Annotated in this window: 89 protein-coding genes, 3 tRNA genes and 1 CRISPR repeat array; of the genes, 74 read left to right on the top strand and 18 right to left on the bottom strand. The window is 71.6% G+C overall.

Translation table 11 applies throughout. The annotated features are described in order from the left end of the window. Positions 1-45 precede the first annotated feature (45 nt). Positions 46-562: a CRISPR direct-repeat array (repeat unit 29 nt; unit sequence GTCCTCTCCGCACGCGCGGAGGTGTTCCG). A 499-nt stretch (positions 563-1,061) separates the two neighbouring features. Genes ACIBPC_RS19980 through ACIBPC_RS19970 form a run of 3 tightly spaced genes read left to right on the top strand, consistent with a single transcriptional unit; the run spans position 1,062 to position 2,402 of the window. Beyond that, a complete protein-coding gene (locus ACIBPC_RS19980; protein WP_362962063.1) occupies positions 1,062-1,214 on the top strand; it encodes a hypothetical protein in 153 nt (50 codons plus the stop codon). Further along, entirely contained in the window at positions 1,211-1,792 is a 582-nt protein-coding gene (locus ACIBPC_RS19975) for a sigma-70 family RNA polymerase sigma factor (RefSeq protein ID WP_362962061.1), read from the top strand. Before ACIBPC_RS19980 ends, ACIBPC_RS19975 begins: the two co-directional genes overlap by 4 nt. Next, the gene (locus tag ACIBPC_RS19970) at positions 1,773-2,402 is read left to right on the top strand and encodes a hypothetical protein (protein WP_362962059.1); all 630 of its coding nucleotides are present in this window, start codon (positions 1,773-1,775) and stop codon (positions 2,400-2,402) included. The genes ACIBPC_RS19975 and ACIBPC_RS19970 overlap by 20 nt, the downstream gene beginning before the upstream one ends. Positions 2,403-2,465: 63 nt before the next feature. On the opposite strand, the gene ACIBPC_RS19965 is transcribed toward ACIBPC_RS19970, so the two are convergent. Further along, on the bottom strand, positions 2,466-3,167 hold the full coding sequence (locus ACIBPC_RS19965; protein WP_398846362.1) for a FadR/GntR family transcriptional regulator: 702 nt from the start codon (positions 3,165-3,167) through the stop codon (positions 2,466-2,468). 175 nt (positions 3,168-3,342) lie between these two features. On the opposite strand from ACIBPC_RS19965, the gene ACIBPC_RS19960 reads away from it, so the two are divergent. From ACIBPC_RS19960 to ACIBPC_RS19940, 5 genes are read left to right on the top strand one after another with little or no spacing between them, the layout of a single operon-like run. After that, positions 3,343-4,962 (top strand): ABC transporter substrate-binding protein, encoded by a 1,620-nt coding sequence (locus ACIBPC_RS19960; RefSeq protein ID WP_398846360.1) that lies wholly within the window; start codon positions 3,343-3,345, stop codon positions 4,960-4,962. Between the two features lie 14 nt (positions 4,963-4,976). Then, entirely contained in the window at positions 4,977-5,918 is a 942-nt protein-coding gene (locus ACIBPC_RS19955; protein ID WP_398846577.1) for an ABC transporter permease, read from the top strand. After that, positions 5,915-7,825: a dipeptide/oligopeptide/nickel ABC transporter permease/ATP-binding protein gene (locus tag ACIBPC_RS19950; RefSeq protein WP_398846358.1), complete on the top strand. Its 1,911-nt coding sequence runs from the start codon at positions 5,915-5,917 to the stop codon at positions 7,823-7,825. Before ACIBPC_RS19955 ends, ACIBPC_RS19950 begins: the two co-directional genes overlap by 4 nt. Continuing rightward, the gene (locus ACIBPC_RS19945) at positions 7,822-8,853 is read left to right on the top strand and encodes an oligopeptide/dipeptide ABC transporter ATP-binding protein (protein ID WP_362962049.1); all 1,032 of its coding nucleotides are present in this window, start codon (positions 7,822-7,824) and stop codon (positions 8,851-8,853) included. Before ACIBPC_RS19950 ends, ACIBPC_RS19945 begins: the two co-directional genes overlap by 4 nt. Continuing rightward, positions 8,850-9,770, top strand: a complete 921-nt coding sequence (locus tag ACIBPC_RS19940; RefSeq protein WP_362962048.1) for a dihydrodipicolinate synthase family protein — start codon at positions 8,850-8,852, stop codon at positions 9,768-9,770. Before ACIBPC_RS19945 ends, ACIBPC_RS19940 begins: the two co-directional genes overlap by 4 nt. A 959-nt stretch (positions 9,771-10,729) precedes the next feature. On the opposite strand, the gene ACIBPC_RS19935 is transcribed toward ACIBPC_RS19940, so the two are convergent. The 4 genes from ACIBPC_RS19935 to ACIBPC_RS19920 all read right to left on the bottom strand — a co-directional run bounded on the left by ACIBPC_RS19935 (position 10,730) and on the right by ACIBPC_RS19920 (position 15,993). Next, complete coding sequence (locus ACIBPC_RS19935) at positions 10,730-11,953, bottom strand: exo-alpha-sialidase (RefSeq protein ID WP_398846355.1); 1,224 nt, start codon at positions 11,951-11,953, stop codon at positions 10,730-10,732. 129 nt (positions 11,954-12,082) lie between these two features. After that, entirely contained in the window at positions 12,083-12,748 is a 666-nt protein-coding gene (locus ACIBPC_RS19930; RefSeq protein WP_362962044.1) for an NAD(P)H-binding protein, read from the bottom strand. A gap of 15 nt (positions 12,749-12,763) precedes the next feature. Beyond that, positions 12,764-14,656: a LamG-like jellyroll fold domain-containing protein gene (locus tag ACIBPC_RS19925; protein WP_398846353.1), complete on the bottom strand. Its 1,893-nt coding sequence runs from the start codon at positions 14,654-14,656 to the stop codon at positions 12,764-12,766. 131 nt (positions 14,657-14,787) lie between these two features. Further along, positions 14,788-15,993 carry a hydrolase gene (locus tag ACIBPC_RS19920; RefSeq protein WP_398846351.1) on the bottom strand — a complete coding sequence of 402 codons (1,206 nt, stop codon included), beginning with the start codon at positions 15,991-15,993 and terminating at the stop codon, positions 14,788-14,790. Positions 15,994-16,129: 136 nt separating this feature from the next. On the opposite strand from ACIBPC_RS19920, the gene ACIBPC_RS19915 reads away from it, so the two are divergent. From ACIBPC_RS19915 to ACIBPC_RS19885, 7 genes are all read left to right on the top strand, one after another. Then, positions 16,130-16,202 (top strand) — tRNA-Thr (locus tag ACIBPC_RS19915). Between the two features lie 41 nt (positions 16,203-16,243). Beyond that, positions 16,244-16,316: transfer RNA gene (locus tag ACIBPC_RS19910), tRNA-Met, on the top strand. Positions 16,317-16,418: 102 nt separating this feature from the next. Next, the gene (rpmG, locus tag ACIBPC_RS19905) at positions 16,419-16,583 is read left to right on the top strand and encodes a 50S ribosomal protein L33 (RefSeq protein ID WP_077059582.1); all 165 of its coding nucleotides are present in this window, start codon (positions 16,419-16,421) and stop codon (positions 16,581-16,583) included. A 140-nt stretch (positions 16,584-16,723) separates the two neighbouring features. Next, positions 16,724-17,182, top strand: coding sequence for a MaoC family dehydratase N-terminal domain-containing protein (locus ACIBPC_RS19900; RefSeq protein ID WP_362962039.1), 459 nt, complete (start codon positions 16,724-16,726; stop codon positions 17,180-17,182). Beyond that, positions 17,179-17,613 (top strand): MaoC family dehydratase, encoded by a 435-nt coding sequence (locus tag ACIBPC_RS19895; protein ID WP_362962037.1) that lies wholly within the window; start codon positions 17,179-17,181, stop codon positions 17,611-17,613. The genes ACIBPC_RS19900 and ACIBPC_RS19895 overlap by 4 nt, the downstream gene beginning before the upstream one ends. Positions 17,614-17,697: 84 nt before the next feature. Beyond that, on the top strand, positions 17,698-18,291 hold the full coding sequence (locus ACIBPC_RS19890) for a TetR/AcrR family transcriptional regulator (protein ID WP_398846348.1): 594 nt from the start codon (positions 17,698-17,700) through the stop codon (positions 18,289-18,291). Positions 18,292-18,368: 77 nt separating this feature from the next. Then, positions 18,369-19,826, top strand: a complete 1,458-nt coding sequence (locus tag ACIBPC_RS19885; protein WP_398846346.1) for a DHA2 family efflux MFS transporter permease subunit — start codon at positions 18,369-18,371, stop codon at positions 19,824-19,826. An 85-nt stretch (positions 19,827-19,911) separates the two neighbouring features. Here ACIBPC_RS19885 and ACIBPC_RS19880 read toward each other — a convergent pair whose 3' ends face one another. Next, positions 19,912-20,391 (bottom strand): VOC family protein, encoded by a 480-nt coding sequence (locus tag ACIBPC_RS19880; protein ID WP_398846344.1) that lies wholly within the window; start codon positions 20,389-20,391, stop codon positions 19,912-19,914. A 110-nt stretch (positions 20,392-20,501) separates the two neighbouring features. Between ACIBPC_RS19880 and ACIBPC_RS19875 the strand changes: the two genes are divergently transcribed. Continuing rightward, a complete protein-coding gene (locus ACIBPC_RS19875; RefSeq protein ID WP_398846342.1) occupies positions 20,502-21,557 on the top strand; it encodes a UDP-N-acetylmuramate dehydrogenase in 1,056 nt (351 codons plus the stop codon). 18 nt (positions 21,558-21,575) lie between these two features. Here the strand turns inward: ACIBPC_RS19875 and ACIBPC_RS19870 are convergent, their stop codons facing one another. From ACIBPC_RS19870 to ACIBPC_RS19860, 3 genes are all read right to left on the bottom strand, one after another. Further along, positions 21,576-22,394 (bottom strand): SAM-dependent methyltransferase, encoded by an 819-nt coding sequence (locus ACIBPC_RS19870; protein ID WP_362962027.1) that lies wholly within the window; start codon positions 22,392-22,394, stop codon positions 21,576-21,578. Positions 22,395-22,493: 99 nt separating this feature from the next. After that, positions 22,494-23,513, bottom strand: a complete 1,020-nt coding sequence (locus tag ACIBPC_RS19865; protein WP_362962025.1) for an adenosine deaminase — start codon at positions 23,511-23,513, stop codon at positions 22,494-22,496. Between the two features lie 112 nt (positions 23,514-23,625). Continuing rightward, positions 23,626-24,891 (bottom strand): pyridoxal phosphate-dependent aminotransferase, encoded by a 1,266-nt coding sequence (locus ACIBPC_RS19860; RefSeq protein ID WP_398846340.1) that lies wholly within the window; start codon positions 24,889-24,891, stop codon positions 23,626-23,628. A 234-nt stretch (positions 24,892-25,125) separates the two neighbouring features. On the opposite strand from ACIBPC_RS19860, the gene ACIBPC_RS19855 reads away from it, so the two are divergent. The 10 genes from ACIBPC_RS19855 to ACIBPC_RS19810 all read left to right on the top strand — a co-directional run bounded on the left by ACIBPC_RS19855 (position 25,126) and on the right by ACIBPC_RS19810 (position 38,402). Next, positions 25,126-25,198, top strand: a tRNA-Trp gene (locus ACIBPC_RS19855). 82 nt (positions 25,199-25,280) lie between these two features. Then, complete coding sequence (gene secE, locus ACIBPC_RS19850; protein ID WP_362962230.1) at positions 25,281-25,565, top strand: preprotein translocase subunit SecE; 285 nt, start codon at positions 25,281-25,283, stop codon at positions 25,563-25,565. 68 nt (positions 25,566-25,633) lie between these two features. Continuing rightward, positions 25,634-26,518, top strand: coding sequence for a transcription termination/antitermination protein NusG (nusG, locus tag ACIBPC_RS19845; RefSeq protein ID WP_398846338.1), 885 nt, complete (start codon positions 25,634-25,636; stop codon positions 26,516-26,518). A 224-nt stretch (positions 26,519-26,742) separates the two neighbouring features. After that, positions 26,743-27,174: a 50S ribosomal protein L11 gene (gene rplK / locus ACIBPC_RS19840; RefSeq protein ID WP_362962019.1), complete on the top strand. Its 432-nt coding sequence runs from the start codon at positions 26,743-26,745 to the stop codon at positions 27,172-27,174. A gap of 83 nt (positions 27,175-27,257) precedes the next feature. Further along, entirely contained in the window at positions 27,258-27,974 is a 717-nt protein-coding gene (gene rplA, locus ACIBPC_RS19835) for a 50S ribosomal protein L1 (RefSeq protein ID WP_362962017.1), read from the top strand. Positions 27,975-28,149: 175 nt separating this feature from the next. Next, on the top strand, positions 28,150-29,100 hold the full coding sequence (locus ACIBPC_RS19830) for a hypothetical protein (RefSeq protein WP_362962015.1): 951 nt from the start codon (positions 28,150-28,152) through the stop codon (positions 29,098-29,100). A 326-nt stretch (positions 29,101-29,426) separates the two neighbouring features. After that, positions 29,427-29,972, top strand: a complete 546-nt coding sequence (rplJ, locus tag ACIBPC_RS19825) for a 50S ribosomal protein L10 (protein ID WP_362962013.1) — start codon at positions 29,427-29,429, stop codon at positions 29,970-29,972. A 79-nt stretch (positions 29,973-30,051) separates the two neighbouring features. Beyond that, positions 30,052-30,441 carry a 50S ribosomal protein L7/L12 gene (gene rplL, locus ACIBPC_RS19820; RefSeq protein ID WP_362962011.1) on the top strand — a complete coding sequence of 130 codons (390 nt, stop codon included), beginning with the start codon at positions 30,052-30,054 and terminating at the stop codon, positions 30,439-30,441. Between the two features lie 472 nt (positions 30,442-30,913). After that, positions 30,914-34,399 (top strand): DNA-directed RNA polymerase subunit beta, encoded by a 3,486-nt coding sequence (gene rpoB / locus ACIBPC_RS19815; RefSeq protein WP_362962009.1) that lies wholly within the window; start codon positions 30,914-30,916, stop codon positions 34,397-34,399. Between the two features lie 97 nt (positions 34,400-34,496). Further along, on the top strand, positions 34,497-38,402 hold the full coding sequence (locus tag ACIBPC_RS19810; RefSeq protein WP_362962007.1) for a DNA-directed RNA polymerase subunit beta': 3,906 nt from the start codon (positions 34,497-34,499) through the stop codon (positions 38,400-38,402). A gap of 130 nt (positions 38,403-38,532) precedes the next feature. Here ACIBPC_RS19810 and ACIBPC_RS19805 read toward each other — a convergent pair whose 3' ends face one another. Beyond that, positions 38,533-39,822 (bottom strand): LCP family protein, encoded by a 1,290-nt coding sequence (locus ACIBPC_RS19805; protein ID WP_398846334.1) that lies wholly within the window; start codon positions 39,820-39,822, stop codon positions 38,533-38,535. Between the two features lie 241 nt (positions 39,823-40,063). On the opposite strand from ACIBPC_RS19805, the gene rpsL reads away from it, so the two are divergent. From rpsL to ACIBPC_RS19580, 45 genes are all read left to right on the top strand, one after another. Further along, positions 40,064-40,435, top strand: a complete 372-nt coding sequence (gene rpsL, locus ACIBPC_RS19800) for a 30S ribosomal protein S12 (RefSeq protein ID WP_049572471.1) — start codon at positions 40,064-40,066, stop codon at positions 40,433-40,435. Positions 40,436-40,437: 2 nt separating this feature from the next. Then, on the top strand, positions 40,438-40,908 hold the full coding sequence (rpsG, locus tag ACIBPC_RS19795; protein WP_052849178.1) for a 30S ribosomal protein S7: 471 nt from the start codon (positions 40,438-40,440) through the stop codon (positions 40,906-40,908). Between the two features lie 38 nt (positions 40,909-40,946). Then, complete coding sequence (fusA, locus tag ACIBPC_RS19790; protein ID WP_398846331.1) at positions 40,947-43,067, top strand: elongation factor G; 2,121 nt, start codon at positions 40,947-40,949, stop codon at positions 43,065-43,067. A gap of 174 nt (positions 43,068-43,241) precedes the next feature. Next, positions 43,242-44,435: an elongation factor Tu gene (tuf, locus tag ACIBPC_RS19785; RefSeq protein WP_362962001.1), complete on the top strand. Its 1,194-nt coding sequence runs from the start codon at positions 43,242-43,244 to the stop codon at positions 44,433-44,435. 216 nt (positions 44,436-44,651) lie between these two features. Continuing rightward, positions 44,652-45,044: a DUF485 domain-containing protein gene (locus ACIBPC_RS19780; RefSeq protein WP_362961999.1), complete on the top strand. Its 393-nt coding sequence runs from the start codon at positions 44,652-44,654 to the stop codon at positions 45,042-45,044. Then, positions 45,041-46,744 carry a cation acetate symporter gene (locus ACIBPC_RS19775; RefSeq protein ID WP_362961997.1) on the top strand — a complete coding sequence of 568 codons (1,704 nt, stop codon included), beginning with the start codon at positions 45,041-45,043 and terminating at the stop codon, positions 46,742-46,744. The genes ACIBPC_RS19780 and ACIBPC_RS19775 overlap by 4 nt, the downstream gene beginning before the upstream one ends. 190 nt (positions 46,745-46,934) lie before the next feature. After that, a complete protein-coding gene (locus ACIBPC_RS19770) occupies positions 46,935-47,597 on the top strand; it encodes an NAD(P)-dependent oxidoreductase (protein ID WP_398846328.1) in 663 nt (220 codons plus the stop codon). Positions 47,598-47,684: 87 nt separating this feature from the next. Continuing rightward, a complete protein-coding gene (locus tag ACIBPC_RS19765) occupies positions 47,685-48,740 on the top strand; it encodes a DUF5954 family protein (protein ID WP_362961993.1) in 1,056 nt (351 codons plus the stop codon). Between the two features lie 82 nt (positions 48,741-48,822). Then, complete coding sequence (locus ACIBPC_RS19760; RefSeq protein WP_362961991.1) at positions 48,823-49,893, top strand: histidine kinase; 1,071 nt, start codon at positions 48,823-48,825, stop codon at positions 49,891-49,893. Continuing rightward, complete coding sequence (locus ACIBPC_RS19755) at positions 49,890-50,618, top strand: LytR/AlgR family response regulator transcription factor (protein WP_398846326.1); 729 nt, start codon at positions 49,890-49,892, stop codon at positions 50,616-50,618. Before ACIBPC_RS19760 ends, ACIBPC_RS19755 begins: the two co-directional genes overlap by 4 nt. Continuing rightward, positions 50,615-50,992, top strand: coding sequence for a hypothetical protein (locus ACIBPC_RS19750; protein ID WP_362961989.1), 378 nt, complete (start codon positions 50,615-50,617; stop codon positions 50,990-50,992). The genes ACIBPC_RS19755 and ACIBPC_RS19750 overlap by 4 nt, the downstream gene beginning before the upstream one ends. Positions 50,993-51,030: 38 nt before the next feature. Continuing rightward, positions 51,031-52,488: a cation acetate symporter gene (locus ACIBPC_RS19745; protein ID WP_398846574.1), complete on the top strand. Its 1,458-nt coding sequence runs from the start codon at positions 51,031-51,033 to the stop codon at positions 52,486-52,488. 495 nt (positions 52,489-52,983) lie between these two features. Beyond that, positions 52,984-53,292, top strand: a complete 309-nt coding sequence (gene rpsJ, locus ACIBPC_RS19740; protein ID WP_016473429.1) for a 30S ribosomal protein S10 — start codon at positions 52,984-52,986, stop codon at positions 53,290-53,292. 16 nt (positions 53,293-53,308) lie between these two features. Then, the gene (gene rplC / locus ACIBPC_RS19735; protein ID WP_362961985.1) at positions 53,309-53,953 is read left to right on the top strand and encodes a 50S ribosomal protein L3; all 645 of its coding nucleotides are present in this window, start codon (positions 53,309-53,311) and stop codon (positions 53,951-53,953) included. A gap of 8 nt (positions 53,954-53,961) precedes the next feature. Then, positions 53,962-54,639 carry a 50S ribosomal protein L4 gene (gene rplD, locus ACIBPC_RS19730; protein WP_362961983.1) on the top strand — a complete coding sequence of 226 codons (678 nt, stop codon included), beginning with the start codon at positions 53,962-53,964 and terminating at the stop codon, positions 54,637-54,639. Continuing rightward, positions 54,636-54,974, top strand: coding sequence for a 50S ribosomal protein L23 (gene rplW / locus ACIBPC_RS19725; RefSeq protein WP_362961981.1), 339 nt, complete (start codon positions 54,636-54,638; stop codon positions 54,972-54,974). Before rplD ends, rplW begins: the two co-directional genes overlap by 4 nt. Before the next feature lie 41 nt (positions 54,975-55,015). After that, positions 55,016-55,852: a 50S ribosomal protein L2 gene (gene rplB, locus ACIBPC_RS19720; protein ID WP_362961979.1), complete on the top strand. Its 837-nt coding sequence runs from the start codon at positions 55,016-55,018 to the stop codon at positions 55,850-55,852. 12 nt (positions 55,853-55,864) lie between these two features. Continuing rightward, positions 55,865-56,146, top strand: coding sequence for a 30S ribosomal protein S19 (gene rpsS / locus ACIBPC_RS19715; RefSeq protein ID WP_052849166.1), 282 nt, complete (start codon positions 55,865-55,867; stop codon positions 56,144-56,146). A 52-nt stretch (positions 56,147-56,198) separates the two neighbouring features. Beyond that, the gene (gene rplV / locus ACIBPC_RS19710) at positions 56,199-56,546 is read left to right on the top strand and encodes a 50S ribosomal protein L22 (protein WP_052849165.1); all 348 of its coding nucleotides are present in this window, start codon (positions 56,199-56,201) and stop codon (positions 56,544-56,546) included. Continuing rightward, on the top strand, positions 56,546-57,388 hold the full coding sequence (gene rpsC / locus ACIBPC_RS19705) for a 30S ribosomal protein S3 (protein ID WP_362961976.1): 843 nt from the start codon (positions 56,546-56,548) through the stop codon (positions 57,386-57,388). The genes rplV and rpsC overlap by 1 nt, the downstream gene beginning before the upstream one ends. Before the next feature lie 4 nt (positions 57,389-57,392). Further along, positions 57,393-57,812, top strand: a complete 420-nt coding sequence (rplP, locus tag ACIBPC_RS19700) for a 50S ribosomal protein L16 (RefSeq protein WP_052849163.1) — start codon at positions 57,393-57,395, stop codon at positions 57,810-57,812. Continuing rightward, positions 57,812-58,063, top strand: coding sequence for a 50S ribosomal protein L29 (rpmC, locus tag ACIBPC_RS19695; protein ID WP_362961974.1), 252 nt, complete (start codon positions 57,812-57,814; stop codon positions 58,061-58,063). The genes rplP and rpmC overlap by 1 nt, the downstream gene beginning before the upstream one ends. Beyond that, positions 58,063-58,344, top strand: a complete 282-nt coding sequence (rpsQ, locus tag ACIBPC_RS19690; protein ID WP_362961972.1) for a 30S ribosomal protein S17 — start codon at positions 58,063-58,065, stop codon at positions 58,342-58,344. Before rpmC ends, rpsQ begins: the two co-directional genes overlap by 1 nt. A 4-nt stretch (positions 58,345-58,348) precedes the next feature. Next, positions 58,349-58,717, top strand: coding sequence for a 50S ribosomal protein L14 (gene rplN / locus ACIBPC_RS19685; RefSeq protein WP_019433424.1), 369 nt, complete (start codon positions 58,349-58,351; stop codon positions 58,715-58,717). A gap of 3 nt (positions 58,718-58,720) precedes the next feature. After that, complete coding sequence (rplX, locus tag ACIBPC_RS19680) at positions 58,721-59,044, top strand: 50S ribosomal protein L24 (protein WP_362961969.1); 324 nt, start codon at positions 58,721-58,723, stop codon at positions 59,042-59,044. After that, positions 59,044-59,607: a 50S ribosomal protein L5 gene (gene rplE / locus ACIBPC_RS19675; protein ID WP_362961967.1), complete on the top strand. Its 564-nt coding sequence runs from the start codon at positions 59,044-59,046 to the stop codon at positions 59,605-59,607. The genes rplX and rplE overlap by 1 nt, the downstream gene beginning before the upstream one ends. A gap of 3 nt (positions 59,608-59,610) precedes the next feature. After that, entirely contained in the window at positions 59,611-59,796 is a 186-nt protein-coding gene (locus ACIBPC_RS19670; RefSeq protein WP_052849158.1) for a type Z 30S ribosomal protein S14, read from the top strand. 64 nt (positions 59,797-59,860) lie between these two features. Next, complete coding sequence (rpsH, locus tag ACIBPC_RS19665) at positions 59,861-60,259, top strand: 30S ribosomal protein S8 (RefSeq protein ID WP_129840993.1); 399 nt, start codon at positions 59,861-59,863, stop codon at positions 60,257-60,259. A gap of 24 nt (positions 60,260-60,283) precedes the next feature. Beyond that, entirely contained in the window at positions 60,284-60,823 is a 540-nt protein-coding gene (rplF, locus tag ACIBPC_RS19660) for a 50S ribosomal protein L6 (protein WP_362961964.1), read from the top strand. 2 nt (positions 60,824-60,825) lie between these two features. Continuing rightward, complete coding sequence (gene rplR / locus ACIBPC_RS19655; RefSeq protein ID WP_362961962.1) at positions 60,826-61,209, top strand: 50S ribosomal protein L18; 384 nt, start codon at positions 60,826-60,828, stop codon at positions 61,207-61,209. A gap of 36 nt (positions 61,210-61,245) precedes the next feature. After that, positions 61,246-61,848 carry a 30S ribosomal protein S5 gene (gene rpsE, locus ACIBPC_RS19650; RefSeq protein WP_113689461.1) on the top strand — a complete coding sequence of 201 codons (603 nt, stop codon included), beginning with the start codon at positions 61,246-61,248 and terminating at the stop codon, positions 61,846-61,848. Continuing rightward, entirely contained in the window at positions 61,848-62,030 is a 183-nt protein-coding gene (gene rpmD / locus ACIBPC_RS19645; protein WP_132816532.1) for a 50S ribosomal protein L30, read from the top strand. The genes rpsE and rpmD overlap by 1 nt, the downstream gene beginning before the upstream one ends. A gap of 1 nt (position 62,031) precedes the next feature. Further along, positions 62,032-62,514 carry a 50S ribosomal protein L15 gene (gene rplO / locus ACIBPC_RS19640; RefSeq protein WP_362961959.1) on the top strand — a complete coding sequence of 161 codons (483 nt, stop codon included), beginning with the start codon at positions 62,032-62,034 and terminating at the stop codon, positions 62,512-62,514. A 215-nt stretch (positions 62,515-62,729) separates the two neighbouring features. Further along, positions 62,730-64,055 carry a preprotein translocase subunit SecY gene (gene secY / locus ACIBPC_RS19635; protein WP_398846315.1) on the top strand — a complete coding sequence of 442 codons (1,326 nt, stop codon included), beginning with the start codon at positions 62,730-62,732 and terminating at the stop codon, positions 64,053-64,055. Then, positions 64,055-64,711, top strand: coding sequence for an adenylate kinase (locus ACIBPC_RS19630; protein ID WP_362961955.1), 657 nt, complete (start codon positions 64,055-64,057; stop codon positions 64,709-64,711). The genes secY and ACIBPC_RS19630 overlap by 1 nt, the downstream gene beginning before the upstream one ends. A gap of 26 nt (positions 64,712-64,737) precedes the next feature. Continuing rightward, positions 64,738-65,574, top strand: coding sequence for a type I methionyl aminopeptidase (map, locus tag ACIBPC_RS19625; protein ID WP_398846311.1), 837 nt, complete (start codon positions 64,738-64,740; stop codon positions 65,572-65,574). A 221-nt stretch (positions 65,575-65,795) separates the two neighbouring features. Beyond that, positions 65,796-66,017 (top strand): translation initiation factor IF-1, encoded by a 222-nt coding sequence (gene infA / locus ACIBPC_RS19620; protein ID WP_003948620.1) that lies wholly within the window; start codon positions 65,796-65,798, stop codon positions 66,015-66,017. Between the two features lie 43 nt (positions 66,018-66,060). Next, complete coding sequence (gene rpmJ / locus ACIBPC_RS19615) at positions 66,061-66,174, top strand: 50S ribosomal protein L36 (protein WP_049567412.1); 114 nt, start codon at positions 66,061-66,063, stop codon at positions 66,172-66,174. Between the two features lie 202 nt (positions 66,175-66,376). Further along, positions 66,377-66,757 (top strand): 30S ribosomal protein S13, encoded by a 381-nt coding sequence (rpsM, locus tag ACIBPC_RS19610; protein WP_362961950.1) that lies wholly within the window; start codon positions 66,377-66,379, stop codon positions 66,755-66,757. A gap of 66 nt (positions 66,758-66,823) precedes the next feature. Beyond that, positions 66,824-67,228, top strand: a complete 405-nt coding sequence (rpsK, locus tag ACIBPC_RS19605) for a 30S ribosomal protein S11 (RefSeq protein ID WP_004571845.1) — start codon at positions 66,824-66,826, stop codon at positions 67,226-67,228. A 28-nt stretch (positions 67,229-67,256) separates the two neighbouring features. After that, on the top strand, positions 67,257-67,883 hold the full coding sequence (gene rpsD, locus ACIBPC_RS19600) for a 30S ribosomal protein S4 (RefSeq protein WP_362961947.1): 627 nt from the start codon (positions 67,257-67,259) through the stop codon (positions 67,881-67,883). Positions 67,884-68,011: 128 nt separating this feature from the next. Next, on the top strand, positions 68,012-69,034 hold the full coding sequence (locus ACIBPC_RS19595; RefSeq protein WP_362961945.1) for a DNA-directed RNA polymerase subunit alpha: 1,023 nt from the start codon (positions 68,012-68,014) through the stop codon (positions 69,032-69,034). A gap of 144 nt (positions 69,035-69,178) precedes the next feature. Beyond that, positions 69,179-69,709 carry a 50S ribosomal protein L17 gene (gene rplQ, locus ACIBPC_RS19590; protein WP_398846308.1) on the top strand — a complete coding sequence of 177 codons (531 nt, stop codon included), beginning with the start codon at positions 69,179-69,181 and terminating at the stop codon, positions 69,707-69,709. 192 nt (positions 69,710-69,901) lie between these two features. Beyond that, positions 69,902-70,291, top strand: a complete 390-nt coding sequence (locus tag ACIBPC_RS19585) for an SH3 domain-containing protein (protein ID WP_398846306.1) — start codon at positions 69,902-69,904, stop codon at positions 70,289-70,291. Positions 70,292-70,424: 133 nt separating this feature from the next. After that, on the top strand, positions 70,425-70,808 hold the full coding sequence (locus ACIBPC_RS19580; RefSeq protein ID WP_362961939.1) for an SH3 domain-containing protein: 384 nt from the start codon (positions 70,425-70,427) through the stop codon (positions 70,806-70,808). A gap of 54 nt (positions 70,809-70,862) precedes the next feature. Here ACIBPC_RS19580 and ACIBPC_RS19575 read toward each other — a convergent pair whose 3' ends face one another. From ACIBPC_RS19575 to ACIBPC_RS19550, 6 genes are all read right to left on the bottom strand, one after another. Further along, entirely contained in the window at positions 70,863-72,065 is a 1,203-nt protein-coding gene (locus tag ACIBPC_RS19575; RefSeq protein WP_398846303.1) for a cytochrome P450, read from the bottom strand. A gap of 82 nt (positions 72,066-72,147) precedes the next feature. Continuing rightward, positions 72,148-72,729 (bottom strand): ATP/GTP-binding protein, encoded by a 582-nt coding sequence (locus tag ACIBPC_RS19570; RefSeq protein WP_362961935.1) that lies wholly within the window; start codon positions 72,727-72,729, stop codon positions 72,148-72,150. Continuing rightward, on the bottom strand, positions 72,713-73,084 hold the full coding sequence (locus ACIBPC_RS19565) for a DUF742 domain-containing protein (protein WP_362961933.1): 372 nt from the start codon (positions 73,082-73,084) through the stop codon (positions 72,713-72,715). Before ACIBPC_RS19565 ends, ACIBPC_RS19570 begins: the two co-directional genes overlap by 17 nt. Continuing rightward, the gene (locus tag ACIBPC_RS19560) at positions 73,081-73,509 is read right to left on the bottom strand and encodes a roadblock/LC7 domain-containing protein (protein ID WP_362961931.1); all 429 of its coding nucleotides are present in this window, start codon (positions 73,507-73,509) and stop codon (positions 73,081-73,083) included. Before ACIBPC_RS19560 ends, ACIBPC_RS19565 begins: the two co-directional genes overlap by 4 nt. After that, positions 73,509-75,806: a nitrate- and nitrite sensing domain-containing protein gene (locus ACIBPC_RS19555; RefSeq protein WP_398846299.1), complete on the bottom strand. Its 2,298-nt coding sequence runs from the start codon at positions 75,804-75,806 to the stop codon at positions 73,509-73,511. The genes ACIBPC_RS19560 and ACIBPC_RS19555 overlap by 1 nt, the downstream gene beginning before the upstream one ends. A 650-nt stretch (positions 75,807-76,456) precedes the next feature. Further along, on the bottom strand, positions 76,457-76,945 hold the full coding sequence (locus ACIBPC_RS19550; protein ID WP_398846296.1) for a nuclear transport factor 2 family protein: 489 nt from the start codon (positions 76,943-76,945) through the stop codon (positions 76,457-76,459). Between the two features lie 166 nt (positions 76,946-77,111). On the opposite strand from ACIBPC_RS19550, the gene ACIBPC_RS19545 reads away from it, so the two are divergent. Both ACIBPC_RS19545 and ACIBPC_RS19540 read left to right on the top strand, forming a co-directional pair. Beyond that, positions 77,112-78,026 (top strand): ATP-binding cassette domain-containing protein, encoded by a 915-nt coding sequence (locus tag ACIBPC_RS19545; protein ID WP_398846293.1) that lies wholly within the window; start codon positions 77,112-77,114, stop codon positions 78,024-78,026. Between the two features lie 47 nt (positions 78,027-78,073). Then, a complete protein-coding gene (locus tag ACIBPC_RS19540) occupies positions 78,074-78,853 on the top strand; it encodes a hypothetical protein (RefSeq protein WP_398846290.1) in 780 nt (259 codons plus the stop codon). A 63-nt stretch (positions 78,854-78,916) separates the two neighbouring features. On the opposite strand, the gene ACIBPC_RS19535 is transcribed toward ACIBPC_RS19540, so the two are convergent. Continuing rightward, positions 78,917-79,540 (bottom strand): response regulator, encoded by a 624-nt coding sequence (locus tag ACIBPC_RS19535; RefSeq protein WP_398846572.1) that lies wholly within the window; start codon positions 79,538-79,540, stop codon positions 78,917-78,919. 245 nt (positions 79,541-79,785) lie between these two features. Here ACIBPC_RS19535 and ACIBPC_RS19530 point away from each other — a divergent pair, with 245 nt between their 5' ends. Continuing rightward, positions 79,786-80,154, top strand: coding sequence for a hypothetical protein (locus ACIBPC_RS19530; protein ID WP_398846287.1), 369 nt, complete (start codon positions 79,786-79,788; stop codon positions 80,152-80,154). Positions 80,155-80,187: 33 nt separating this feature from the next. Here the strand turns inward: ACIBPC_RS19530 and ACIBPC_RS19525 are convergent, their stop codons facing one another. Further along, positions 80,188-81,735 (bottom strand): sensor histidine kinase, encoded by a 1,548-nt coding sequence (locus ACIBPC_RS19525; RefSeq protein WP_398846284.1) that lies wholly within the window; start codon positions 81,733-81,735, stop codon positions 80,188-80,190. Between the last annotated feature and the right edge of the window lie 104 nt (positions 81,736-81,839).

Below are 81,839 nucleotides of genomic sequence, written 5' to 3'. Positions count from 1 at the left end.
CGGAGGTGTTCCGACCGCGGCCTGACCGCCGAGGAGCGCACCGCCGTCCTCTCCGCACGCGCGGAGGTGTTCCGGAGGCCGACATAGCCGGAATCACCGGGCAGGGGTCCTCTCCGCACGCGCGGAGGTGTTCCGCGCGGCCGCCCGTTCCATCGTCGCCTGGTCGAGTCCTCTCCGCACGCGCGGAGGTGTTCCGACCGCGGCCTGACCGCCGAGGAGCGCACCGCCGTCCTCTCCGCACGCGCGGAGGTGTTCCGGAGGCCGACATAGCCGGAATCAGCGGGCAGGGGTCCTCTCCGCACGCGCGGAGGTGTTCCGTCGGTCACGGCGGCGGTGCTGCGCGGGGAGTAGTCCTCTCCGCACGCGCGGAGGTGTTCCGCGCGCGACTTCGCACGCCGTGCCCGCACCGGAGTCCTCTCCGCACGCGCGGAGGTGTTCCGCGCGGCCGCCCGTTCCATCGTCGCCTGGTCGAGTCCTCTCCGCACGCGCGGAGGTGTACCGAACGCGGACGGCCAGTACTACTGGCGGCCCAGGTCCTCTCCGCACGCGCGAAGGGGGGTGTGCGGCTGAAGAGGGTAGGAAGGCGCTTGTACTTGAATGTCGCGTCGGTCGAGCCAGGTCAGAGCCTCCCGCAGTAGCCGGTTCCGTGAGCAGTCGAGGAGTGCGGCGCTGCGGCGGTGACCTTTGTGACTCTGCCGTCGGGTGAGGGGGCGCGTCTGTTTGTCTCTCCGCGTGGCCGTGTCCGTCCGAGGCGGAACGTGTCCGAAGCGGGCCTGGCGGACTCACGTATGCCCACGGGGGGTGGTGGAGGGGGCGCCAGAGTCTGCCGTGATCTGCGTCACGTTTGCGCCGGGCGTGTGACATATGCGCCGGCGTGCGCCGGGATGTTCGGGGCTGGTGGGGGAGGTGTTGTGGTGGGTGCCCCTGGCATATGCGTGGGGGTGAGTGGTCACGTTCCGGATCGAGGTGGTCACCCTCTTCCACGTTCGGGCACTCCGCGCGCTTAGCTGATTGCTGAGGGCGATCACGCTCTCGCCGGATCTTCCGAAGGAGGACGAGAGGTGAGTTACGACACCGCGAACGGCGTGCTTGCCCTGGCCGTCGCGCTGCGCGTGTTCGCCCCCGACGTACGGGCCCTGGCCCGGTGGCTGCTCGGTGTCGGCGTGCGCGTCGGCACGGACGCCATGGCGCGGCGCGGCGGGGGGCGGGCATGAACGGGCAGGGACCGGCGCGGCCGGACGTACGGGAAGCCGGGGTCACGATGCCCGCCGCCTTCTGGGCGTTCCACGAGCGGTACTACCCGGTGTACCTGTCGTACGCCGAACTGCAGCTGGGCGAACGGCGGCGCGCCGTCGACCTCGTGGACCTCGTCTTCGTGCACCTCGCGCGGCACTGGTCGATGCTGATGCGCGAGGAGTCCCCGGAGGCCACCGCGTGGTCGATGATGAAGTCCGCCGTCGAGGAGGCGCTGATCTTCGAGGGGCGGCGGCACGCGATGCCCGCCACCGCCGCGTTCCAGCAGGTCAGCCGCCGCGTCCTGGAGGACTTCCGGGCCGAACTGTCGCTGCTGGAGAGCGCGCTGGGTCTGTACGCGGCCATCGCCGAGCTGCCCGACCGGCACTTCGACGTGATCGTGCTCCAGTACGTGCTGGGGTACAGCACCGCGCAGACCGCCGGGATCATGGGCATCGCCGAGGTGACGGTGCGGACGTACCGCCACCTCGCGCGCCGCACGCTGGCGCGCGAACTGTCGATGGAAGGGGGCGGGCGCAGTGCGGACGCCGATCGATGACCTGCTGGCCGGGGCCGCGTTCGTGCCCGGCGGGGTGACGCCCGAGGACATCGCCGCGTCCAGGCGCCGCATCGAACGCGTGCTGGACGACGCCGCGCCGGCCGCGCCCCACGCGTTCCCGCCGGAGCCGTACGAGACCGACGGCGAACGGTCGGGGCGCGAGCTGCTCGCCCTGTGCGGCTCGCTCGTCCGCGACGCCCGCGCGCCCGCCTGGATGGCGGGCCTGGTCAACTCCGAGCGGATCGAGCCCGCCGGGGGCCTGGTCTTCGCCTGCCTGCTGCACCTGAGCGGGCTGACGGACGGGGCGCGCTTCTGGTGGGAGTTCAGCGCCGGGGCGGGGACGTCCACGGCGGCGCTGTGCCTGTGCCTGCTGCACCTGCAGCGCGGTGAGCCGGAGGACGCGGAGCACTGGGCGGGCCAGGCGGCCGAGTTGGAGCCGCTGGAGCGCGAGCACGAGTGGACCGCGCGGCCCCGCGTCTGGCGGCCCCGCGGCGAGCTGGCGGCGGTGCTCGGCAGCCTGGACATCGGGCGCGACCGCGACCTCGGCGTCGTGCCGCGCCCCGATCCGGCGCTCGCGGACCGGCTTGAGGACTGCGTCGCCGTGTCGTGAACGGGGACGGTCCCCGGCCCCCGCCGAGAGGGGGCCGGGGACCGCGTCTTCAGGCGGCGGCGTTCAGGGGGCCACGGCCGCGTGGTCGGCGAGGAGCTGCCTGATGCCCGCGAAGTGCGCCCGCATCGCGACGGCGGCGCGCGGCCCGTCGCCCGCCTCCAGCGCGGCGAGGATGTCCTCGTGCCGGGCGCAGACGACGCGCGGGTCCTGGTCGTCGGCGCGCAGGTCGCCGCGTACGCGGTGGAAGGCGGCCCAGAACGCGTCGAGGACCTCGCTGAGCAGGTGGTTCCCGAGCGAGCGGTAGAGGGCGACGTGGAACGCGCGGTCGGTCGCCGCCGACACGCGGCCCCCGGCGGCCTCCCGTTCCATGGCGGCGACGAGGTCGCGCAGCCGCGCGAGGTCCTCGGCCGGCACGTCGTCCGCGACCTCCATGATGAGCCCGGCCTCCAGCGCCTCGCGCACTTCGAGCAGTTCGTGCAGGCTGGCCTCGCCCCTGCGGTGCCTGACGGCGGCGCGGAAGACCATCGCCTCCACGAATGAGTCGAGGCTGAGCGAGCCGACGTACGTGCCGAAGCCGTGGCGGATGTCCACGACGTTGACGGCCTGGAGCGCCTTGAGCGCCTCGCGCACCGAGTTGCGGCTGACGCCGAAGAGGGTCATCAGCTCGTTCTCGGTGGGCAGCGGGTCCCCGGGCGCGAGGCGGCGGTGCAGGATCAGCTCCTTGATGCTGCTTTGCACTTCCTCGGACATCATGCGGCGTGCCATCGGCCTCGGCCTCCCCTGGGTGCTCACCGTCGGTTCACATTCTGCCACCGGAGATAGGACATCTGACGTCCGGGGGCGCACAGGCTCTTGACCGGGCTCCGCCGCCGAATCTAGGTTGACCGGACATAGAACGTAGAACGTAGGACGTCTTCGAGCAGTGTCGCTGGAGGAGCGCGTGAACCATCCCTTCGACCGCAGGGCCTTCCTGAGGCTCACCGGCGCCCTCGGCGCGGCCGGGGCGATCTCGGCCGCGCTCGGCGCCTGCTCGGGCCCGCCCTCCACCACCGGCGGCGGGGGCGGCTACGGCTCCGGCGGCGGGGACGAGCTGACCGCAGTCATCGGCTACGGCAACGACCAGAGCTGGGATCCGACGCAGACCGCCTCGGCGTTCACCATGGCCGCCAACTGCCACATATACGAGGGCCTGCTCGACACCGACCCCATCACGCGCGCCCCCTACCCGGCGCTCGCCACCGCCGTGCCGCCCGACCAGACGGCGACCCGCTGGGCGTTCACCCTGCGCGAGGGCGCGACCTGGCACGACGGCGAGCCCGTGACGGCCGACGACGTCGTGTTCACCTTCGCGCGCATCCTGGACGCCGAGGCCAATCCGCTGACCCGCTCGTTCTTCGTCTCCTGGCTCAGGGAGGTGCGCAAGACGGGGGACCGGGACGTCGAGCTGGACTTCCACTTCCCGTTCCCCGAGGCCGCGTCCCGGCTGACGATCGCCAAGATCATGCCGCGCCACGTCTTCGGCCGCGAGGGCGCCTGGGAGGAGGCCGGCGCCGGGCTCGCCGTCGGCTCCGGCCCGTACCGCCAGGCGTCGCACCAGCCGAAGACCAACACGACCTTCGAGGCGTACAACGGCTACAACGGCCCCCGCCCCGCCACCTTCGCCCGCATGAACTGGCTGTCCATCGTGGACGCCGCGCCCCGCGTCGCCAAGATCTCAGGCGACGGCGCGGACGCCCAGATCGCCGACAACATCCCGTACGCCAACGCCGAGCAGCTGCGCGGCGACGGCCTCACCGTCGAGGGCGGCGCGGGCATGAACCACGTCTTCCTCATGTTCAACACGGCCAACCCGCCCTTCGACGACGTCCGCGTCCGCCAGGCGCTCTTCCACGCCGTGGACACCGACCAGATGATCGAGGTCGGCCTGCGCGGCCACGGCAGGGCCGCCACCTCGTTCCTCAACGAGGAGAACCCCGCCCACACCGAGGCGTCCACCGTCTACACGTACGACCCGGACCGCGCCCGCGCGCTCCTGGCCGAGGCGGGCGTCACCGACCTCAGCGTCAACCTCATGTCGGTCAACGTCAGCTGGCTCGTGGACTGCCTGCCCACCATCAAGGAGTCCTGGGACGCCATCGGCGTGCGCACCACCCTGGAGCCGCAGGAGACGTCGGCGCTCTTCACCAAGATGGACCAGAACCAGGACTACCAGGTCGTCGCCGCCGTCGCGAACCCCAACCAGTTCGGCCTCGACCCCGACCTGATCCTCCGCTACAACTACACGGCGGGCGGCGGCTGGATGGCCTACACCCGCTGGGACGAGAGCGACGACGCCCGTGCGCTGTTCGCCCTCATGGACGAGGCGACGCGCGAGCCCGACCCGGCGCGCAAGCTGGAGCTGACGCACCGGTACCTCGACGTCATCGCCGAGCAGGCCGTCCTCTACCCGATCCTCCACAACGAGCTGCTGACGGCCTGGAACCCGGAGGCCCTCACCGGCGTGCGCGCGCAGCCGTACCCCGGCATATCCCTGCTCCAGGCGAGGCCGTACACATCGTGATCATCGTCGTCCGGATGCTGATACGCCGCGTCCTCCTCCTCGTGCCGCTGATGCTCGGCGTCGTCGCGTTCGTCTTCCTCGTGATGCGCTTCTCCGACATGGACCCCGCGTCCGCCTACTTCCAGGGCGCCAACCCCACCCAGGAGCAACTGCACCGGTTCCGCGAGGACAACGGCCTCCTCGACCCGCTGCCCGTCCGCTACGCCGACTTCGTGGGCGACCTGCTCCACGGCGACATGGGCATCAGCGTGCTCACCCGCACCTCCGTCTTCGACCTGGTGACGACCGCCCTGCCGCTGACACTCCAGCTGACGTTCCTCGGCCTCGGCATCGCCGTCGTCCTCTCCCTGGTCCTCGGCGTCACCGCCGCGCTCCACCGCGACCGCGCGCTCGACCAGATCATCCGCGTCGTGTCCCTCACCGGCGTCGCCGCGCCCGGCTTCTGGCTGGCGCTGCTGATGATCCAGTACCTCGGCGTGGAGGCCGGCTGGTTCCCCACCAGCGGCTGGACGAACCCGACCGACTCGTTCACCGGCTGGATCAGGACGATGACGCTGCCCGCCTTCGCCCTCTCCCTGCCGGTCGCCGCGCAGCTCACCCGCGTCGTCCGCACGGCCGTGGTGGAGGAGCTGGACAAGGACTACGTGCGCACCGCCACCGGCAGCGGCCTGCCGCCGTTCGTCGTCGTGGGCCGCAACGTCCTGCGCAACGCGCTGATCAACCCCCTCACCGTCCTCGGCCTGCGCGTCGGCTACCTGCTCGGCGGCGCGGTCGTCATCGAGACGATCTTCGCCCTCCCCGGCATGGGCAAGCTGATGATCGACGCCGTGCGCAACGGCGACCCCGCCGTCGTCCAGGGCGTCGTCCTCACCACGGCGGTCGGCTTCGTCGTCGTCAACCTGGTCATCGACATCCTCTACCTCCTGGTCAACCCCCGGCTGAGGAGCGCCGCATGAACCTCCGTCGCCTCCCGCCGCTCTCCCGCGCGGCCCTCGCCGTCCTGGGCGTCGTCGTCCTCGTCGCCCTCCTCGCCCCGCTGCTCGCGCCGCACGACCCGTACGCCCAGGCGGGCACGGCGGGCGGCCCGTCCGCCGACCACTGGATGGGCCAGGACAGCCTCGGCCGCGACATCCTCAGCCGGCTGATGTACGGCGCCAGGTCGTCCCTCGCCATCGGCCTGGGCGCGACCGCGCTGGCGCTGCTGGCCGGGGCGGTCGTCGGCGCCGTCGCCGCGACGTCGCGCAAGCTGGTGGACGAGACGCTGATGCGCTGCCTCGACGTCGTCATGGCCTTCCCCGGCATCGCCATCGCCGCCGTGCTGATCTCCGTCTTCGGCGGCGGCACGGGCGTGCTGATCGGCGCGATCGCCTTCCTGAACGTGCCTCCCGTCGCCCGCGTCGTCCGGGCCAACGTGCTCAGCCAGTACGGCGAGGACTACGTGACCGCCGAGCGCGTCGTCGGCGCGAGGACGCCGCACATCCTGCTGCGGCACGTCGCCGTCAACTGCGCCGCGCCCGTCCTCGTCTTCTGCACGGTGATGGTCGCCGAGGCGATCGTCTTCGAGGCGTCGCTGTCGTTCATCGGCGCCGGGGTCAGGCCGCCCGAGCCGTCCTGGGGCAGCGTCATCGCGGACGGCAAGAACCTCGTGCTGCTCGGCGGCTGGTGGGCCACCGTCTTCCCCGGCCTGCTGATGCTCGTGACGGTCCTGGCGCTCAACGTGCTGTCCGAGGGCGTCTCGGACGCCTGGGCCGCGCCCGCCGCCCGCCCCACCGACACCCCCGCGGCCACCGCCGCCGCCCCGGCCCGTACAGAAGAAGGGGAACGGCCCCCGCGCGCGGTCCTCGCCCTCCCCGGCCTCGCCGAGGCGGGGGAGCGCCTCCGCGCCCGCGCCCGCCCGCCCGTCACCGCCGAACCCGTCCTCGCCGTCCGCGACCTGGCCATCGGCTTCCCCGGACGGCACCGCGACCGCGACGTGGTGGACGGCGTCAGCTTCTCCGTACGCCCCGGCGAAGTCCTCGGCCTGGTCGGCGAGTCGGGCTGCGGCAAGTCCCTGACGGCCCTGACCGTCATGGGCCTCCAGCCGCGCGACGCCCGCGTGCGCGGCAGCGTCACGTTCGCCGGGCAGGAGCTGACCGGCCTGGCCCCGCGCGCCAGGCGGCGCCTGCTCGGGCACGAGATGGCGATGGTCTACCAGGACGCCCTCTCCTCCCTGAACCCCGCCATGACCATCCGCGCCCAGCTGCGGCAGCTCGTACGGCGCGGCGGCCGCCGCACCCCCGCCGAACTCCTCGAACTCGTCGGCCTCGACCCCGCCCGCGTCCTGCGCAGCTACCCGCACGAACTGTCCGGCGGCCAGCGCCAGCGCGTCCTCATCGCCATGGCCCTGTCCCGCGAGCCCCGCCTCATCGTCGCCGACGAGCCGACGACCGCCCTCGACGTGACGGTGCAGGCGCAGGTCGTCGCGCTGCTGCTGCGGCTGCGCGCCGAGCTGGGCTTCGCGCTGGTCCTCGTCTCGCACGACCTGGCGCTCGTCGCCGACGTGACCGACCGCATCGTCGTCATGTACGGCGGGCAGATCGTGGAGAGCGGCGTCACCGCCGACCTGGTGTCCGCGCCCGCGCACCACTACACGCGCGGCCTCCTCGGCTCCGTCCTCTCCCTGGAGTCCGCCGCCCCGCGCATGACGCAGATCCGCGGCGTCGTCCCCGCCCCGGCCGACTTCCCGCCCGGCTGCCGCTTCGCCGACCGCTGCCCGATGGCCGACGACGCGTGCGCCGCGCCCGCGCCCGAACGGCCCGCCCCCGGCACGCTGCACACCGCCGCCTGCCACCACCCCGCCGAGGAGAAGGAGGCCGCCAGGTGACCGGCGACGCACCACTGCTGACCGTCACGGACGTCCACCGGCTGTACGCGGCACGCGGCGGCGGCCTGTTCGGCGCGGCGAAGGTCCACGCCCTCACCGGCGTCAGCCTGTCGGTCGCGCCCGGCGAGACCCTGGGCGTCGTCGGCGAGTCCGGCTGCGGCAAGTCCACGCTCGCCCGGCTGCTCGTCGGCATCGAACGGCCGACCGCCGGCACCGTCGCCCTCCACGGCCGCGACCTGTGGTCCATGCCCCCCGCCGAACGCCGCCGCGCCGTCGGCACCGGCGTCGGCATGGTCTTCCAGGACCCGGCGACCGCCCTCAACCGCCGCCTGACCGTACGCCGCATCCTCCGCGACCCGCTCGACGTCCACCGGCGCGGCACCCCCGCCGAACGGAACGCCCGCGTCCGCGAGCTGATGGACCTCGTCGGCCTCCCCGCCCACCTCACCGACGCGCTCCCCGGCCGCCTCTCCGGCGGCCAGCGGCAGCGCGTCGCCATCGCCCGCGCGATCGCCCTCGAACCGGCCCTGCTCGTCGCGGACGAGCCGACCAGCGCCCTCGACGTGTCGGTGCGCGCGCAGATCCTCAACCTGCTGCTCGACCTCAAGGACCGCCTCGGCCTGGCCATGGTGTTCATCTCGCACGACATCCAGACCGTCCGCCGCATGAGCGACCGCGTCGTCACCATGTACCTCGGCCGCGTCGTCGAGGAGGCACCGGCGGACCGCGTCACGGCGCACGCGCGGCACCCGTACACCCGCGCGCTCTTCTCGGCCGCCCCGGGCCTCCTCGACCCGATCGAGCCGATCCCGCTGACCGGCCCGATGCCCTCGGCGGTCCGCCCGCCGAGCGGCTGCCCGTTCCGCACGCGGTGCTGGAAGGCCGACGAGGTGTGCGCCGCGTCGATGCCGGACGCGGACCGCGCCGACGGGGAACATCTCTACCGCTGCCACCACCCCGTCGGGGACGGTGAAGCCACCCGCGACCTGGTCCAGCAGGCCGCCACCGCACAGGAGACGCGTTCATGACCTTGCCGGCACGGCTGACCGGAGTGATCCCGCCCGTCTGCACCCCGCTCACGCCGGACGGCGAGGTGGACACCGCGTCGCTGATCAGACTGGTGGACCATCTGACCGGCGCGGGGGTGGACGGGCTGTTCGTCCTCGGCTCGACCTCCGAGGTCGCGTTCCTGACCGACGCGCAGCGCCGCACGGTCGTGGAGACCGTCGCCGGGCACGCCGGCGGCCAGGTGCCGCTGCTCGCCGGGGCCATCGACATGACCACGCCCCGCGTCCTCGACCACGCCCGCACCGCCCTCGCGGCGGGCGCGGACGCCGTCGTCGCGACCGCCCCGTTCTACACCCGCACCCACCCGGCCGAGATCGAACGGCACTTCCGCCTGCTCGCCCGCCAGGTCGAGGCACCGGTCATCGCCTACGACCTGCCGGTGTCCGTGCACAGCAAGCTGACCGCCGAACTGGTCACCGGCCTCGCCGCGGACGGGGCGCTGGCCGGGCTGAAGGACTCCAGCGGCGACCAGGGCGTCCTGCGGGACATCCTCCTCGGCGCGCCCGACGGCTTCTCCGTCCTCACCGGCTCGGAGGTCACCGTGGACGCGGCGCACCTGATGGGCGTGCACGGCGTCGTCCCCGGCCTGGGGAACGTCGATCCGCACGGGTACGTCAGCCTGGTGCGGCGGTGCGCGGACGGCGACTGGGCGGCGGCGCGGGCCGAGCAGGAACGCCTCGTGGCGCTCTTCGCCATGGTCCACGTCGGCGCGCCCGCGCGGATGGGGCGCGGCTCGTCGGGGCTCGGCGCGTTCAAGGCGGCGCTGCGGCTGCGGGGCGTGATCGACCACGCGACGCTGGCCGAGCCGCAGATCCAGCTCTCCGACGACGAGGTGGCCCAGGTCGCCCGCCTCCTCGCCACTGCCGGGCTGCTCTGACCCCACCCCCCGGCGCCGGCCGCCACGGTCGGCCCTGGCGCCACCTCCCTCCACCGGACACCGGGCCTGAGGCGTGGACGCGGTCGCGGATGGCGGGGCGTCGGGCCCCCTCGGGGCGATACCTCCGCGCCCTGACTTCGTGCGGCGGTGCCGGGGCCGTCGACCGCTCGCCACGTCCGTGCCGGGTACGGGGACGGCGAGGCGTCGCCGTGGCGGCGTGTCCGTGCGGCGGTGCGCAGGCCGTCCGCCTCCGCCGGACGCGGGGTGTGGAGAGGGCAGCGGTGGTCGCGCCGTGCCGGGAGAGCTCTCCGCCCCGCAGGGCGTCCGGGACATGCCTGGCTTCTCGCCTGCCGAGGCAGTCGTGGTGGTGAGGCGTTCGTTCCCTCGCGGTGCCCCCTGGCGGTGACGCCCCCGCGCGGTCACTTCTCCCCGATGTGCCTCGGGCTCCGCCTGGCCGTGCCGACCGTCGGCTTCCCCACTTCCCCACTTCCCCGCCGGACGCGGCGGGGAGGGCGTGGCCCTGGGCTCCGCGGATCCCTCACCCGCCCCGACGCGTACCTCGCGGAGCTGCTGCGGGCGCCCACCGGCTGCCGCCTCCGGCCGAGCACCTGCGGCGGGCCGGTGCTCCGACATCGGACGTGCCCGCTCAGGCACAGGGCGTACCGCGCGCGTACGCGTCTCCCGTGCCGCCCGAACGCCGTCTCCGGCCTCAGGGACCGGTCCGGCGCAGCGAACCGGCCCCACGCACCGGGACCGTGGTGGCCACCGGAGCGGGGGACACCGCGTCGCGGGACCCCGGCGGGTGCCCGAGGCATGGCGGACCGGCGCCTGTACCGGGGGAGTCGGGCGGGCAGCCGTTCTCCCTACTTACTCATCGCGGCGCGAGCACTGGCGCGCGCACGCATGCCGTCCCCGCCTGTGCCGGGCGGCAGGCCGCCGCCCGGCACCGCGGCGGCCTGTCAGAGGTCCTTGAAGCGGCGGAACGTGATGGTCTCGTACGCGCTCGTCGCGCCCGTCTCGTACAGCAGCCCGACCGTCCTGCGGTCCACCTGCACCAGCTCCGAGTACGCCGCCGGGTCCGCCGACAGCGTCTCCACCGGCGTGAACGTCCGCCCGTCGTCGTCGCTGCGCCACAGCCGCATCCCCCGCCGCGCCGCCGGGTCCGACGGCCCGGAGAACAGCAGCGGCCCCGCCGCGCCGGGCGTCCGCAGCGTGCTCGCCTGCACCACCGGCACGTCGTTCAGCGACTCCACGACGGCGTATGCCCCGTCCAGCGTCTCGCCGCCGTCCGACGACCACGCGCCGAGGCGGTTGCCCGCGACCGTCCCGTTCTGGTCGCGGGCGGAGAACCACAGGCGCCCGTCCGGGAGTTGGGCGACGGTGGACTCGTTCGAGTTGACGGCGCCGTCGTACGAGTCGTCCACGTAGCCGATGCGCCACGTCGCGCCGCCGTCGTCGCTCAGCAGCGCGTGCGCGCCGTAGTACTTCGCCTCGCGCCCCGTGTCGGCCGAGCCCTCCGGGGGCGCCGTCGAGTGGTTCGCGGGGACGACGAGCCGGCCCGCGTGCGGCCCGCGCGTGAGGGCGATCGCGTGCCCCGGACCGGTCGCGTACCAGCGCCAGTCCGGCAGCTTCGCGTCCGCCGTGATCTCGCGCGGCGCGCTGAACGACCGCCCGTCGTCCGTGCTGACCTGCACGAACGCGCGGCGGCTCTGCTCCGGCGTCGCCACGCCGCGCATGATCTCGTCCTCCGTGACCTCCCCGCTGTTGCGCGTCGTCAGCAGGACGAGCCGCCCGGTGGCCGGATCGACGACCGGCGACGGGTTGCCGTGCGTGTCGCCCTGCCCGGCCGCCACGACCGACAGCGGCCCCCACGTGCAGCCCCCGTCGTCCGAACGGCGCGCCACCACGTCGATGTCGCCGGTGTCGCTCGCGCCGCCGACGCGGCCCTCGGCGAAGGCGACGACCGTGCCGTGCCGCGTCGTCACGGCCGCCGGGATGCGGTACGTGTCGTAGCCGCCGGTGCCCGAGACGAACGGGACGGACGTCGTGCACCGGCCGCGCGGCGGATGCCCGGGCGTCTGCTCGCCCGCCTGGGCGACGCCGCCGCCGGTGGCGGACAGGGCGGCGGTCACGGCCAGCCCCAGCAGGGCGCCGGCCGTCACCGTGCGCACGTTTCTTCCCATGCTGCTGCCTCCTCGTCGAGACCCTGGAGATAGGACATCGGACGTCCGACAACGACGGTAGGCGCCCGCCCCCGCCACGACAACCCCCGGGACCCGGCGCGCTCCCGCACCGGGCCCCGGGAGCCCTGGCTACGGCCGGTTCACCGCCGCGACCGCCTCGGCGATCGGCTCGGTCCCGCCGACCAGGTCGAGCGTCAGCCCGGCCGTCCCCGGCGTGTCCAGCAGCGCCACCAGCACCGCCGCCACGTCGTCGCGCGGCACCGCGCCCCCGTCCACCGGCGGCTCGGCCAGCAGCACCCGGCCCGTCCCCGGCTCGTCCGTCAGCCGCCCGGGCCGCAGGATCGTCGAGAACAGCCCGGACCGCTCCCTGATGTCCGCGTCCGCCGCGCCCTTGGCCCGCAGGTACGCGGCGAACACCGGGTCGGTGTCCGGCGGCGGCGGCCCGTCCACCCCCATCGCCGAGACGACGACGAAGCGCCGCACGCCGACCCGCTGCGCCGCGTCGGCGAAGAGCACCGCCGCCGCCCGGTCCACCGTGTCCTTCCGCCCCGCCCCGCTGCCGGGACCCGCGCCGGCCGCGAACACGGCCGCGTCGGCGCCCGAGAGGTGGCGCGCCACCTCCTCCACGGAGGCCGTCTCCAGGTCGCAGACGACGGGTTCGGTGCCGTCCGAGAGGAGGTCGGCGGCGTGCTCCTCGTTCCTGATCAGCCCGGCCACCCGGTCGCCGCGCTGGGCGAGCAGCCTGCCCAGACGCCGGGCGATCTTGCCATGTCCACCTGCGATCACTGTGCGCATGCCTGCGACGGTACGTCAGCCCCCGCTGCGCGCGGGGCGTACGCCGTCGAGCGGCAGCGCGAGGATCGCACCGGCGGGCGAGGCGTTCGACCGGCGCACGGCGGTCAGCTCGGCCGCCGTGAGCGCGCGGGCGTACACCCGCACCTCGTCCAGCGCGCCGACGAGCCGCAGCCCGTTGTCCGGCCGCTGCCCGACGTGCACCCCGAACACCGACGTGCGGCTGACCGAGCCCGGCACGTCCGCCGCCGTCGCCGCCGCGCCGCCGTCCACGGACAGCGACAGCCGCCCGCCGGAACGCGTGAGCGCCAGGTGGTGCCACGCCCCGTCGTTGAACGCCCCCGCCGCCTCGACGGACGCGCTCGCGGGCGCCGCCGCGCCGTCCCTTGTGGTGATCAGCGCGCGCAGCCGCCCGCTCTCCGGCTCGCCGCGCACCCAGACCTGCGGCGCGTTCCCCCCGACGCCGCCCATCCACAGGAACGGGTGGGTGCCCGTCCGCGCGGAGTAGCGGAACCACAGGCTGACCGTGAAGTCCCGCGTGCCGAGCGGCAGCGCGTCGCGGTACGGCAGGCGCACCGCGTCCTGCGGGCCGTCGAACAGCAGCCCCGTCCCGTACCTGCCGGGCGTGGCCGCCGGGTCGCCGACCACGGTCGCGGGCGCGGCGCCCGGGGCGGTGTCGGGTGTGACGGGCGAGGGCGCGCGGCGCGGGCCGAGCCAGTCCTCGCCGAAGCGGACGAAGCGGATCTCGTCCCGCGCGTCCACCGCGCCGCCCTCGTACAGCAGCCCGACCCGCTCGTCGGCCGTCCACACCATGTCGGAGTAGCCGGACCAGTCGGACGTCACCAGCGAGCCCTGGTCCACGGAGTCGAACGTGCGGCCGCCGTCCCACGACGACCTGATCATCATCGAGCGCCGCCGGTCGGGATCGGACGGCGCGGCGAACAGCAACCGGTCGGTTCCGGGCAGCTGGAGCAGCGAACCCTGCACCTGCGGCGTGTAGAGGTCCGGCAGCGCGCGGAACGGCGCCGCGAAGCTCTCGCCGCCGTCCCCGCTCACCGCCCATGTCCTGTGGCCGAGGTCGGTGCCCGACTCCTCACGGCCGTTCACATAGACCGAGCCGTCCGGCAGTTCGGCCACCGCGCTCTCGGACGGCTTCTGGCGGAACGTCCCGTCCGCCGCCACCGGCCAGCTGTCCACCGCGCCGAGCCGCCAGGAGCCGCCGCCGTCGTCGCTGTACGCGAGCGCCGCGTGGTTGGCGGTGATCCGGCCGCCCGCGTATGTCTCGGCGTTGATGGTGAACAGCAGGCGGCCCGCCCGGTCGCCGCGCTGGAGCTGGATGCCGTGCAGCGGGCCGGTGGCGTACCAGGAGTTCCAGTCGTCGGGCCGCAGCTCGGCGCCCAGGTCGCGCGGCTCGGACCAGGTGGCGCCGTCGTCGTCGCTGAAGGAGAGGAACGGGACGCGCTCGCACGGGACGCCGCAGTTCCCGCCGCCCTGGCCGGGGTTGCGGGTGCTGGCGAGGAGGACGCGGCCGGTGGCGGCGTCCACGACGGGCGCCGGGTTGCCGTGGGTGTCGCCGCCGCCCGCGTCGATCACCTCAAGGGGCGTCCACGTCCGCCCGTCGTCGAACGAGCGCTTGAGCACCAGGTCGATGTCACCGGCGTCGCCGCAGTTGTCGCGCCGCCCCTCGGCGAACGCGAGCAGCGTGTCCTGCGTCGTCCGCACGAGGGCGGGGATCCGGAAGCAGGCGTAGCCGGGGTCGGTGCCCGGCTTGAAGAGCACCTGCCGCTCCGGCACGGCCTGCGCCTGCTGCTGCGGCTGCGCGTGCGCGTGGGGGAGCGGCCCGGCGAGCAGCGCGCCGACGGCGGCCAGCCCGGCGGCGTACCGCGCCGACCGGCGGAGGAGGGGGGACATCCGGCACCAGCTTTCTCTCGGTGGAGCGGCCGTCGGACACCTCCCACATGGGACGTCCGACGTCCTAGGTCAGAGGGAGTGTCACGGCATACCGGGGGACTGGCAAGACCGCGCGCACGACCCGCCCCCGTTCAGCCGGTCGACTGGCGCGGCAGCCCGTGACCGCCGCCCGCGTCCCCCGGCGTGCCGGAGTACTCGCGCACCGCGCTCGTCCGCGAGACGACCCGCCCCCGGTGGATCACCACCCGGCTGTACGCCAGCGACAGCGCCCCCGCCACCGTCTCCCCGCGCACCGCGAGCAGCTCGGCCGGGAAACCCGCCTCGATCCGCACGTCCGGCAGCCCGAGCGCCGCCCGCGCGCGCCCGCTCACCGCCGCGTACGCCCCCGCCGGGCGCAGCGCGCCGTGCGACGCCAGCTGGTACGCCGCCTCCAGCGGGTCGCCCCGCCCGACCGGGTTCGCGACGTCGCGCAGCGCCCCGCCGCCCGCCGCCACCGGCACCCCGGCCGCCGCGAGCAGCCGCGCCGGTGTGCCGCCGCTGCCGCCACCGCCGCCCGACAGGCCGCACGGCCCCTGCGGCAGGCAGACGACCGTCACCCCGGCCGCCGCGAGCCGGTCCGCCGCCTGCGCGGCCACGTCGTGCGGCAGCAGCGACAGCCCGGCGCACGGGCCGATCGCCACCCCGAAGCGGCACGCGCCCGCCGCCGAGGCGAGGCGGGCGAGCCTGGCCGGGTCGTCGGCCTCGGTGTGCAGGTCGATGGCGCAGCCGTGCTCGTCGGCGAGGCCGAGGACGATGTCCAGGTAGCCCGCCGGGTCGGGGTCGAGGTCGGGCGCGCCGCCGAGGGCGCCCGCGCCCATCTTGGCCGCGTCGCGCAGGACCGCCCGGTTCTCCGCCCCGGCCAGGCCCGTGAGGACGCGGGGCACGGCGACGGCGGCCAGCTCGGCGTACCCCTGGAGCGAGCGGCGCACCTCCAGGACCGCCTCCAGCGCGGTCAGCCCGACGGCGTCGCCGACCCGTACGTGCGTGCGCTGTGCGGTCGCCCCGTGGCCGAGCTGGGCGAGCGCGGCCTCGGTGACGCGGCGGCGCAGCGCGGTGGGGGTCTGCTCGGGGGGCGGGCCGGCGGCGGTCAGGGCGGTGTCGTGGTGGGCGTGCGGCTCGGCGGGGGCGGGGAGGAGCAGCCAGCCGGTCAGGTCGACGCGGTCGACGCCCTCGGCGGCCGGTCCCGCCAGGCTGCCCGGGGTGCCCACCGCCGCGATACGGCCCGCGCTCAGCGCGACGTCCACGGTCCTTCCGTCGGCGAGGCGAGGCCCAGTGAGGACAAGACGGTCATCAGGCATCACGGGGAGCGTACGGCGCGGGCGGGACCAGGAGCGGGAGCGACGGAATAGTCGTACCGGAGGCGGCCGATCCGCCGGCGGCCCTTCCGTATCGATTTCGCCTTACGGCCGTGACCGTGTAATCTCTTGAGCGCTCGCCCCAATAGCTCAGTCGGCAGAGCGTCTCCATGGTAAGGAGAAGGTCAACGGTTCGATTCCGTTTTGGGGCTCTGGAGTGCGTCGCTTCCCGCGCGGGGAGAGGCCGCTCCGAGGCGGCGTAGCTCAGTCGGTAGAGCAAACGGCTCATAATCGTTGTGTCACCGGTTCGAGTCCGGTCGCCGCTACCCTCAGTAGCCGATTGCGGGGTCGGTCCTCCGATCGGCTACTCTTCTCTGTGTTCAATCGTTCCATCAGATGTTCTGTCCATTCCGTCAAGGAGCACTCACGTGGCTGCCACCGACGTCCGCCCGAAGATCACGCTGGCCTGCGTGGAGTGCAAGGAGCGGAACTACATCACCAGGAAGAACCGGCGCAACGACCCGGACCGCCTGGAGATGAAGAAGCACTGCCCGCGCTGCAACGCGCACACCGCCCACCGCGAGACCCGCTGACCCGGCGCTCGCCCAGCGCGTGACGAGGCCGCACCCCGTGGGGGTGACGGCCTCTTCCCGTGTCCGTCCACGCGTTCCCGCCGTGCACGGTTCGCGGTGGTGAACGGCCCTTCTGCCTGCCATGGAGGCGAGTCCGCGCGATGGCACTCGACCAGTCGTTCGTAGGGCGGAGCTACCCGCCCACCGAGCCCTATGAAGTGGGCCGCGAGAAGATCCGCGAGTTCGCCGTCGCGATCGGCGACACGCACCCCGCGTACACGGACCAGGAGGCCGCGAAGGCCCTGGGGCACCCGGACGTGATCGCGCCGCCGACGTTCGTCTTCGCCGTCAGCTTCGACGCCGCGCAGACCGTCGTCGCCGACCCGGCGCTCGGCCTCGACTACAGCCGCGTCGTCCACGGCGACCAGCGGTTCACCTACACGCGGCCCGTCCGCGCCGGGGACCGCCTGACCGTCACGTCCACGATCGACTCGATCACCTCCCGGGCGGGCAACGAGATGATCGACATCAGGGGCGAGGTCCACGACGTGTCGGGCGAGCACGTCGTGACGGTCGTCACCAAGCTGGTCGCCCGCCGCGTCGAGGAGGAGGCCGCATGACCGCGACCGTCCGTTACGCCGACGTCGAGGCGGGCACGGAGCTGCCGGCCGCGTCGTTCCCCGTCACCCGGGCCACGCTGGTGCGCTACGCGGGTGCCTCGGGCGACTTCAACCCGATCCACTGGAACGAGCGGTTCGCGCGCCAGGTCGGGCTGCCCGACGTCATCGCGCACGGCATGTTCACCATGGCCGAGGCGATCCGCGTCGTCACCGACTGGGCCGGGGACCCGGCGGCGGTCGTGGAGTACGGCGTGCGGTTCTCGAAGCCGGTCGTGGTGCCGGACGACGACACGGGCGCGCTGATCGAGGTCACGGCGAAGGTCGGCGCCAAGCTGGACGACGAGGCGCGCACGGTCCGCGTGGACCTGACGGCGCGCAGCGCGGGGGAAAAGGTACTCGGCCTGTCCCGCGCGGTGGTCCGCCTCGCCTGAGCACGCGCACCGGCCCGGCCGTCCCGTACGGCCGGGCCAGCGTGCGTGTTGACAAGATAGTGATTGCTCACTAACTTTTTCTCCATGGCGAAGAGCAGTGGCCGGATGTCGGCCGAGGAGCGGCGTGAGAGCGTCATCCGCGCGGCCGTCACCGAGTTCGCGCGCGGCGGGTACGCGGGCACCTCCACGGCGGCCATCGCCCAGCGCGTCGGCGTCTCGCAGCCGTACCTCTTCCGGCTCTTCCCGGACAAGCGCGCGATCTTCCTGGCCGCCGCCGAGCGCTGCACGGGCGACATACTGCGGGCGTTCGAGGCGGCTGTGGGCGAGGCACCCGAGAGCGCCGCGCCCGGCGAGGTCGAGCACCTGATGGGCGAGGCGTACAACCAGCTGATCGCCGACCAGGACGTCGTGATGTTCCAGATGCAGATGTACGTCGCGGTGCACACGGCCCAGGCCGCGGGGGACACGGCGTTCGGCACCGAGGTCCGCACCCACTGGCGAGGCCTGTGGGACGCCGTCCACCTGTGGCTCGGCGCCGACGCGGAGCGCACGGGGAGGTTCTTCGGCGACGGCATGCTGATCAACACCCTGCTCAGCCTGGGGTTCACGGCGGAGGACCAGATCTGGGGCGCCTGCGGCGAGGCCCTCGACCGGCAGGCCCTGCCGGGCGCCGGCTGAGCGCCAGGGCCCGTCCCGGGCCCTTTTTTCGGCCCGGCAAAGTTATTGAGCAATCACTAATCTTTCAGGAGAGAACAGTGGCAGGACCCACCGCACCGACCGGCGAGGCCGCGCCCCCGCGCGCCCTCATCGTCTGGACGCTGATCCTGACCGGCGCCGCCACCTTCATGGCGGCCCTGGACAACCTCGTCGTCACCACCGCGCTCCCCGTCATCCGGGGCGACCTCGGCGGCGGACTCGACGACCTCGAATGGATCGTCAACGGCTACACCCTCCCGTTCGCCTGCCTCCTGCTGCCCGCCGCCGCGCTCGGCGACCGCTTCGGCCGCCGCCGGATCTTCACGTACGGCATCGCCCTCTTCACCGCCGCCTCCGCCCTCGCCGCCCTGGCCGGGTCCACGGACGTCCTGATAGCCGCCCGCGCCCTCCAGGGCGTCGGCGCCGCCGGGATCTTCCCGCTCAGCCTCACGCTGATCAGCGCCGTCGTCCCCGCCGAGCGCCGCGGCGCCGCGCTGGGCGTCTGGGGCGCCATCAACGGCCTCGCCGTCGCGGGCGGCCCCCTCGTCGGCGGCGCGCTCACCGACCACCTGTCCTGGCACTGGATCTTCTGGCTGAACGTGCCCATCGGCATCGCCCTGCTGCCCCTGGCCGCCACCCGCCTCCGCGAGAGCCGCGCCCCCGGCGTCACGCGCCTCGACATCCCCGGCGCCGTGCTCGCCAGCACCGGCCTGTTCGGCCTCGTCCTCGCCATCGTGCGCGGCAGCGAGCACGGCTGGACGTCCGGCAGCGTCCTGACCGGCTTCATCCTCGGCGGCCTGCTCCTCGTCGCGTTCGTCGGCTGGGAGCTGCGCACCGACGCGCCGATGCTGCCGATGCGCCTCTTCCGCTCCCGCGCCTTCAGCGCGGTGAACGCCACGAACCTCCTCATGTACGCCGGGATGTTCGGCTCGATCTTCCTGCTGACCCAGTTCCTCCAGCTCATCCAGGGCTACTCGCCGACCGACGCGGGCCTGCGGATGCTCCCGTGGACCGCCATGCCGCTGCTCGTCGCCCCCCTCGCCGGGGCGCTGTCCGACCGCATCGGCGGACGGCCCATCGTCGCGACCGGCCTGGTCACCATGGCGGCCGGACTCGGCTGGCTCACCGTGCTCGCCGAGCCCGGCGTCAGCTACGTCAGCCAGATTCCCGGCTTCGTCCTGTGCGGCATGGGCATGGGCATGTTCTTCGCCGCCATCGGCGAGATGGTGATGGCCAGCGTCGAGCCGCACGAGCAGGGCATCGCCTCCGGTGTCAGCAACGCCATGCGCGAGCTGGGCGGCGCGCTGGGCGTCTCCGTCCTCGCGTCGGTCTTCGCCGCCCAGGGCGGGTACGAGACGCCGCAGCGCTTCACCGACGGCCTGGTCCCCGCGGTCTGGGGCGGCGTGGCGGCGCTGCTGGCCGCGACCGTCGCCGTGCTGATCGCCCCCGGCCGCCGCGCCCGGCGGACGCCCGCCCCGCAGGAGGCCCCCGCCGAACGGACGCCCGCCACCGTCTGACCCGCCCCCACCACCGAGCAGCCCGCAGCGGCGCGCGGGCCGGGACCGACCCCCGTCCGGTCCCGGCCCGCGCGCCGCGGGCGTCTCAGGCCCCCGCGCCGTCCGCCGCCGCCTCGACCGCCGCGATGTCGATCTTCTTCATGCTGTACAGCGCCTCGGTCGCCCGCCGCGCGCGCTCCGGGTCGGGGTCGGCCACCAGGTCGTTCACCCGCACCGGCGTGATCTGCCACGACAGCCCGTACCGGTCCTTCAGCCAGCCGCACGGGCCCTCCTCGCCGCCCTCGGACAGCGCCGCCCAGTAGCGGTCCACCTCCGCCTGGTCCGCGCACTCCACCACCAGCGAGACCGCCTCGCTGAAGGTGAACTCGGGCCCGCCGTTGAGCGCCATGAACGGCCGCCCCTCCAGCGTGAACTCCACCGTCAGCACCTCACCGGCCGGGCGCGGCCCTGCCGCCGTGTAGTGCGTGACGCGGGTGACCTCCGAGTTCGGGAAGAGCGAGACGTAGAACCTGGCGGCCTCCTCGCCCTTCGTGTCGAACCACAGACTCGTCGAGATGTTCGGCATGATCCGCTCCTGTCGGTCGCGCGCTGGCATTCCCTCACCCGTACCGACTCGCGCCCCGCCCGGAACTCATCGCCCGAGCCGCCCCCGGCCGCCGCCCGTATGCTGGCCGGGTGCAGGAGATCCACAACGCGCCGCTCGCCACCCTCACCACGCTCCGGGTCGGCGGCCCGGCGGACCGCCTGGTGACCGCCACGACGGACGACGAGGTCATCGACGCCGTCAACGCCGCCGACGCCACCGCCACACCCCTCCTGGTCATCGGCGGCGGCAGCAACCTCCTCATCGCCGACGACGGCTTCCGCGGCACCGCCCTGCGCATCGCCACCACCGGCCGCCGGCTCGACGGCACCCGCCTCGAACTGGCCGCGGGCGAGAACTGGTCCGACGCCGTCGCCCACACCGTCGAGGCAGGACTCGCCGGCATCGAGTGCCTCGCCGGCATCCCCGGCTCGGCCGGCGCCACCCCCATCCAGAACGTCGGCGCCTACGGCCAGGAGGTCTCCTCCGTCATCACCGAGGTCGTCGCCTACGACCGCGTGGCCCGCGAGACCGTCACCCTCCCCGCCGCCGACTGCGGCTTCTCCTACCGCCACAGCCGCTTCAAGGAGAACCCCGCCCGCCACGTCGTCCTGCGCGTCCGCTTCCGCCTGGAGGACGCCGCCGGGCTCTCCGCCCCCCTCCGCTACGCCGAGACCGCCCGCGCCCTGGGCGTGGCCCCCGGCGAACGCGTCCCGGCCACCGCCGCCCGCGAGGCCGTCCTCAAGCTGCGCGCGGGCAAGGGCATGGTCCTCGACCCGGAGGACAACGACACATGGTCCGCCGGGTCGTTCTTCACCAACCCCGTCCTGGGCGAACTCGAGTGGGCCGCGTTCCTGCGCCGCGTCGCCGACCGCCTGGGACCGGAGATCCTGCCCCCCGCCTACCCGGCGGGCGAGGGACTGACGAAGACCTCCGCCGCCTGGCTCATCGACCGCGCCGGATTCACCAAGGGCTACGGCACAGGGCCCGCCCGCATCTCCAGCAAGCACACGCTCGCCCTCACCAACCGGGGCACCGCCACCGCCGCCGACGTCCTCGCCCTCGCCCGCGAGGTGCGCGACGGCGTGCACGCCGCGTTCGGCATCACCCTCGTCAACGAGCCGGTGACCGTCGGCACCACCCTGTGACGGCGCACGCCGCCGCGCTCACGGCTTGACGGCCAGCCCCGCCGCGATCAGCCGCTGCCACGCGGTCAGCTCCGGCGTCCCCTCGCCCTCCGGGCGCCACAGCGCGCACGGCGCGATCCCCGGCTCCAGCAGCGTCAGCCCCTCGAACAGCTCCGCCAGCTCCTCGTCCGTCCGCCACCGCCCCCGGCCCAGCGACTCCTGCAGGATGCCTTCGAGGCGCGCCGACTCCGGGTCGTTCTCGCTGCGGAAGTGGCTGATGTAGAGGTGGCTGCCCGACGGCACCGCCTCCCGCCAGTGGCGCACCAGCTCGCGCGGCCCCTCGTCGTCGTTCACGTGGTGGAGGATCGCCGACAGCACGACGCCGACCGGCTGCCCGAAGTCGATCAGCGCCCGCGTCTCCTCGTGCTCCGTGATCGTCGCCGGGTCCCGCAGGTCGCCCGTGATCACGACGGTGCGCTCGTCCTCCGCGAGCAGCGCGCGGCCGTGCGCCAGGACCACCGGGTCGTTGTCCACGTACACCACCCGCGAGTCCGGCGCGTGCCGCTGCGCGACCTGGTGCACGTTGTCCGCCGTCGGCAGGCCGCTGCCGACGTCGATGAACTGCCGGATGCCCGCCGCGCTCATCGCGGCTATGGCGCGCGCCAGCGCGCGCCGGTTGTCGAACGCGATGACCCGCGCGCCGGGGATGCGCGTGATGAACACGTCGGCCAGCTCGCGGTCCACCGCGTAGTTGTCCTTGCCGCCGAGCAGCGCGTCGTACACCCGCGCGATGCTCGGCCGGGTCACGTCGATCCCGGGGACCGGGCCGCCACCGGCCGTCGTGTCCTCGTACCCCATGCGTATCTTCCCTTCACCCGCCGCCTGTTGCCGCTCACTGTAGGCGCAGGCCACCGCCACGGGGTATGAACGCGCGCCCGCCGCGCGGGAGTTGGGTCGTCACAGCGCGAGCCACTCGTCGATCTCCAGCAGCAGCTTCCCCCGCACGTCCTCCGGCGCCGCCGACGCCCGCACCGACTGCCGCGCCAGCTCCGCCAGTTCGTGATCGGTGAACGCGTGGTGCTCGCGCGCGATCTCGTACTGCTCCGCCAGCCGCGAGCCGAAGAGCAGCGGGTCGTCCGCGCCCAGCGCCATCGGCACCCCCGCGTCCCACAGGGTCCGCAGCGGCACGTCGGCCAGCTCCTCGTAGACGCCGAGCGCCACGTTCGACGCCGGGCAGACCTCGCACGTCACCCGCGCCTCCGCCAGCCGCGCCATCAGCGCCGGGTCCTCCGCCACGCGCACGCCGTGCCCGATGCGCGCCGCCCGCAGGTCGTCCAGGCAGTCCCGGACGCTCGCCGGCCCCGTCAGCTCCCCGCCGTGCGGCGCGGCCAGCAGCCCGCCCTCCCGCGCGATGGCGAACGCGCGGTCGAAGTCCCGGGCCAGGCCGCGCCGTTCGTCGTTCGAGAGGCCGAAGCCGACGACCCCCCGGTCCCGGTAGCGCACCGCGAGCCTGGCCAGCGTGCGGGCGTCGAGCGGGTGCTTCATCCGGTTCGCCGCGACCAGCACCCGCATCCCGAGCCCGGTCTCGCGCGACGTCGTCTCCACCGCGTCGAGGATGATCTCCAGCGCCGGGATCAGCCCCCCGAGCCGGGGGGCGTACGAGGTCGGGTCCACCTGGATCTCCAGCCAGCGCGACCCGTCCCGCACGTCCTCCTCGGCCGCCTCGCGCACCAGCCGCCTGATGTCCTCCGGCTCCCGCAGGCACGAGCGCGCCGCGTCGTACAGCCGCTGGAAGCGGAACCAGCCCCGCTCGTCCGTCGCCCGCAGCCGGGGCGGCCGGCCGCTGCTGAGGGCCTCCGGCAGGTGCACGCCGTACTTGTCGGCCAGCTCCAGCAGCGTGCCGGGCCGCATCGACCCGGTGAAGTGCAGGTGCAGGTGGGCCTTGGGCAGGGCACGGACGTCACGTACACGATCCATCCCAGGATCTTGCCGCATCCGGGGAGGCGGCCGGTAGTCGCGTGCCCCGCAGGGGCGGTCGCCCGAACCCCTGTCCCGGCCCCCCGTCCCGAATCCGCGTCCCGCGCCCGGGTCAGTCCCGCGCCTCCGCGAGCAGCTTCTGCAGCCGCGAGACGCCCTCGACCAGGTCGTCGTCCCCGAGCGCGTACGACAGCCGCAGGTAGCCCGGCGTCCCGAACGCCTCGCCCGGCACCACCGCGACCTCGGCCTCCTCCAGGAGCAGCCCGGCCAGCTCCGGCGAGGTGGCGGGGCGGCGGCCCCTGATCTCCTTGCCCAGCAGCGGCTTCACCGACGGGTACGCGTAGAACGCGCCGTCCGGCGTCGGGCAGGTCACGCCCTCGATCTCGTTCAGCATCCGCACGATCGTGCGACGCCTGCGGTCGAACGCCTGGCGCATCGCGTCCACCGCCGACAGGTCGCCCGAGACGGCGGCGAGCGCGGCGGCCTGCGCGACGTTGCTCACGTTCGAGGTGGCGTGCGACTGGAGGTTCGTCGCGGCCTTGATCACGTCCTGCGGGCCGAGCAGCCAGCCCACGCGCCAGCCGGTCATCGCGTACGTCTTCGCCACGCCGTTCACGACCACGCAGCGGTCGGCCAGCTCGGGCACGGCGGCGGGCAGCGACGTGAAGCGGGTGTCCCCGTACACCAGGTGCTCGTAGATCTCGTCGGTGAGCACCCACAGCCCGTGCTCCACGGCCCAGCGGCCGATGGCCTCGGTCTGCTCCGGGCTGTACACGGCCCCGGTCGGGTTGGACGGGGAGACGAACAGCAGCACCTTCGTCCGCTCGGTGCGGGCCGCCTCCAGCTGCTCGACGGTGGCCAGGTAGCCGCTGGTCTCGTCGGTCACGACCTCCACCGGCACGCCGCCCGCGAGCCGGATCGACTCCGGGTAGGTGGTCCAGTACGGCGCCGGGACGATGACCTCGTCGCCCGGGTCGAGCAGCGTGGCGAACGCCTCGTAGATCGCCTGCTTGCCGCCGTTGGTCACCAGGACCTGCGACGCGTTGATCCCGTACCCCGAGTCGCGCAGCGTCTTCGCGACGAGCGCCTCCTTCAGCTCCGGCAGGCCGCCGGGCGGCGAGTAGCGGTGGAAGCGCGGCTCGCGGCACGCGGCCTCGGCGGCGGCGACGATGTAGTCCGGGGTGGCGAAGTCCGGCTCACCCGCGCCGAAGCCGATGACGGGGCGGCCGGCCGCCTTGAGGGCCTTCGCCTTGGCGTCCACGGCGAGGGTGGCGGACTCGGAGATGGCGCCGATGCGGGCCGAGACGCGGCGCCCGGCGGCGGGCGCGACCGGCGGCTGCGCGGAGGATGCGGAGGATGAGGAGGATGAGGCACTCATAGACGCATCGTCCCAGACCGTCCCGCCCCGGGGCACGCGGGTTCCGAGGGGTGGAAGGGGGCGGGACGGGCGCCGCGGGTGGGGGATGTGCGGGGGAATGCGCACGGGGAGCGGGGCGGATCACGGGGGTTCGGCGACGAAGACGCATCAGCCGTTCGACGCCCGGCGCTTCACCACGTACACTCCTCACCGGTGGTGCCCGATGCGGTACGTTGTCGGCACACCACGCGGTAAAGGGTCGTAGCTCAATTGGTAGAGCACTGGTCTCCAAAACCAGCGGTTGGGGGTTCAAGTCCCTCCGGCCCTGCTAGACGCTAGGTACACAGCCGTCCGGGTGGACCGGGCGGCTTATGACCATGACCGGGAACAGGTGAGGACGAGTGGCGGGGATCACAGACTCCGTGGAGACGCCAGAGCCCCAGCCCCGGGGCGAGGGCGCCGGTGGCGGCGGTGGCACCGGCCGCCGCGGCAAGCGTGCCAAGCGCGGCCCGCTCGGCCGTCTCGCGCTGTTCTACCGGCAGGTCATCGCGGAGCTGCGCAAGGTCGTCTGGCCGTCGCGCCGCCAGCTCTCGACGTACACCACGGCCGTCATCGTCTTCGTCATCGTCGTCATCTGCATCCTGACCGTGCTTGACTGGGGATTCAGCCGCGCCGTCGAGTACGTCTTCGGCTGATCACCCGGCTCATCGACTCCGGCTGATCATCAAATCCGTGTCCGGAAGCGCAGGAAGAAGCAGCAATCGTGTCTGACCCGTACCGCAACGACGCCGCGTCCCCCGAGGCCGAGGACGACGACATCGCACGCGACGCACGCGACATCGTCGAGGAGGCGGACGAGGAGTCGGGCCCCGTCGGGACCGCCGGCGAGGCGGCGACGGAGACCGACGAGATCGGTGAGGACGACGCTGACGACGCCGCCGAGGCGCCGGCCGCCGACGCCGCCGCCGAGCCGGGCGAGGCCGACGCGGGCGAGGAGGCGGAGGACGCCGAGGAGGCCGAACCCGCCGAGCCTGTCGACCCCGTCGCCGCGCTGCGCGAGGAACTGCGCACCCTCCCCGGCGAGTGGTACGTGGTGCACACCTACGCGGGCTACGAGAACCGGGTCAAGACCAACCTCGAACAGCGCGCCGTCTCGCTCAACGTCGAGGACTACATCTTCCAGGTCGAGGTGCCGCAGGAGGAGGTCGTCCAGATCAAGAACGGCGACCGCCGCACCATCAAGCAGAACAAGCTGCCCAGTTACGTCCTGGTCCGCATGGACCTGACGAACGAGTCGTGGGGCGTCGTCCGCAACACCCCGGGCGTCACCGGCTTCGTCGGCAACGCGTACGACCCGTACCCGCTCACCCTCGACGAGATCGTCAAGATGCTCGCCCCCGAGGTCGAGCAGAAGGCCGCCGCCGAGGCGGCCGCCGAGGGCGGCGCGGGCGGCGGCCGCAAGGTCGAGGTGCAGGTGCTCGACTTCGAGGTCGGCGACTCCGTCACCGTCACCGACGGCCCCTTCGCCACCCTCCAGGCGACGATCAACGAGATCAACCCGGACTCCAAGAAGGTCAAGGGCCTCGTCGAGATCTTCGGCCGCGAGACCCCGGTCGAGCTGAGCTTCGACCAGATCCAGAAGAACTGACCGTCCGCACGGCACGGCACCGGCAAGCCCACCCCCGCCTTCCCGGGCAGGGGTGGGCTTTCCCGTGCGCCCGGCACCGGGGAACCGATTTGGGCCGGGGGGCGGCAGCCGTTACCGTGGTCCGGTATGCCTCCGTCCGGACACCGGCCAGGTCTCCCCGGGGGCGCACGCGTCGCCGGCACGAGGACGCGTCCATCGCACACTGAGGTAGAGGACCCGAGAGCATGCCTCCCAGGAAAAAGGTCACCGGGCTCATCAAGCTCCAGATCCAGGCCGGCGCCGCGAACCCCGCGCCGCCCGTGGGTCCGGCGCTGGGCCAGCACGGTGTCAACATCATGGAGTTCTGCAAGGCCTACAACGCGGCGACCGAGTCGCAGCGCGGCTGGGTCGTGCCGGTGGAGATCACGGTCTACGAGGACCGCTCCTTCACCTTCATCACCAAGACCCCCCCGGCCGCGAAGATGATCCTCAAGGCCGCCGGTGTCGAGAAGGGCTCGGGCGAGCCCCACAAGACCAAGGTCGCCAAGCTCACGCGCGCCCAGGTCCGGGAGATCGCCACCACCAAGATGCCCGACCTGAACGCCAACGACCTCGACGCCGCCGAGAAGATCATCGCCGGCACCGCCCGTTCCATGGGTGTCACCGTCGAGGGCTGACCGCCCCCGCGGACGACCACCCTCCCGTGGCAGGGCCTGCGCCGGCCCGCACCACGACTCCCGACTCAATCGCAGGAGCAGCAGTGAAGCGCAGCAAGAACCTTCGCAGCGCGGACGCCAGGATCGACCGTACGAGTGTGTACGCGCCGCTCTCCGCCGTCCGGCTCGCCAAGGACACCTCGTCCGCCAAGTTCGACGCGACCGTCGAGGTCGCCATGCGCCTGGGCGTCGACCCGCGCAAGGCCGACCAGATGGTCCGCGGCACCGTCAACCTTCCGCACGGCACCGGCAAGACCGCCCGGGTCCTGGTCTTCGCGACCGGTGACCGTGCAGCGGCCGCGGAGGCCGCGGGCGCCGACATCGTCGGCTCCGACGAACTGATCGAGCGTGTGGCGGGCGGCTGGCTCGACTTCGACGCCGTCGTCGCCACCCCTGACCTCATGGGCAAGGTCGGCCGCCTGGGCCGCGTCCTCGGCCCGCGCGGTCTGATGCCCAACCCGAAGACCGGCACCGTCACTCCCGACGTGGCCAAGGCGGTCACCGAGATCAAGGGCGGCAAGATCGAGTTCCGCGTGGACAAGCACGCGAACCTCCACTTCATCATCGGCAAGGTCTCGTTCGACGAGCGCCAGCTGGTGGAGAACTACGCCGCCGCGCTGGACGAGATCCTGCGGCTGAAGCCGTCGGCGGCCAAGGGCCGTTACCTGAAGAAGGCGACGCTCAGCACCACGATCGGCCCCGGCATCCCGGTGGACACCAACCGCACCCGCGACCTGCTCGCCGAGGACAGCCTCGTCTGAGCCGCCGCGCGCGCCACGGCCGTACCGGCCCAACTGACGCCCGCCCCCGTGCCCTTGCGGCGCGGGGGCGGGCGTTCCGTTTGCGTCCGGCGCCCGCTGGGTTAGCGTGGAGACGGCAGTGCGGCCAGGACGAGGTGACGGGGGCGCGGTCCCCGGCCCCGACAGAGGGGGAACCATGCGTACCGACAAGCTCTACCCGTGGACCAGGACGGGCGTCAGGACGGCGGCGCGCGCCGCGGCCCTCGGCGGGGCGGCGGCGCTGCTGCTCGCCGGTACGGCGGCGTGCGGCGGCTCCGGTGACGACGGCGGCGCCGAGGACCGCACCGAGGGCGCCTCGCGCGCCGGCACGGACCCCGAGGTCCTCGCGGCCGTGCGGGCGGCGGCCGACAGCGCCGGACGGACCACCTCCGCCGCGTTCGAGGCGTCCCTCACCGGCGCGGGCACCCAGGACGGCGGTGTGACGGCGGACGGCGTGATGTCCTGGGGCGACGACCCGGCCATCGACGCGACGGTCGAGGGCGACGCGCTCGGGCTCGGCGCCGCCTCGCCCGCGGAGACCCGCGTCCTGTGGCTCGACGACACGCTGTGGGCCTCGCTCGACGAGACGTTCGCCGCCGAGTTCGAGGGCCGCGACTGGCTGCGGCTCGACCTCGCCGAGCTGGCGGGCGGGTCGGGCGGCCTCGCGGGCGCCGTCGCGTCCGCCCTGGACACCGCGGCCCAGGACCCGGCCGAGCAGCTCGCGCTGCTGCTGCGCTCGGAGTCCATCGAGGCGGTGGGCACCGAGGAGGTGAACGGCGCCGAGGCCGAGCACTACAGCGGCACCGTCTCCGTGGACGAGGCCCTGGCGTCCGGCGGGGAGGGCGAGCTGACCGAGGAGCAGCGGCAGCAGCTGTCCGACGCCGTCGAGCAGCAGGGCATCGAGAGCTGGACCGTCGATGTCTGGGTCGGCGAGGACGACTTCCCGGTCCGCCTGCGCCAGGAGTACACGACCACGCGCGGCGAGGTGACGTACCAGGTGGACTACGACGACCTGGGCACCGAGGTGGAGGTCACCGAGCCGCCCGCCGACCGCGCCGTGGAGTTCGCCGAGGTCCTGGAGCGGTTCGCGTCCGGCTTCGGCGGCTGAACCGGGGGCGGCGGGGCCGCCCGATTTGCCTGCCGCGCGGCGCGTCCCGTACCCTCGCTCACGAAGCCAAAGACCGCTGGTTGTCGCCGTGCGTCCCCGAGGGGCTCGCGGTGGCCGAAGGAACCGCTAGATGCGGGCGGCCCGCGCAGGTGATCGTGTACGACGTCCCGTGTGTTCAACGGCCGTCCGGTGTGTTCCTCCCGGACCCGTGTGAGCCGCGGCCCCGTCCGCCCCGAGCGCCCGCGCCCGGGGCGTTTCCGTTTTCTCCGGCTCCCTTCCGTGCGGTTGCGAATCACCCGGAAAGTCCCGGAAGGAGGGCCGAGGTTATGGCGAGTACCGACAAGGTCGCGGCAGTCGCGGAGATCAAGCAAGATTTCGAGAACTCCAGCGCGGCCGTCGTCACCGCGTACACCGGCCTCACCGTGGCCCAGCTCAAGCAGCTGCGCCGTTCCCTCGGTGAGAACGCCCAGTACCGTGTGGCGAAGAACACGCTGAGCAAGATCGCCGCCAACGAGGCCGGGGTCACCGGGCTCGACGAGTTCTTCAAGGGCTCGACCGCCGTCGCCTTTATCACCGGCGACCCGGTCGAGACGGCGAAGGGTCTGCGTGACTTCGCCAAGGAGAACCCCGCGCTCGTCATCAAGGGGGGCGTCCTCGAAGGCCGCACCCTGAGCGCGGCGGAGATCGTGAAGCTCGCGGACCTCGAGTCCCGCGAGGTGCTGCTGGCCAAGCTGGCCGGTGGCATGAAGGCGTCCATGGCCAAGGCCGCGGCGACCTTCCAGGCCCCGCTCACGAAGCTGGTCCGCACCGCGGACGCGCTGCGCGAGAAGGTCGAAAAGGGCGGTGCCGGCGAGCCTGCTCCCGCCGAGTAGGCATACGCCCGCCCGCAACACCCCGGATGTTCACCCGGCACCTGCCGATTGACCCGTTTGACATGGAAGGACCGCCATCATGGCGAAGCTGAGCCAGGACGAGCTGCTCGAGCAGTTCGCGGACATGACCCTGCTGGAGCTCTCGGACTTCGTGAAGAAGTTCGAGGAGAAGTTCGACGTCGAGGCCGCCGCCCCGGCCGCGTTCGCCCTGCCCGCGCAGGGTGGTGGCGCCGGTGCCGCCGAGGCCGAGCCGGAGAAGGACGAGTTCGACGTCATCCTCACCGGTGCGGGCGACAAGAAGATCCAGGTCATCAAGGTCGTGCGCGAGCTGACCTCGCTGGGTCTGAAGGAGGCCAAGGAGCTCGTGGACGGCGCCCCGAAGCCCGTCCTGGAGAAGGTCAACAAGGAGGCCGCGGAGAAGGCCAAGGAGTCGCTCGAGGCCGCCGGCGCCGGCGTCGAGGTCAAGTGATCTCCACCCGCTGACCGCGGCCTCCGCCGCAGGTCACGCGGGTCCTTCCCAGGGGCGATCACCCAGTCGGGTGGTCGCCCCTGGGCGTTGTGGTGGCCGCCTCCTTGCCCCCACGGGATGGCCAGGTATGGTGATCTTCGGTTCCCAGGGGCCTTGACGAACCGCACCGGGCGCGCGATTCTCAGGGCGCGCCGCCAGATCCGTCCATGAACCGAGGCATGGATGCTCGGCGGAGTGGGAAGTGATGCGGTCAGACGGAAGATCCGCAGCCGGCTACGAGGCGGCCGGGCGTGGATCGCGAGAGGCACGGAACGAGTACACCGAGGGTGGCTCCTCGATGGTCGATAGTGGCGTTGGACATCAGTGGGTCTTGTGGCTACACTGACCCTTTGCGCTGCCTAGCTGCCTCCTGCCCGTCACCAGGGGGGCGGGTACGCGCGCAGAGAGTCCGAGCCCTCGGAAGGACCCCCTCTTGGCCGCCTCGCGCAACGCCTCGACCAACAGTACGAACAACGGCACCAGCACCGCACCCCTGCGTGTCTCTTTTGCGAAGATCAAGGAACCCCTTGAGGTTCCGAACCTCCTTGCGCTCCAGACCGAGAGCTTCGACTGGCTCCTCGGCAACGACGCCTGGAAGGCCCGCGTCGAGGCTGCGCTGGACAGTGGACAGGACGTACCCAGGAAGTCAGGTCTGGAGGAGATCTTCGAGGAGATCTCCCCGATCGAGGACTTCTCCGGGTCCATGTCCCTGACTTTCCGGGACCACCGGTTCGAGCCGCCGAAGAACTCCATCGACGAGTGCAAGGAGCGCGACTTCACGTACGCGGCGCCGCTCTTCGTCACCGCCGAGTTCACGAACAACGAGACCGGTGAGATCAAGTCCCAGACGGTCTTCATGGGCGACTTCCCGCTCATGACCGACAAGGGCACCTTCTGCATCAACGGTACCGAGCGCGTCGTCGTCTCGCAGCTCGTCCGTTCCCCGGGCGTCTACTTCGACAGCAGCATCGACAAGACGTCCGACAAGGACCTCTTCTCGGCCAAGATCATCCCGTCCCGGGGTGCCTGGCTGGAGATGGAGATCGACAAGCGCGACATGGTCGGCGTCCGCATCGACCGCAAGCGCAAGCAGTCCGTCACCGTGCTGCTGAAGGCCCTCGGCTGGACCTCCGACCAGATCCTGGAGGAGTTCGGCGACTACGAGTCCATGCGCGCCACCCTGGAGAAGGACCACACCCAGGGGCAGGACGACGCGCTGCTCGACATCTACCGCAAGCTCCGGCCGGGCGAGCCGCCGACCCGCGAGGCCGCGCAGACGCTGCTGGAGAACCTGTACTTCAACCCCAAGCGCTACGACCTGGCCAAGGTCGGCCGCTACAAGATCAACAAGAAGCTGGGCGGGGACGAGCCGCTCGACGCCGGTGTGCTGACGGTCGAGGACATCGTCGCCACCATCAAGTACCTGGTCCGCCTGCACGCCGGTGAGACCGAGACGGCCACGCCGAACGGCCGGACGATCGTCGTCGAGACCGACGACATCGACCACTTCGGCAACCGCCGCCTGCGCAACGTCGGCGAGCTGATCCAGAACCAGGTCCGCACCGGCCTCGCGCGCATGGAGCGCGTCGTCCGCGAGCGCATGACCACCCAGGACGTCGAGGCGATCACGCCCCAGACCCTGATCAACATCCGGCCGGTCGTCGCCTCCATCAAGGAGTTCTTCGGCACCAGCCAGCTGTCGCAGTTCATGGACCAGACGAACCCGCTCTCCGGGCTGACCCACAAGCGCCGCCTGTCGGCGCTGGGCCCCGGCGGCCTCAGCCGCGAGCGGGCCGGCCTGGAGGTCCGTGACGTGCACCCCTCGCACTACGGGCGCATGTGTCCGATCGAGACCCCCGAGGGTCCGAACATCGGTCTGATCGGCTCGCTCGCCGCCTTCGGCCGGGTCAACGCGTTCGGCTTCGTCGAGACGCCCTACCGCCGGGTGACCGAGGGCGTCGTCACCGACGCGGTGGACTACCTGACCGCGGACGAGGAGGACCGGTACGTCATCGCGCAGGCGAACGCCCGCCTGACCGACGACTACCGCTTCGCCGAGGCCCGCGTCCTGGTCCGCATCCGCGGCGGCGAGGTCGACTACGTCGCCGGCACCGACGTGGACTACATGGACGTCTCGCCGCGCCAGATGGTGTCGGTCGCGACCGCCATGATCCCGTTCCTGGAGCACGACGACGCCAACCGCGCGCTCATGGGCTCGAACATGATGCGCCAGGCCGTGCCGCTGATCCAGGCCGAGTCGCCGCTCGTCGGCACCGGCATGGAGTACCGCTCCGCCGTGGACGCGGGCGACGTCATCAAGGCCGAGCGGGACGGCGTCATCACCGACGTCTCCGCCGACTACATCTCCATCCAGTACGACGACGGCACGCACGTCACGCACCGGCTGGCGAAGTTCCACCGCTCCAACCAGGGCACCTCCTTCAACCAGAAGGTCCTGGTCGAGGAGGGCGACCGCGTCATCACCGGCCAGGTGATCGCCGACGGCCCGTCCACCGAGAGCGGCGAGATGGCGCTCGGCAAGAACCTGCTGGTCGCGTTCATGCCGTGGGAGGGCTACAACTACGAGGACGCGATCATCCTCAGCCAGCGCCTGGTGCAGGACGACGTCCTCTCCTCGATCCACATCGAGGAGCACGAGGTCGACGCCCGCGACACCAAGCTGGGCCCCGAGGAGATCACCCGGGACATCCCGAACGTCTCCGAGGAGGTCCTCGCCGACCTCGACGACCGCGGCATCATCCGCATCGGCGCCGAGGTCGAGGCCGGGGACATCCTGGTCGGCAAGGTCACCCCGAAGGGCGAGACCGAGCTGACCCCGGAGGAGCGCCTGCTGCGCGCGATCTTCGGCGAGAAGGCCCGCGAGGTCCGTGACACCTCCCTGAAGGTGCCGCACGGCGAGACCGGCAAGGTCATCGGCGTGCGCGTCTTCGATCGCGAGGAGGGCGACGAGCTGCCGCCCGGCGTCAACCAGCTGGTCCGCGTCTACGTGGCCCAGAAGCGGAAGATCACCGACGGCGACAAGCTCGCCGGCCGCCACGGCAACAAGGGCGTCATCTCGAAGATCCTGCCCGTCGAGGACATGCCGTTCATGGAGGACGGCACCCCGGTGGACATCATCCTCAACCCGCTGGGCGTCCCGTCCCGCATGAACCCCGGCCAGGTGCTGGAGATCCACCTCGGGTGGCTCGCCTCGCAGGGCTGGAAGGTCGAGGGGACCGACGCGGAGTGGAAGGAGCGGCTCGCGGCCATCGGCGCCGACGAGGTCGCGCCCGGCACCAACGTCGCCACCCCGGTGTTCGACGGCGCGCGCGAGGACGAGCTGGCGGGCCTGTTCGAGTCCACCATCCCCAACCGCGACGGCGACCGCCTGGTCCTGCCCTCCGGCAAGGCCCGGCTGTACGACGGCCGGTCCGGGGAGCCGTTCCCGGACCCGATCTCCGTCGGCTACATGTACATCCTGAAGCTGCACCACCTGGTCGACGACAAGCTGCACGCCCGCTCGACCGGCCCGTACTCCATGATCACCCAGCAGCCGCTCGGTGGTAAGGCGCAGTTCGGTGGCCAGCGCTTCGGCGAGATGGAGGTGTGGGCGCTGGAGGCGTACGGCGCGGCCTACGCGCTCCAGGAGCTGCTCACCATCAAGTCCGACGACGTCACCGGCCGCGTCAAGGTCTACGAGGCCATCGTCAAGGGCGAGAACATCCCCGAGCCCGGCATCCCGGAGTCCTTCAAGGTGCTCATCAAGGAGATGCAGTCGCTCTGCCTCAACGTGGAGGTGCTGTCCAGCGACGGCATGTCCATCGAGATGCGCGACACCGACGAGGACGTCTTCCGCGCCGCGGAGGAGCTCGGCATCGACCTGTCCCGGCGCGAGCCGAGCAGCGTCGAAGAGGTCTGACGGGTCCGGCCGGGAGCGGCGTCACCACGCCGCCCCCGGCCCAGCCCCCCGACCCCGATCAGACCACCACACACGACCCTGAGAGGGATTGACGAGAGTGCTCGACGTCAACTTCTTCGACGAGCTGCGGATCGGCCTCGCCACCGCTGACGACATCCGTCAGTGGTCCCACGGTGAGGTCAAGAAGCCGGAGACCATCAACTACCGCACCCTCAAGCCCGAGAAGGACGGCCTCTTCTGCGAGAAGATCTTCGGCCCCACCCGGGACTGGGAGTGCTACTGCGGCAAGTACAAGCGCGTCCGCTTCAAGGGCATCATCTGTGAGCGCTGCGGCGTCGAGGTGACCCGCGCCAAGGTGCGCCGTGAGCGGATGGGCCACATCGAACTGGCCGCCCCCGTCACCCACATCTGGTACTTCAAGGGCGTCCCGTCGCGCCTGGGCTACCTGCTCGACCTCGCGCCGAAGGACCTGGAGAAGGTCATCTACTTCGCCGCGTACATGATCACGTACGTGGACGAGGAGCGCCGTACGCGCGACCTGCCGTCGCTGGAGGCCCAGATCTCCGTCGAGCGCCAGCAGGTCGAGCAGCGCCGCGACGCCGACCTGGAGGCCCGCGCCAAGAAGCAGGAGTCGGACCTCGCCGAGCTGGAGGCCGAGGGCGCCAAGGCCGACGTGCGCCGCAAGGTGCGCGAGGGCGCCGAGCGCGAGATGAAGCAGCTGCGCGACCGCGCGCAGCGCGAGCTGGACCGTCTGGACGAGGTCTGGGCCCGCTTCAAGAACCTCAAGGTCCAGGACCTGGAGGGCGACGAGCTGCTCTACCGCGAGCTGCGCGACCGCTTCGGGACCTACTTCGACGGCTCGATGGGCGCCGCCGCGCTGCAGAAGCGGCTGGAGACCTTCGACCTGGAGGAGGAGGCCGAGCGGCTGCGGGAGATCATCCGCACCGGCAAGGGCCAGAAGAAGACCCGCGCCCTGAAGCGGCTCAAGGTCGTCTCGCCGTTCCTGCAGACCTCCAACAGCCCGCGCGGCATGGTCCTCGACTGCGTCCCGGTGATCCCGCCGGACCTGCGGCCGATGGTGCAGCTGGACGGTGGCCGCTTCGCGACCTCCGACCTGAACGACCTGTACCGCCGCGTCATCAACCGGAACAACCGCCTCAAGCGCCTGCTCGACCTCGGTGCCCCCGAGATCATCGTGAACAACGAGAAGCGGATGCTCCAGGAGGCCGTGGACGCGCTGTTCGACAACGGCCGGCGCGGCCGTCCGGTCACCGGTCCCGGCAACCGCCCGCTGAAGTCGCTGTCCGACATGCTCAAGGGCAAGCAGGGCCGCTTCCGCCAGAACCTGCTCGGCAAGCGCGTGGACTACTCCGCGCGTTCCGTGATCGTCGTCGGTCCGCAGCTGAAGCTGCACCAGTGCGGTCTGCCGAAGGCGATGGCGCTGGAGCTGTTCAAGCCGTTCGTGATGAAGCGCCTGGTGGACCTGAACCACGCGCAGAACATCAAGTCGGCCAAGCGCATGGTCGAGCGCCAGCGCACCGTGGTGTACGACGTCCTCGAAGAGGTCATCGCCGAGCACCCGGTGCTGCTGAACCGCGCCCCGACCCTGCACCGCCTCGGCATCCAGGCCTTCGAGCCGCAGCTGGTCGAGGGCAAGGCCATCCAGATCCACCCGCTCGTCTGCACCGCGTTCAACGCGGACTTCGACGGCGACCAGATGGCCGTGCACCTGCCGCTGTCCGCGGAGGCGCAGGCCGAGGCCCGCATCCTGATGCTGTCCTCGAACAACATCCTCAAGCCGGCCGACGGCCGCCCGGTGACCATGCCCACCCAGGACATGGTGCTCGGCCTCTTCTTCCTCACCACGGACGAGGAGGAGCGCGAGGTCAAGGGCGAGGGCAGGTCGTTCGCCTCCACCGCCGAGGCGATCATGGCGTTCGACGCCGGGGAGCTGTCGCTCCAGGCGAAGATCGACATCCGCTTCCCGGTGGGCTCCGTGCCGCCCCGCGGCTGGACCCCGCCCGCGCCCGCCGAGGGCGACGGGTCCGAGGAGTGGCAGCAGGGCGACAGCTTCCGGATGCGCACCACGCTGGGCCGGGCGCTCTTCAACGAGCTGCTGCCGGAGGACTACCCGTTCATCGACCAGTCCGTCGGCAAGAAGCAGCTCTCGCAGATCGTCAACGACCTCGCCGAGCGCTACCCCAAGGTGATCGTCGCCGCCACGCTGGACAACCTGAAGTCCTCCGGTTACTTCTGGGCCACGCGCTCGGGCGTCACCGTCGCGGTCTCCGACATCGTCGTGCCCCCGGTCAAGAAGCAGATCCTGGCCGACTACGAGGCGCAGGACGAGAAGGTCCAGAAGCAGTACGAGCGCGGCCTCATCACCAAGGACGAGCGCACGCAGGAACTGATCGCGATCTGGACCAAGGCGACGAACGAGGTCGCCGAGGCCATGAGCGAGAACTTCCCGAAGATCAACCCGATCTTCATGATGGTCGACTCGGGCGCCCGCGGAAACATGATGCAGATGCGTCAGATCGCGGGTATGCGCGGCCTCGTCTCGAACGCGAAGAACGAGACCATCCCGCGGCCGATCAAGGCGTCGTTCCGCGAGGGCCTGTCCGTGCTGGAGTACTTCATCTCCACGCACGGCGCCCGCAAGGGCCTCGCCGACACCGCCCTGCGGACCGCCGACTCCGGGTACCTCACCCGCCGTCTGGTGGACGTCTCCCAGGACGTGATCATCCGCGAGGAGGACTGCGGCACCGAGCGCGGCCTGAAGCTGAGCATCGCGGCCAAGGGTCCCGACGGCGTGCTGCGCAAGGCGGAGGACGTCGAGAGCAGCGTCTACGCCCGCTGTCTCGCCGAGGACATCGTCGTGGACGGGAAGGTGCTGGCCCCGGCCGGGACCGACCTGGGCGACGTGCTCATCGACGAGCTGGTCGGCCACGGCGTCGAGACGGTCAAGACCCGCTCGGTCCTGACCTGCGAGTCGGCCGTCGGCACCTGCGCCATGTGCTACGGCAGGTCGCTGGCCACCGGCAAGCTCGTGGACATCGGCGAGGCCGTCGGCATCATCGCGGCCCAGTCCATCGGTGAGCCCGGCACGCAGCTGACGATGCGCACGTTCCACACCGGCGGTGTCGCCGGTGAGGACATCACGCAGGGTCTGCCGCGTGTGGTCGAGCTGTTCGAGGCCAGGCAGCCCAAGGGCGTCGCGCCGATCTCCGAGTCGGCGGGCCGCGTGCGGATCGAGGAGACCGAGAAGACGAAGAAGGTCGTCGTCACCCCGGACGACGGGTCGGACGAGACCTCCTACGCGGTCTCCAAGCGGTCCCGTCTGCTGGTCGGCGAGGGCGAGCACGTCACGGTCGGCCAGCCGCTGACCGTCGGCGCGGCGAACCCGCACGACGTCCTGCGCATCCTCGGCCAGCGCGCCGTGCAGATCTACCTGGTGGGCGAGGTCCAGAAGGTCTACAACTCCCAGGGTGTCGCGATCCACGACAAGCACATCGAGATCATCGTCCGGCAGATGCTGCGCCGGGTGACGATCATCGAGTCGGGCGACGCGGAGCTGCTGCCGGGCGAGCTGGTGGAGCGCTCGAAGTTCGAGAGCGAGAACCGGCGCGTCGTCGCCGAGGGCGGCCACCCCGCCTCCGGCCGTCCGCAGCTGATGGGCATCACCAAGGCGTCGCTGGCCACCGAGTCGTGGCTGTCGGCGGCGTCCTTCCAGGAGACGACCCGGGTGCTCACCGACGCGGCGATCAACGCCAAGTCGGACTCCCTGATCGGCCTCAAGGAGAACGTGATCATCGGCAAGCTGATCCCGGCCGGTACGGGCCTGTCCCGCTACCGCAACATCCGGGTGGAGCCCACCGAGGAGGCGAAGGCCGCGATGTACTCGGCCGTCGGGTACGACGACATCGACTACTCGCCCTTCGGTACCGGCTCCGGCCAGGCCGTTCCGCTGGAGGACTACGACTACGGCCCCTACCAGGGCTGATCCTCGAAGCGAGCAGCAGTACGCGGGCCCGTCCGGGCGGCATCATCGCCGCCCGTGGCGGGCCCGCGGGCGTGTGTGCGGGCGGGTGGTGGCGCGTACGGGAGGGATCCGTACGGGCGGGCGGGCGCGGTCAGCGCACCTCGTCGCCCAGCTGTTCGGGGGCCTCGTCGGTGGTGAGGAACTCCGCCATGGCGTCGTCGCGCATGGCCTCCCACAGGGGCGCCGCCGCCTCGTCGTCGAGGAGCACGACCGACTGGCCGCGGCGGCGGTCGGTGCCGGCGACGGGGGCGTTCATGAAGTTGACCTCGTCCCCCCTGATGCCGCGCAGGTCCCAGGCGAGGGAGCGCAGGTCGCCGTTGCTGAGCTGGTCGTCGACGCTGACGACGTCGCCGACGGTGCCGAGCAGCCCGGTCAGGCGGCCGGGGTCGGTGAGCGTGCCGGAGCCGGCGGTCTGGTCGAGCAGGGCCCGCAGGAAGTTCTGCTGGCGCCTGGTGCGGTCGAAGTCGCCGCCGGGCAGCGACTTGCGCTCCCTGACGTAGTCGAGGGCCTCGCGGCCGTCCATGCGCTCGCCGTCCACGGTCACGCCGCCGACGGCGTCGGTGAACGCGCGGAAGCCCGACCAGTCGATGATCGCGACGTGGTCGACGCGTACGCCCGTGAGGTTCTGCACCGTCTCCACCAGCAGGGCGGGGCCGCCCCAGGAGTAGGCCGCGTTCAGCTTGGCCTCCCCGGCGCCGGGGATCTCGGTCCACGTGTCGCGGGGGAGCGAGACGACGGAGACGGTCTCGCGGTCGGCGGATATCTGGGTGAGCATCATCGTGTCGCTGCGGGCCACGCCCGCCTGCCACCGCTCGCCCGGGTCGGGGGCCTGGTCGTCGTCCACGCCGATCAGCAGGTAGACCTGCGCGTCGCCCTCGACGCGGGGCGGCTGGGCGCTGGCCGGGAGGTGTGTCGGCAGGGCGTCGGGGATGCGCTCGATGGAGTCGAGCGCCTCGTCGGTCTCCCACCACAGCCAGGCGGCCGCGGCGCCTGTGGCGCCGGTCACCAGGGCCAGGAGGGCGGCCACCACCAGCGGCCAGCGGCGCCTGCGGCGCGGTGGCGTCCTCGTGCCGCCCTCCCCGCCGCCGCCTCCCGCGTCGTCCCCCTCGGCCTCCGCGGCCTGGGCGCGTTCCGTGGCGGTGCCACTCCCCGCCGTGGCGTCCGCCGGGCCGGGTGCGGAGGTGTCCGCACCGTCCCCATCAGGGGATATGTCCCCGGCGTCGTCCTGGCCTTCCGCTCTGTCCCCGGCCCCGCCTCCCTCCTCGCCGCCCGCACGCCCGGCGCTGTCGGGACTGTCGGTCCCGTCGGTTCTTTCGGTACGCTCGCCACCGGCTGTGGTGCTGCCCGCGGCGGCCCCTCCTGTGTCCCCACGCGTGTCCATGGGGTCATTGTGCGTGCGCAGCCAATCATTTTGACCGCAGCCCCCGGGGTAGGTACCCTCTGACCTTGTGCCTGGGGTGTTCCCTGCGCTTTTTCCTGCCGCATGGACTCCGGGATCTGCGTCCCTCCCGCTCCGCGAGGAGTTCGGACACCCGCAGTCTCTCCGACACACCCGACCGCGTGGGTCGGGGAGTGGCCCAGGTTAGCTTTATCGAGATCGGCACAGAGAAACCGGAGATACGGTGCCAACGATCCAGCAGCTGGTCCGGAAGGGCCGGCAGGACAAGGTCGAGAAGAACAAGACACCCGCGCTCGAGGGCTCGCCCCAGCGCCGCGGTGTCTGCACGCGTGTGTTCACGACCACCCCGAAGAAGCCGAACTCGGCGCTGCGCAAGGTCGCCCGTGTGCGACTGAGCAACGGCATCGAGGTCACGGCTTACATCCCGGGCGAGAACCACAACCTTCAGGAGCACTCCATCGTGCTCGTGCGCGGTGGCCGTGTGAAGGACCTGCCGGGTGTTCGCTACAAGATCATCCGCGGTTCGCTCGACACCCAGGGTGTCAAGAACCGCAAGCAGGCCCGCAGCCGTTACGGCGCCAAGAAGGAGAAGTAAGCATGCCTCGTAAGGGCCCTGCCCCGAAGCGTCCGGTTCACATCGACCCGGTCTACGGCTCCCCTCTGGTGACGTCGCTGATCAACAAGGTGCTGCTGAACGGCAAGCGCTCCACCGCCGAGCGCATCGTCTACGGCGCCATGGAAGGCCTGCGGGACAAGACCGGCAACGACCCGGTCATCACCCTCAAGCGCGCCCTGGAGAACGTCAAGCCGACGATCGAGGTGAAGTCCCGCCGCGTCGGTGGCGCCACCTACCAGGTGCCGATCGAGGTCAAGCCCGGTCGCTCCTCCACCCTGGCCCTGCGCTGGCTGGTGGGCTACTCGCGCGCCCGTCGCGAGAAGACGATGACCGAGCGGCTGATGAACGAGCTGCTCGACGCGTCGAACGGGCTGGGTGCCTCCGTCAAGAAGCGCGAGGACACCCACAAGATGGCCGAATCCAACAAGGCCTTCGCGCACTACCGCTGGTAGTCGCGCCCCCATCGAGACCGAGAGAAGACTGAAGCCATATGGCTACCACTTCACTTGACTTGGCCAAGGTCCGCAACATCGGGATCATGGCCCACATCGACGCGGGCAAGACGACGACCACCGAGCGCATCCTGTACTACACCGGCATGAGCTACAAGATCGGTGAAGTCCACGACGGCGCCGCCACGACGGACTGGATGGAGCAGGAGCAGGAGCGCGGCATCACGATCACGTCCGCCGCGGTCACCTGTCACTGGGTCCTGGACGACGTCGACAACACCATCAACATCATCGACACCCCCGGTCACGTCGACTTCACGGTCGAGGTCGAGCGTTCGCTCCGTGTCCTCGACGGTGCCGTCACGGTGTTCGACGGTGTCGCCGGTGTCGAGCCGCAGTCCGAGACGGTGTGGCGTCAGGCCGACCGCTACGGTGTGCCGCGTATCTGCTTCGTGAACAAGCTGGACCGCACGGGCGCGGACTTCTTCCGCTGCGTCGACATGATCGTCGACCGGCTGAAGGCCACCCCGCTGGTCATGCAGCTGCCGATCGGCGCCGAGGCCGGATTCAAGGGCGTGGTGGACCTCGTCCGGATGAAGGCCCTCGTCTGGTCCGAGGAGACCAAGCTCGGCGAGATGTACGACGTCGTGGAGATCCCCGAGGACCTGCGTGAGCAGGCCGAGGAGTGGCACACCAAGCTCGTCGAGGCCGTCGCCGAGAACGACGAGGAGGTCATGGAGCAGTACCTGGAGGGCGAGGAGCCTTCCCAGGAGCAGCTCATCGCGGCGATCCGCCGCGTCACCCTGGCCTCCACCGGGACCGGCGACACCACGATCACCCCGGTGTTCTGCGGCACCGCGTTCAAGAACAAGGGCGTGCAGCCCCTGCTCGACGCGGTCGTGCGGTACCTGCCGTCGCCGCTGGACGTCGAGGCCGTGGAGGGCACCTCGCCGCGTGACCCCGAGCAGGTCATCGCGCGCAAGCCGTCCGAGGACGAGCCGCTCGCGGCTCTCGCGTTCAAGATCGCCAGCGACCCCCACCTGGGCAAGCTGACCTTCATCCGGATCTACTCCGGCGTGCTCCAGGCGGGCGCGCAGGTGCAGAACTCCGTGAAGGAGAAGAAGGAACGCATCGGCAAGATCTACCGGATGCACGCGAACAAGCGTGAGGAGATCGACCGCGTCGGCGCCGGCGACATCGTCGCCGTCATGGGTCTGAAGCAGACCACGACCGGCGAGACCCTGGCCGACCCGGCCAACCCGGTGATCCTGGAGTCGATGGACTTCCCGGCCCCGGTCATCGAGGTCGCGATCGAGCCCAAGTCCAAGGGCGACCAGGAGAAGCTGGGTGTCGCCATCCAGCGTCTCGCCGAGGAGGACCCGTCCTTCCAGGTGAAGGCCGACCAGGAGACCGGTCAGACCATCATCGCGGGCATGGGCGAGCTTCACCTCGACATCCTGGTCGACCGGATGAAGCGTGAGTTCAAGGTCGAGGCGAACGTCGGCAAGCCGCAGGTCGCGTACCGCGAGACGCTGCGCAAGTCGGTCGACCGGCTCGACTACACGCACAAGAAGCAGACCGGCGGTTCCGGGCAGTTCGCCAAGGTGCAGATCGCCCTGGCGCCGCTGGAAGGCGACGGGTACGAGTTCGAGAACAAGGTCACCGGTGGCCGCATCCCCAAGGAGTACATCCCCTCGGTGGACGCGGGCTGCCAGGAGGCGATGGAGTTCGGCGTGCTCGCCGGCTACCCGCTGACCGGTGTCAAGGTGACCCTGCTCGACGGCGCGTACCATGACGTCGACTCCTCCGAGATGGCCTTCAAGATCGCCGGTTCCATGGCGTTCAAGGAAGCCGCTCGCAAGGCCGGACCGGTCCTGCTGGAACCGCTGATGGCCGTCGAGGTCACCACGCCCGAGGACTACATGGGCGATGTGATCGGTGACATCAACTCCCGCCGTGGCCAGATCCAGGCCATGGAGGACCGCAGCGGTGCCAAGGTCGTCAAGGCGCTGGTCCCGCTGTCGGAGATGTTCGGTTACGTCGGTGACCTCCGCTCCAAGACCTCGGGTCGCGCGAGCTACAGCATGCAGTTCGACTCCTACGGCGAGGTTCCCCGGAGCGTCGCCGAGGAGATCATCGCGAAGGCCAAGGGCGAGTAAGCCCGTAGGCTGGAGCCAGAGGGTGTCCGGGGGCCTCGTGCCCCCGGCCGCCCAGCCCATCAGCGAAGCGGTCAAGGGCATCCCCCTCGGGGTCCTGGCCGATTCGGTCGACATTTCTGAAAACCTCCCGCGCAGTGCGGGGGGCGTACAGCATCAGTCCACAGGAGGACCCCAGTGGCGAAGGCGAAGTTCGAGCGGACTAAGCCGCACGTCAACATTGGCACCATCGGTCACATCGACCACGGCAAGACGACTCTTACCGCGGCGATCACCAAGGTGCTGCACGACGCGTACCCGGACGTGAACGAGAGCTTCGCGTTCGAGAACATTGACAAGGCTCCCGAAGAGCGTCAGCGCGGTATCACCATCTCCATCGCGCACGTCGAGTACCAGACGGAGAACCGTCACTACGCTCACGTTGACTGCCCGGGTCACGCGGACTACATCAAGAACATGATCACCGGTGCCGCGCAGATGGACGGCGCCATCCTCGTGGTCGCCGCCACCGACGGCCCCATGCCGCAGACCAAGGAGCACGTGCTCCTGGCCCGCCAGGTCGGCGTCCCGTACATCGTCGTCGCGCTGAACAAGGCCGACATGGTGGACGACGAGGAGATCATGGAGCTCGTCGAGCTCGAGGTCCGTGAGCTGCTCACGGAGTACGAGTTCCCGGGCGACGACGTCCCCGTCGTGAAGGTCTCCGCGCTGAAGGCGCTGGAGGGCGACCCGGAGTGGGCCAAGAGCGTCCTGGAGCTCATGCAGGCCGTGGACGACGCGATCCCGCAGCCCGAGCGTGACATCGACAAGCCGTTCCTGATGCCGATCGAGGACGTCTTCACGATCACCGGCCGCGGCACCGTCGTGACCGGCCGCATCGAGCGCGGTGTCCTCAAGGTCAACGAGACCGTCGACATCATCGGCATCAAGACCGAGAAGGCCACCACCACGGTGACCGGCATCGAGATGTTCCGCAAGCTCCTCGACGAGGGTCGCGCGGGTGAGAACGTCGGTCTGCTGCTCCGCGGCATCAAGCGCGAGGACGTCGAGCGCGGCCAGGTCATCATCAAGCCGGGTTCGGTCACGCCGCACACGGACTTCGAGGCGCAGGCGTACATCCTGTCGAAGGACGAGGGTGGCCGCCACACCCCGTTCTTCAACAACTACCGCCCGCAGTTCTACTTCCGTACCACCGACGTGACCGGTGTGGTGCACCTCCCCGAGGGCACCGAGATGGTCATGCCGGGCGACAACACCGAGATGCGCGTCGAGCTGATCCAGCCCATCGCCATGGAGGAGGGCCTGAAGTTCGCCATCCGTGAGGGTGGCCGGACTGTGGGCGCCGGCCAGGTCACCAAGATCATCAAGTGACCTGACAGCTTCACCAGCTCCACCCAGGGGCCCCGGTACCGCTTGCGCGGTGCCGGGGCCCCTGTGCGTGCGCCCGGCGTCAGCGCGGCGGCGGGCCGTCGTCCGTTCGGCGCGGATATCGACCGTTCGCCGACCGGTGGGCCCGGCGCTCGGGCAGGGTGTGTGACGCTCTCGGACGTTTCCGGAGCACACGTCCCCCGAAGACAGGAGCCGGTGATGACGTCGACGCAGCCCGTCCCCGATGCCAGCGATCCGCCGGGCGGTGATCTGGAGGCACGGTCCGCCGCCATGTACGACGACCCGCGGTTCCGGGAGCTGCGGACGCGGCTGGTGCGCTTCGTCCTCCCGGCGAGCGTGGCGTTCCTCGCCTGGTACCTGCTGTACGTGCTGATGTCCGCGTACGCGCGCGGCGTCATGGCGCACGAGGTGATCGGCAACGCGAACGTGGCCCTGTTCTTCGGGCTGCTCCAGTTCGTGACGACCTTCGGCATCGCGATCCTCTACTCGCGCTACGCCAACCGCCGCTTCGACCCGCTGGCCGACGAGCTGCGCGACGAGCTGGACCCGGGTGCGGGCGTCCCCGCCGCCAGGAAGGGGGACGACGCATGATGCTGCTGGCCGAGGAGAGCACCTCGCAGGAGCGGCTGATCACCATGATCCTGTTCTCGGTGCTGATCGCCGTGACGATCCTGGTGACGGTGCGCGCGAGCCGCAGGACCAAGTCCGCGACCGACTTCCACTCCGGGGGGCGCGGCTTCTCCGGGATCCAGAACGGCTTCGCGATCGGCGGCGACTACATGTCGGCCGCGTCGTTCCTCGGCATCGCCGGGATGATCGCGCTGTTCGGCTACGACGGGTTCCTGTACTCGATCGGCTTCCTCGTCGCCTGGCTGGTCGCGCTGCTGCTGGTGGCCGAACTGCTGCGGAACTCGGGCCGCTTCACGATGGCGGACGTCGTCTCGTACCGCATGCGGCAGCGGCCGGTGCGCACGGCGGCTTCGGTGTCGACGCTGACCGTCTCGATCTTCTACCTGCTGGCCCAGATGGTCGGCGCGGGCGCGCTGGTGGCGCTGCTGCTCGGCATCGAGGAGGGCGACACCTACCTCGGGATGAGCGCGGACACGGCGAAGATCGTCGGCATCGTCGTCGTCGGCATCCTGATGGTCGTCTACGTGTCCTTCGGCGGCATGACCGGCACCACGTGGGTGCAGATCATCAAGGCCGTGATGCTGATGGGCGGCGCGCTGCTGGTGACCGCGCTGGTGCTGTCGATCTACGACTTCGACCTCGGCGCCCTGATGAGCGACGCGTCGAACGCGAGCGGGGTCGGGGACGCGTTCCTCCAGCCGGGGCAGCGGTACGGCGTCGAAGTGGCCGGTGACGCCTGGCAGACGATGGTGAACAAGCTGGACCTCATCAGCCTGGGCCTCGCGCTGGTCCTGGGCACGGCGGGCCTGCCGCACATCCTCATCCGCTTCTACACGGTCCCCGACTCGAAGACCGCGCGGAAGTCCGTCAACTGGGCCATCGGCATCATCGGCACCTTCTACCTGCTGACGCTCGTCCTCGGCTTCGGCGCGGCGGCGCTGGTCGGCCGCGAGGCGATCACGGCGCAGAACACGGCGGGCAACACGGCGGCGCCCCAGCTGGCCGAGGCGGTCGGCGACCACTTCGGCGGGGACACGCTGGGCGCGATCATGCTGGCGTTCATCGCGGCGGTCGCGTTCGCCACGATCCTCTCGACGGTCGCGGGCCTGACGATCGCGTCGTCGTCCTCGCTGGCGCACGACTTCTACAACAGCGTGCTGCGCAAGGGGCAGGCGAGCGAACGGGAGGAGGTGCGCGTCGCGCGGTTCGCGGCGATCGGGGTCGGGGCGGTCTCCATCGTGCTGGCGGTCTTCGCGCAGAACCTGAACGTCGCCTTCCTCGTCGCCCTCGCGTTCGCCATCGCGGCCTCCGCGAACCTGCCGGTGATCCTCTTCAGCCTCTTCTGGAAGCGGTTCAACACCCGGGGCGCGGTCGCCGGCATCTACGGCGGGCTGATCTCGTCCGTCGGTCTGGTGTTCTTCTCGCCGGTCGTCTCCGGCAAGGGCGAGGACGCGTCGGGCAACAGCCTGTCGCTGTTCCCCGCGAGCGTGGACTTCCACTGGTTCCCGCTGGAGAACCCCGGGCTCGTCTCGATCCCGATCGGTCTGCTGTGCGCCGTCATCGGCACGCTGACGTCGCGCGAGGCCGACCCCGACCGCTTCGCCAAGCTCCAGGTGCGCGCCCTCACCGGCGCGGGGGCGGAGCGCGCCGGCTCGCACTGACCCGCCCCTCCCGCCGCACCCCGTACGGGCCCCGCGCGGGCCCGCCAGGACCACCCTCCCCTGCCCGGGGCCTCGCGTTTCCCCACCCGAGGCCCCGGGCGCCTCCATGACGCGGCCGCCGCCCGGTGGCAGGCTGCGGGGAGACGGGCGTCCGGCGGGCGGGCGCCCCCGTACCACCGGGAGCAGCGCCTTGGCCACCATCGCCGTCTTCGGAGCCAACGGGACCATCGGCCGCCGCGTCGTGCGCGAGGCCCTCGACCGGGGGCACGCGGTCACCGCCGTCGTCCGCGACCCCGAGCTGTACCGGGGGTCCATCGAGCCGCACGACCGGCTGACGGTCGAGACGGGGGACGTCCTGGACCCCGCCTCCGTCAGCGCCGTCGGGCGCGACGCGGACGTCCTCGTGAGCGCGGTGGGCGGCGGGGACGGCCCCGGGCACGCGGCGCTGATCGAGCCGTCCGCCCAGTCGCTGGTCGCCGGGCTGCACGCGCTGGGCGGGCGCGCCCCGCGGCTGATCATGGTCGGCGGCGCGGGCTCGCTGCGTACGCCCGGGGGCGCGCTGGTGTGGGACACGCCGGGGCTGCCGGACCAGGTCCTCCAGATCATGCACGCGCACGGGGACGCGCTCGCGTACCTGCGCGGCATCACCAGCGAGCTGAACTGGACGTACTTCAGCCCCGCCGGGACCATCGAGCCCGGCGACAGGACGGGGGAGTACCGGACCGGCCTCGATGATCTGATCACCGGCGCGGACGGCGACAGCCGGATCTCGGCCGAGGATTACGCCGCCGCACTGGTGGACGAAATCGAGCGCCCGGCGCACCTCAACAAGCGGTTCACCGTGGGCTATTGAGCGCGCGGCGCGTCCCGTTCGTGCGCGAAGGTGTGAAGGCCGTGAAAGCGGGAGCAACGTAGCCCCTGCTGCCGTCACACTGGGCGCATGAAGGATTACCGGAAGAACTCGCAGCGCCATCTGACCTTCCGGGTGACCCACCGGGACGATCCCGTCTCGGAGGTCACCGAACAGGACGCGCTCCGGGCCGCCGAGCGCTACCCCCACGTCGTCCTGCGCGGTCCCGTCTTCGGCTACGCCGTGCAGACCCCCGAGGACGAACCGGGCTGGCGGCTCCTCAGCGACGTGTCCGACGGCTTCCCCCAGCACTCGCGCGACGGGCTCAACTCGCACCTGTGGTTCAAGGCGAAGGACGAGACGGCGGCCGGCGACCCGCTGCGCGACCAGCTGCTCGCCGCCGTCGCCCGCCTGGAGACCGAGCCGGTGAACGAGCTGCCGGTCGGCGACGCGCGCTACCGCATCGTCCGGGCCGACGAGTTCGCCCGCATCGGCCCCGACGGCATCGAGGGCCCGCGCCCCACCGACCCCGACGACCCGGGCCGCGACATCGGCGACCGCCGCGTCCGCGACAGCGAGAGCCGCACCATCGGCTTCCTGGTGGACCACGCGGCGCCCACCAGCGTCATGGAGAGCATCCAGCGCATGGAGCTGCTCACCCTCCACTACCAGGCCGAACGCATCCCCCAGCACGTCCGCGACGACTCGCGCGAGGCCCTCACCAGCCACCCGGGCGTCGTGCTGCTGCCCGCCACGTTCACGTTCGCCGAGCGCAAGACCGGCTCCTGGGAGCCGATGGCCGGCCTCCAGGCCACCCCCGCCGACGCCCGCGCGACGCTCTACAACTACCTCGCCGAGTTCCTGCCCCACCTGGAGCGCGAGACCTCCCCCGACGACGCGGCGGCCTACGCGGCGGCGGCCGAGGAGTTCCGCGAGGGGCCGCCCCGTTCCTCGCTCGACGTCCTCGGCCGCCACTTCCAGATCATCCGCGTCGAACGCCTCCTGCGCGTCGGCCCCGACGGCCCCGAGCCGCCCCGGCCGTCCGACGTCGACCCGTACGGCCCGACCGAGATCCACCCGCCGCTGCACGAGGTCGAGGCCATGGAGGCGGACGAACGGGGCGGCGCGCCCGCGGCGGGGGACTGAGCGGGCCGGGAACGCCGATCCCCGCCAAGCGCGGGCTGCCGGGGGCCTACTGGCCGCCGCCGCACTCGGCTACGGTCGGGCCATGCTGGAGCGGATACGGACGCGGCGCGACGGCGGCACCGAGGCCGGCGCGCGCCTGACCGTGCGCCTGCTCGGCCTCGTCCAGGACCTGGACGCCGACCTGCGCGACGGCCTCACCGGCCGCGGCGCCCCCGCCGCCGCCCGGCGCCTGCGCCGCCTGCTGGCCGCGGGCACCGTCGTCCTGGCCGACCTCGACGGCCGCCCCGTCGCCGCCGCGGGACCGCCGCCCGCGCCCGACGCACTCGCCGCGCTCCTCGCGCAGGCCTACGAGGACGGCGGTCCCGCACACCGCCCGCCCTGGTCCGCCATGCCGCTGACGGTCGCGGGCGAACTGTCCGGCGCCCTCGTCACCGACGGCGGCGCGGGCCCCGAACTCACCGCCGTCGCCGGGCTCGTCGCCCGCTCCCTCGACCACGCCGCGCTGCGCCGCGCCCGCGGCCGCATCGCCCAGGCCGACCTGCGCACCCTGCGCGCCCAGATCTCGCCGCATTTCCTGCACAACGCCCTCGCCGTCATCGGCGCCCGCATCCGCACCGACCCCGACCGCGCCCGCACCCTCCTCGGCGACTTCTCCGACTACCTGCGCTACAGCTTCTCGGCCAAGGGCGACTACGCCACCGTCGCCGACGAGCTCCAGGCCATCCAGACCTACCTGGAGCTGCAACGCGCCCGCTTCGACGACCGCCTCGAACTGTCCGTCCGGATGGCGCCCGAGGTCCTCCCCGTCGCCATCCCCTTCCTCGTCGTCCAGCCCCTCGTCGAGAACGCCGTCCGCCACGGCCTCGAACCCAAGCCGGGCCCCGGCACCATCAGCGTCTCCGGCTACGGCGAGGGGCCGCTGTGCGTCATCGAGGTCGAGGACGACGGCGTCGGCATGGACCCGGCGCTGGCCCGCGCGATCCTCGCCGGGAGCGGCCCGCCCGCCCGCCGCGTCGGCCTCGCCAACGTCGACCAGCGCCTGCGAACCGTCTACGGGCCCGAGCACGGCCTCGTCATCGAGACGGCGCCCGGCGGCGGCACCAAGGCCGTCATCCGCGTGCCACGCTTCATGCGCGGGGTGACGGCGCGGTGAGCCTGCGCGTGCTCGTCGTCGAGGACGAGGCCTCCACCCGCCAGGAGCTGGCCCGCATGCTCGCCTGCCTGCCCGAGGCTCCCGACGTGCGCGAGGCGGACGGCGGCGAGGCGGCCGTGCGGCTGCTGGGCACCGGCACGTTCGACGCCGTCTTCCTCGACGTCTCCATGCCGGGCCTGGACGGGATGGCCGTCGCCCGCGTGCTGCGCATGCTGTCCCGCCCGCCCGCCATCGTCTTCGTCACCGCGTCGGAACGGCACGCCGCCGAGGCCGGCGGGCTCGGCGCCACCGACTACCTGCTCAAGCCCGTACGCCCAGAACGGCTCGCCGAGGCCGTCGCCCGCGTCGCCGCCCCCGGGGCCGCGCTGCCCGAGGACGAGCTGGCCGTCGTCCAGGTCGAGACCGGCCGCCACACCGTCTTCGTCCGCCGCGACGACGTCCACTACGCCGAGGCGCACGGCGACTACGTCCGCCTCCACACCGAACGCGGCACCCACCTCGTCCGCCTCTCCCTCTCCCACCTGGAGGAGGTCTGGGGCCCGGCCGGGTTCGTCCGCGCCCACCGCGGCTACCTCGTCGCCGTCCACTGGGTCCGCGACCTGCGCGCCACCAGCTCCGCCGGGCTCCTCGCCCGCACCCCGGCGGGCGAGGTCCCCGTCAGCCGCCGCCACGCCCGCGCCCTCAAGGAACGCCTGATGGCCGCCGTCCGGGACGCCGCCAGGTGAGCGGCGGCCCGCGCCGCGTCCGCGTCACCAGCCCGCAGACGCGCATCGCCCTCTCCCGCCGCCACCGCCCGGCCCAGCACCTCGTGCCCCTGCCGGGACCCGGCGCCGACGACGAGCCGGACACCCAGGCCGCCCGCGCCCTCTTCCTGCGGCAGCGCCGCCTCGCGCTGCGCGCCCTCGGGCTGCTCGGCGCGCTGCTCCTCGGGCTCAGCGGCCTCCTCGCCGCCCTGCCCGCGCTCGACCGCGTCACCGTGCTCGGCTTCCCCGCGTCCTGGCTGCTGCTGATGGCCGCCGGATACCCGCTGCTGCTCGTGATCGCCGTCACGCACGTACGGGCCGCCGAGCGCGCCGAACGGGGGGCGCGGCGCCGGTGACGGGACTGCTCGCGATCGGGCTGCTGGTCGTCGCCAGCATGGCCATCGGCGTGTGGGGCGTACGCGCCACCCGCTCGACCACGCCCGACTTCCTCGTCGCCTCGCAGCGCGTCGCCCCCGGCTGGAACGCGATGGCCATCGCGGGGGAGTACGTGTCGGCCGCCTCGGTCCTCGGCCTCGCCGGGCTGCTGCTGAAGGACGGCATCGGCAGCCTGTGGTACGCGGTGGGCTTCACCGCCGGGTACGTCGTCGTCGCCGCGCTGGTGGCCGGGCCGATGCGGCGCTCCGGCGCGTACACCGTGCCCGACTTCGCGGACTACCGGCTCGGGTCGCAGGCGATCAGGAAGCTGTGCGCCGTGATCGTGCTGGTGATCATGTGGCTGTACCTCGTGCCGCAGTTCAAGGGCGCGGGCATGGTGCTGCACCTGGTGAGCGGCACCCCGTACTGGGTCGGCGTCGTCCTGGCGGGGGCCGTCGTCACCGTCTCGATCGCGGCGGGCGGGATGCGCTCGGCGACGTATGTGCAGGGCTTCCACTACCTGGTCAAGCTGCTGTTCATCGCGGTCCCGGCCGTCTTCCTCGTCGTCCACGCGGGCGAGGACGCGCGGGAGGCGGCGCTGCGCGTGGACCTCAGCGAGTGGAGCCGCCCGCTGCTCGACGTGCAGGACGCGGGCCAGCCGCTGCTCGCGACCTGGTCGGTGCTGCTGGCCACCACCCTGGGCGCCGCCGGGCTGCCGCACGTCGTCATGCGCTTCCACACCAGCGACAGCGCGTGGACGGCACGGCGCGTGGCGGTGGGCGTGATCGTGCTGCTCGGCCTCTTCTACATCTTCCCGGCGGCGTACGGGCTGCTCGGCCGCGTCTTCACGCCGGGGCTCGGGGACGGCGGGGACACCGACACCGTCACCATCGTCCTGCCGGGGGAGATCGTCGCGGGCCGCTGGGGCGCGGTGCTCACGGCGCTGGTGGCGACGGGCGCGTTCGCCGCGTTCCTGTCCACGTCGTCCGGGCTGCTGATGGCGCTGGCGGGCGGCCTCTCGCACGACCTGTCGCGCGCGAGCGTGCCCCGGCTGCGGGGCGCGGTGGCGGGCGGGGCGCTGGTCGCCGTGCTGCTGTCGCTGCCCGCGCGGGCGGTGGACATCAACGTGGCGGTGGGCTGGGCGTTCGCCGTGGCGGCGTCGACGTTCTGCCCGCTGCTCGTCCTCGGGATCTGGTGGCGGGGGCTGACGGCGGCGGGGGCCGCGGCGGGGCTCGCCGCCGGTGTCCTGTCGGCGACGGGCGCGGCGCTCGCGTCCGTGCTGACCGACGCGGGGCCGGGATGGCTCGTCGTGCTCCTCGCGCAGCCCGCGGCCTGGACGGTGCCGCTCGCGTTCGCCGTGATGATCGCGGTGTCGCTGCGCGGGACGCCTCCCGAATGGGCGGAACGCGCGGTGCTCCGCCTCCACACCCCCGGCCCGTCCGCCCGGTGGGAGGGAGATCACAGCACGCCGGGTTGACGCGGCGCGGGGCCGCGTCCGGGCGGGGAGCGCGTCAACGGGCGGGCGCGCGGGCCGAGTACGGGGTGCGAGGGCGCCGTCCATAGCAGGCGCGGACGCGCCGTGGCGCGGCGGGGTGCCGGGTGGGGCCGGAATCCTTGGGCCGATTGGCCCCGGCGGCGGGCGGTGTGGCACACTGACCAGGTTGCTCGGTTGGCAGCCGATGCTGCGCGCCTCCCGCCGGGAGGACCGGAAGCGAGTCCCACTGTATTCGTCGCCCCTGATCAGGTGCGGAAATACCGGGATCTTCCGGGAAGCGTGGGCGGGGCTCCAGCCAGGCACCCGGTGGAAGTTCTCCCCACACTCCTCACGGAGGAAACCCCCTGCGGTGCGAAACCCAGGTGGCGCGTTCCGAAGGTGAGTACGACACGCCCGACCGCGTGGGTCGGAGCGGGGGTGGGGAAGGCGCCGCCGGACTGCCAGAGCGTGAAGAAGAGACAGGACTGCGAACCAGCCATGGCGGGACAGAAGATCCGCATCCGGCTCAAGGCCTACGACCACGAGGTCATCGACAACTCGGCGAAGAAGATCGTCGAGACGGTGACCCGCACGGGTGCGTCGGTCGCGGGCCCGGTGCCGCTGCCCACGGAAAAGAACGTGTACTGCGTCATCAAGTCGCCGCACAAGTACAAGGACTCGCGCGAGCACTTCGAGATGCGCACCCACAAGCGGCTGATCGACATCCTCGACCCGACCCCCAAGACCGTTGACTCGCTGATGCGCCTGGACCTTCCGGCCGGCGTCGACATCGAGATCAAGCTCTGAGAGGCCTGGCAGAGAGATGACCAAGCAGATCAAGGGTGTCCTGGGCGAGAAGCTCGGCATGACCCAGGTCTGGGACGAGAACAACCGTGTCGTCCCGGTGACCGTGGTCAAGGCCGGACCCTGCATCGTGACCCAGGTGCGCACCAACGACCGCGACGGCTACGAGGCCGTCCAGATCGCCTTCGGCGAGATCGACCCGCGCAAGGTGAACCGCCCCCTCAAGGGCCACTTCGCCAAGGCCGACGTCACCCCGCGCCGCCACCTGGTCGAGCTGCGGACCGCCGACGCCGCCGAGTACACCCTCGGCCAGGAGATCACCGCCGAGGTGTTCGACTCCGGCGTCCGCGTCGACGTGACCGGCAAGAGCAAGGGCAAGGGCACCGCCGGTGTCATGAAGCGGCACGGCTTCAAGGGCCTCAGCTCCTCGCACGGCACCCAGCGCAAGCACCGCTCGCCGGGCTCCATCGGCGGCTGCGCCACCCCGGGCCGCGTGTTCAAGGGCCTGCGCATGGCCGGCCGTATGGGCAACGAGCGCGTCACCACCCAGAACCTGACCGTCCACGCCGTTGACGCGGAGAAGGGACTGCTGCTCATCAAGGGCGCCGTCCCCGGCCCCAACGGCGGCCTCGTCCTGGTCCGCACCGCGGCCAAGGGGGCGTGAGTTGAGCCATGAGTAACCCGAAGAGCATTGACATCCTCTCCCCGGCCGGCGAGAAGTCCGGCACGGTGGAACTGCCCGCCGAGATCTTCGACGCGAAGATCAGCGTCCCGGTGATCCACCAGGTCGTCGTCGCGCAGCTGGCCGCGGCCCGTCAGGGCACGCACAAGGCCAAGACGCGCGGCGAGGTCCGTGGTGGCGGCAAGAAGCCGTACCGCCAGAAGGGCACCGGCCGCGCCCGCCAGGGTTCCGTCCGCGCCCCGCAGTTCACCGGTGGTGGCGTCGTCCACGGCCCCGTGCCGCGTGACTACACCCAGCGGACCCCGAAGAAGATGAAGGCCGCCGCCCTGCGCGGTGCCCTCACCGACCGGGCGCACCACGACCGCATCCACGTCATCTCCGGCGTGGTGGACGGCGAGGTCTCGACGAAGGCCGCGCGCGGCCTGTTCGGCAAGATCACGGAGCGCAAGAAGGTCCTGCTGGTCGCCGACCGTTCCGACGAGAACGCGTGGCTGTCGGCCCGCAACCTGCCCCAGGTCCACATCCTCGACCCGGGTCAGCTCAACACGTACGACGTGCTCGACTCCGACGACGTCGTCTTCACCAAGGCCGCCTTCGACCGCTTCGTGGCCGGCCGCACCGCGTCCGCCACGGCCGACGAGACGCCCGAAGGGAGCGACGCCCGATGAGTGACGGGACCACCGGCAACGGGACCTCCAGCAAGGAGTTCACCGCGCCGCACGACATCCTGATCAAGCCCGTCGTGTCCGAGAAGAGCTACGCGCTGCTCGACGAGAACAAGTACACGTTCATCGTCGACCCGCGGGCCAACAAGACCCAGATCAAGCAGGCCGTCCAGGCGGTCTTCTCGGTCAAGGTCGTCGGGGTCAACACCATCAACCGGCAGGGCAAGCGCAAGCGCACCCGCACCGGTTACGGCCGGCGCGCCGGCACCAAGCGCGCCATCGTGACTCTTGCCGAGGGCGAAAGCATCGACATCTTCGGCGGTCCGGTCCTCTCCTGACGGAGAGACCGGTCCGTCCGATACCGGACGAGGACTAAGACATGGGAATCCGCAAGTACAAGCCGACGACGCCGGGCCGTCGAGGTGCCAGCGTCGCCGACTTCGTCGAGATCACGCGGTCCACGCCGGAGAAGTCGCTGGTCCGCCCCCTGCACAGCAAGGGTGGCCGGGACAACGCCGGTCGCGTGGCCGTCCGTCACCAGGGCGGTGGCCACAAGCGCGCCTACCGGGTGATCGACTTCCGCAGGCACGACAAGGACGGTGTGCCGGCCAAGGTCGCGCACATCGAGTACGACCCCAACCGCACCGCCCGTATCGCGCTGCTGCACTACGCGGACGGCGAGAAGCGGTACATCATCGCCCCGGCCCACCTGAAGCAGGGTGACCGGGTGGAGAACGGCGCCGGCGCCGACATCAAGCCCGGCAACAACCTGCCGCTGCGCAACATCCCGGTGGGTACCGTCATCCACGCGATCGAGCTCCAGCCGGGCGGCGGCGCCAAGTTCGCCCGCTCCGCCGGTGCCTCCGTGCAGCTGCTCGCGAAGGAGGGCCGCATGGCCCACCTGCGCATGCCCTCCGGTGAGATCCGCCTGGTCGACGTCCGCTGCCGCGCCACCATCGGCGAGGTCGGCAACGCCGAGCAGTCGAACATCAACTGGGGCAAGGCCGGCCGGATGCGCTGGAAGGGCGTCCGCCCGAGCGTCCGCGGCGTCGTGATGAACCCCGTCGACCACCCCCACGGTGGTGGCGAGGGGCGGACCTCGGGTGGTCGCCACCCGGTCTCCCCCTGGGGCAAGAAGGAAGGCCGTACTCGCTCGCCGAAGAAGGCCAGCAACAAGTACATCGTCCGCCGCCGCAAGACGAACAAGAAGCGCTAGGAGCAGGTTTCGATGCCGCGCAGTCTCAAGAAGGGGCCCTTCGTCGACGACCACCTGATCAAGAAGGTGGACGCGCAGAACGACTCGGGGTCCAAGAACGTCATCAAGACCTGGTCTCGACGCTCGATGATCATCCCGGCCATGCTGGGCCACACGATCGCGGTGCACGACGGCCGTAAGCACGTCCCGGTGTTCGTCACCGAGTCGATGGTCGGCCACAAGCTCGGCGAATTCGCACCGACCCGTACGTTCCGCGGGCACGTCAAGGACGACCGCAAGTCGCGGCGTCGCTGAGCGGGGTGCGCTGATCATGCCGGACTCCCGGAACAACACCGAAGGGACAACCATGGAAGCCGTGGCCCGTGCGCGGTACATCCGCGTCACGCCCATGAAGGCCCGCCGTGTGGTGGACCTCATCCGCGGCAAGGGCGCCGGCGAGGCGCAGGCCGTCCTGCGGTTCGCCCCCCAGGCCGCCAGCGTGCCCGTGGGCAAGGTGCTCGACAGCGCCATCGCCAACGCCGCGCACAACTTCGACCACACCGACATCGACAGCCTCTACGTCAAGGAGGCCTACGTCGATGAGGGCCCGACCCTGAAGCGGTTCCGGCCGCGCGCCCAGGGCCGCGCCTACCGGATTCGCAAGCGGACCAGCCACATCACCGTGGTCGTGGGCAGCAAGGAGGGAACCCGGTAATGGGTCAGAAGGTAAACCCGCACGGGTTCCGCCTCGGCATCACCACCGACTTCAAGTCGCGCTGGTACGCCGACAAGCTGTACAAGGACTACGTCAAGGAAGACGTGGCCATCCGCCGCATGCTGACGCAGGGCATGGAGCGCGCGGGCATCTCCAAGGTGGAGATCGAGCGCACCCGTGACCGCGTCCGCGTCGACGTCCACACCGCCAGGCCGGGCATCGTCATCGGCCGCCGCGGTGCGGAGGCCGACCGTCTCCGGGGCAACCTGGAGAAGCTGACCGGCAAGCAGATCCAGTTCAACATCCTCGAGGTCAAGAACCCCGAGCTGGACGCCCAGCTGGTGGCCCAGGCGGTCGCCGAGCAGCTGTCGTCCCGTGTCTCCTTCCGCCGTGCGATGCGCAAGTCGATGCAGAGCACGATGAAGGCCGGGGCCAAGGGCATCAAGATCCAGTGCGGCGGACGTCTCGGCGGCGCCGAGATGTCCCGCTCGGAGTTCTACCGCGAGGGCCGTGTGCCGCTGCACACCCTGCGCGCGAACGTGGACTACGGCTTCTTCGAGGCCCGCACCACCTTCGGCCGCATCGGTGTGAAGGTCTGGATCTACAAGGGCGACGTGAAGAACATCGCCGAGGTCCGCGCCGAGAACGCTGCCGCCCGCGCCGGTAACCGTCCCGCCCGTGGTGGCGCCGGCGGCGACCGTCCGGCCCGCGGTGGCCGTGGCGAGCGCGGTGGTCGTGGTGGCCGCAGGCCGCAGCAGCAGGGCGCGCCCGCCGCCGAGGCCCCGAAGGCCGACGCGTCCGCCGCCCCGGCTGCCGACGGCGCAGCAGGAACGGAGAGCTGAGACCATGCTGATCCCTCGCAAGGTCAAGTACCGCAAGCAGCACCACCCCAAGCGGAGTGGCCAGGCCAAGGGTGGCACCGAGGTCGCGTTCGGTGAGTACGGCATCCAGGCCGTCACCGCCGCCTACGTGACGAACCGGCAGATCGAGGCCGCGCGTATCTCGATGACCCGGCACATCAAGCGTGGCGGCAAGGTCTGGATCAACATCTACCCGGACCGCCCGCTGACCAAGAAGCCCGCCGAGACCCGCATGGGTTCCGGCAAGGGCTCGCCGGAGTGGTGGATCGCGAACGTCAAGCCCGGGCGCGTGATGTTCGAGCTGTCCTACCCCAACGAGAAGATCGCTCGTGAGGCGCTGATCCGCGCCGCTCACAAGCTCCCGATGAAGTGCCGGATCGTCCGGCGCGAGGCAGGTGAGTCCTGATGGCTGCCGGTACCAAGCCCTCCGAGCTGCGTGAGCTGAACGACGAGGAGCTCGTCGTCAAGCTGCGCGAGGCGAAGGAGGAGCTGTTCAGGCTCCGTTTCCAGGCGGCCACCGGCCAGCTGGAGAACAACAGCCGGCTGCGGGCCGTACGCAAGGACATCGCCCGGGTCTACACCCTGATGCGCGAGCGCGAGCTCGGCATCGAGTCGGCGCTGCCCGCCGGCGACGCCGAGGCGGTGGAGAACGCCTGATGAGTGAGAACACTGTGACTGAGACGACCGAGCGCGGCCGGCGGAAGACCCGCGAGGGTCTGGTCGTCAGCGACAAGATGGACAAGACCGTCGTTGTCGCTGTCGAGGACCGGGTGAAGCACGCCCTGTACGGCAAGATCATCCGCCGCACCAGCAAGCTCAAGGCGCACGACGAGCAGAACGCGGCGGGCGTCGGCGACCGCGTCCTCCTGATGGAGACGCGACCGCTGTCGGCCACCAAGCGCTGGCGCGTCGTCGAGATTCTGGAGAAGGCGAAGTAACGACATGATCCAGCAGGAGTCGCGACTGCGCGTCGCCGACAACACGGGTGCGAAGGAGATTCTCTGCATCCGCGTTCTCGGCGGCTCCGGGCGCCGCTACGCGGGCATCGGCGATGTCATCGTCGCCACCGTCAAGGACGCGATCCCCGGCGGCAACGTGAAGAAGGGTGACGTCGTCAAGGCGGTCATCGTGCGCGCCGTCAAGGAGCGCCGGCGTCCGGACGGCTCGTACATCCGCTTCGACGAGAACGCGGCCGTCATTCTGAAGAACGACGGCGACCCCCGCGGCACCCGTATCTTCGGCCCCGTGGGCCGGGAACTGCGCGAGAAGAAGTTCATGAAGATCATCTCCCTCGCGCCGGAGGTGCTGTAACCGATGAAGATCAAGAAGGGCGACCTGGTCCAGGTCATCACCGGCAAGGACAAGGGCAAGCAGGGCAAGGTCATCGTGGCCTTCCCCCGCGAGGACCGCGTCCTGGTCGAAGGTGTCAACCGGGTCAAGAAGCACACCAAGGCCGGGCAGACGGCCCGCGGGTCCAAGACCGGCGGCATCATCACGACCGAGGCTCCGATCCACGTCAGCAATGTCGCGCTCGTGGTGGAGAAGGACGGCAAGAAGGTCACCACCCGGGTCGGCTTCCGCTTCGACGAGGAGGGCAACAAGATCCGCGTTGCCCGCCGTACCGGTGAGGACATCTGATGACGACTGCCACCAGCAGCGCGCCGCGTCTCAAGACGCGGTACCGCGAAGAGATCATCGGCAAGCTGCGTGACGAGTTCGAGTACGCGAACATCATGCAGGTGCCGGGCCTGACCAAGATCGTGGTCAACATGGGTGTGGGCGACGCCGCCCGCGACTCCAAGCTGATGGAGGGCGCCGTGCGCGACCTCGCCACGATCACCGGTCAGAAGCCGACCGTGACGAAGGCCCGCAAGTCCATCGCGCAGTTCAAGCTGCGCGAGGGCCAGCCCATCGGCGCCCATGTGACGCTGCGGGGCGACCGCATGTGGGAGTTCCTCGACCGCCTGCTGTCGCTCGCGCTCCCGCGCATCCGCGACTTCCGCGGTCTGTCGCCGAAGCAGTTCGACGGCCGGGGCAACTACACGTTCGGTCTCACGGAGCAGGTCATGTTCCACGAGATCGACCCCGACAAGATCGACCGGACGCGCGGCATGGACATCACCGTCGTCACCACGGCGAACACCGACGAAGAGGGCCGCACGCTGCTGCGTCTCCTCGGATTCCCGTTCAAGGAGGCGTGACCGATGGCGAAGAAGGCCCTGATCGCCAAGGCCGGCCGCAAGCCCAAGTTCAGTGTGCGGGGTTACACGCGCTGCCAGCGCTGTGGCCGCCCCCACTCCGTGTACCGCAAGTTCGGCCTGTGCCGTGTCTGCCTTCGTGAGATGGCGCACCGCGGCGAGCTGCCGGGCGTCACGAAGAGCTCCTGGTAACACCGACTACGCCGTAGGTCCCCGAGAGGCGGAAACCCCGGCGAGAGAGGCCCAAGGCCGTTTCATGACCATGACCGACCCGATCGCGGACATGCTCACCCGTCTGCGCAACGCGAACTCGGCGTACCACGACTCCGTGGTGATGCCGCACAGCAAGATCAAGACGCACATCGCGGAGATCCTCCAGCAGGAGGGCTACATCACCGGCTGGAAGACCGAGGACGCCCAGGTGGGCCGCGCCCTGGTCCTCGAGCTGAAGTACGGCCCGAACCGCGAGCGTTCGATCGCCGGCATCAAGCGGATCTCGAAGCCGGGCCTGCGGGTCTACGCGAAGTCCACCAGCCTGCCGAAGGTCCTCGGCGGCCTGGGCGTCGCGATCATCTCGACATCGCACGGCCTGCTCACCGACAAGCAGGCGCAGAAGAAGGGCGTGGGTGGGGAAGTCCTCGCCTACGTCTGGTAACGGAAGGGAACGGAGGACAAGCCAATGTCGCGTATCGGCAAGCAGCCCATCCCGGTTCCCGCCGGCGTGGACGTCACCATCGACGGCCGCACGGTGGCCGTGAAGGGCCCCAAGGGCACCCTGAGCCACACCGTCGCCGCGCCGATCTCGGTCGAGCGCGCCGAGGACGGCACCATCCAGGTGACCCGTCCCAACGACGAGAACCGCAACCGTGCCCTGCACGGTCTGTCCCGCACGCTGGTGGACAACATGATCACCGGCGTCACGCAGGGCTACGTCAAGAAGCTCGAGATCAGCGGTGTCGGCTACCGCGTCCAGGCCAAGGGCTCCAACCTGGAGTTCTCCCTGGGCTACAGCCACCCGATCGTGGTCGAGCCCCCGGAAGGCATCACCTTCAAGGTCGAGAACCAGACGCGCTTCAGCGTCGAGGGCATCGACAAGCAGAAGGTGGGCGAGGTCGCGGCGAAGATCCGCAAGCTGCGCAAGCCCGACCCGTACAAGGCCAAGGGTGTCAAGTACGAGGGCGAAGTCATCCGCCGCAAGGTCGGAAAGGCTGGTAAGTAGCCATGGCATACGGTGTCAAGATCGCCAAGGGCGACGCGCGCAAGCGTGCGGCGACCAAGCGGCGCCACATCCGTATCCGGAAGAAGATCTCCGGCACGGCCGAGCGTCCGCGCCTGGTCGTGACGCGGTCCAACCGCCACATGGTGGCCCAGATCGTGGACGACACGGTCGGTCACACCCTGGCGTCCGCCTCGTCCCTCGACACGTCCATTCGTGGCGTGGAGGGTGACAAGAGCGACAAGGCCAAGCAGGTCGGCGCACTGGTCGCCGAGCGTGCGAAGGCCGCCGGTGTCGAGACCGTCGTGTTCGACCGCGGCGGCAACAAGTACGCCGGGCGGGTCGCCGCACTGGCCGACGCCGCCCGCGAGGCGGGGCTCAAGTTCTGAGCCGGTCCCGCTACGAGTAACGAGGAAGGTAATCCAATGGCTGGACCCCAGCGCCGCGGTGGCGGCGCCGGTGGCGGCGAGCGGCGGGACCGTAAGGGCCGGGACGGCGGCGCTGCCGCTGAGAAGACCGCGTACGTCGAGCGTGTCGTCGCGATCAACCGTGTCGCCAAGGTAGTGAAGGGTGGTCGTCGCTTCAGCTTCACCGCGCTGGTCGTGGTGGGCGACGGTGACGGCACCGTGGGTGTCGGTTACGGCAAGGCCAAGGAGGTGCCGGCCGCCATCGCCAAGGGTGTGGAGGAGGCCAAGAAGCACTTCTTCAAGGTCCCCCGCATCCAGGGCACCATCCCGCACCCGATCCAGGGTGAGGAGGCCGCGGGTGTCGTGCTGCTGAAGCCGGCGTCGCCCGGTACCGGTGTGATCGCCGGTGGCCCGGTGCGTGCCGTGCTGGAGTGCGCGGGCATCCACGACGTGCTGAGCAAGTCGCTCGGTTCGTCGAACCCGATCAACATCGTGCACGCCACGGTGGCCGCTCTGAAGGGCCTGCAGCGCCCCGAGGAGATCGCGGCCCGTCGCGGCCTGCCGCTGGAGGACGTCGCTCCCGCCGCTCTGCTGCGGGCGCGCGCCGGGGTGGGTGCGTGATGGCGCAGCTCAAGATCACCCAGGTGAAGTCCCGTATCGGGAGCAAGCAGAACCACCGCGAGACGCTGCGCTCCCTCGGGCTGCGCCGCATCAACGACGTGGTGGTGAAGGACGACCGCCCGGAGATCCGCGGCATGGCCAACACCGTGCGGCACCTCGTGACGGTCGAGGAGGTGGACTGAGATGGCTGACCTCTCCAAGGGAGAAGGCGGCGCGCAGGGCGAGCCCCTGGGCCTGCACAACCTCCGTCCGGCCCGCGGCGCCAAGAAGAACAAGATCCGCGTCGGCCGCGGTGAGGCGTCCAAGGGCAAGACCGCCGGCCGCGGCACCAAGGGCACCAAGGCCCGGTACCAGGTCAAGGCGGGCTTCGAGGGCGGGCAGCTGCCGCTGATCCAGCGGCTGCCGAAGCTCAAGGGCTTCCGCAACCCGGCGCACAAGCAGTACCAGGTCGTCAACCTCGACCGGCTGGCCGAGCTCTACCCCCAGGGTGGCGAGGTCACGATCGCGGACCTGGTCGACAAGGGCGCGGTGCGCAAGAACGAGCTGGTGAAGGTCCTCGGTTCGGGTGACATCTCCGTGGCGCTCACGGTGACGGTGGACGCCGTCTCCGCGTCCGCCAAGGAGAAGATCACCGCCGCCGGTGGAACCATTACCGACCGTTCCTGAACAAAAGCGGTGAACTCTCCGTTGACCGCGTGACTTACCGGGGATGCCTGCGCCAAGGGCATCCCCGGTCAGTCGTTCCGGCCCGGCCCTTACGCCGGTAAGGTGGCCCCCGTTGCCACCTTCAGACTTCCGCAACTGTCCCTTACGTTTGTCACTTACGTTGGCCAATCAGACCGAAACCTCTCGCGGGCGACGCGGGGGGCGCAGGAGGAGCCGTGCTCACCGCGTTCGCACGGGCGTTCCAGACGCCCGACCTGCGTAAAAAGCTGCTCTTCACCCTAGGCATCGTCGTGGTGTTCCGGCTCGGACAGCATGTGCCGGTGCCGGGCGTCAGCTTCCAGAACGTCGACCAGTGTGTGACTGAGGCTGACGCCGCCGGTGCGGGATCCGGCCTCTTCGGTCTGGTCAACATGTTCAGCGGCGGCGCCCTGTTGCAGCTCACGATCTTCGCGCTGGGCATCATGCCGTACATCACGGCGAGCATCATTCTGCAGCTGCTCGTCGTGGTCATCCCCCGTCTTGAGGCCCTCAAGAAGGAGGGCCAGTCCGGCCAGGCGAAGATCACGCAGTACACCCGCTACCTCACCATGGCGCTCGCGGTGCTCCAGGCCACCGGCCTGGTGGCGACCGCGCGCAGTGGCACCCTTTTCCCCCAGTGCTCGGTGCGGAACGACATCATCCCGGACGACGGCATCTTCACCACCATGGTGATGGTGATCGCCCTGACCGCTGCCACCGCCCTCGTCATGTGGCTCGGCGAGCTGATCACGGACCGCGGCATCGGCAACGGCATGTCCATGCTGATGTTCACCTCGATCGCCGCCGGCTTCCCGGCCGCCCTCTGGCAGATCAAGCAGCAGGGCAGCCTGGCGAACGGCTGGATCGAGTTCGGCGTCGTCGTGCTCTGCGGCCTGGCCATGGTCGGCCTGGTCGTCTTCGTGGAGCTGGCCCAGCGCCGCATCCCGGTGCAGTACGCCAAGCGGATGATCGGCCGTCGCTCGTACGGCGGTACCTCGACCTACATCCCGCTCAAGGTGAACCAGGCGGGTGTGATCCCGGTCATCTTCGCCTCGTCGCTGCTGTACATCCCCCAGCTGCTCGTGCAGTTCGCCGGATCGGACTCCGGCGGCTGGACGGACTGGGTGACGCGGTACTTCACTGGCGGTAGCCACCCGTACTACATCGCGACGTACTTCTTGCTCATCGTGTTCTTCGCCTTCTTCTACGTGGCCATCACCTTCAACCCTGAAGACGTGGCCGAAAACATGAAGAAGTATGGTGGTTTCATCCCGGGTATCCGGGCGGGCCGTCCCACGGTCGAATACCTGAGCTACGTGCTGAACCGCATCACCTGGCCCGGGTCGCTGTACCTGGGACTCATCGCTCTGGTGCCCACAGTGGCGCTGGTGATGTTCGACGCGCAGCAGGACTTCCCCTTCGGAGGAACCTCGATCCTCATCATCGTGGGTGTCGGCCTGGAAACGGTGCGGCAGATCGAGAGCCAGCTCCACCAGCGTAATTACGAAGGGTTCCTCCGCTGATGCGCATCGTCCTCGTCGGTCCGCCGGGTGCGGGCAAGGGCACGCAGGCCGCCCTGCTCGCCGAGCGCCTGTCGATCCCCCACATCTCCACCGGTGACCTGTTCCGCGCGAACATCCGGCAGGGTACGGAACTGGGCCGCCAGGTCGAGTCCATCCTGCGTGAGGGTGGCCTCGTGCCGGACGAGATCACGCTGGCGATGGCCGCGGACCGCATGGCGCGGCCGGACGCCGAGGACGGTTTCCTGCTCGACGGCTTCCCCCGCAACATCGCCCAGGCCAAGGCCCTGGACGACGTGCTGGGGGAGGCCGGCCAGCAGCTGGACGCGGTGCTCGACCTGGAGGTCCCCGAGGACGAGGTCGTGAAGCGCATCGCGGGCCGCCGCACGTGCAGGAACGACAGCAGCCACACGTTCCACGTCCAGTACAAGAAGCCGCGCCAGGAGGGCGTGTGCGACGTGTGCGGGGGCGAGCTGTACCAGCGCGAGGACGACCGCGAGGAGACCGTGCGCCACCGGCTGGCGGTCTACCACGAGGAGACCGAGCCGATCATCGACTACTACCGCGAGCAGGGCCTGGTCGCCACCATCCCGGCTCTCGCCCCGGTCGACGAAGTGACCGGCAGGGCCCTGGCCGCCCTGTCGGAGCGCGCCGCCTGAGCGCGGCGTAACGGAGGAAGAGCGCCATGGTCGAGCTGAAGACCCCCGAGCAGATCGCGCACATGCGCGCGGCCGGGCTCGTGGTCGCCGAGATACACCGCCGTACGGCGGAGGCGGCCGTGCCGGGTGCCAGCACCAAGGACCTGGACGACATCGCCGCCCAGGTCCTGGCCGAGCGCGGCGCCAAGCCGAACTTCCTCGGCTACGGCGGCTTCCCCGCGACGATCTGCACGTCGGTGAACGACGTGGTCGTCCACGGCATCCCGGACCGGAAGACGGTCCTGAGGTCCGGCGACGTCATCTCGATCGACGCGGGCGCCATCGTGAACGGCTGGCACGCCGACGCGGCGATCACCGTCCTCGTCGGCGAGGGCCACGGCGCCGAGCTGGTCGAGCTGAGCCGCGTCACCGAGGACTCCCTGTGGGCCGGGATCGCGGCCATGCGCAAGGGGAACCGGCTCGTGGACGTCTCCCGGGCCGTCGAGAGCTACATCCGGCGGCAGCCGCTGCCCGTCTCGGGCAAGTACGGCATCGTCGAGCAGTACGGCGGGCACGGCATCGGCAGCGAGATGCACATGGACCCGCACCTGCTGAACTATGTGGACCGCCGCCGCGGCCGCGGCCCGCGCCTGGTGCCGGGGATGTGCCTGGCGATCGAGCCAATGATCACCCTGGGGACGCCGAAGACGCACGTGCTGGCCGACGAGTGGACCGTGAAGTCCAACGACGGCACCTGGTCGTCGCACTGGGAGCACTCCGTCGCCCTGACGGAGGAGGGCCCGATCGTGCTGACCGCGCCGGACGGGGGCCGCGAGAAGCTGGCCGCGCTCGGCGTCACGGCGGCCCCGGACCCGCTGGCCTGAGCCCACCGCCGTTCTCTCGCGCACCGTGACATACGGTCGCGTACGGTCAGGATTCCCGGGCCGTTGTCCCGCCCCCCGGCTGTTTTCCGTACCGCCGGATGGGGAATGATCTCTGATTCGTCTTTTCGGGTGGGCAGGCGTAAACTGACCCTTCGGTCCTGGTGCACCCATGTGTTCAGGGCTGTCCAGGTAGCCGATCCCGGAAGGTGAAGCGCTCAAGTATGGCCAAAAAACAAGGGGCCATCGAGATCGAGGGCACGGTCGTCGAATCTCTGCCGAACGCGATGTTCAAGGTGGAGCTTCAGAACGGGCACCAGGTCCTCGCGCACATCAGCGGCAAGATGCGGATGCACTACATCCGTATCCTGCCCGACGACCGGGTCGTGGTGGAGCTGTCTCCCTACGACCTGACCCGCGGGCGGATCGTCTACCGCTACAAGTAGATCGAGATCAGTTGGATCTCTCGACCCGGAGAACCTCAGAACCATGAAGGTCAGGCCGAGCGTCAAGAAGATCTGCGACAAGTGCAAGGTGATCCGCCGCCACGGCCGGGTCATGGTCATCTGCGAGAACCTGCGCCACAAGCAGCGCCAGGGCTGATCTCGCGGTACGCCGCGCACTCCACGCAGCACCTTTTTGTACACGCCACTCAGAGATACGCAGTCACCCGACCCCTCGCGCGCAGCGCGCGGGGACGACACCCCCGGTCGGAGGCCGGGGACCCGCGGGCGCGCACATCGCGCGGCCCCAGCGGGAACGGTGCTGCGGCAGACCTCCGCCGACAACATCAGGAGCCGGACCAATGGCACGCCTCGCAGGCGTCGACCTCCCGCGTGACAAGCGCGTCGAGGTCGCTCTCACCTACGTCTTCGGCATCGGGCGCACCCGTGCACAGGAGACCCTGGCCAGCACCGGGGTGAACCCCGACACCCGTGTCCGCGATCTCGCCGAGGAAGACCTCGTCAAGATCCGCGACTACGTGGACGCCAACCTCAAGACCGAGGGCGACCTCCGCCGTGAGATCGCGGCCGACATCCGCCGCAAGGTCGAGATCGGCTGCTACGAGGGGCTGCGCCACCGTCGCGGGCTTCCCGTGCACGGCCAGCGCACCAAGACCAACGCCCGTACCCGCAAGGGTCCGCGCCGCGCGATCGCCGGCAAGAAGAAGCCGGGCAAGAAGTAGTCCGCACCGAGCCACCAGTCAGGGTCCGGTAGCAGGACCGATCACCTCCACAGGAGTTAACACCCCATGCCTCCTAAGGGCCGTACGGCCGGCGCCAAGAAAGTGCGCCGCAAGGAGAAGAAGAACGTCGCTCACGGGCACGCCCACATCAAGAGCACGTTCAACAACACCATCGTCTCGATCACCGACCCGACCGGCAACGTGATCTCCTGGGCCTCGGCCGGCCACGTCGGCTTCAAGGGCTCCAGGAAGTCCACGCCGTTCGCCGCGCAGATGGCCGCGGAGAGCGCCGCACGCCGTGCGCAGGAGCACGGCATGCGCAAGGTCGACGTGTTCGTCAAGGGCCCCGGCTCCGGCCGTGAGACCGCGATCCGTTCGCTCCAGGCGACCGGCCTCGAGGTCGGCTCGATCCAGGACGTGACCCCGACCCCGCACAACGGCTGCCGCCCGCCCAAGCGCCGCCGCGTCTGACCAGGTGAAGTAGGAGACTGAAGACAATATGGCGCGTTACACCGGGGCCGACTGCAAGCGTTGCCGTCGGGAGAAGCAGAAGCTCTTCCTCAAGGGAGCCAAGTGCGAGAGCGCTAAGTGCCCGATCGAGATCCGTCCTTACCCCCCGGGTGAGCACGGACGCGGGCGCACCAAGGACAGCGAGTACCTCCTCCAGATGCGCGAGAAGCAGAAGTGCGCGCGTATCTACGGTGTCCTGGAGAAGCAGTTCCGCGGGTACTACGACGAGGCCAACCGCCAGCAGGGCAAGACCGGCGAGAACCTGCTGCGCATCCTCGAGTCCCGCCTCGACAACGTGGTCTACCGGGCCGGCTTCGCCAAGTCCCGCGACCACGCCCGTCAGCTCGTCCGGCACGGCCACATCACGGTCAACGGCCGGAAGACCGACATCCCCTCGGCGCGTGTGTCGCCGAGCGACATCATCGAGGTGCGCGAGTCCTCCCGCAACCTGACCCCCTTCGAGGTGGCCAAGGCGGAGGCCGGCGACAAGACCGTTCCGGCGTGGCTGGAGTCGGTCCCCACGACGCTGCGGATCCTCGTGCACTCGCTGCCCGAGCGCCAGGTGATCGACACCCAGGTGCAGGAGCAGCTGATCGTCGAGCTGTACTCGAAGTAAGCAGGCACGGCACCGCGTGGGGTGCGGGCGTCTCCTCCGGGGGCGCCCGTACCCTGGGTGGTGCGGTACCACCGTTCATCCCCTGGCTCGGCATCAAATAGTGGGTGCCGAAGACTGGAGTTCTTTACATGCTGATCGCTCAGCGTCCCTCGTTGACCGAAGAGGTCGTGGACGAGTTCCGTTCCCGGTTCGTGATCGAGCCGCTGGAGCCGGGCTTCGGCTACACCCTCGGCAACTCCCTGCGGCGTACGCTCCTCTCCTCGATCCCGGGTGCGGCTGTCACCAGCATCCGCGTCGACGGTGTCCTGCACGAGTTCACCACCGTGCCGGGCGTCAAGGAGGACATCACCGACGTCATCCTCAACATCAAGCAGCTCGTCGTCTCCTCGGAGCACGACGAGCCGGTCGTGATGTACCTGCGCAAGCAGGGCCCGGGTCTGGTGACCGCCGCGGACATCGCGCCGCCCGCCGGTGTCGAGGTGCACAACCCCGACCTGGTCCTGGCCACCCTGAACAGCAAGGGCAAGCTGGAGATGGAGCTGACCGTCGAGCGCGGCCGCGGCTACGTCTCGGCGGTGCAGAACAAGGCGGCGGGCCAGGAGATCGGCCGCATCCCGGTCGACTCGATCTACAGCCCCGTGCTGAAGGTCACCTACAAGGTCGAGGCCACCCGTGTCGAGCAGCGCACCGACTTCGACAAGCTGATCGTCGACGTCGAGACCAAGGAGTCCATGCGTCCGCGTGACGCCATGGCCTCGGCGGGCAAGACGCTGGTCGAGCTGTTCGGCCTGGCGCGCGAGCTGAACGTCGACGCCGAGGGCATCGACATGGGCCCGTCGCCGACCGACGCCGCGCTGGCCGCCGATCTGGCGCTGCCGATCGAGGAGCTGGAGCTGACGGTCCGCTCCTACAACTGCCTCAAGCGCGAGGGCATCCACTCGGTGGGCGAGCTGGTGGCCCGCTCCGAGGCGGACCTGCTCGACATCCGCAACTTCGGCGCCAAGTCGATCGACGAGGTCAAGGCGAAGCTGGCCGGCATGGGCCTGGCCCTGAAGGACAGCCCGCCCGGATTCGACCCGACCACCGCGGCCGACGCGTTCGGCGCGGAGGACGACGGTGACACCGGGTTCGCGGAGACCGAGCAGTACTGAGCGGAACTGGGCAGTACTGAGCAGTACTGAGCACGTGACCGGCCCCTCCCGGGGGGCCGGTTCCCGCCGCCGGGGGTCTCCCCGGCGGCACCGGACTGAGCCGGTACCTGGTACGGCCGGTTTCAGGAATGACAGGAGAGAGACATGCCTACGCCCACCAAGGGCCGCAGGCTCGGCGGCAGTGCCGCTCACGAGCGCATGATGCTGGCGAACCTCGCCACCTCGCTGTTCGAGCACGGCCGCATCACCACCACCGTGGCCAAGGCCCGGCGGCTGCGCCCGGTGGCCGAGCGGCTCATCACCAAGGCGAAGAAGGGCGACCTGCACAACCGTCGCCAGGTGATGCAGACCATCCGCGACAAGAGCGTGGTCCACACCCTCTTCACGGAGATCGGCCCGAAGTTCGCCAACCGGCCGGGTGGCTACACCCGCATCACCAAGCTCGGCCCGCGCCGCGGCGACAACGCGCCGATGGCCGTCATCGAGCTGGTCGAGGCCCTCACCGTGCAGCAGCAGGCGGTGGGCGAGGCCGAGGCCGCGACCCGTCGCTCGGTGAAGGAGTCGGACGAGGCCAAGGCCAAGCAGGACGCCCCGGCCGACGCCGAGACGGAGGCCGCGAACGAGGCCGCCGACGAGGCGAAGGACGAGTCGCCCGAGGGCGGCAAGGAGTCCTGACGGCGCACGCCGTCCGCGTACGCACGCACCCAGGTGCCCGTCCCCTCCGGGGGGCGGGCACCTGGCGTTTCGTCCCCCCCCCCCCCCGCGCGGGATTCCGGGATGCGGGAGACGGAGCGGATGGGCTACCTTCCATACGCAACCGTATGGTCGGACGGGGAACCGGCGGCCTGTCACTGGAAGAGGTGTGCTGTGAACGGATACAGACGCTGGCTCGTCACCGGTCTGTCGGCGATGCTCCTGGCCGTGGGGCTGGGGGCGGCGCCGGCGGCGGTCGCGGACGTGAGCGCGGCGGCGACCTGTACGCATCCCGACTGGTCCAACAAGGACTCCGGGACCGGCGGCCTGCGGGAGGGCCTGTCGAGGGCGGCCCTCCGCACGGGGCCGAACGAGGGCTGCCCCCTGGTGAGCGGGGAGTACGCCTACTTCCACAACGACATCTACTACCACTGCTACGTGCGGAACTCGGCCGGCAACACGTGGACCCACGTCCGTGCCTACAACCGGTTCGACAACAAGTCGATCAACGGCTGGATCTGGGACGGCAACCTCAACAACGCGGGCGCGCTGACGTACTGCTGAGCGCGTCGCCTCGTCCCGGAGGCCGGGAGGTCCGGAGGCCGGGAGGCGGTCGGGGCGGACGCTAGACTGCCTCTCCATACGCGACCGTATGGTCGGTGGGGGGCCGGTGGCCCGTGAGTGGGAGAGGTGTGCGGTGAGGGGAAGCAGACGGTGGCTCGTCGCCGGTCTGTCGGCGGCGTTCCTGGCCGTGGGGCTGGGGGCGGCGCCGGTGGCGGTCGCCGACGCGAGCGGGGCGGCGGCCTGTACGAGTCCCGCGTGGTCCGACAAGAGCAACGGGACCGGCAGCCTGCGGGACGGCCTGTCGAACGCGCCCCTCCGCAAGGGGCCGTCCGACGGCTGCGCCGTGGTGGCCACCGTCCTGTGGCACCACGCCATCAGCTACGACTGCTACGTGCGGAACTCGGCCGGCAACACGTGGACCCACGTCCGCGCGTACGACCGGTTCGACAACTACACGATCAGCGGCTGGATCTGGGACAAGAACCTGAACAACATCGGCGCCCTCACCCCCTGCTGAGCCGGGCGTCGCGGGGGCCGTCGCGCGGTGTGCGCGGCGGCCCCCGCGGCCGTGTCAGGCGACGGTCAGGGGCAGCGTGGCGTGGCCGCGCAGCACCTGGTTGAACTCCCGCTCGGGCGTGCCCGCCGGCTTGAGGGCGGGCACCTGGGCGGCCAGCGCGGTGAGCAGCGCCTCGCCCTGGAGGGTCGCGAGGTGGTTGCCCGCGCAGGTGTGGGCGCCCGCGCCGAGGGTGAGGTGGTCGGCGGAGTCGGGGCGGTCGATGTCGAACGTGTCGGCGGTGTCGCCCCACTTGCGGGCGTCGCGGCCGGTGCTGCCGTAGAGGACCCAGACCTGCGAGCCCTCGGGGATGGCGACGTCGCCGATGTGTGTGTCGCGCGACGCCTTGCGGCCGAAGCCCTGCACGGGCGCCTCGATGCGCAGCGCCTCCGTGAAGGCCCCGACGGGCGAGGACGCGGGGGTCTCGCCGCGCAGCCGCTCGTACTGCTCCGGGTGCTCGGCGAGCAGGCGCAGCGTCGTGGTGAGGCCGAGGATCGTCGTGTCCAGCCCGGCGGCCACGTACGCGGACATCAGGGGCACGACGTCCGTCTGGTGGATGAGGCCCTCGTCGGCCGCGTCGTAGAGGGCGCCGAGCCAGGAGTCGGGGCGCACCTTGTCGCGGGTGACCTCCTGGGCGAGGAACGCGGCCATCGCGCCCGCGACCGGCAGCGCCTTGAAGTACCGCTCGCTCTCCGGGCCGAACGCGTCGAAGATGGCCGCCGCCGCGTCGAGGACCGTGTCGCGCGTCACCTCCGGCAGGCCCATCCACTCCAGGACGATGCCGGCGACGAACTCGCGGACCATCTCGGCCGCGTCGAACGTGCCCGCCGTCACGTGCCGCCGCACCGTCGCGTCGGCCAGCTCGTGCACGTCGGGCCGCCGCCCGGCGAGGGCGCGGCGGCCGAGCTGCCGGGAGAGGGGGCGGCGCAGGCGGGCGTGGACGGGGCCGTCGGCGGCGAGGACCGTGCCCTTGAGGATGGTGGTGTTGGCGAGGTCCGTGAGGGCCACGGCCTCGTCGGAGACGAACGTGTCGGAGTCCTTGAGGACGGCGAGCGCCTCGTCGTAGCGGGGCAGCGCCCAGATGTCGTGCCGGGGGAGGTGGACGGCCGGGCCGAGGTCGCGCAGGGTCGCGTACGCGGGGTACGGGTCGGTCAGGGTCGCGTGGGAGAAGAGGTCTATGTCGCTGGAGGGGCCGCTGGTGGGTGGGGCGGGTCTCGGCATGGCGGTCGCTTCTCTCTGGGGGTGCGTGTGTCGTCTTTCGGGTGGGGGCCGGGGGTGTGGGGCCGGTGCCGGGGGGACGCGATCAGGTGTGCGCGGGCTGCTGGACGCGGTCGATGCAGTGCGTCATCAGGGCGAGCAGGACGTCCCGCGTCGTCTCGGAGCGGCGGGCGTCGCACAGGAGGACGGGGGTGTCGGGGTCGAGCTGGAGGGCCTCGGCGATCTGCGCGGTGGTGTAGTCCTGCCGCCCGTCGAAGCAGTTGACGGCCACGACGTACGGCACGCGGCGGCTGTCGAAGAAGTCGGCCGCGGGGAACGCGTCGGCGAGGCGGCGGCTGTCCGCCAGCAGGATCGCGCCGAGCGCGCCCTCCACCAGGTCGCGCCACATGAACCAGAACCGGTCCTGGCCAGGCGTGCCGAACAGCAGCACCGTGCCGACGTCCAGGGTGATGCGGCCGAAGTCCATGGCGACGGTCGTCGTGGACTTGCGCTCCACGCCGTCGAGGCGGTCCACGCCCTCGCCCGCCTGGGTGAGGGTCTCCTCGGTGGTCAGCGGCGTGATCTCGCTGAGCGAGCCGACCATCGTCGTCTTGCCGGCGCCGAAGCCGCCGGCGACGAGGATCTTGACCTGCGGCCGTGCCGCGCCGGGGTCAGACACGCTGTTCAAGTGCGCTCCTGAGTCGCAGTAGGAAGGAGATGTCCGTGGCCGGGGCGGGGTCGGCGGCCTGCTGTTCGAGCAGCCCCGCCTCGCGCATCTTGGCGAGCAGGGTCGTCGTCGGGGTGATGCGCCAGCCGAGGCGTGCGGCGATCTCGGCGACGGCGACGCCGGGGCCCGCGCACCAGCCCAGGACGCGCTGCCACTCCTCCGACAGCAGCCCCGTGGTGGTCGGGGGGACGTCGGGCGCGGCGCGGAAGATGGTCTGCATGCTGGGGCGTTCGCCGGTGTCACGGTCCGGCCCGCCGGCGCGGCCGCCGGTGAGCGCGAACGGGCGGGTGGCGCGCCCCCTGCGCGGCCGGGTCACCGGGCCGCGAGGTCGGCGCGTTCCGCGGTGCCCATCTGGCGGCCGAACGCCTTGGCCAGCCGCAGGGTCTCCGCCATCGCCACGCCGAGCGGCGCCTCGCGCGTCAGGCAGACGACCAGGACGCTGCCCTCGCCGCAGCCGGTGATGATGACCTGCCGCCGCTCCAGCGTCACGTTGACGTGCACCAGGTCGCCGCCGTCGGTCCCGGCGACGCCGCGGCCCAGGCTGGCCAGGCCCGAGCAGGCGGCGGCCAGCGTCTGCACCTCCTCGACCGGCAGGCCGTAGCCGCAGCGCGCGATGCCGTCGGAGGACAGGAGCACGATGGCCGTGACCCCCGACAGGTGGCTGAAGCCGTCGCGCAGCTGGTCGTAGGCGGCCGGACGGGTCGTGCTGGTGATGACGTTGGGCTCGTTCGTCAGGCCCATCACAGGTCTCCGTTCCTCGTCGGGACGTCGGGGTGTTCGGTGCTCGGCGCGTCGCCGTACTGGCGGATGGCCTCGTCGAGGCCGCCGTACGCGGCGGCGATCTGCTCGGCCGTGCGGTCGTCGGCGGCGAGCGTGCTGGGGGCGAGGGCCGTCATGGAGGCGGTGTCGCGGAGCTGGGGGGCGAGGTGTTCGCCGCGGCGCCGCTGGGGGAGCGCGGGGGCGTCGGCGGGCTCGGCCTCCGGGGTGGTGCGCTTGGTGAGGCCGCTCGGGAGGGTCTCGACGGGGGCGGGAGCGGAGGCGGGGGCCTTGGGCTGCGGCCGGGGCTGCTCGGCGGCGGGTGCCGGTGCCGGTGCCGGTGCCGGCGCGGCGGGCCGGGCGCGGGGCGCGGGCTCCGGGGCGTCCAGGTCGTCGGGGCGGCCGGTCAGCACGGCTTCGGGTATGTACACGACGGCGCTCAGGCCGCCGTACGCCGACGGCCGCAGCGTCACGTTCGCGCCGAGCCGGTGCGCGAGGCGGCCGACCACGAACAGGCCGAGCTGCTCCGGCTGGTCGGCCAGCTCGCCGTAGAGCGGGACGCGCGACAGGCGGCTGTTCAGCTCCTCGATGTCCTCCGGGCTCAGGGCGCGGCCGCGGTCCTCGATCTCCACGACGACGCCGGACGCGACCGGGACGGTGCGGACCGTCACCGGGTAGTCCTTCGGGGAGTAGACGGCGGCGTTGTCGATCAGCTCGGCGAGCAGGTGCGTGAGTTCGCCGGCGACGTCGGGGCGCACCCAGGCCTCGGCGCCCAGTTCGTGCCGCACGCGCTGGAAACCGGCCGACTCGCCGTCCGCGTCGGTCACGATGTTGGCGATGTGGACGGGGCGTTCGTGCGGGTCCACCAGGGAGCCGCCGGCGAGGACGGCCAGGTTCTCCATCAGGCGGCGGGTGCGGGCGGTGAGGTGGTCCAGCTCGTACAGGTCGTTCAGCAGCGCCGGGTTGTCGTCGTGCAGGCGCTGGAGTTCGTCGAGCAGGTCGAGCGTGCGGCCGATCATGAGGGCGAGGACGCGGGCGGCGACGCCGCTGGTGAACTGCGCGAAGCCCGCGCGTTCCGTCGCCACCGTCTGCGCGGCGGCGACGGCCTGCGCGGCGAGGGAGGCGATGGCGCGGTGGACCTGGCCCAGCTCGTCGCGGGTGGCCGGGGCCGGGGGCAGCGCGTCGGCGGCGACGGGCTCGCCGCGCTGGAGGGCGGACACCATGGCGGGCAGCCGGTCCTCGGCCACGTCGAGCGCCTGCGCGCGGAGGCGGGCGGTGCCGCGGATGACGGAGCGTATCGTCCAGATGATCAGCACGGACAGCAGCACGATGGCCGCGGCGCTGCCGCCGACCTGGAGGTAGACGCTGTTGCGGACCTCGTCGGCGCGCTCGTAGCCGTGGGCGAGGAGGCCCTGGGTGCGGGTGAGGTTCAGCTCGCCGAAGCCCTGCGCGACCTCGGCGTAGGCGGCGTCCCACCCGGCGGCGGAGTCGGGCAGTTCGAGGACCGCGGGGTCGGTGTCGGCCGACGGGGCGTTGATGACGCCCGCCTCGACGCCCTCCAGGGTCGCCCACGCGTCGCTCGCGACGATCGCGTCGTACATGCCCCGTTCGGTGGCGGGCAGGTAGGGGGCGATCCAGCGCTCGTACATCACGCGCTGGTTGCCGTACGCCGCGGCGAACGCCACCTGCTCCTCGGCCGACATCCAGCCGCGGGCGCGGGCCTGCGCGATGATCATGTCCTCCTGCGCCAGGCCCTCGGACGCCCAGAAGAGGCCGACGAGCGGGCGCGTCTCCATCGCGAGCGGGCCGTCCTCCATCGCGGACAGCGCCTGGTAGAACTCCACCATGTCGGCGATGAGGTCGGTGTACCAGCCGGTGACCTCGTCCGGGTCCGCGTCGCCGCTGTCGGCGCGTTCGCGGACCGACGGCAGGGCGTCGAGCCGCCCGTAGATCGTCTCGATGCTGTCCCACTCGGTGCGCAGGTCCTCGGCCAGCTCCTCGGCCGACAGGGTGCGGAACGAGGCGGCGCCCTGGTCGGTGAGCGCGCGCTGCTCGGCGAGCGCGGCGGCGGACTCCTCGGTCGGGTTCGCCAGGTGGACGGCGGTCATGCGGCGTTCGGCCTGGGCGCCGGCGAACAGCGGCAGGGACGCCTCGCCGCCCAGCTCGCCCGTCGCGGAGTCGCGGCGCAGCTCCTCCTGCCGCTCCCAGTCCTGGCGCGCGCCGACCGCCACCAGGGCCGCGAGGGCCGAGATGGCGATCACGGCCACCAGCACCAGGCGCATGCGGACGGTCAGCCCGCGTGGGCGGCGGGACGTGCCCGGCTCTCGGGGGGAGGAACGCGGCAAACGCGGCATCGGTCACCTCGGGGACGTGCGGGGGGACGTGTCAGACGGGCTGTGGGGCGGCGGACCGGGGTGCGGTGGGCGGCGCTCCGGGGTGCGGCGGCGTGGAACCGCTGCCGGTGCGCCGGGTCCGCGTGCGGGGATGACCGCTCGTCGTCGCGTCCGGCGTGCCGGGGGCACGGACGGTGGCGGGGCCGTCGTCCGTCGGCTGTCCTGGGGTCCGCCCGGGGGCGCGGTGTGGGGTCCGCGTCGCCGCCGCGTGGCGCGGGGGCTCCGGTGGCCGGCGTCGTGCCGGGCGGGGAAAGGGGGGCCGGTGGCCTCGCGCACGGCCGGGGTCGGACGGCCGTTGACCTCGGACAGTGTGGCGTCCTTCCCTTCCTGGCCAACCGAGCGCTCAGCTTATCTGACGGACTGTGGGGGTGTTGGGGCGCATGGGTCATGACTCGGCTGTCAATGCGCGGTGCTGACGGTGCGTTGGTGACGGAAGTGGCGGATTGTCCGTCCGGCGTGCCGGAGGTGTGAAGGGGTGGCCCGTGGTGTGGACGGCGCACCCGGTGCGGCGGGGGCACCGGGTGCGCCGGGGCGGGGCGTCAGGGCCGGGGTGCGGGGACGCGCGGCGGGGTGCCCTGCGTCCAGACGATGCGCAGCGCCGAGTGGGCGATGCGCCAGCCCTCGGTGGTGCGGACCAGGTCGCTCGAAGCGTGCCCGGCGGAGACGAAGAGGTCGCCGTCGCCGTCCGTGCCGCCCGCGAGGATGTGCGTGCTCAGCTGGGGGCCGGTGGCGGTGGCGCGGTCGCCGTCGACCGTGACGACGGAGCCCGTCGCCATGTGCACGGTCCGGTCGAAGAGGGACATGCCCTCCCGGATGCGGGCGGCGGCCGCGTCGCGCCCGTGGACCGTCCCGATGGGCATCTCCTTGGCGACGTCCTCGGTGAAGTACGCGCGGGCCCACTCCGCGTCGAAGCGGGCGGGGTCGCGGACGCGCTCGTCCAGGGAGAGGAGGAAGCCGTTCAGCAGGTCGGTGATCTCGGCGCGGTCGCGCAGGGCGCCGGTGCCGGAGCCGGTGTCGGTGTGTGTCATGCGGCCAGTCTTCGACTTCGACCTTCCTTGAGGTCAAGCGGTGCGGGGCGGGACCTGCCGAAAGTCGGGGGTGGGCGCTGCCCATCGGCAGATACGCCGGGCGGTGCCCGGTTCCTAGCGTGGGCCGTGCCGTTGACGGACGAGGGGAAAGGGCGCGGAGACAGACGTGATCACGCTGGAGGGACTGACCAAGCGGTACGGGGAGAGCACCGCCGTGGACGGGCTGAGCCTCACGGTCGGCGACGGGAAGGTCACCGGCTTCCTCGGGCCGAACGGCGCGGGCAAGTCCACGACGATGCGGATGGTGCTCGGCCTCGACCGGCCCACGGCGGGGCGCGCGCTGGTGAACGGCAGGCCGTACGCCGAGCTGCGGCATCCGCTGCACGAGGTCGGCGCGCTGCTCGACGCCAGGTCCGTGCACCCGGGGCGCGCCGCGCGTGCCCACCTGCGGGCGCTGGCGCGGACGCACGGCATGCCGGAACGGCGGGTGGACGAGGTGCTCGCCCGCGTCGGGCTGACGGAGGTGGGCGACCGGCGGGCCGGCACGTTCTCCCTCGGCATGAGCCAGCGGCTCGGCGTCGCGGCGGCCCTGCTCGGCGATCCGGGGACGCTGATCCTGGACGAGCCGGTCAACGGGCTCGACCCGGAGGGCGTGCTGTGGATCCGCCGCCTGATCCGTTCGCTGGCCGACGAGGGGCGGTCGGTGTTCGTCTCCAGCCATCTCATGAGCGAGATGCAGCTGATGGCCGACCAGCTGGTGGTGATCGGGCGGGGGCGGCTGATCGCGGACGCGCCGATGGCCGAGGTCATCGCGGGCAGTTCGGCGGTGTCGGTGGTGGTCCGCGCGGCGGACGCGGAGGGGCTGCGCGCCCTGGCCGACCACCTGGCGGCCGCGGGCGCGCGCGTCACGGCGGAGGGGGACGGCGGGACGCTCGCCGTGACGGGCACGACGGCCGAGGAGGTGGGGCTGCTGGCGCACCGGCTCGGCGTGGCGCTGTTCGAGCTGACCACGCGGCGGCCGTCTCTTGAGGAGGCCTACATGGAGCTGACGGCGGACGCCGTCCGGTTCTCCGCGTCCTGACAGGGCCCGGGCGAGGAAGCGGAGAGGAAGCGGAGGAAGAGATGGCGATGAGCGGTACGGTGCCGCGTACGGTGCCCGGCGCGGGGGTGTCCGCCTGGCGCGGCGCGCTCGGCTCGGAGTGGATCAAGTTCTGGACGGTGCGCTCCACGTGGTGGTCGGTGGTGTGCGCGGTGGGGCTGATGGCGTTCTCGTCCATGGTGCTGGGGATCGACTTCTCCGGCGACGTCGAGACCGGCGACGCCACGGACGGGCTGACGATGGCGCGGGGCGAGCCCGCCCTGGAGTCGGTGGTGATCGCGCAGTTCGGGATCGTCGCGCTGGCGATGCTGCTGATGACGTCGGAGTTCGCGACGGGCGCGATGCGGTTGACGCTGACGGCCGATCCGTCGCGGGGGCGTGTGCTGCTGGCCAAGACGGCGGTGGTGGGCGGGGTCTCCGTCGTACTGGGGGCGGTGCTCGCGGCCGTCGGGATCGCGGCAGGCGCGCTGGCGCTCGGCGACCAGGGGACGGGGGACGCGGCGTCGATGGTGGGGGACGGGCTGGTGATCACCGTCTACGTGGCGCTGACGTCCGTGATCACGGTCGGGGTCGCGGCATGGATCCGCAGCACGGCGGGCACGCTGAGCACCGTCCTGAGCGTCATGGTCGCGCTGCCGCTGATCCTGACGGCGAGCGGTACCGAGTACCTGCCGGGGCGCGCCGGGATGATCCTGCTGTCCGGCGAGGACGACGTACTGCATCCGGCGGTGGCGGGCGTGGTGCTGGCGCTGTGGGCCGTGGCCGCGCAGGTCGCGGGCTGGGCGGCGCTGCGGCGGCGGGACGTCTGACACGGGAGACGGCGACCGGCGTGCGGGCTGCGGCTGCGGCTCGCGCGCCGGTCCGCCGCGCGTTCAGGCGTCGGCGACGATGCCCGCCTTGTGGGCGAGGACGGCGGCCTGCACGCGGTTGCGGACGTCGAGGGCGGTGAAGATCGCCGACACGTGCGCCTTCACCGTGCCCTCGACCAGGTGGAGGCGGCGGGCGATCTCGGCGTTGGACAGGCCCGCGCCGACGAGGGCGAGGACCTCGCGTTCGCGGGCGGTGAGGGCCGCGATCCGGTCGGCCGCGCCGGTGTCGTGCCGGGGCGCGGTCCTGCCGAGGCGGTCGATGACGCGCTTGGCGACCTTGGGGGAGAGGTAGGCGGCGCCGTCGGCGGCCGCGCGCAGTCCGGCGATCAGTTCGCGGGGGTCGCCCGACTTGAGCAGGAAGCCCGTTGCGCCGCTGTCGAGCGCACGGACGATGTAGTCGTCCTCGCCGAAGGTGGTGAGGATGACGACCGCCGTGTCCGGCACCGCGCGGCGCAGCTCGACGGTGGCGCTCAGCCCGTCGAGGCGGGGCATCCGCACGTCGAGGACGGCCACGTCGGGGCGGTGCGCGCGGGCGAGTTCCACGGCCTCCTGCCCGTCCCCCGCCTCGGCGACGACCTCGAACCCGGGTGTCATCTCCAGGATGGCGCGGATACCGGCCCTGATCATGGGCTCGTCCTCGGCGAGGAGCACCCGCACGGGCTCGGCACGCCGGGCGGCCTGCTGCGTGTCGCTCACCCCCTCAGCCTACGCGGCCCCGCCCCGCGCGGTGTTGCCCGATGGAGGAAACGGGTTTGAGGACATGTCAACTACGTTTAGGGTCGATTGCGTTGGCACAGGCGCCGACGTGGGCGGTTCCGCGTGCGTGGCGCCTTCTCATCGACGGAAGAGTTCGCATGACCAAACGTGTATTGATGGCCGCTGGAAGTGTCGCCGCCGCGATGGCGCTCGCCCTGGGCACCGCGACGTCCGCCCACGCGAACGCGTGGGGCCATACCAAGGTGGGCGGCGGGTTCGTCTACCGCGCGGGATCGTTCGAATTCGTCTCTCACGGTGAGATCCTCCGGATCTACGACCACAAGGCGGACGGGGCCGGGATCGTGGCCATGATCGAGCCGGACGGCGGCTCCGCCCGCTACTACCGCAACTCGCAGGGGGCGGGCACCTACAAGGACTTCAACCTGTCCTACGCCGAGGACACGCACCTGTGGATCACGGTCTGTGTCTCGGACAACGGGAAGACGATCGCCTCGACCTGTGACATCTACGGCGCCGTCGCCTGACACGCGCCGCGGCGGGGCGTGTCCCGCCGCCGTTCAGCCGTGGTCCGGTTCGGGTGCCTCCAGCGGTATGCGGTCCTTCGACACGAGGCGGCCGTCGCGGAAGCAGAGGCGGTAGACGTGGCTCGGCGAGTAGCTCTCGCCCGCGCCGTAGTACTCGCAGACCGACCCGGCCGGGCCCGGGGGTTCGCGGTCGGGCCGCGCCTGGTACTGGCTGCCCGGCAGGTCGTCCGCCAGCTCGGAGCGCGCCGTGCCGAGGGCGAACGAGGCGTACTCCTCCGGCGACACGCTCGGGACGCCGGACACGAAGGTGAAGACGGACGCGGCGAGCGCCAGCCCGCCCACGGTCAGGGCGGCCGCCTTCACGAAGCCGCGCCGCAGGGTGCGGCGGTGCTGCACGAGCCGTTCCGGCGTCGCGCGGTCGTCCCGCGGGTCATCGGCGGCCGCCGGGGCGGGCTCGTGCGGCAGGCGGGCGGTGACGACGAAGCCGCCGCCGTCGCCGGGGCCCGCGTCCAGCGTGCCGCCGAGGAGCCGCGCCCGTTCCCGCAGTCCCGTGAGTCCGTGCCCGCTGCCGGGCGCGGCCTCCGGCGCCGTGACGGGCGGTTCGCTGGCGACGCGCACGTCCGTGGCGTCCTCGCCGTACGCGACCCGCAGGCGGACGGGGGCGCCCGGCGCGTGCTTCGCCGCGTTCGTCAGCGACTCCTGCACGACGCGGTGCAGCGCGTGGGCGGCCATCGGGGACAGCGCGTCCGGCTCGCCGGTGCGCTCCAGCGTGACGGTCATGCCGGACGCGAGGCAGCGTTCCACGAGTTCCTCGGGCGTCTCCGGGCCGGGGGTGACCGGGGCCGGGTCCGCGCCGTCCTCGCGCAGGACGCCGATGATCTCGTGCAGCCGCTCGGTCGCCGCGCCCGCCCCCGCCCGCAGTTCGGCGGCCTGGGCGCGCACCTTCTCGTCGAGGCCTGGCGTCATCTCCAGGACGGCGGCGCGCACCGCGAGCAGCCCCAGGTCGTGGCCCAGGGAGTCGTGCATGTCCTGGGCTATTCGGGCCCGTTCGCGCAGCCTGGTCTGCTCGGCGATCATCCGCTGCTCGTGTTCGAGCTGGTCGGCGCGCGCCCATCCGGCCTCGTCGAGCAGGACGCGCTGGTGGGTGTAGCGGCCGACGAGCCAGGGGAGGACGGCCAGGCCCAGCAGTTCGACGGGTATCAGGAGCAGGCCGCGCAGGGGGTCGCCCTCCAGGAGGGGCGTCACCGAGGCCGGGACGATCGCGCAGGCGACCCAGACGACCGCGCCCGGCCGTCGCGCCGGGCGCCGTCCCGCCAGGAAGGCGACCAGGGCCACCACCGCGTAGCAGCGGTCGTCCCAGGAGGCCAGCGCCACCGCGAGGGCGAGGGCGGCGGGCGGCGCGTGGTGGTTGACGACGGCGGTGGCCAGCGTGCCGCCGATCAGCGCCAGGAAGTAGTTGCCGTCCTGCGTCCACGACATGTTGATGCTGAGCATCCCGGCCAGGACCAGACCCCACAGACCGGCTTCGGCGAGGCGTGAGCGCCGCCGGTCGGCGGGTGTCGTGCCGGAGATTCCGTCCATGCGCCCGAGGCTACCCGGCGTCACTGACAGTCACGGTGGTGTCCGTTTCCCGAACCCGCGCGGAACGGGCTTGAGTCTCCAGCCGGTGGAGGCGCCAGGGTGGT

The sequence above is a fragment of the Streptomyces sp. NPDC049879 genome, assembly GCF_044461265.1.
Taxonomy (GTDB): Bacteria; Actinomycetota; Actinomycetes; order Streptomycetales; family Streptomycetaceae; genus Streptomyces.
The sequence above is the reverse complement of the archived record's forward strand: the minus strand, read 5'-3'. Positions and strand labels throughout refer to the sequence as shown.

Coding starts and splice junctions, on each gene's coding strand:
- ACIBPC_RS19975 (WP_362962061.1), top strand. CDS start 1,211: ATGAACGGGCAGGGACCGGCGCGGCCGGACGTACGGGAAGCCGGGGTC.
- ACIBPC_RS19965 (WP_398846362.1), bottom strand. CDS start 3,167: ATGGCACGCCGCATGATGTCCGAGGAAGTGCAAAGCAGCATCAAGGAG.
- ACIBPC_RS19955 (WP_398846577.1), top strand. CDS start 4,977: ATGCTGATACGCCGCGTCCTCCTCCTCGTGCCGCTGATGCTCGGCGTC.
- ACIBPC_RS19950 (WP_398846358.1), top strand. CDS start 5,915: ATGAACCTCCGTCGCCTCCCGCCGCTCTCCCGCGCGGCCCTCGCCGTC.
- ACIBPC_RS19940 (WP_362962048.1), top strand. CDS start 8,850: ATGACCTTGCCGGCACGGCTGACCGGAGTGATCCCGCCCGTCTGCACC.
- ACIBPC_RS19935 (WP_398846355.1), bottom strand. CDS start 11,953: ATGGGAAGAAACGTGCGCACGGTGACGGCCGGCGCCCTGCTGGGGCTG.
- ACIBPC_RS19930 (WP_362962044.1), bottom strand. CDS start 12,748: ATGCGCACAGTGATCGCAGGTGGACATGGCAAGATCGCCCGGCGTCTG.
- ACIBPC_RS19925 (WP_398846353.1), bottom strand. CDS start 14,656: ATGTCCCCCCTCCTCCGCCGGTCGGCGCGGTACGCCGCCGGGCTGGCC.
- ACIBPC_RS19920 (WP_398846351.1), bottom strand. CDS start 15,993: ATGCCTGATGACCGTCTTGTCCTCACTGGGCCTCGCCTCGCCGACGGA.
- ACIBPC_RS19900 (WP_362962039.1), top strand. CDS start 16,724: ATGGCACTCGACCAGTCGTTCGTAGGGCGGAGCTACCCGCCCACCGAG.
- ACIBPC_RS19895 (WP_362962037.1), top strand. CDS start 17,179: ATGACCGCGACCGTCCGTTACGCCGACGTCGAGGCGGGCACGGAGCTG.
- ACIBPC_RS19890 (WP_398846348.1), top strand. CDS start 17,698: ATGGCGAAGAGCAGTGGCCGGATGTCGGCCGAGGAGCGGCGTGAGAGC.
- ACIBPC_RS19880 (WP_398846344.1), bottom strand. CDS start 20,391: ATGCCGAACATCTCGACGAGTCTGTGGTTCGACACGAAGGGCGAGGAG.
- ACIBPC_RS19870 (WP_362962027.1), bottom strand. CDS start 22,394: ATGGGGTACGAGGACACGACGGCCGGTGGCGGCCCGGTCCCCGGGATC.
- ACIBPC_RS19865 (WP_362962025.1), bottom strand. CDS start 23,513: ATGGATCGTGTACGTGACGTCCGTGCCCTGCCCAAGGCCCACCTGCAC.
- ACIBPC_RS19860 (WP_398846340.1), bottom strand. CDS start 24,891: ATGAGTGCCTCATCCTCCTCATCCTCCGCATCCTCCGCGCAGCCGCCG.
- rplK (WP_362962019.1), top strand. CDS start 26,743: ATGCCTCCCAGGAAAAAGGTCACCGGGCTCATCAAGCTCCAGATCCAG.
- ACIBPC_RS19830 (WP_362962015.1), top strand. CDS start 28,150: ATGCGTACCGACAAGCTCTACCCGTGGACCAGGACGGGCGTCAGGACG.
- rplJ (WP_362962013.1), top strand. CDS start 29,427: ATGGCGAGTACCGACAAGGTCGCGGCAGTCGCGGAGATCAAGCAAGAT.
- rplL (WP_362962011.1), top strand. CDS start 30,052: ATGGCGAAGCTGAGCCAGGACGAGCTGCTCGAGCAGTTCGCGGACATG.
- ACIBPC_RS19805 (WP_398846334.1), bottom strand. CDS start 39,822: ATGGACACGCGTGGGGACACAGGAGGGGCCGCCGCGGGCAGCACCACA.
- rpsG (WP_052849178.1), top strand. CDS start 40,438: ATGCCTCGTAAGGGCCCTGCCCCGAAGCGTCCGGTTCACATCGACCCG.
- fusA (WP_398846331.1), top strand. CDS start 40,947: ATGGCTACCACTTCACTTGACTTGGCCAAGGTCCGCAACATCGGGATC.
- ACIBPC_RS19780 (WP_362961999.1), top strand. CDS start 44,652: ATGACGTCGACGCAGCCCGTCCCCGATGCCAGCGATCCGCCGGGCGGT.
- ACIBPC_RS19775 (WP_362961997.1), top strand. CDS start 45,041: ATGATGCTGCTGGCCGAGGAGAGCACCTCGCAGGAGCGGCTGATCACC.
- ACIBPC_RS19765 (WP_362961993.1), top strand. CDS start 47,685: ATGAAGGATTACCGGAAGAACTCGCAGCGCCATCTGACCTTCCGGGTG.
- ACIBPC_RS19760 (WP_362961991.1), top strand. CDS start 48,823: ATGCTGGAGCGGATACGGACGCGGCGCGACGGCGGCACCGAGGCCGGC.
- ACIBPC_RS19745 (WP_398846574.1), top strand. CDS start 51,031: ATGGCCATCGGCGTGTGGGGCGTACGCGCCACCCGCTCGACCACGCCC.
- rpsJ (WP_016473429.1), top strand. CDS start 52,984: ATGGCGGGACAGAAGATCCGCATCCGGCTCAAGGCCTACGACCACGAG.
- rplC (WP_362961985.1), top strand. CDS start 53,309: ATGACCAAGCAGATCAAGGGTGTCCTGGGCGAGAAGCTCGGCATGACC.
- rplD (WP_362961983.1), top strand. CDS start 53,962: ATGAGTAACCCGAAGAGCATTGACATCCTCTCCCCGGCCGGCGAGAAG.
- rplW (WP_362961981.1), top strand. CDS start 54,636: ATGAGTGACGGGACCACCGGCAACGGGACCTCCAGCAAGGAGTTCACC.
- rplB (WP_362961979.1), top strand. CDS start 55,016: ATGGGAATCCGCAAGTACAAGCCGACGACGCCGGGCCGTCGAGGTGCC.
- rpsS (WP_052849166.1), top strand. CDS start 55,865: ATGCCGCGCAGTCTCAAGAAGGGGCCCTTCGTCGACGACCACCTGATC.
- rplV (WP_052849165.1), top strand. CDS start 56,199: ATGGAAGCCGTGGCCCGTGCGCGGTACATCCGCGTCACGCCCATGAAG.
- rpsC (WP_362961976.1), top strand. CDS start 56,546: ATGGGTCAGAAGGTAAACCCGCACGGGTTCCGCCTCGGCATCACCACC.
- rplP (WP_052849163.1), top strand. CDS start 57,393: ATGCTGATCCCTCGCAAGGTCAAGTACCGCAAGCAGCACCACCCCAAG.
- rpmC (WP_362961974.1), top strand. CDS start 57,812: ATGGCTGCCGGTACCAAGCCCTCCGAGCTGCGTGAGCTGAACGACGAG.
- rpsQ (WP_362961972.1), top strand. CDS start 58,063: ATGAGTGAGAACACTGTGACTGAGACGACCGAGCGCGGCCGGCGGAAG.
- rplN (WP_019433424.1), top strand. CDS start 58,349: ATGATCCAGCAGGAGTCGCGACTGCGCGTCGCCGACAACACGGGTGCG.
- rplX (WP_362961969.1), top strand. CDS start 58,721: ATGAAGATCAAGAAGGGCGACCTGGTCCAGGTCATCACCGGCAAGGAC.
- rplE (WP_362961967.1), top strand. CDS start 59,044: ATGACGACTGCCACCAGCAGCGCGCCGCGTCTCAAGACGCGGTACCGC.
- ACIBPC_RS19670 (WP_052849158.1), top strand. CDS start 59,611: ATGGCGAAGAAGGCCCTGATCGCCAAGGCCGGCCGCAAGCCCAAGTTC.
- rpsH (WP_129840993.1), top strand. CDS start 59,861: ATGACCATGACCGACCCGATCGCGGACATGCTCACCCGTCTGCGCAAC.
- rplF (WP_362961964.1), top strand. CDS start 60,284: ATGTCGCGTATCGGCAAGCAGCCCATCCCGGTTCCCGCCGGCGTGGAC.
- rplR (WP_362961962.1), top strand. CDS start 60,826: ATGGCATACGGTGTCAAGATCGCCAAGGGCGACGCGCGCAAGCGTGCG.
- rpsE (WP_113689461.1), top strand. CDS start 61,246: ATGGCTGGACCCCAGCGCCGCGGTGGCGGCGCCGGTGGCGGCGAGCGG.
- rpmD (WP_132816532.1), top strand. CDS start 61,848: ATGGCGCAGCTCAAGATCACCCAGGTGAAGTCCCGTATCGGGAGCAAG.
- rplO (WP_362961959.1), top strand. CDS start 62,032: ATGGCTGACCTCTCCAAGGGAGAAGGCGGCGCGCAGGGCGAGCCCCTG.
- ACIBPC_RS19630 (WP_362961955.1), top strand. CDS start 64,055: ATGCGCATCGTCCTCGTCGGTCCGCCGGGTGCGGGCAAGGGCACGCAG.
- map (WP_398846311.1), top strand. CDS start 64,738: ATGGTCGAGCTGAAGACCCCCGAGCAGATCGCGCACATGCGCGCGGCC.
- infA (WP_003948620.1), top strand. CDS start 65,796: ATGGCCAAAAAACAAGGGGCCATCGAGATCGAGGGCACGGTCGTCGAA.
- rpmJ (WP_049567412.1), top strand. CDS start 66,061: ATGAAGGTCAGGCCGAGCGTCAAGAAGATCTGCGACAAGTGCAAGGTG.
- rpsM (WP_362961950.1), top strand. CDS start 66,377: ATGGCACGCCTCGCAGGCGTCGACCTCCCGCGTGACAAGCGCGTCGAG.
- rpsK (WP_004571845.1), top strand. CDS start 66,824: ATGCCTCCTAAGGGCCGTACGGCCGGCGCCAAGAAAGTGCGCCGCAAG.
- rpsD (WP_362961947.1), top strand. CDS start 67,257: ATGGCGCGTTACACCGGGGCCGACTGCAAGCGTTGCCGTCGGGAGAAG.
- ACIBPC_RS19595 (WP_362961945.1), top strand. CDS start 68,012: ATGCTGATCGCTCAGCGTCCCTCGTTGACCGAAGAGGTCGTGGACGAG.
- rplQ (WP_398846308.1), top strand. CDS start 69,179: ATGCCTACGCCCACCAAGGGCCGCAGGCTCGGCGGCAGTGCCGCTCAC.
- ACIBPC_RS19575 (WP_398846303.1), bottom strand. CDS start 72,065: ATGCCGAGACCCGCCCCACCCACCAGCGGCCCCTCCAGCGACATAGAC.
- ACIBPC_RS19560 (WP_362961931.1), bottom strand. CDS start 73,509: ATGGGCCTGACGAACGAGCCCAACGTCATCACCAGCACGACCCGTCCG.
- ACIBPC_RS19555 (WP_398846299.1), bottom strand. CDS start 75,806: ATGCGCCTGGTGCTGGTGGCCGTGATCGCCATCTCGGCCCTCGCGGCC.
- ACIBPC_RS19550 (WP_398846296.1), bottom strand. CDS start 76,945: ATGACACACACCGACACCGGCTCCGGCACCGGCGCCCTGCGCGACCGC.
- ACIBPC_RS19540 (WP_398846290.1), top strand. CDS start 78,074: ATGAGCGGTACGGTGCCGCGTACGGTGCCCGGCGCGGGGGTGTCCGCC.
- ACIBPC_RS19535 (WP_398846572.1), bottom strand. CDS start 79,540: ATGATCAGGGCCGGTATCCGCGCCATCCTGGAGATGACACCCGGGTTC.
- ACIBPC_RS19530 (WP_398846287.1), top strand. CDS start 79,786: ATGGCCGCTGGAAGTGTCGCCGCCGCGATGGCGCTCGCCCTGGGCACC.
- ACIBPC_RS19525 (WP_398846284.1), bottom strand. CDS start 81,735: ATGGACGGAATCTCCGGCACGACACCCGCCGACCGGCGGCGCTCACGC.